The sequence below is a fragment of the Paenibacillus sp. 11B genome, from assembly GCF_030487755.1.
GTDB lineage: Bacteria > Bacillota > Bacilli > Paenibacillales > Paenibacillaceae > Paenibacillus > Paenibacillus vandeheii.
In genome coordinates, this window is the sequence record NZ_JAUKNS010000004.1 from 921,920 (window position 1) to 1,037,262 (window position 115,343).

Below are 115,343 nucleotides of genomic sequence, written 5' to 3' on the forward strand. Positions count from 1 at the left end.
TGCTGGAATTCAACGTTGCTGATTGAATCCAGACAGCGGGCAATCATGCCAATTTCACGCAGCACTTCTTTTTTTTCAGTCAATGTATCCACTCTCCATCTATAATTGTTGCATTCGCAACATAATTGATGATATAACTAAATTGAATCTGTTCAAATTTTAACCATGATAACACATGGGACAGGTACACGTTCATGCTATGTACCAGTTTACCATGTCAGGATAGGATTACTATTGACTAAAGGGGAAAATTTCATGAATACAACTATTGTTGAAGCTAATCGCCAAGATTTGCTCGACGCCTGCTTCGCCATACGTACCGCCATCTTTGTTGAAGAGCAAGGGGTGCCTGCGGAGGATGAATTCGACGCTTACGATGCACTGGATACAGAAGCTCGTCATATCCTTCTTTACGTGGACGGTGCGCCAGCTGCCTCTTCCAGACTGCGTGTAGTTGAAAATGTTGCTAAATTGGAACGGATCTGTGTCATGATCGATTATCGAAAACATGGGCTTGGTCGTGTACTAATCGATAAGCTGGAACAGATGGCCCTGGACCAAGGGCTGGAGAAAGCCAAGCTACACGCTCAGGTACAAGCCTCCGGGTTCTACGAACGTCTCGGATACACAGCTGCCTCGGACGTATTTATGGAAGATGGCATTCCTCATCTGCTGATGACCAAAAAGCTGAAATAACTACAAAAAGAACAAAGAGCATCCTCAAGGTCAAGAACAAGACTTTGGGATGCTCTTTTTGGGTTCTAAGGAACCCAGCAAGTGTTACTATAGGAGATTCAGCCACTTTGAGAATGTAATGAATCGTATACACCTTATTTACTGTTTTGCAGCCTACAATGCACCTTTTTCTGCGGTTTTTACCGTAATAAAGTGGCTGAGATGCGTTAGGATTTCTAATTCATGTAATTTGCCTCAATAAGGTGTGGTGTGTTCGTTAGGAGTGCTCCACTTAGGAGAGCGTTTAATTAGCATGATCATGACAAAGAAGTCAGGCGTTAACCTGACTTCTTCTCTCACCTCTTTATCCCAAAGCCAGACGACCTGGCTGCGATTCATCGGCATTATTTTTCATCTGTTTACTACGCAGTTGTCCGCAGGCGGCATCGATATCGGTACCATGCTCCATGCGTACAGTGGCGTTGATATTATTCTTTTTCAATGTATCATAGAAGCCCAGAATGGACTCTTCGGTACTCCGCTGATACTGGCTGTGCTCATCCACCGGATTGTACGGAATCAGATTGACGCTGACCATGCTTTTCCGGCTCGAAAGTAGTTCAGCCAGTTCGGCGGCATGCTCCCGCTGATCGTTGACGTCCCGAAGCAAAATATATTCAAACATAATGCGTTTGTTCGTTGTCGTCAGGTAATAATCCACCGCGTCCATCAATTGCTCAATCGGGAAGGCGCGGTTGATCTTCATAATGTGTGTACGCAGTTCATTATTCGGTGCATGCAGCGAAATCGCCAAATTGACTTGCAGATTACTGTCGGCGAATTCCTTAATTTTGTCAGGCAGTCCGCTCGTGGATACAGTGATCCGCTTGGCCGCAAGCGCCAATCCTTTACGATCCTTAATCACTTCGATGAAGTCCGTCATGTTCTTGAAATTGTCAAACGGCTCGCCAATTCCCATCACGACCACATTAGTTACCCGCTCGCCTTGGCCAGCTGAGTCAAGATAGTGTTGTACATGCATAATCTGTTCTACAATTTCGCCACCGGACAGATCACGGCTCTTCTTGATCAGCCCGCTCGCGCAGAAGCTGCAGCCAATGTTACATCCCACTTGAGTGGTTACACATACAGTGAGACCGTATTTTTGTCGCATTAAGACGGTTTCAATCAGATTGCCGTCCTGCATACGCAGCAGAAATTTCACCGTGCCGTCTGCCGATTCCTGCTTCACATGTTCACTCAGCGAGTTCATTGTAAAATGCTCGGAAATAACATCCAGACATTCCTGACGGACATCCGTCATCTCGGTAAAATCGTTCACACGCTCCTGATATAACCATTCCCAGATGCGGGAAGCACGGGATTTCTTCTGTCCATGCTCCGGCAGCCAGGCACGTAATTGCTCTAATGTTAATCCATATATGGATGATTTAATCATGTTATTGTCCTCTTTTCGCAAAAAAGCATATGGCTCATCGGTCCTACCCAAAAAACCTCTACTCTGTATTGTCCCAAAATTGACGAGGGAACACAAGGGCTTTTGCATTTCTTCCAAGAGGTTTTATCAATGGCAAATCTGCACAGTACCTTACTTCTTCATTTCCATTCCCAACCGTTTAGAAGTGAATAATACCGGAGGTGTGCAGCAGAACCAGAAGCACCAGGATAGGCGCTACGTAACGCAGCATGAACAGCCATACCCGGAACCATCCTGCACGCAGGCCGGATGCTTCGGCAGCCTTTTTCCAGAAGTATCCGGCAAAAATAGTAACCAGCAATCCACCAACTGGAAGCATGATGTTCGATGCCACAAAATCCATCCAGTCAAACACATTTTTGGAGCCAATTTTCAGATCAGGCATCAACCCCAAGGAAAGTGCCGAAGGAAGACCCACGAGGAAGACTGCAAGTGAAATGACCCATACCGCACGACTACGGCTCCAGGACAATCGCTCCATGAAATACTTCACCGGAACCTCCAGCAAGGATACAGCTGATGTTAATGCCGCTATCGCCAGAAGCACGAAGAACAATCCGCCGAACAGGAATCCGAGCGGCATGGCCGAGAACGCAGCAGGCAGTGCCACAAAGATCAACGACGGACCCTGATCCGGTGCAATCCCGAAGGAAAATGTCGTTGGGAATATGATCAGACCGGCAATGAACGCATATATCAGGTCACCCGCGCCGACAGCAACGGTTGCTGCACCGAGCGATTGATTTTTATCAACATATGAACCGTATGTCACGAGAATACCCATACCAAGCGACAGGGAGAAGAAGGCATGTCCAAGCGCAACCAGGGCAGATTCGGTCGTAAGCTGTGAGAAGTCGGGGTTCAGGAAAAAGGATACTCCCGCTCCAGCTCCCGGTAAAGTTACCGCACGTATCATCAGAATCACGAGCAGCACCAGCATCGCCGGTATAAGGATCTTGTTAAACCTCTCAATGCCGTTGGAGACTCCTTTGACTACGATCAGGCCTGTGATCAGGACTGCAACCACTTGCCACACCAAAGGCATATAACCGCCCACAAAATCACCGAATTGTCCGGCAAAGTCGGTATTGTTATACAATGTACCGCTGAAGGACGTCACTGCATATTGCAGCGTCCAGCCTGCAATGATGACATAAAAGGAAAGAATGATAAACGGCGTCAGTACTTGCAGCAAGCCAGCCGCAAGCCACCCCTTTTGTCCACCTGCTTTAATAAAAGCCGTTGCTGCGCTTCCTCTGCCGCTGCGGCCAATCGCAAGTTCGGCCAGCAATACGGGCAGACCAATCAACAGAAGACAAACGATAAAGAGCAGGAAAAAGGCAGCGCCCCCGTTCTCCCCCGTAATATAAGGAAACTTCCACATGTTGCCCAGACCGACCGAGCTGCCAATGGCAGCCATAATGAATCCGGCTTGTGAGAAGCGTTCACCTTTGTTTGGACCGTCTTGATTCAAGTTGGAATCATTGGACTTACTAAAATTCATTATATCTACTCCATCTGTTCTAAGATTTTCCGTTATTATATAACAGTCATCCACTCAGGTCATTCGAAAATCGAAATTAATCGAAATGTTATTTATTTACAGGAATGTCTACATTAAATATGCTGCCCTTGCCTTCTTCGCTTAACAAAGCAATCAGCATGCGATATGTAGTCCACTGAACCCCCTAATATGCAGTATGTGATAAAAAGGAGTACGCCAACCCTGCCCTGTATTTCGGTAATTCCTCAGAAGGCTGCAAACTCAACTTTCCAGGCGACCACCAAACCGTTAAGAAGGAGGAACCTCCTCAAAGGCTCCTGCTTCTCTGCTTTTAAATCCGTCGTGTTAGCACTGGCATTCAGCAAACTTTAAGCTTCGTACCACACACTTACGGTCGAAAATTAATCCCTCTCTCATCTTGGTCGCCTATACTTGCACCAATCTCAATCGCCCATGCTGAGGAGGAGAATCATGAACACACTGAGCTACACAGATCCAAAAACCCGATGGAACAGGTATTTCTGGCTGTATGCCGTTCTGATTTTCACCGGAGGTCTGCTGCTTCGGTTGTACCTTGGAACACAATTCAGGGGTTATGTCGGAGATCAGTCCCTGTTCGTTGATTGGATGAATGCTGTTCACCAGTACGGTATTCGCGAATCATACCTGTTTGGCAAAGATCAGAACTATCCCCCCTTGTTTATCGTCATTCTGGGGTTGTATCGCTGGATACTCGATGGCCTGGGCATAACCGCCTCAGCTGGCAATCTGTCCATGAAAATACTGCCTATCGCCTTCGACGTCCTGTCCATGGCAGTCTTAACCCTCACCTTCAAACGACTGGGCCCTGGCGCATGTTTATTGCTGCTTGCAGTCCTTTCCTTCAACCCCGGTCTGTTGGTCGACAGCGCCATGTGGGGTCAGATCGACATCCTGCACAGTACATTGATGGTATTATCTACCGTTCTCCTTCTAAGTAATCCTCTCTTGGCGGGTGTTATATTCTCCGTTGCCCTGCTGGCGAAGTTTCAGGCAATCGTCATTGCCCCGGTCATCGGTATTGTATTACTACGCCAGCTTTATCACAGGCAATTTCGCGGCATGCTTCTATTTGCAGCAGGATTAATGATTGCTACCCTGCCTGTGTTTCTCTATTTTGCAGCAAACGGAACCCTCAGTGCCATGCTGAACAATGCATACGGAAGCGCCGTTAATATGTACCCCCAGCTTTCCCTGAATGCCATGAATATTTGGTATCACCTGCTAGGTGATCCGGCAACAAACGATGCTACGGTGTTGTTTGGCATAGTGACGTACAAAATGTTGGGGCTGCTGCTGCTTGCTATTGCTGTGGTTGGCTTATCAGCCTATCTGTTGTTAATCAAGGAAATTCGTATCTCATCTCTGCTCATTGCAGGTGCAGCGGTGAATCTCGCCTTCTTTATGCTGCCAACGGAAATTCATGAGCGTTACAGCATACCTGCTTTGTTATTCTTTGTTCTGGTCCCGTTCTTTGAACGTAAATGGATGTACGCAGCAATCGCCTTCTCCCTGACTACCTACGTAAATATTGCCATGATCATGAGCACAGGCTCTGGCGGCGACGTTGGGGCAGAGGAAGGACCATTCCTTATGGGTAGCGGGCATGGGGGGGTTGGCGGAGGACATGGAGCAGGCTTTAACATGCTCGGATCAGGATTGACCAACGGCTGGATATACGGCATCGGCATCTCCATTGCGATGATCCATATCGTGATCCTGTTCTGGGTCGTGTATGTTATGACCTTTGAGGTTCTGAATGGACGGAAGAAACGCAGCTGAATATCAACCTATACGGACAAAAAAAGAGGTGCTGCAACAGCCATTCCCATGGTTGTCGAAACACCTCTATTCCGATTAAACTTTAATTTCAAGCAACTCATATTTGATAACGCCCATTGGCGCATTGACATGAATGACGCTGCCTACTTCTTTGCCCATCAGTTCCTTGCCAAGCGGGCTTTCGTAGGATATTTTGTTATCAGCAACATCTGCCTCGGCCGGACCAACCAGCATGTATTCAATTTTCTCGGCAAACTCAATATCATTAAGCAGAATGGTTGAGCCAATGCTTACTTTGTTCGAGTCGATATTGTCCGAAGTGATGACTCTTGCTTTGGTCAGCATTTTCTCCAGAATCAAAATGCGGGTTTCCATAAAAGCCTGATCATCTTTGGCTGAATGATACTCACTATTTTCCTTCAGGTCACCGTAACTGATCGCGAGTTTCAGACGCGCCGCCAATTCCTTACGCTTCACCGTCTTTAAATCCCTCAGTTCGTCCTCCAGCTTTTCCAAGCCTTCCTGTGTCAAAATCACTTCATCATTAGCCATTTTTCCATCTCTCCTAATCCTGCTTTCTATCTATATTCTAACCTATATCCACTCCAAACGGTTAACATACCAAGAAAAAGAAATAACGCTCCCAATCATGGAAAGATGTGTATGTGTCTCTCTTAATTGTACCGGTACAATTGAAGCAAACTTGTATATTCATTTCAGTCGATCACTTTTACAATGAAGTCAGGGCAGCAGCAGTATATCACACGCCCACTACATGACTCGAGGTGATCTGGATGAATGTTACATTGACTCAACCTGAAATACAGGCCTACCTGAAACGGATAGGCATTAACGATATCAAGGAACCCACACTGGAATTCCTGTCCGAAATCCAGCAGGCACACGTACAGCATCTATCCTGGCAGACGGTTGATATTTTTGCGGGTCGGCCTGCAGGCATCGATCTTCAAGAATCGATTCAGCTTATATTGCAAGGGCGCAGTGGTTACTGTTTTCATCTAAATGGCGCATTCAGCGTTCTGCTTCACTCTCTGGGATATACAGTGCATTGGCATCGTGCCGGAGTTCAGCCACATGGTGAACAGCCACGTGTGAACTCGTTCCATCTCGGTCTGTCGGTCTCTTTGCCAGATACAGACCCCAATGCGGAACGTTGGATTGTGGATGTCGGTCTGGGTGGCATGCCCTTCGAACCGCTTCCTCTTCGTTATGGAACCTATGGATCAGCACCGTTCACATATACATTAATGCCTTCATCCGTTGCTCCTGGCGGATGGAGACTTGAATATGAGCCCAACGGGCCAAGTGAAGGAGTCGACTATGCTCCCGAAGTGCTTACCAGTCTGGAAGAGTTCATTCCGAAGCATGAATTCTACAGCCAGTCAGCCGATTCACCTTGGCATAACGCGTTTTTGCTCCGTCAGAGGGATGCTCTCCATAGCACCGAGCTGCGTGGATGTATTCTCCGGACGCATGACCGCGATGGTATCCGCAAAACGGAGATACAAACCTACACCGATTGGAAAGACGTATTAGCCGAGCGGTTCCACGAACCGTTGTTGAATTATACGGAACTGGAACGCAAACAAATGTGGGATCGGGTACAGGCTGCACATGAGGAATGGAAAAGAGCACAGCAGGCATGAAGCGGTATGGGAAGACCCGAGAAACCGAAGAATATAAAGGAAAGTCTGCAATGGATGCCGAATACATCGTCAGGTGATAAATGATGATAACGATTCATGTTCTACAAGTTCCGACAGAATTGCCAGAGGCATACTGGAACCATTTTCTTTCGCACGTATCTGAGGAAAGACGAGCACAAGCTTCACGCTTTGTGCACCTGGCGGACGCATATCGCTCCGTTCTGGGTGAAGTGTTGACCCGTGTGACGCTGAGTAAGTTGACTGGCCTAAACCCGGGAGAGTTTTCGTTTACCCGTAACAAATACGGCAAACCTTCGCTCAGCAACGATGCTGATGTTCAATTTAATGTCTCGCACTCCGGCGATTGGATTGCTCTAATCTCTGGTGGTGATACTGATCTAGGTGTGGATGTGGAAAAAATATCGCCCATCGACATGAAGATTGCTGAGCGCTTCTTCTCTATGACGGAGAGCCAGTTTCTGGCTGCGGAGCCCGCTGAGATACAGCTGGAGACCTTCTACCGTCTATGGACGCTGAAGGAGAGCTATATCAAGGCCGTCGGCATGGGCCTGTCTATGCCACTTGATTCATTCTCCATGATCCGCAATGCTGATGGGCACTGGCACTCGCCGGAAGCAGCCTCTTATCCATTCCTCAGCATACGACTGGATCACGGGCATATGTTGGCAGCTTGTTCCGCAGGCGAAGGTTTGCCTGCCCAGCCGGATTTCATCACAATCGAAGAGCTGTATCAGGCTTTATTATGAAGGAGGGGTTACAAACCTCTCCCCCAATAAAAAATCATGCTTAAAAATCCCTGGTGAGCCCGAGCCCGCCAGGGATTTTTTTGGAAGTTCAAATTATTGTGATTCCTGCGTTAATGATGGAGATTTCTTTTGCCTCCGAAAGAGACCCTGACCACTGTTCTTTCGTATCGTTGCAGCCGCATCAGCATCGCTGATTTTCAGGGCAAAGCATAGACCAATCAACAAAAACGCAGCAGCTCCCAGTAAAGCCAGACGGTAAGCCAGCATATTCGGCTCCATCGTTCCAGCAGCAGATACTGTCGTTGTCCCCACGCCAGCCAGAATAGCAGACAATAACGCCATTCCTACCGCTGAACCTAACCTATTTTGCACCGTGAACCAGGTGGAGGCTCGTCCCATGGAAGGAGGTGGGATCTGGGCAAACGAAGCAATCTGCACCGCCCCTACCGTCTGTCCCAGAAAGATACCCACTCCGAACAATAAGGAACGGATGAACCACGGATTCGTATCTACTGTGATCTGACTAAGCGTAATGAAAATCACTGCCGTGCAGATCAGACCCAGGGATATCAGCTTTCGCGGACCCAGCCGTGGATACGTCCAGGGCACAAGCTGGGAAGCAATCATTAGCCCCAAGGCTTCCGGGAATGTAGTTAGCCCTGTCTCCAGCGCAGTGGCGTTTAGCACATTTTGATACATTAACGGAAACACATACAACATGCCCAGCAGACCTGCTGCTCCGCATACGGATACCAGTCCCGAATAGCGAAATAAGCGGTCTTTCAGCAAACGTAGGTCAAGCAAAGGCTGCTTCGTGCGCAATTCAGCCACTACGAGCAACACTAATAAGATAATTCCTGTAAAGCCGGCTCCAATAATAAGAGGTGAAGTCCACCCTCGCAGTGGACCCTGACTAAGCGCGTACATCGTCAGAGCGAGTCCTGGGGCAGATAATAACCAGCCCGGTACATCCAATCGACCGGCTCCCTGCTCTCTATGCTCTTTCAGATACAACATTCCGAAGATTACCGCTGGAATGCCGACGGGCAGATTCACATAGAAAATCCATCGCCAGGAGAGCTGGTCCACAATCAATCCGCTCACAATCGGCCCCAGGGCCGGGGCCAGAGCGATGGGCAGTATGAGCATTCGGGATACTTTAGCCCGTTCCTGAGGCGGAAAGGTTCGAAACAGCATCGCCATTGCTACAGGAGTAAGCAGACCACCCCCTGCTCCCTGCAAAATGCGGAAGAACGTCAGCGTACTTAATTGATCGGCCGTTGCACAGAGTGCAGAAGATACCGTAAACAGTGCAAGTGCGGACAGGAAAACCCGTTTCGTGCCCCATCGATCACCAAGCCACCCCGCTACAGGCAGGAATACGGCCAAACTCACCAGATACCCTACATTCAAAGTACTTGAAGCAGCCGGGGGAATCCCCAGCTCTTCACTGATGGTTCGTAGTGCTACATTCAGGACCGTTCCATCCATGGCCACCATAAACATCGCCAGAACGTAGACGATGCTGACAATTACCTTGGGATTCAGACCTATTTTCATCTGCTAGTCTCATGAATGGCTCCAGGCATGCCGGCTTCACCACAGAGGCTTAGTGGTTTCAGATCTGTCCATTGCTCGGCGATGTAATCAAGGCATACCCGACGCTTGGCTTTGCCCAGCATTAGGGTCCAACCCGAAGGTACCGTAAGGGAAGCAGGCCAGAGGGAGTACTGTCCCTCCTCATTGATTAACACCAGATAATTGCTGTCTTCATGTTCAAAAGGGTTGCTCATCGCCTTGTCCTCCTATTTATGTTGGATAATACGCTTGTTCAGCTCCTCCAGCTTGGCAGCTAGGGTTCGGCAGATTTCCTCCAGCGGCCCAGGCTGGCAAAGGTCCTTGTGACGGCAAGCGATATCATGACGCTCTAACTGGCCTCCGATGTACGCATTCCACATCTCCGGTTCAATCGGGTCGAACCAATCAGGAATAATGGTGGAACGGAAGAAGATCAGATCGCCCTCGAATCGGGATGGCGTGTAGGCCCCCAAGATCCGTACGGAATTTTCATAGGTCCTCCGCAGCTTCATGATCGTCTCTTCATCCAGACTCGCCAGCGCACTGCCCTCACTGCGCAGTATGCGCATAGCTGTTGCCATATCCAGCGGACCATCCCCAATACTGTCCGGATCATAACCACCCAGTGCAAGCAGTGCGGTTAATGCTTCTTCCTCATCCGGCTCTCCACGAATCGGCAGATAATGACTCGGATACGCATCCAGCATGGCGAGAAACTCTACTTCCTCGCCTTCGGATTGCAGCTGCACTGCCATAGCCTGTGCAACGTTGCCACCAAGAGACCAGCCCAGCAGACGGTAAGGTCCTTCAGGCTGTACCAAGCGGATATGACGGATGTAATCTGCCGTCATATCTTCCAGTGTGGCTGGAAGCTCCTCAACCTCGGCAATGCCTCTGGCCTGTAATCCATAGAGCGGATAATCCATGCCCAGATGTTTCATCAGACCGGCATAACACCAGCTAAGCCCTCCTGCTGGATGAACACAGAATATAGGCAGATGCTCCCCATGTGTTCTGAGCGGCAATAACACCTGAAGCGAGTTTTTCCCGGAATCCGAATCCATCTCCAATCGCTCCGCCAGTCCCGCTACAGTTGCTGTCTCGAACAAAATGCCAATGCCCGGCTCCCGGCCCATAGCCTCACGGATGCGACTCATCAGGCGCACAGCGAGCAGCGAATGCCCACCCAGTTCGAAGAAACTGTCGTCGATGTTCACACTCCGCATCCCCAATACTTCGGCAAACAAATCACAGAGGATCTCCTCCTGCGGGCTGCGAGGCGCTCGGCCACCTGTCGTTAATTGCATCTCCGGTGTAGGAAGTGCCTTGCGATCCAGCTTGCCATTAGGTGTTAGTGGCAGAATCTCCATCACCACAACCGCAGATGGAACCATATAATCCGGAAGGCTGGCCGACGCATGACGACGCAAAGCAGCTGATTCTGGTACCATTCCAGTATCCGAAGCCGGAACGATATATGCTACAAGGCGCTTATCCCCCGGCTGGTCCTCACGGACAATTACAGCAGCCTGAGCCACGCTTGAATGCCTTGCTAGCACTGCTTCAATCTCGCCAAGCTCAATACGGAATCCTCGTATTTTCACCTGCTGATCCGCCCGGCCTAAATAATCGAGCGAGCCATCATGCAGACGCTTCGCCAAATCTCCTGTCCGGTACATACGAGTGCCTGTCGGGCCATATGGATCAGCAACGAACCGCTCAGCTGTAAGATCAGGCCGATTCCAATAACCACGGGCCAACCCCGCTCCGGCTACATACATCTCTCCGGTTACTCCTGTCGGTACTGGCTTCAGGTGATCATCCAGAACGTATACCCGAAGATCCGGTATGGCGCACCCAATCCAACTGCTCGCTCCTTCCGTAGAACTGCCAGCATGCAGTTCCTGGTAGCTGACATGAACCGTCGTCTCGGTGATGCCATACATATTGATGAGTTTTGGCGCATCATCAGCATGGCGTTCATACCAGTCATCCAAACGGCCAAGCTCCAGAGCTTCTCCTCCAAAAATCACATAACGGAGTGCAAGCTGCTGCCCCCATGACGGATTTTCACGATCAGCCTGCATAAGTTGGTAGAACGCGGATGGCGTCTGGTTCAATACAGTTACCTTTTGCTCAGCGAGCAATTGCAGAAACGCTCCCGGTGAACGGCTGATCTCATGAGGAACAACAACCAGCCGTCCTCCATGCAGCAGTGGTCCCCAGATTTCCCAGACCGAGAAATCAAAAGCATAGGAATGGAACAAGGTCCACACATCACTCGCGTCAAAATGGAACCAGTGCTGCGTAGCATCCAACAAACGGATGACATTAGCATTCGGAATAACAACCCCTTTGGGCTTGCCTGTCGAACCCGAGGTATAGATCATGTAAGCCGGACTCAGAGCTGTTACACGTCCATTGCGTTCACTATCCGCAGGGTTTCGATCATCCATCATCCCCAATTGCTGCAGGGTATGCGGATCGTCCAAATTAACACACTGAATTTCCGCTACCTGCGGAAGCAAGGCGTATACCTCTGTACTCGTTACCATCACTTTCGGTGCTGCGTCTGTCAGCATATGTGTCAATCGGTCTGCCGGATAATTGGGGTCCAGCGGCAGATAGGCAGCTCCTGCTTTTAGCACAGCGAGAATACCTACAACCATCTCTACAGAGCGAGGCAAGGCTAGCGCTACCATTTGTTCCGGTCGCACACCTTGGGCAATCAGTAATCTGGCAAGCTGATTGGCTCTTGCATTCAGTTCCCTGTAATTCAAAGTGATATCCTCGTAGGTCAAGGCAGTCACTTCCGGATGAGCTGCCGCTTGTATTTCAAAGCGCTCCGCTATTGTTAAATGCGCATCTTCACTTAGCTTAAAGGACCATTCTTGTTCAAGCTGCGCCTGCTCTGTCGGAGTCACGACATGGAATCTGCTGATCGGTTCATCCATCTGCTGCACAGCATCCTCGAGCACCTGCATCAATCGGACCACGAGTTCGCCTGCAGTAGATTCACGGAAGAGGTCCGCACTATATTCCAGCACCCCTTCAATTCCGCCTGGAGATCCGTTATGCTCACGCTGCTCTGTCAGCTCAAGCGTCAGATCAAATTTGGATGAACCCACACCATGCATGCGGGGTTCCGCCGTAACACCCGGCAGATCAAGACGAATATCCGGTGTATTTTGCAGCACAAGCATCACTTGGAAGAGTGGATGTTTGGAACGGGATCGAGGCGGATTCAACACTTCAACCAATCGTTCAAAGGGCAGATCCTGATGTTCATATGCAGCCAGATCGACCTCCCGCACACGGGCCAGCAGTTCGCGGAATGTTGGATCACCTGAAGTGTCGGTACGCAGCACAAGGGTGTTAATGAACATGCCCACGACTTCATCTAACGCATCATCACTCCGTCCGGCAATCGGCGTTCCGATCGCGATATCCGTTCCTGCTCCCATTCGGGTAAGCAGCAAGGACAGTGCCGAGTGCAGCACCATGAACAGGCTGACTTTATTCTCACGTGCGGTTACCATCAATTGCTCATGCAGACGTTGACTGATCGTAAAAGGAACTGACCCGCCGCGGTAACTGGACACGACTGGACGGGCGTAGTCAGTAGGGAACGTAACCTGCTCCGGTAAATGGGTCAGCTGGTTAGTCCAGAATTCCATCTGTCTGGCAATCAGACTGTCCTGCTGCCTCTCATCCCCCAGCAATCTCTCCTGCCATACCGCATAGTCCGCATATTGAATCCGAAGCGGCTCCCAAGCAGGAGCAGAACCCTGTAGGCGTGCCGTATAAGCCTCCGACAGATCGCGGATGAGCGGCGACAATGACCATCCATCCCCGGCAATATGATGGAGCAGCAATAACAGCACATGCTCATCCATGCTGGTTCTGAACAACTCGGCACGGATGCCCGGTTCAGTGGAGAGCTGGAAGCTGTAGCGTGAAGCTTCTGTCAGAAGCTCGGGAAGCTCCTGCTCGGCAGCAGCGGTTACATTCAATTTCACTTTGATGTCAGCGGCATTCAGAATATGCTGGCTCGCAGAGCCCATTTCAGGCGGATACAGCGTTCGTAATGTTTCATGACGGTCTACAATATCCTGCAGGGCGTTCTCCAGTGCATCCGCATCCAGCTTCCCGGCCAACCGGGCAACCAGCGGAATATTATACGTCGGATTGGCGCCTTCCAGACAATACATGAACCACAATCTCCGCTGGGCAAAGGAAAGCGGAAGCTCATCCTGACGTGGAACAGGCTGAATAACAGGTCTCACCGATTTCGCCTGATCCAATCGTTTGGCCAGTCCTGCTGCCGTTGGAGCTTCAAATACACTGCCAATGGTCAGATCTGTACCAAACACATCACGGATACGTGCTGTAATTCGCCCGGCCAGCAGGGAGTGTCCACCCAGTTCAAAGAAATCATCGTCAATGCCCACGCGACCAACACCCAGAATCTCAGCGAACAGACTGCACAGAATTTCCTCCTGTGGTGTGCGCGCCTCCCGTCCATTGGCATTTGACATCAAAGTAGGCACCGGAAGCCGTTTGCGATCGATCTTTTTATTCGGTGTCAGCGGCATCTCGGGCAGCAGCATGAATGCAGAAGGCACCATGTAATCCGGCAATGCATCAGCCACGAATGCTCTTAGTTCTGCCAGATCCATACGATTCTCCTGTTCAGACTCAGCCACTACATACGCTGCCAGTCGCTGGTTTCCCGGTTGATCTTCTCGAGCCATGACCGTGACCTGAGCTACACCAGGATATCTGGAGATTACTGATTCAATTTCACCCAGTTCAATCCGGAAGCCTCTAATTTTGATCTGGTGATCTGCACGACCCAAATAATCGATGGAACCATCCGGCAGCCATTTCGCCAAATCCCCTGTACGGTACATCCGACTGCCTGGCTGACCGAAAGGATTGGCTACAAAGCGTTCTGCGGTCAGATCAGGTCTGCCCAGATACCCGCGCGCAAGCCCCTCGCCTGCGATGTACAATTCCCCTGCTACACCCGGAGGGACTGGCTTCAGGCCTTGATCCAGCACATATAGCTGCGTGTTGCGAACCGGCCCACCAATCGACGGTTTCCCCGTCGCCCCTGTCTCCAGTGATGCAGCCGTGGAATAGATGGTCGTCTCGGTCGGACCGTACTGGTTATTGACGTGACACCCCAGCTCCTGCAAAGAAAGCTTCAGTTCCTCCGTCAGTGCCTCTCCTCCAGTAATCACGGTTAGTCCATCGAATTGGCCCGGGCGGCTCGTCACCAAGGACTGCCATAACGTAGGCGTAGCCTGCATGATGGTTGTCCCCTGCTCCCTCATCTTCGCAGCCAGGGCTGCCGGATCAAGAATGGTCTCTTTACGTGCAATATCCAGCCTCGCACCCGTCGTGAGTGGCAGGAATACTTCCAGTACGGATATGTCAAAAGCAATCGTGGTCACCGACAGCCAGTGATCCTGTGGACCAACTTGTAATCTCGTCTTCATATCCTCAAGCAGATTTGCCAGCCCCAAATGGGTTACGGCTACACCTTTGGGTTTACCCGTGGAACCTGAGGTGTAGATAATATATGAAGGATTGAGCAGAGAAGCTTCACTTGTAAGGTCATCAGCTTCGGGATTACTTCCAGGCTGGCGGCTCACTGACATAGCCGTACTCGATTCATCCATTACCATAATCGGCACACTGTTCATGGTCGGCAGATTGGAAGCCTGGTTCATCACCGTCACTACACAAGCAGGCTTGGCATCCTCCAACATGTAAATCAGGCGCTCCTCGGGATAGTCAGGGTCAAGTGGCAGATAGGCGGCCCCCGTTTTGTGGATAGCCACAATCGCAATGATCACTTCCAGTGAACGTGGCAGAGCGATGGCTATCATCTGTTCCGGCCCTGCCTGATATCGTTGTATCAATTCATGAGCCAACTGATTCGCCCGTTCATTCAGCTCCGCATACGTCAGGGATTCCCCTTCGAATGTCAGTGCCGTTGCTGAAGGGGTGCGGCGGACCTGCTGTTCAAACAGTGCTGCCGAATTGCTGCCGCCCGTCACCTCTCCTTTTCCATTCCATGTAACCAACACTCGCTCACGTTCGGCAGGGAGCAGCACTTCAAGATTTCCAACCGTTTCCGTCTCCATCCCTTCCTGCATCACCTGGTTTAGAAGCTGCATATAACGCAACTGATGGTTCAGCAGTTCGGAATCACTGTAGATGGACGGATTAGCATCAAAATCAATACTCAACCCATGACCATGCCCCTGGTCCACGACATGAATGGACAGATCGTCCACCGGACCAGTGGACAGGTTGTGAATCATGCCGCTCTGCCCCGCAAAGTTCAATTCATGGTGGAATGGCATCACATTAATCATGGGTCCGAACAGTCGACGATTCTCTCCAAGCAGCTTGAGATCACGCCGCAGATCTTGATGCCGATAACGCTGATGCTTGCGTACCGCCCGAATCTCCTGCACAACCTGTTTCAGCAGCTCTGACACGTTCATAGCCGACTCCACGTGGAGACGCAGGGGAAGCACGTTCATGACCATACCCGGAACCCGCAGGGATGTTGATCCCAAACGGCACATCACGGGCAGAGCCAGCACAACATCGGTCGCTCCTGTCATCCGGTGTACGTAGATGGCAGTTGCCGCTATGAACAGATCCGGCCAGGTCACACCGAACCTTGCCGCTGCCGCCTGCATTTGCTCGCGCTGCGGCTGTGTAAGCAGACCGCTCTGTCTCAGGAAGTAGGTAGATGTTCGCGGCGCCCGTTCCCCCAGACTGACAACATCCGGTTCATCGGCATATCGATCCATCCAAAACTGGCGATCCTGCTCTTTGTCTACTGAGGGATGATAAGCCTCGTCTTCCTGAAGTACGGCCGTCAACGAGCCGAACGACGCTGCTTGCTGTGCTTGATCTGCTGCTTCTCCTCTTATACTTGCGGAGTATAGGCTGGCTACCCTGCGGGTAATCAGCGAAACGCCATATCCATCAATCGCAATATGATGAATACGCTGGTACCAGTAATAACACTCATGGCTCACCTGGAACAATGCCTCCGTGAAAAGTGGGCCTGTCGCCAGGTTGACGGGATGGGCCAGATCCCTTTTCATCCAAGCCAGTGCTGCTGCATGGGGCTCCGCTTCCTTGCTCACGTCGAGGACATGGAATGCCCAATGATCATTTTTGCTGTTCACAGACTGCCACGGACCTTGGTCATTTTCGCCATAAACCATATTCAGCGATTCTGCTTCCGAAACGGTCTGTCGCACACTCTCTTCGAATCGTCTGGCGTCTACGTTGCCCTGAATGACCACATACTCGGCGGTATTGTACATCGGATTGTCCGGATTCAACTGCTGAGCGAACCAGATACCGGACTGGGCAGAAGACAGGGGCCAAGCCGTGTTCCGACTATGCGACGTATGCACGACCCCGCTCAAAAGTAGTCTCCGTTCGGGAGCACTTTCGTATAGGCCTTATCCAGCAACGCTGCCCATGCAGCCAATGTAGGCAGCTCCGCCAGATCCACAAAAGTTACCCCCGCTCCTTCCACACGAAAGCGCTCAGCCAGACTCATAATACGAATGGAATCCATTCCCCAGTTCTGAATCAGGTCATCATGCTCCCCAATATTCGCAGGCAGCTCCTGCAGCATCTCTCCGACCTGATTTCTCAATGCTTCCAGCGTCACTTGGTTCACGCCATCACGACCATTCTGGGGCTTCTCGGTTGCGGATGCCTTTTGCTGCTCAGTCTCTGAAACAGCCACATGAGCGGGTGTAGCAGTGGATTGTTCACCTTGCTCACCTGCCTCGGACGTTACTGCTCCTCCAATTCCGCTTGTGGCAGAAGCATTTAGCGATTCAAGCAGACGCCCGGTTGTCAGTGTCACCGCGCACCGTTCTGATGCATACGTCAGAGCCATGCGATGTTTTTCCGCCGAAAAATCGGCCACTGCATCCGCAACCAGAAACGCCTGAATATCTCTCATAAAGGCTTCGCAAGAGGTCATCAGGCATCCGATATGAGCATAAATGCCGCAGACGATCAATTGATCGCGACCATGCTGCTGCATCAGTTCAAACAATTCTGTCTTTTGGAAGGCGCTGTATCGCCATTTGGTCATGAAGGTATCTTGCGGAGCGGGTGTGAGTGCTTCAATGATTTCTTTTTGCACAGGTCCTCCATCAATCCCCTCACCCCAAAAATCCAGCTGTAGTCCGCGCTGCTCCGGTGTCTGTCCACCCGGTTGTGCGGAGTAGACCACCGGAATGCCAAGCTCATGACACTTCGAACGAAGTTGTGAAATATGATCGATCAGCTCCACCACAGGGGAATGCCCTGCCGTAAAAGCGTTCATAAAATATTGCTGCATATCGTGAATCAGGAGTACCGAGCGCTTCGTATCCGGCGTCCACGTTACCTTGTTGACGGGAAGCTCCGACTCTACAGGCATTGCATAGGGTTGAATCTTTGGAAGTGCCATGAATATCCCTCTTTTCAGCTTTATTTATTACAATCATGTTCATCGTTGTGCTGCAATGTTATCTATAAGAAATCACGATCAGGATATGGGCTCTTTAGTTGTAATCATCTCGCGCAGCGCTTTTTTGCTGACCTTGCCAACTTGAGTTTTGGGAAAAGACTGTACAAACTCAATCCGATCCGGTATTTTATAGCTCGCCAGGCCCCGATTACGCAGAAAAGATTTGACTTCGGCAGCTGACGGAGCTTCACCGCTCGGCACGATAAATGCACAGGAACGCTCACCCAGATATTCATCCGGCATGGATACTAACGCGGCATCATGTACGGCAGGATGGGCCAGCAAATGATTTTCCACTTCCTCGGCAGCCACTTTGTCACCACCGCGGTTAATCTGATCCTTCGCCCGTCCTTCCACAACGAGGTATCCATCCGCCGTAAGACTCGCAATATCTCCGGTACGATAGAAACCGTCCGTGGTAAACGATCTGGCGTTATGCTCTTCGGCCTTGTAATAACCACGAATCGTGTAAGGACCTCGCGTCAGTAAATGTCCCGATTGCCCCTGTTCCACCTCAACATCCTCGTCATCCACGATTCGCACTTCGTCATACGGAGACATCGGCTTGCCCTGAGTGTTAACAATGACATCCAACGGATCATCCAGACGGGTGTAATTCACCAGACCCTCCGCCATGCCGAACACCTGCTGCAAGGTACAGCCCAGGACGGGTTGGACACGTGCAGCCACCTCGGCACTGAATTTGGCTCCGCCAACTTGAAGTACCTTAAGTGATGGAAGGTTAACACCCCGGGTAGCCGCCGCGTTCAACCAGATGAGCGCAAGCGGTGGTACAAGAGCCGTGATGGTCACCTGATGGCGCAGAATGAGCGGAAAGGCTTCATCCGGGCTTGATCCTCGTGACAGTACAATTGCTCCGCCCGCATACAACGTACCCAGAAAGCCTGGTGAGCTCATCGGATAGTTATGTGCTATAGGCAGTACCGCCAGATAGACACTCTCCGGGCTGAGCCCGCAGACCTCCACACTTCTCCGCAAACTGTAGATGTAGTCATCATGGGTGCGGGGAATCATTTTGGACAGCCCGGTACTTCCACCAGACAACTGTAGAAAAGCAACGTCGGAAGAAACCGGCTCATCCGGCAGTTTAATCGGGTCTGCATAGACATCTTCCAGAGCCGTGAACCGCCCCGCTTCTCCCGCCACGAATACTTGCTGAAGTCCGGGAACTTCTGCCTGGACCTCTTCTGCCAGCGTACGGTAATCAAATCCGCCATCCTGATCAGGTATTACATAAGCTACGGCCTCAGAGAACCGGGCAAAATACGTGATTTCGCTCTTCCGGTGCAAGGGTAATGCGTATACAGGCAGTGCACCGATGCGGAATAAAGCAAAACATACCTCGATAAACGCCGTGATATTGGGCAGCTGGATAATCACCCGATCATGCTGCCGTATTCCCTTGGCATATAAACCGGCGGCCAGACGATCCACCCGGTCGTTCAGCTCCGCATAGGTTAATTGCTGTTCTCCGCTGATAATGGCTACCCGATTGCCATATAGATCAGCACGCTGGCGGAGCATTTCTCCAAACGTAATTCCTTCCCAACAGCCCTCCTGACGATATCGGTCGGCAACTTCCTCAGGCCAGGCCTGAAATCCTGACAGCATCACTCATTCCTCCTTCATACTGGACACAGTTGAATCCAAACCCATGGCGAGCAGCATTGTTCTGAACTTCGCTGAGGTCTCTGCTAGCTCCGCTTCTGCTGTAGAACCTGCTACAATCCCCGCTCCAGCAAACAGTTTAAGTATTTTGCCCTCCACTTCCGCACATCGGATCGTTACAGCCCACTCGCCGTCACCGTCACTGTCACACCAGCCCACCATACCAGTGAATAATCCCCGTTCGAATGGCTCCTGTTCCCTAATGGCTCCCCGAGCCGCCTGTACAGGCGTTCCACATATTGCTGGTGTAGGATGAAGAGCAAACGCAACTTCCAGTGATGATGTGTTTACATCAGCAAGCTCCCCATGAATTTCCGTAGATAAGTGCCACATGGTCCGTGTCTGGATTAAGGAAGGTTCTACCGGGACTGATAGCTGCTTGCACAGCGGACGCAGTGCCTCTGCCACAGCCTCGATGACTACGGCATGTTCATGGCGATCTTTGGCTGAAGCCAGCAGCGCTTCTGCACGGCGGCGGTCCTCCGCAGGATCCTCACTCCGGGCAGCAGACCCGGCAAGTGGATTGGCTCTCACTTTGGATCCTTTTCGTGTAACCAGTAATTCGGGACTTGCTCCGATATATGTCCGATGGGTTTCTTTTCCGGCCTCAATACTAGTGCGTTTATCCGTTGTTATGTTAACTTTCGATTGAGAGAGCTTCGTCATCGGAACAGCAAATGTATATCCGTGTGTGTTATCCCTGAACAAATTACGGAGTAATTGATGTGTGTCTACAAAGCTCTGTGAAGTCACATGCAGTGTACGGGATAACACAACTTTGTGGAGAATGCCTTGATTCAGGTTAACCAAAACGTTGTTTACGCTTTGTTGATATACTGCTCCGGCAGGCACTTCACACACCTCACAACCCACTGCGGCCGGGTGCTTCTCCACCAATGCCCTCGAATCCGGAGATAAAGGTTCAGCCCATTGTACCGTTTCTGGTACGAATAGCTCCGCAGAAGAATGAATGGGATCAAATGGAATGGCGCCGACCACAATCGGTTTCGTTTGGCCCAAGGCTCTTGCCTTCTCCATCAGCTGTTCCATCCGTTTAATAAAAAGCTGCGTTTCTTCATTACGCTTTTGTTCGGTAACACTTACCGCGCCCGTGGAATCCCGTGTATTCGCCTCCGATACCTCCACGGCAGACCATCGAATCTGTTCCCCTTGAGCTAACAGGGTATGTTGCGGTGAAGACCAGAAAAAGGACGTCCCCTCCCGATATTGTTCCAGAAGGTGTAAGGCGGAAGTTGCAGCAACCGTACCCGCTTTTGACATGATTATCATCTCCTTATCTTGATTCAGGCACCTAACGTGGCGCCTCCGTCCACACACAAGTTATGCATCGTAATATGTCTGGCCTGATCCGATACCAAAAAAAGCACACTATCCGCGATATCCGACGGCAACGCCAGTCTGTTCAGAGGAATGCCCAAACGGTATGCCTGTGGGGAACCCGCGATAACTGCCTCTGCTCCCTGTTCATCCGCCCACAATGCACGCTGCATATCCGTATCCGTGGAACCTGGAGATACGATATTACAGCGGATATGGTCTGAGGCGTATTCAAGCGCCAGACATTTGGTGAACATGGTTGAAGCTGCTTTGGAGGCTACGTAGGCGGACATGTGCATCCGGGGCACACCTGAAGCGTTAGAACCTACAGTAACGATCGCTCCCGATTGACGTTCGGCCATGTTTCGTACCACAGCACGTGACATGTAAAATACACCATGCGTATTCACGTCAAAAGTCCTTGTCCATTCTTCATCACGGAGTTCACTCACTGCTCCCGTGTACAGTACACCCGCTGCATTCACCAGAATGCCAATGGGACCTAATGTCTCCTCAATACGCTGCACTGCATCTTCGACGGATTGATGATTGGATATATCAACAGGACAGGCTGCTGCCTGATGTCCCTGATTTCGCAGTTCCGTGACCAACTGGTCCAACTGATCTTCACGTATATCAACAGCAGCAACAATAGCCCCCTGCTGGGCAAGCAATCTCGTCACGGCTTCACCGATCCCTTGCGCAGCACCGGTGACCACGGCCACTTTTCCATGAATTCCTGTGTAACTCACTCCTGTTCCTCCCTTGCATTACTGCTCCCTCCCCTGTTGGAGAGATATGTTATCCTGCTGAACCCAATTGGATTATCCGTGAATTTGTAACATTTCTATCCATCTGTCTCTCGCCCAATCTCCCCAGACCCCTGATTGAAATTGCTGTCGGCTCTTTCCTCCTACGACTCCGGGCTGCAGGCAAACCGCATCGTCCGACTAATCAGAAACGGCAGTACCGATACATGGTTTTCTTCTTCGAACTCGGTATATTTAATATCAAGACCCGGCTTCTTCAGCGCGGATAACCGTTCTGTAAGACTCGAAGCCTTATCATTGTTGCGCGCAGGATGCGTCTTCTCCTGTTCACCCATACCAATCCACACCTTGACGTTCACGGGATGCTGCTCCAACTTTGCGACAAATTCCTGTTCCTCTGCCTGCATGACGGTCTGATTCCAGTGAAGTGACGGGCTGCCCGCAATGTAATAGCGGAAGGCTTCCGGTTTTTTGAAAAGCGTGTGCAGCACGAACAATCCACCAAGAGAATGTCCAAAAATGGCCTGTCTGTTCCGATCGATCCGGAACTGCTGTTCCATATCCGGCTTCAGTTCTTCTTCAATAAACTGCAAGAACTCATCCGCCCCACCCTGTTCCGGTAAAGGTGTTCCATCCGACTTCTGGGTATATTCCGTTGTGGCCTGCGGGGTAAAGTCATAATATCGGTGCGGTGAAAAAGGGCCCGACGTTGGATAGCCAATGCCAACAACAATGGCCGGAAGTGCTCCGGTCTTCTCCGGTCTGCGGCCCTGTACACGAACGGCTTCCACCATCGTTCCAAACACAGAGTTGGCATCCAGCAGATAGATCACCGGATATCCCGAAGGCGGTGGCGCTTCTGCCGGTTGGAACACCATAATCTGATAGGCATGATTGCCGTTGCGTGATTTCATGGTCCACTGTTCGGCACGTGGAATCTGTACGGTACTGCGTGCGATATGTTCAAGGGTACGAGATGCGGGTTGATTGGGCTGAAACGTCATTACGGATGGTTCCTCCTCGTTGTTCTGCGTATATAAGTTGAATACTGAACTACACATACACTCCGCCGTCAGAATAACCTTCCAATCGCTGTTATCTCCAGATTTCCTCTATCCCCTCTTATAAAGGGAGAAATCCAGAGATAAAGGCGAACGCTTCGCTTCTCCAGGTTTTTTCTGACTTCTCCGTTTCTGTGTAGTTCATAAACTCAACTTATACTGTTATGTTTAATAATATTATTGAAATGTTTGAGATTGATTCTCATTACCAATTATAGAAGAGTCGATCCGGCTGTCCCATGGACGATATCCAGAAATGTTTTTGATTATCTCCATATTTCCACATTTCTGTAACTGACTTGGTTACCCGTGAAATTAAAAATAAAAAAAACTCCCTCACGGAGCACCTGAAACGCTGGAATTTGTCCGGTTTCTGGTACTCCGCGGGGAGCTACAGTTCTCATATTACGATCAATACATATGGATGAATTTCCTCAATTATTGCGTTAACGCCTTCAGCGTATCGTCAATGACATGACCATAAGCAATCAATCCACCGCCCAGCCACGGAGCTGGCTCCACGGCGTACACATGTCCAGCTTTAACTGCAGGCATGCTATTCCATACTTTGGTATCCGTCATTTCCTTCATGCTCCCTGGACCCTGTTCCACGGTGAAAATAAAGTCGGCATCAATCTCAGGCAGTACCTCGGTAGATACCGTTGCGCTGTTCTCCGTTTGCACCAGTGCGGGCTTGCCAAGTCCCAATTGCTGATAAACCACATAACCGCTGAAATAGTTACCGCCCATCATGCTGATCCCCCGAGGAGCAAAACGAATAATGGCTGCTTTCTTGCCCTCGGTCACTTTTGCGAGCTTGGCTTTCGCGTCATCTACCTTTGCATGGTACGTCTCGATGGCTTTTTCAGCCTCAGCCGTTTTGCCCAGCAAATCGCCGATTACCTGCAAAGACTTCTCTACATCACCCGAAGCATTCGTAAATACGTAGGTTGGTGCAATTTTGGAATAACTCTCATATACACCGTTCTCGGCATATTGGGCCGTGTGTAAAATAATGAAATCCGGATTATACGCCATCAGCGCTTCTGGAGAAGGCAGCCCACTGGAGAAATCGAGGGTTGGTATGCCGCTCAGTTGATCCTGGAGATAAACATGCCCTTGCGTTCCGCTTGCCCATTGGGCTACCGGCTTGACACCCAGTGTCAACAGAGAGTCTTCCAGATACGGTGCAAAGACACGCTCTGCATGCTCAGGAACGATGACATCATGTCCCAGATCGTCTTTTACCGTTCGTTCACCTGTGGTTTCTACCTGTGCCTCTTCTGCCACAGACGTTCCAGATGATGCTGTGGTCGATGACTCCGTCGTTGCCTGCTCTTTCTGTGCTTCTCCCGCATTTTCTGATGCGGAGCCACAGGCAGACAGCAGACCCGTAATCAATATCAGTACGAGCATGGCCGAGATACCGGCGCTACGAAATGGACGAACGGAACAGAGTCCGTTATCTTTTTTCTGTTTAAACATGACATATCCCCCTTGATAAACATTCTCATTTAGATAGATGGATTATATGTCATGTAGCCCGGGAATCACCATGGACGTTATCCAGATATACATTTGGACAATATCCCGTGAAAATCAGCAAAGCTTCATCCAGCATGCGCATCACACCTACGGCAGAGTAATCAAACCAGGGATCACCTGTAATCAGATGGATCTGATATTGCCTTACTGCCTTAAGCTGACGCCATACGGGTGAATGCTGCAGACTGAGCCAGTATGCTCGCGAAGCGGCCTCAGGGCACACCATAACGAGAATTCGATCCGGATTTAGGGTAGCCAATTGTTCCAACGTTAACGGTGTATTGGTCTGAACATCGGGGTAGGTTTCCAGTTGTAAACCATTATTGTACAAGACCTCTTCAATGCCCGGATTCCGATACAGATAAAGGTGCTGACCATACACCCGGACAACGATGACCTTCTCCCTGCCCACCTTCTGCTGCACGGAATTCCGTGCCTTCTCAACTCGCTGATTGTATACACTAATCCACTGCTCTGCCTGTTCTTCCCGCTCCAAAAAAGCAGCGATCATACGTAACTGCGCACGCCAATCCAAGTGATACTTCGGTACAAAACAACAAGGTGCAATCTCGGCCAGCTTGGCCTGATCCTGATCACTGATCTGATCCGTACCCACAACAGCGTCCGGCCGGATATGAATCAGTCTTTCCACGTTGGCTTCAAATCTCAAACTGGTATACGGGTCTGTCAGTCTCAAGTGTGACTGAATCTCGGTACGGTGCGCGTTATAATAATAAGCGGTCCATTTGGGATCGATCGGCGCAGCGACAGGCATGACATTAAGCGCCAGTAGCTGTCCAATGATGCTGGAGGAGCAGGTGGCGATGCGTTTTCTTGCATTTTTGGCATAATCCGAAGGAGATACGCCCACTTCCTTTTTAAATTTGCGGCTAAAATAATACTCATCGCTATAGCCTACTCTCAGCGCGATTTCACGAAGTTTGTACCCTGTTTCTTTCAGATATCGTTTGGCACGATTGATGCGAAGATCAGTCAGATATTCCATTGCACTCTGTCCGTAGGTTTTCTTGAACAGATCCACGAAATATTTCGCACTGATATTGGCTTTGTGGGCGAGATCCGCAATAGACAATGGTTCATCATAGTGCTCGTCCATATATCCTTTTACCTTGGCAAGATCCGTCTTGGGACTGCGGCCGGTAACGGGCAAGTACGCAGAGGTCTGCGAATCATTTTCCAGTAACATAAGGCCACTCCTTTCGATCTGCTTGATCGGTTTGATATGAAATGTACAGTGCAATAAAGCTGGCACCATATTAACTTAACGAAAATGATAATCATTATCAATTAAAATATCACATTCTTTTCCTTTCAGTCAATCCATATATGGAAGAAAGTGCACAGTTCGGTGTTAAGACTTTCCCAATAAACGTCGAAAAAGCTAACTGCGTGTTTGAGCACGAGTTAGCTTTTGATGACGAATTGCATGATTAGATTTGAAAAGGTTTGAAAAGGTTTGAAGCGAATTAATCCCGGCTCCGCAGCTTGCTGAGCAGACGAATAATTTCAATATACAGCCATACCAGCGTAACCATTAATCCAAATGCACCGTACCACTCCATATATTTCGGAGCACCGTTGTCGGCACCAGTTTCAATAAAATCAAAATCAAGTACCAGATTCAGAGCCGCCACAATAACGATGACAACAGAAATACCGATGCCGATCAGACTGTTATCATGCAGATAGGGAACGGTTATTCCGAAGAAACCAAGCACGAAACTGAGGAGATACATGATCATGATGCCTCCGGTTGCGGCCACAACCCCCAGCTTGAAGTTCTCCGTAGCTTTGATCAGTCTTGTCTTGTATGCCATCAACAGAGCAATAAAGACCGCCATGGTCAGCAAAGCTGCCTGCAGCGTGATACCATTATACAAATACTCATACGAGGCCGAGAGTGCACCCAGGAACATCCCTTCTGCCACCGCATAGATTGGCACAAGGTAAGGCGCGGCCACAGGTTTAAATGAGATAATCAGAGCCAGAATGAATCCGGCAATGGCCCCTCCGATTGCAAGAGGAAGCACTTCCTGCCCATTGAAAAACATCATCCAGGATGCAAATGCACTGCCCAGCAGGATCACCAGCGTAATAAACGCCTTGTTTACCGTGCCGTTAATCGTCATGCTACTCTGATAGCGATCATCTCCATATCCTCTGGAGTCTTCAAACGTACTATCTTTGAGTGTGGGGTTACCGCTACGACCGATCACAACAATCACCTCTTCTATGTATTTGTTCATCCTGTAATACCATCTCTACGTTCTACATTGACAATTCTACGAATTACATCTCAGAAAAATTCTAAATCTTTCAAGCAGACCTGGGATGCAATCCGCAGATCACATCCTTGTCTGTTGACGCAAGGTATAGGCTATATGGCCCAAACTTTACGGAGTATGCTTCACATTTTATTTCGGCGAATTCCATCCATTGATTTCAAATCTTAACGCTCTTGGGGTGTATTCGAGATACTTATTTGTACAGTACTTTATCTACATTGTATTTCGCACGCATCGTGTTGATGATATAGGTCTCGTAAATTTCGCGATCCACCGGATCTTCAATAACGCATACTTCGATGGTGGTCACTTCCTCACGATGTGCCTTCATTGGTGATACGGTATCTTCAAAATGTTTTTTGATACGCGGTCTTAACTTTCGTGCTTTCCCGACAAATAACAACTCACCAGCGGCATTGTAAAACATGAAAATACCACCTTTTTCCCGCGTGATCAGGTGGAAATCGGTGAATCCATAAATGTGGCTAAGCTGTGGATCAGCCTGCTTCGTGATGGTGACATCTGGTGTTGGCACAGTAATATTAATCAATAGGCTCACTTCCTCATTATCTATAGGTTTACATCCTATCATATATTATAAAGGGAAACCATTTCATTAATAAGAAGCAAGATTCAAGCTTTTTTCAACTATTACGACAAATATTTCAAAAAAAAGGTTAACTTCCCTGATTCAAAGTGGTACTATAGGGGTATGAGGAAGAATTTGGGCACTAAGACATATGTCTTTATATCTACTTCAGTCTATTGTACCCTATGATTGATCATCTTTTTCATACTGAATTCTGTTACGCGCGCATGACAAGAGTACAGTTAGCAAGAACCTAGCCTTATAGAATTTTGATTCATCATCTATTCGACCCTTGCAGCAAGCAAACGTAGAAAGAGCCTAGTTTTACGAAGACAGTATAGAATTGGATTCACCTAGAAAGCATGCAATTATAGCCGTACGAGAGTAAATAGACACACGTAGAAGGACAGGTAGCTATCGATCCTAGAGAGACTAGTCAAGCAACGCCAACCTAGAAAGTTATTGCAGCAGCACTATACAAGATGGATCACGTTTCACCCCAGCCCGGCATGTTGCCAGGGCTTTTTTACATTTGCGCGCAAACAGTCAACCACACCCGCGGGGAAACAGAGGTATCGTGGTTCTTTCTGCTGGGGTTATAATATGGCAAGATAGCAAATAAGGGAGTGATGGGATGTATTCCGATCTGCAATTGACGGAGGACCGCCCTGTATATATACAAGTCAAAGATTATATGAAGCGATTGATGCTCAAAGGCGGCCTGCAAGCCAAACAAAAACTTCCTTCCACTCGCGAACTCAGTACACTCATGAAAGTAAGCCGAAGCACGATTCTGCTGGCCTATGCTGAACTTGAGGAGGAGGGCCTGATTTATGCGGTCAAAGGCAAAGGCAATTACGTTAGCTCCACCATTGGTGCACCTGAGTCTACATCCGGGTGGCATCTGGACTGGAATGAACGCGTCAGCGACTACGCAATCCAGGCTGAGCAGTATGATCTGATGAAGCATGGCTCCGGTTCGGAGCGCGGTGAGATTTCTTTTACCAGCATCGCGCCGGATGAGAAGCTGTTCGACATGCAAAACGTTAAAAGAGCCTTCCTCGACCGGATGTCGCTTGAAGGCGAAGTGCTGCTGAATTACGGATATGCGAAAGGCTATAGGCCTCTTATGAAGTATTTGTTGCGTTATATGGAAAATAAGGGTGTCGATCTGAGCGGCAAAGATATTCTGATTACCAATGGATTTACGGAAGGCTTCGATCTGGTATTGGGCGCATTGCGCAAAAAAAGCGGTAGAGCCTTATGTGAAAACCCGACACATCATACAGCCGTCAAAAATTTGAGGCTTCATCAATTCCACCTGACCGGTGTAGATATGGAGCCAGATGGTCTGGATCTGAAGCAGCTGGAACGGGAACTTGCAGTAACCCCATATGATCTGGCCTATCTCGTACCTTCTTATCATAATCCAACCGGGATCGTCACGTCCCCTGCCAAACGGACAGAGATCATTCGGTTGATGAACCAGTACCAGGTGCCGATTATTGAAGACGGTTTTAACGAGGAATTGCGGTATTCCGGTTCCCACGTCTCTCCACTGATTGCCAGTGTGGGCAAAGGGAACGGACTCGTGTATCTGGGTAGCTTCTCCAAGGTACTGTTTCCGGGACTGCGGGTAGGCTGGATCATTGCGGATGCGGCACTGATTGATTATCTGGAAAGCATGAAACGGGCGCGCAGCATTCATACCTCGACGCTGGATCAGTCCCTGCTCTATCAATATCTGAGCAACGGCAATTTCGAGAAATATTTGAAGCGGGCCCGTACGGAGTACAAGCGAAAATATGAGCTGGTCGTCCGCTCTTTGCGGCAGTATCTGCCGATGTGCCGGGTTTCCGGTGAAGGCGGACTTCACCTGTTCGTACAATTCCCACCGGAATACCATACGAGGGAGCTGCTGGCGGCTTGCAAGCTAAAAGGCGTTACCTTCATGCCCGGGGATACCTTTTATCTTGAACCGGGCCAGGGACATAACACGATGCGTTTGGGCTTCTCCCGGGTCAGCGATGAGAACATCCGCAAAGGCATTCGCATCATTGGCGAGACGGTTGCTCAAATGAAATGAGGAGGATTACACATGAAAGTTGGCGTGATTATGGGTGGCACATCTTCGGAGCGGGATGTTTCCCTGCTCACCGGACAGGAGATGATCAACCATCTGGATAGACAGAAGTATGAGGTTATTCCGGTGGAGATCAACAGTAAACGAGATCTCATCGAGAAAGCTGCAGGATTGGATGTGGCACTGCTCGCTCTGCACGGCAAATACGGCGAGGATGGCACGATTCAGGGTACGTTAGAGTCGCTTGGCGTCCCTTATACAGGCTGTGGTGTACTCGCGAGCAGTGTTTGCATGGACAAAGATATGTCCAAACGGCTCATCCAGCATGCGGGTGTACCTACCGGCGAGTGGCTTCAGGTAAGCAGTCTGGATGAATTGTCATCAACCGCTGTGCAGCAGTTAACGTATCCCGTTGTGGTAAAGCCCAATTCAGGCGGTTCCAGCATCGGTACACAAGTGGTGCAGGAGCCCTCGGCTCTTCAGGCGGCTGTAGAAGCGGCACTCGTCTGGGACGAAGTCGTCATGATCGAGCAATATATTGAGGGTGAGGAGATTACCTGCGCCGTCCTGGATGGTCAGATGCTTCCTGTTATTTCGATTCGTTCAAATGCCGATTTTTTTGATTACACCTCCAAATATAATGACGGCGGCGCTGAGGAGCAGGTCGTCCATTTGCCTGCCGATTTGCACAAACGTGTAGAAGCGGCGGCACTAACCTGTTACCGGGTGTTAAAATGCAGTGTCTATGCCCGTGTGGACATGATGATTCGGGATGGCATGCCCTATGTGCTTGAGGTGAACACGCTGCCGGGTCTTACCCGAAATAGCCTGCTGCCCAAAAGTGCAGCCGCTGCTGGTATCTCCTTTGCCGGTTTGCTGGATTCCATCATTGATCTCTCGTTAAAAGAACGCCAAAAGGAGGCCACACGCTCATGAACCTAAATGTAACGATTCGTAACAGTTCCCATGAAGATCTGCAGGATATGGTCATTCTTATGGATCAACTCGGTTACCCAACCACGTATGCCGAGATGAAGGAGCGCTATTCACACATCGCTGCGGATTCAAACTTTGCAACGTTGGTTGCCGAAGTCCGTGGCCGTGTCGTTGGATTAATAGGACTGCAAACATCTTACCTATATGAAAAAAACGGAAGACACTGCCGCATCATGGCCTTGATCGTACATGACCAGTTCAGAGGCTCCGGCATAGGCCGTCAGCTGATTGAAGCAGCGGAGCAGTGGGCTGCCACTCATGGTGTGGATTCCTTGTCCCTAAACAGCGGCAATCGACCAGATCGTGAAGCTGCACATGAATTCTACCAACAGATGGGCTTTACCGCGGGAAGTACCGGGTTTAGCAAAAAGCCTCAGGCTTTGCAGCACAACTGACTCTGATCGCATCATGACGGATTTCGGATGGAATTCGCCCTTCTTTATAAAGTAACAACAAAAAAGCCCATTTCCAGCACAAAGGCCGGAAACGGGCTTTTCATATTACTATGCGAGTAATTCAGCTTTTGGCTTTCATGGACTCATAAGCAGCAAGCAATTCTTCTACAGCCACTCCATTGATTCTCATCCCTGCTACCTCGCACTGTTCCAACTGTACGCCAGAAAGATCGCAGTTATTGAAACGACTACCTTTGAGGTCACATTGTTCCCAACGCATGGGTATTCTGTCTGGGCCGAGATGTGTATCCTCAAAATGAACGCCGTCCAAAGCACAGAACTCAATCTTGCTATCCGTCAAACGCAAGTCAGCCAATAATATGTGAGTCATATTCAGATTGGTTAATTTGCCTCCACTCAGGTTGCAATCAGTCATTCGGATATTCTGAAGATTGCTGGTGCTGAAGCGGACTGAATTCAGATTAGCTTGGTAAAATTCATTAACCGACTCACCCTTAACGGTGGATAACTCTTCGGATGGGAGCTGGACTTTAGACTCTGTTGTTATGATTTTCTCATATCCATATTCATCTTCAGACGCATAGAGACAGACATAACCCATTTTCTCATAAAAATGATGGTTATCCCGTTGTCTTCCCGAGGTCTCCAGCTTCCATATCCCAATCTCCGGGAATTCGGCCTCAACAAGCCGGATGACCTGTGATCCTATGCCCCGCCCCTGCCAGATGGGGTCAATAAAGATTTTATCCAGCCTCACATGCTTACTCCCCAACACATTTACACTGACTCCACCAATGGCGCAACCATCACATTCTATAACGTAATAATCCCATTCGCGGATCACGTAACTGTGCATGCGAACAGAAGAATAGCCGGGTGGACAAATATTGCTGTCCAGATCTTCCACTCCCTTAGCCCAGACTTGAATCGCATGATCGAAGGCTCGGGTGCATATCCCTGCCAGCATAACCGCATCTTCTTGTTGAGCACGCCGTAATTGGATGTTTAATTGAGTTTCCATATGTAACACCTCTGAGGATTTATTTGGGATGACACGACAAAAAGGAGCACCTCCAATTAGAGGCACTCCTCGATTCGTTTCATCATTTCAGAAACGCCGAAGCTCCTCGTAATGGGTCAAAAAGAACACACGTATCCCGTTAATGGTCTAACGGAATTTTTTCGGTGTTCTTTTATGAACATTACAAGAAATCTGGCATACTCTGAAATCCCCTCTCAACTTACGGTTTACATACAAATCTTACTTAAGGCCGGTCGATGAAAATCCAGCCTGTTTCTTTTTCCTTATCTACAGATGCCCCGAGAGACTCTGCCATAAAGCGCAGCGGTACATAAGTTTTACCGTTCTTACCCACATAAGCGGGTTCGACCATCGTTACTTCCTTGCCTGCAACGGTTGCCTTCTTGGAACCTATAGTCAGGACAATTTCATTGTCGGTGATATCGTCGATGACGACGATTTTCTCCGACCCTTTGGTCCATTTCACTTCGGCATCCAATTCCTCAGACAGATAGCGCAGAGGAACAAAGGTCGTATTTTTAACGGTGATTGCGCCATAGGATTCGTCGTCCGGATACAGCATGACATTTTTGCGCGTGATGCCTGCTTCATCTTTTAACAATTGATACACAAGTGAATTGGAATCGAAATTGCGCAGCATCTGACCTGGCGTGATATCTCCCTGCATCAGATCAATTGCACCACCCGTTTTGTCCACGGCATCCACAGTCACTGGTCCACCAATATTCCACAGTTCGCTGTCACCATATACGGAGACAGATTTGATCGGCAGATCTTCCGAGGCAGGTAACGCTACTTTGAAATCATAGTTCTGTTTGCGAATATTCAGTGCGCTGTCGAGATAAAAGTCCAATTGGAGCTTGGTTTCTGTTCCGAACACCGTCTTCAGTTCAGGCGTTTCGGTCAACAAACTATTGAGTTCCTTGTCATAATTGGCAAGAATCTCGTCAAGGCCACCTTTAATCATTTCATAAATTGAAGCAACCTCAGCATCCCGTGATTCGCTAATCGTAGAAGGCAGGGCACTGCCATCACCATTATCAACCGTGTTGATCGTAACCATGATAGGATAGAACACATCATACAGATCTCCAATCAGATCCTTGAGCCCTTGCTCATCCTGAGCAACACTGGTCAGAAACGGTTTAACCATGGCAAGAAGCTCTTCACCGCTGATCTCCACATGCAGCTTGGAGAGGCTGAGTGATTCACCGTTAACCGATTCCTGTACCGGGGTTACGGAAATATTTTTCGGGTTGGACAAATGCTTCAGCGCGAAGGTCAGCACTTTTGGGGAAAGCTCCTCGATCTGCTTCTCCAACGCCTTTGTATCTAGCATAGGAAGTGTGTCATCCTCCAAAGATATGTATAGAGGCTTCTGCGCTCCGTCCACATCAATAACCATTTCCGATTTATCCATCGACAGATGGAAAGGCAATTTCTTTCCTTGCATACTCAGTGTACCTTTGACAGACGCCGTGCTGGAGTCCTTCACTTTGGCATCTTCAATATTCAATGAAATGGAATTAATGAGTTCAATCATTTGAAGCGCATCCTCTTCGACGAGGTTTGCTGTAGGTTCGATTTTTATATGCATGGACTGTTTGGATTCACCGGACTTGACGGTTGTACTGTTGATAACGGCCTTGCCAATATCTACACCACCTACGGCCTGACATCCCGTAAGCGCAACCATCATCAAAACGAGTGGTACGGCAATCCACTTCAATAGCTTGTGATTTTTGATACGATCTCCTCCTTAGGAAAAATGTGGTTCACTCCTATTATGAGGGTTATAGGTAATTGTTGTAAACCGGATCGATAAATAAATACCAAAAAAAGGCCGAACAAATGTCCGACCTCGGATATGACGTATAATTTAGCATTAGTGTGGTTGGCTTCAATACGATAACACTATGCTTAGTCCAATCATAAACAGCTGTGGTTTATTCCCGTTCTTTGCCTTCTGCCTCGTTGTCACTATCCTCATCCGATTCTTTCCCATCGGTACGTGTAGGGGTTTCAAATTGATCCGGCTCGTCGTCTTGAATGGCTTTGTTCTCTTCATTCTGGTCCTGTGTCATATCGTATTCCCTCTCTTCTACCGGATTTTTAAGGCATATGCCTTGTTTCTATCAATAACCGGAATGATGACGAATTAAACAGACGAAGGTGGGAGCTTAGAAAATATAAAAGACCATCCCGTTCCCGCTTGCGGCAGCTGCCTGATATAAAGCCTGAATATCATCCAGTGTCTGCACGATTTCCTGGAAAGTCTCGTCTGCATCCGCATCCCAATCCTCCATGACCGGATACACGCCCTCAGCCACCATTTGCTCCAGGCTAAACCGTTCCTTCAATTCCTCGGGTGTCATCTGCTCTAAAGCCATGTACGCTTCAAGCACCTGCTCATTGGTCAACAGAAACAGATCCATATCAGAATAGTTCCCCCAATATTGTTCTCCTGCCATCTTCTTTCCCATTAACCGTGCTTGTTGTACAAGAATCGGGGTAAAGAGGTGGAAAGGAACAATAATCTTCAAGGAGGAACGGATTCCATGAAAAAGTTTGATTACAACCTCAATTACGATGAGCTTGATCTGCGCAAGCAGCCTGAACTGTATACCGTTGGCCGGGGAGAGCAAGGCGTATTAATGGTGGCGCCCTACAAAAGCGAAATTTTACCGCATTGGCGGTTCAAAACACCCGAGATTGCAACAGAATCCTCGCAGAAGATCTATGAATTATTTTTGGAATATAAGAAAAAGGATGACTTTGTCGGTATGGATATGGCGCGCAAGTTTCTGCAGATGGGTTACACGCGGGCAAGGCGTTATACGAATCATAAAGGTGGACGCAAATATTCGAAAGAGGACGGCACCATCCTGCCTTATCAGAATGATGAGGTAAAGGCTGAATCAGCAGCCATTTTCAAAGCCCAATGGGAGATCGCCAAAACGGACCCGGACTATGTGAAAATGAAGAAGGAGCATCGGGAGAAGTACGAGTCGGAGAACACGCAGTAACAGGTGTAAATCAAAATACTTGATTCATGCAGATGTTCATTTTGATATAATGCAATACATCAAGCTTCACTAACGATATTAACGATGTATGCCTATCTAAAGGAGTCCTCATGAACCCACCTAGCCACCAATTCGTCCTGACGCTTGTTTGCATCACTTTATGTCTGTTTATTCTGCTTCCTTTGCCTGCATCCGCAGCCAAGTCTGAACTTGCCAGACAACATGAAATGACGGCTTTTGGTCCGTTACAAAGCTATGTCGACGGGATGCAGCCAGGATGGAACCTCGGAAATTCCCTGGATACGGTCGGACCTGATGAAACCTACTGGGGCAACCCACGAGTAACCCGCGAACTGATACAGCAGATTGCTGCCCAGGGATTTCGGAGTATTCGCATTCCCGTCACATGGGATGGGCATATCGGGGAAGCACCCGACTACACTGTTGATCCGGCCTACATGGCACGTGTTCAGGAGATTGTCCGATGGGCGCTGGATGCCAATCTCTATGTTGTCGTGAACGTTCATCATGATTCCTATCTGTGGATCAGCCAACTGGACAATGACCACGATCAGGTGCTTTCCCGGTACAAAGCCGTATGGACTCAGATTGCCAAGCAGTTCAAAGATGAACCACGTAAGCTGATGTTTGAGAGTGTTAACGAACCGCGCTTTAGCCGCGGAGCAACAAATGCTGGCGACATGGGCTCAGGCAGCAATATTAATGAGGCGCGACAGCTGGAGCTTTTGCATGAATTGAACACCGCATTTGTGGAACTGGTGCGGCAAACAGGTAGAAATAACAGTGAGCGCCCTTTGGTCCTGCCCACGCTGGAAGGTTCGCCAACACAGGTGAGACTGGACAGTTTGCATCAGACGATCTCTGAGCTGAAGGATCACAACCTAATTGCTACGGTGCATTATTACGGATACTGGCCGTTTAGCGTCAATATTGCAGGGCATACCACCTTCGATACGGATACGAAAAATGATGCGGCCAGCACGTTTAATAATGTGTACAACACGCTGGTTGTTCAGGGTATTCCCGTTATTCTAGGCGAATATGGCCTGCTCGGTTTTGACAAACATATCGATGTTATCGAACAGGGAGAGAAGCTGAAATATTTTGAATTCATCGGCTATCTGGTAAAGGAAAAGAAAATCGCATCCATGTTGTGGGACAACGGTCAGCATCTGAACCGCGAGACCTTCCAGTGGACAGACCCGGATTTGTTGCGGATGATCCAAGCTAGTTGGACGGGTCGCTCTGCCTTAGGAGAAAGAGATCTGCTCTATTTCAGACAAGGTGCGCCTGTGGAAGACAAGCCATTGACGATCAAGTTAAACGGTAACAAGTTGGTTTCCCTGTATGCGGACGAGCAGATGCTGCGAACTGGAACAGACTATTCGTTCAGTGGCAGTACGTTAACTGTCAAAGCCGCTGCGTTATCCCGGCTAATTAGCTCAAGTGAGAAGCTTGGCAACAACGGGATACTCACGGCGAAGTTTAATCAGGGCGCAGAATGGAAATGGAATGTAATTGTGTCCACGGAGCCTGAGTTGGGCCGGGCAACAGGTACGATAGACACCTTCTCCATTCCCACCCAATTTCAAGGTGATCAGCTTGCCACGATGGAAGCTGTGTATTCATCCGGTGAGAACACAGCTCCACAGGACTGGACACCGTTCAAAGAGTTTTTGACCACATTTGCGCCCTCCTATGAGACCAATGAAATTAAGCTGCAACCAGATTGGCTCAAGGAATTGCATGATGGACAGATTAAGCTGACTTTTCACTTCTGGAGTGGTGAGGTCATTCGCTACACCCTGATGAAGAACGGAAATCAGGTGAGTGGAGAAGTACAGGATTAGATACTGATGGAGTGAGAGTTAGAATGGATTCTACGAGATGAATTGATCTAATAAGTAGGGCTAGGGTTGGGACTAAGATCACAGGTAATTGCTTTAGGGCTGCCGGATGCAGTAATGGCTTATGGAGTATTGAAGATTGTTCAGATATAGACGCTGCCAGTGAGGATTCTCGCTGGCAGCGTATTTCCGTTTGTTACGGTTAAGCCTGTGCTTTTTTCGGTTTACCACTCTTCGATCGGGGCTGAAGCATGCCACCTACGATCCGCAACATTTGTCTGCGCGGCATAAGGCGAGCGAACTGGGCCGTCCAGTAATTGGAGGCACCTGGTACAGCATACGGTTTACCTGACTCCAACGCCTTCATCGCTACTTCCACAACATGCTCGGGCGTATCCCGTTTGCCTACCGAAGCCTCTTCGGCTCCTACTACATCAAAGAATGAGGTGTCGGTTGAGCCAGGGCATAGAGCCAAAAACTGAACGCCTCGCTTCCGGTTCTCTTCATACAATGCCTCTGTAAAAGAAAGAACGAAAGATTTCGTGGCCCCATACACAGCCATGTATGGGTCAGGTTGAAAAGCAGCCGTTGAAGAAACGTTAATGATCGTACCGTTCCGTTTTTGCAGCATACCTGGCAGGAAAAGATGGGTCATGTTCATGACTGCGAGTACATTCAGCATAATCTCTTCCTGCTGCCGTGCACCATCCACCTGCTCAAACATTCCATGCGTGGCAAATCCCGCATTGTTGATTAATACATTGACCTGTATGCCCCGATTCATACATTCCTCATAAACGTGTTGTGGTGCATCCGCTTGGGATAGATCCGCTACAATCACTTCCGTCTTCACTTGATAGGTTCGCTCAATCCGTTCGGCCAGTTGACGCAATTTGGACTCCGATCGAGCCACCAAGACCACATGTTTTCCTTTTGAAGCCATCTCCAATGCAAAAGTCTGCCCAATTCCTGAAGAAGCCCCCGTAATGAGTACCCATTGATTTTGAACTTGTTTCATATCTCATCCACCCTTTTCTCGAACAGTTGTTTTTTATCAGAAACAATGTTTCCTATTGAAATCATCGTACTCTCTTGTCTTCTTACTGTCAACTTCTTTTGATCATTTGACGATTTCCAGCGTAAAACAGTAGAATGACGATAAGAAACACGGTTTCCGTTAAACAACAATATGGATGTATGAGGATGAGATAGATGAAAGATCACAATTCGGGTTCCAAACAATCCGCTCACACGGTCACTACCTTTCAGGAAGCCAGACTTCAGCACTCCGAAAACCTGCGCCAAAATATTGTGCATGCTGCCGCGTCTTTGCTGCAAGAGCACGGTCCCGAAGCCGTCACGGTTCGGCGTGTGGCTGAACGAATGGAGTGCTCCACCAAAATCATATATAACCTCTTCGGTAAAAAAGAAGGGTTAGCCAAATACCTATACATGGAGGGGTGCGCCCTCCTGTCCCAATCGTTCGAATCTGTGCCTCAGCAAGCATCATTCGAGACATATTTTCGTGACCTCGCTTATGCCTACTGGGATTTCGGGATCTCACAATCCAGCTTCTATCAGCTGATGTTTGGCGGTTCATTTGCAGAATTCAAACCAGATGCAGAGAGTCTGCAAGGAACAGCAACTGCTCTCAAACAAATTACTTCCCTAGTTGCGGCCGCAATGGAGCAGGGAATGCTTAAGGAGAACGATCTCCTGCTCGCAGTCCGCATGATCTGGGCCCCTCTGCATGGTGTCATCCATCTGTATTTGGGAGGCCATATTGAGAGTGAAGAAGCCGCCAAAAGGCTATATGATCATACGTTGTCCATGGTTGTTCTCTCCCTTGTTGGAGTATCTGGGAATTGATAAGCATTGAATCTAGTCTTATAAAACAAACGAAAAGGAGCATGCCTAGGCGTAATATACCTGGCATGCTCCTTTTCTTGCTTTAATCTATCTTCTGTATCGGATTTCAGCCGATTTAACATGTTTACTGATTCTCAGCTTCCCAACGCGAAATTTCGGCGCGCACTTTCGGCGCTACTTCTTTGCCGAGCAGCTCAATGGCTCTCATTACATCCTCATGCGGCATCGTGCCCAGGGGAGTGTGTAACATGAAGCGTGTGATACCGACTTCTTTGCGCAGGTAGATGATCTTCTGAGCAACGGTATCTACATCACCCACATACAGTGCACCTTCCAGACTGCGTGCCGCGTCAAAGGTTGCACGGCTATAGTGTCCCCAACCACGTTCACGGCCCAACATATTCATTGTAGCCTGAGCTGGCGGGAAGAATTTCTCTACCGCTTCATCGGTTGTATCCGCAATGAACCCATGAGAATGAGAAGCCACAGTCAGTTTGGATGCGTCGTGCCCTGCATGTGCCGCTGCTTTTTTGTATAGTTCCACCAATGGTGCGAATTGAACGGGGCGACCACCAATAATGGCGAGTACCAGCGGTAATCCAAGCAGACCCGCGCGGACAACCGATTCCTGGTTACCACCACTGCCGATCCATACGGGCAGCTTCTCCTGTACCGGACGTGGATAGATGCCCAGATTGTTAAAGGAAGGGCGGTGCTTGCCCTGCCAGGTTACTTTTTCCGAATCACGCAGCTTCAGGAGAAGCTCCAATTTCTCGTCGAATAGTTCATCGTAGTCGTTCAGATCGTAACCAAACAAAGGAAAGGATTCAATAAATGACCCCCGTCCTGCCATAATCTCCGCACGCCCATTCGAAATGCCGTCCAGTGTTGCAAAATCCTGAAATACCCGCACCGGATCAGCCGAAGATAGCAACGTTACAGCGCTGGTTAGGCGAATGCGTTTGGTCTGTGAAGCTGCGGCGGCCAGAATGACAGCTGGTGATGAAGCGGCATAGTCAGAACGGTGATGCTCACCCACGCCATATACATCCAGCCCCACCTGATCTGCCAAAACTATTTCCTCAACGACGTCGCGAATACGCTGCGCATGACTTATAAGTTCTCCTGTATTTACATCCGGGTTTGTCTCTACAAATGTACTAATTCCGATTTCCATTGTCTGTTCCTCCCTGTTATGAAGCGATCCGCCGTTCATCTAACCTATTGTAAGTAGATCACCTTTTGTTATTTATCTTAATATTGAACTATTTCGCTGAAAAATACAAGTGCCCCCTGTTTTCCAGAGGGCACTTTCTTGACATATTCTTCTCCAAATCCAATGTTTTCATAATTATTTTCTTCTCCCGATGTACATCAGATGCGACGAGATTCCCAATATCGACGGGTCTTTGGCCGCCTCAATCATGTACTGGATCAGCTCATCGTATTCCCCGCGTTCTTTCCAATATTGTTGCTGCTCTTCCGTGAGCATAGCTCTCAGACTGGACGATCCAATCAGGTCTACCGTCTCAAATCCGTTCTGCTCCATAAATGGGTTAATATCCTGAATGTTAAAATAGTACGCCCCCGTAAACCGTCCCTGATCCGGATGATCGAACGTCCCCTTTTCTACAAAAGACCGGATGGCTTCCATGTGGTCATGCGGTTTCCATTGCTGCGGGAATTGCAAAGAAGTAATGCCCATTCGCGTTCGGCTCTGCATCGCTACAAAGACGATTCCTCCACGCTTGGTAACCCGATGCAGCTCCCGTACCGCAGCCACTCGTTCTTCTTCCACCTGCAAATGATATAACGGTCCCAGCATCAAAGAGGCATCATATGTCTCATCTGCAATACCGTTCAGATGGGTTGCATCCAATACGTGAAATCCGTCAAACTGCTGTGTCAGATCCAATTCCTTTGCCTTCTGCTGAGCTATATCAACAGATCCAGGGGTCAGGTCTGACAGTGTGACACGGTATCCGAGTTTGGCAAGCTCCATCGCATATTTTCCGGGCCCTGCACCATTATCCAGCACAAGTCCGGTTGCCGGGAGTGACTCTCGGATATAATGCATGTTAATGATGAACTCCAGCGGTTCCCGGTCCAACCTTCCCCACTCGTCAAATCTGGAATAATAGTCAATCACACGCGATCTTTCCATGATTCTGCACCTGCCTTTTCTCAACATTAAAGGCCATATAAAAAAACAAAAAACCTGCCACCTCAACTAAGAGGCGACAGGTCTGACCTTCGCGGTACCACTCTTCTTGATCCATGAACAGGATTGGAAACAACATTCTCTAACCTATCCTGCCATAGCATCTCAGGACCTGATGACGGAGGTTAACCGTCAGAATCTACACGAAGTCAGAGATATAGCATCATTTTCAACATCCAGCCCTTCGTGCGCTGAACAATGATGATACTTACGTAACTACGATTCGACCCTGCTGCTCACAGGTGAGTTGGGGAAGGTTGGACTGCCTTGCACCATAGCGACAGTTCTCTGGACCAAACCTTGAGCCTTATTACTCCTGATCATTGCGTTTGACTGTTAAATTTTAACTAGTATAGTGCTTCTAAATATTTCCTGTCAATTCATTTCAAATAAATCCCGGAGGTAATCTCTCCGCCCATGCAAGATGCGATAAATGATAATATCCTCTCCAACAATGCGGTAGAAAACCAGATAGGGAGAAACGACGATAAAACGGTATCCTCTCTGGATCAGGTGATAATCGTCCTCTGACAAAACAGAGCCTATATTAGGAAAATCGGCAATGTTTCTTATTTTTCCATCCAGTTTATTAAGCATTTTCTCTGCCTGTTCCACGTTATCCTTAGATATATAAGAGAAAATTTCGTCCAGATCATCAACAGCAGCAGGAGTATATCGGATACTACTCTGTTTTGGAAGCATCCAATTTTCTCCGTAATCGTGTCATCACTTGCTCGTGACTGGGCAACTCTTCACCTTCAGCCACCTGTTTCTCTGCAACGAGTAATTTGGATTGCAACGCGTTTCTGGCTTCCATTCTCCGGAACGCTTCATGGCTCATCACGACTAAATCAGCTTCTCCATTGCGGGTAAGTATCACGGGCTCATCCAGCTCATGACAATATTTAGAGAACCCGTTATAGTCCTTGCGTATTGTAGTTGATGGTTTGATCTGCATAACTTCCCTCCAATATCATTATAATCACTTAATTATAACATTATAATACTACTTTATTCATCTTGCTTCTTTCTCCACACAACAAAAAAGAACCTTCACTTCCACAGCATTGCAGAAATGAACGTTCCTTATGGCTTAAAAACGAGACCAGTAATATGGCAATCCAGCGTACCTAAAGAGTTTTGCTAGATTTTTTTCACAAACTCGGACTTCAGCTTCATCGCGCCCAGGCTGTCGATTTTGCAGTCGATGTCGTGGTCACCGTCAATCAGACGAATGTTTTTGACTTTGGTGCCCTGCTTAACCACCAGCGAGCTGCCTTTCACCTTCAGATCCTTAATGACCGTAACAGTATCGCCATCATTCAGGACATTACCGTTCGAATCGCGTACTACTTTCGTTTCTTCCGCATTCTCTTGTTCAGACACTGGCGCCCATTCGTGCGCACACTCTGGACACACCAACAAATTACCGTCCTCGTAAGTATATTCGGAATTACATTTGGGGCAGTTAGGCAAATTAGACATATGTATTAAACTCTCCATTCATTTTGTGGCTTTCTCGCAAGTATACGGGAATACAGTCCATTCTTCCACATAAGAAGAGGTTAATGAATTTAAACTAAATTTAAGATTACGACGCCCCCTGATTTAAGGAAGGCTCCTTATACTGAAGTTCAAGAAGAAACATTCTGGAGTATCACCACGAAAATAATACGATTCAAAGTCATATCTCACACGAATTGTACACATACACATATACATTTCCGATAAAAGGAGTTTCTGCTATGTCACCCTATGTTTTTCCTGTCCAAACGGCATTCCTGATTTTTGTCATTATCGCCATGTTTCTGCTGGTGCCCTGGTTAATCTACGGATATCGGAAAGATGGATTTTTTAGCTGGTCGCGATTTGCCGTCAGCTTTTCATTTATTTTTTACCTGCTGGCTGCATACTGTCTGGTTATTCTTCCTTTCCCGACCACTCGTAATACATGTGCGCAGCAGGCAGCGGATACCGTATATTACAACCTTGTTCCATTCACCTTTGTGAAAGATATTATGAAAGAAACACCGATCGTGTGGTCTCAGCCTGCCAGCTATATTGGAATGATTCAGGGCAGAGCTTTTCTGCAGGTTCTGTTCAACGTCATGCTTCTCATGCCACTTGGCGTGTACATCCGGTATTTTTGGCAAAAAAGATCCTACTGGAAACAGGCTTTGTTAAGCGGATTTGGCTTGTCCCTGTTCTTTGAGATTACCCAAATCACCGGCTTCTACGGTTATTACGATTGCCCTTATCGGCTGTTTGATGTGGATGACCTGCTATTGAATACTTCAGGAACGGTACTTGGATTTTTCGCGGCACCCATCATACTTGCCTTATTCCCATCTCGTGCGAGCATTCAGGCGAAGAGCGAGCAGATCCTGGAACAAAACAAGGTCTATCCCGTACCTCAATTGATTGCGCTTATCATTGACGGTGTAGTTGTCGTGTTCTTGTCCAATCTGATGTCCATTTTTAACTGGAGTAATACGAATGCCATCATCAGCGCGCTAAATACGATGATTGCCATGCTGTTTGTATTTTTCTTTATTCCATCATTGCGAAATGGCAAAACTCCGGGGTCAGCCCTGATGCGATTCAGATATGTTAACCGGAAGACCGGCGAACCTTCCAGCACATCCCTTTTCAAAAGGTTACTTGCACTTTACGTTCCTTGGCTTTTTGTAACCTTTGCTCAACTCATAACGGATTATGCCTTTCTGAACGAAAACGCGATGCTTGAACCTTATAAGGTATGGATCTCTGTCGGAATCTTTGGTCTGCATGGACTTATTCTCTTGGTATTGTTCGTTCATGTCATGCTGGTGCTGTTCTCTCGCGGAAAGCGAGCCTTCTATTGTGATGATGTATCCAATACAAGAGCATCTCGAAAATAGATTCTGGACTCACACAACTTACAACACAGCAGATAAAGGCGAAAAATAGTACCATAGCAGATCGCCGTTATAGTCGACAGGTTCGATCCATTATAAAAAAAGGTGTAGCTTCGTCATCCAATGACGAGCCACACCTTTTAATTGTTGAATAATGAAGTTCCGATGGGATTAAACTATAGCCCTAGCAGCTCACGTTTGGAAGCTTCCGGGTCGTGGACCAACTGCACTTCATGATTGAAAATCAGCGTAGCACGACCGTCTTCGTAGGCAGGCCAATTCACTCCCGCCGTCTCGGGCTTGCCCTGCTTGGCAAATGAAATCCAGGCATCCTGCACCTTACCCGCAAGTTTTGCTGCGGCAGCATCCGGTTCTGCATTCATAAATTTCAGCACAGGCAATGTATTAAAAGCAAAGAAAATATCGATGCTATGAATCGATTTTTGCAGCAGTGGATGCTCCGGCATGACCCAATCGAACCGATACATCCATACAGGTGCATGCTTCTGCTGAGCAGCCGCATATTGCACTGCCGAGCGCCAGAAGAACAGATCGGTCATCACTTGGGCTTGACCATCTGCAGTCTTGGGATAACTGTCCGCAATCGCAGCACGGTTCTCCAGATCAGGTGTCATAAAATCAACAGCCTTCACCATGTTGATCTCTTCAGAGTAAGGCACATGAGGCTGAATGAACAACGATCCTTCATGTAAAGTGGTTCCGATAAGTACAGGGATGTCCTGTGCTGCACCCTCTTCTACCGCCTGAAGTGGTGCCTTCGGAAGTGTAACTCCATCCAGTACCGGCTGGAACAAGAGGGCCATGCCAGCACCGCTTTGTTGTTTCACCGCCTCGCCAGCAGCAATGATTTGCTCCACGGGAATGGTTTTGAGTTTTTGCAGCTCGTCTGCCGATACACCCAGAACCTTCAACATGCCATCACGAATGGCCGAAGCCTGCTCTGCTAGCACAACTTGTGAAGCTCCACTTTGCATAATGGCGCGATGGAACAATCCCTTGGCAGCCGGCATCGCCATCAAAGCCGCAATACTCATACTGCCCGCAGATTCTCCGAAAACAGTGATATTACGCAAGTCACCGCCAAAAGCCTCTATGTTGTCCTGCACCCATTGCAGTGCAGCAATCTGATCCAGTAAACCTACATTGGATGCAAAACCCTCTCCAAGGGGAGCCATATGCAAGAAACCAAGTGGCCCCAGGCGGTAATTGATCGTTACGACGATAACGTCTCCCCGGAGGACGAGTTGAGTTCCATCGTACATCGGCTGGCTGCCAGCACCTGATACGAATGATCCACCATGAATCCATACCATCGCAGGAAGTGGGTCCTTGCTTTCTTGTTCAGGTGCCCAGATATTCAGGTAAAGGCTATCTTCCGATTCCACCGGAGGCTGTCCCGATATGCCCTCCGTTTGAGGATTTCTTGGCTGTATATTTTCAGGACCGAATTGCTTCGCCTCTCTGACTCCATCCCAAGTCTCAGGTGGAACGGGAGCCTGGAAGCGCAATTCACCCACAGGGGGCTTGGCATAAGGGATACCTTTCCATACGCTCGCTCCATGCAGAAGCTCTCCTTGAACCGTACCGTATCGGGTGTTCACTTGAAGTTCTCTCATGCGTTCTATACATCCTCTCTACTGATCGATAGTTCCAGCTTACGACTGGTGTTGCTCAGATCCGAATGTAACTTTCACGAAAAACAACTTGTACTGCTTCAACGACTTTTGTTACGTAATGGTAGGCGCGTTTCCACTTATTTGAGTATAAATCCCAGCAAGACCCATTTACAAGTTTGTCCAAATTCACCCGCTACAGCTACGTTTCACGTGGAACTTTTACAGCCATAATAAAGACTCCGCTTCAATTAACGAGCGAAGTCTACTATTCTGCCGTGCATAAAATATCCTACGATGAAAAGAAAAGATGACATTGCACTTTGCTCCCTGTATCCTATCAATACTTTTCCCGATGTAAGGATCAATTAGCGCCGTTTACTTTTACCGGATAAGAGACCGTATATTCTGCCCCTTCAATCCAGCTGCCCGTCACATGATTACGTCCCTTAACGACAACGCGGTCACGGTACACATCTACATGTAAACTTTCACTTCCCTCCAGATGCTCATCCTCATCTGTCCAGAGATAAGCCACGGAGGAGGCGTTAAACATCGTTGGCATCTGCCCACCACCTTCGTATATGGTGCGCTGAGCCTGCAATTGCCAATGGGTGTGCCCGGAGAAGAGAATTGCCTGCGGATAACGACTCAGAACAGCCTTTAATGCTGTGTCCTGATTCACGCCATACCAGCCCTGTTCCTTCATGGAACCCGCCACTGTATCCATCAGTGGTTGATGGAGAAAGACGAAAATGGGCTGCTCAGAAGCAGCTTGTTCCGACAGTTTCGTTTCCAACCAATCCAGTTGTTCGGCAGACATATCACAATCTTTCGGATGAGGCTGCTCCGTACCCAGGAAGATATAATGATAACCGTTGATCCAGTGATCGTGGTACGATCCGCTCATACCTGTGATTGCTGTAAAATCGTTCAACCGCTTCTGCCATAACTCCTCAATTGAAACTGATTCCTGTTTCTCGATATCTTGAGCTTCTCTTTGGCCTACTTCATCTGAATACCCTAGCACCTCACCCACCTCATGCTGGGTCATTGTGGTCAAGTTCAACGGCGGGTCTCCCCATAGAATCGCTCCAATATCATGATTGCCTACGGTGTAACGTATTTGAGGCAGTGAATTGCCTTGAGCCTTCAATATACGCTGTAACTCCTGGTATTCTTGCGGAAGCCCACGATCGGTAACATCGCCCACATGCATGATTCCGCTACTGCCATGGCTATATGTTGCCATGTCTTCCAGCGCTTTCTCCAGATGACGGTTATGGATATGGTCCGCCTGATCCCGTACATGGGTGTCTGTAATCACCTGGAAGCTGACTATCGGCTGTTCAAATTTATTTTCATTTTGCATCAGGAATCACTCCATTTCAGTCCAATAATGCCAATCAGAATAAAGCCCATCCAGACGATCGACATCGCCTTCAGACGTTCTCCCAAAAAGTAATGTCCCACGATACCAATCAATGTAATGCCTACGCCCGACCAGATGGCATAAGCAACACCCAGTGGCATATACTTCACAGCAAAATTCAACAGGGTAAAGCTCGCTCCATAACAAAGAAACATAAAAAGGGAAGGCCACAATCGGGTAAAACCATCCGACACCCTCATCAGAATCGTACCGCTCAGCTCTAATCCAATCGCTAGGGCAAGCAATATCCATCCGGTATACGAATGATTCGTCATCGGGTTACCTCGACTTCCAGCAATTCATGAAACGAACGAACCGTTAGATCCGCAAGCTTGATATGAGCAGGTTCGCCGACAGCAATCTTCCAGGCAGCCCCCGCAGCGCGAGCCATCTCCATATCACCATCTGTATCGCCGATTACGACAACTCTTGCAGCAGGTACACCCAGACGCTCACACGCCAGCAGCAACATGTCAGGAAACGGCTTTCCCCTTCCAACCTGATCTGTTCCTACAACTACGGAGAAAAGGGATTCAATACCCATCCACTTTAGATGGCTTAGAGCATTTTCCGTCTCATCCGCTGTGACGACACCCATTTTCAGCCCCTTGTTGCGACACTGCTCAAGAAAGGCAAGGACGCCGGGGAGTGGCTGAGCAGGACGTTCCTTATTCATCGCGTATTCTGCCTGAAGCAAACATTCCCTCACGATAATTTTCGCTTCCGCCCAGCTTAATCCTGCACGATATCCATGCCAAGTTAATACGGCGTAGACTTCTTCCATCGTCCCCATGGCGAGGGGTCCCCGCACATCATAGCCGTTCATTCGCCCCTGCTCATCATGGAATGTTCCCCAGATATGAGGGATGTCTGCAGCATTGAACTGAAGGCCACGGGCAGCAAGCTCCTCCCGAAAATTATCCATCACACAATGAGTCCAGAAACCCCACATGGCCGTAAAATCAAGCAAAGTTCCATCCTTATCGAACAAAATAGCCTCTATCGGGGTAGATAGGCTCCCCAGGTTCAATTCAGGCATCGGTTACGCTCCTTGTCTGCTGAATTACTATGTCAGAAAAGCGGTACATGACTGCACCGCTCCTCCAAGTTCAGCTTGTTTCCTTGTTATTTCACGCGATCCAATTCTTTTTGGGCCTTTTCTTTAGCTTCTTTCAGCGCTTGTGCCGCTGGAATGTTATTAATCTGTACCTGATCTGCTGCATCCTTCAGCGCATCATTGATTTTGCCTCCAGTCGGGTCCTGGAACGGAGCCGACGCATGGGAAGCCTGCTGCAGTGGAACCGTGATCTGAGGGTTCTTTTCACTGAACGTTTTGAATGCAGGATCTTCCTGAGCAGATTGACGTACCGCAATGTAACCTGTGTTCATGGACCAAGCAGCCGTGTTCGCAGTTTCTGAGAAATACGTCAGCCACTTATAGGCTGCTTGCTGCTGTTCCGGGCTCGCTTCAGCAGGGATACCTGCCATAATTGCGCTCGCTACAGGTTTGCCTTCACCGACGCCTTCCCAACCAGGCTGCTGCATCGCTGCGACAATACTAAAGTCCAGATCGCCCTGGTCACCGCTCGAACCGGTGTATCCAGCTGCTTTATTTTTCATGACATCATCAATTGTTTTATACCAGTACTCCCAACCTTGGCCACCAAAATGAATACCCATGGTCTTGTCCTCATTAATCCACTTGCGGAACAATTCCCATGTCTCTACCCATTCCGGTGAATCAATCGTTACGGTCTTACCATCATCGCTCAGGATCTTCCCGCCTTTACCAAGCACGGCGTCGATCATGTTATCGCTACCCCACATCGGCTCCCAACCATAGAAGGTTGTTTTGCCGTTTTCCTGCTTGCTCATCTTCGCTGCCGCTTCAGCAAGTGCCTCCCATGTCGTCAGAGTGGCAGGATCGATATTATTCTCTTTCAGGGCATCCATACGGTAATACATGATCTGAGTTGTTCCGTACATTGGCAAGAAATACTGCTTGCCGTCTACTTTTCCCTGCTCCAGGAAGGTCTGAACGTAATCTGCCTGATTAAAGTCCTGATCCGCAGCGATCAGCTCATCGAGCGGTGCATAATACCCTTTGCGCGCCCAGTCGATATTGGAGCTTAGTACAGCGGCTGGTACTTTTTTCGAGGCAATGGCTGCCTGCAGTTTCTGTTCGGTTTCCGTGTAATCTGCCTGTACAATGCCTTTCACAACGACTTCGCTCTGGGATGCATTGAAGGCATCAATCGTTTTCTTCATGTTATCTCCCAGATTCCCACCCAGGCCATACCAGAATTCAATCTCCACTGGACTACTTGGCGCAGAACCAGATCCATTGGCTGCAGCTGCGTCTGAACCTGTGCCTGAGCCGCTATCTGCTGAGGAACCACACGCTGTGATCAGGGCAAAACTTGCGGCCAGTACTAGTGACATGCCGCCTCTCCACCTGAGCTTTAATTTGTTCCGCCATTTCATACTCGCTTGACTCAATTTCATTTTGATTCCTCCTATATAAAGTGTGTTGTAAAAATTAGTTTTTGTTTACGCCTGCAGTAATGTTTACACTCTGCATAATTGTCTTCTGCGTAAACAGGAATAGAATGAGCAGCGGTGCGATGGTAAATGCACTGGCCGCCATAATCTGCGGCCATGCCAGACCGTAGGCCCCACCTTCCACGAAAAAGCTGCGCAGACCTGCCGATACCAATTGCAGATTCGGGTCTTTGGTAATGAGCATCGGCCAGAAATAGTTGTTGTACTGGTCGATGAATGTAATCAACACCATCACGGCAAAAGATGAGCGAACCAACGGCGTCATAATAGTCCACAGAATGCGGAAATGTGATGCCCCATCCAACTGCCCAGCCTCCACCAGCTCGTGAGACACCTGCATGAATGCCTGACGGATCAGGAAGATGGAGAACACACTGACACAGTTGGACACGATTAGTCCGGTATAGGAATCCAGTAATTTAAGCTCGCTGAGCACCAAATAACTGGGCAGATAAACGGCGGTACTCGGAATCATGTAGCCTACCAGGATCAATCCGGTGAGCACCCCTTTCATACGAAAACGCATATGGGTAAGTGCATAAGCCATCATGCTTGAGTTAATGACCTGGATTAGACAAATTGCTGCCGCTACCCCTGTACTGTTCAAAATGTAGCGGAAAAATGGTGCAGACTGCCACGCATCCACATAGTTGCTCCAGCGGAACGTTTCGGGCCAGAAGGTTGGCGGAAATTGCCAAATTTCGTCATTGGTCTTGAAACCGCTGATAACCATCCAGTAGAAGGGAAATGCCATTGTCAGACTGATCAGGGCAAGCAGCAGATATCGGAGCGCGGTACCAAATCCTTTTCCTCCACCAGGGAACTTCCGTTTTTGTGCTTGCTCACGACTATTATCTTTTCTTGTTTGTTTACTTAGAGCGGTCATGTTCATCAGTAGTGCACCAGGCGTCGGCCGAGCAGGAAGGATACCCCTGACAGCAGAACGCAGATCAGAATAATAACAACGGCGATGGAAGAAGCCTCGCCCACATTGAAGGATTCAAATGCAGACTGATAATACATATAGAGCAGCGTCCTTGTTGATCCAGCCGGTCCCCCCTGGGTCATCACGTTGATCTGGTCATAGGCCTGAAGCGACTGAATCGTCAGGATAATGGACAGGAAGAACGTGGTTGGTGAGATCAACGGCAGCGTAATACTCCGGAACTTGTCCCAACTGCCTGCACCATCAATGGATGCTGCTTCAAGCAGGTCGGATGGCAGGTTGCGCAAGGCAACCAGGTAGAATACCATGGACCAGCCAATCGATTTCCACAGCGTAACGATGAGAACAGCCACAAGTGCCCAGTTTGCATCTCTCAGCCAGCCAATCGGGGATATCCCAGCCCAGCCAAGCAACAGATTGGCAAGCCCTACTTCCGGCTCGAAAATCCAGGACCATGCAATGGAGACAGCAACCGTCGGTGTGACCCATGGTGAGAACAGCAATGTCCGAAACAAACCAGATGATTTAATCTTGCTGTTCATGAGCAGCGCCAGCGCCAATCCACCAACAATCGTGGGCACGACACTTCCAAGACCGAACAGTAGTGTAACTTTCAATGAACGGTAAAATTCCGAGTTAGTTAGCAGATAGCTGTAGTTGTCCAAACCAACAAACAATTTGTCAGGACTCATGAAGTCCCAATCCGTAAAACTCAGATATACAATGTATCCCAAGGGCCCCAACCAGAAAATGAGTAATGGGATAAGGGCAGGTAGGGTGAACAGAACTGCTTCTGTCTCCCTCCATAGTTTCACACGCAATTCGCACACTCCTCATTGTTCAATTTTTTTTTAACGATAGTGCATAATCCCCTTAAATCTATTTGTTTTTCGCTTCCGTACAAAAATGATTGTATAATACATTTGAAAAAACTAATTCCGGGTTATGTTAAAATAACGGGATGTCATGTAAAATATGAAACAGGGAGTCCCATCCATATACTAGAGGTGAGATTGTGGGAAAAGAAGCTGCCGAGGACCAAAATCGTTCTTCGTTGTCCTATCGGCCTGAGCTGAGGGAAAAAGTAATTGACGCGATTGCCAATACAATGGACTTATACGGGGTCAATCATTCATTTGGCCAACTGTATGGCATTATGTATTTCGAGGATCAACCCATGACGCTGGAAGAGATGAAAACGTCCATGAACATGAGCAAAAGTAATATGAGTTACGCCGTACGTTCTCTTACCGAATCTCAGATGATTTATAAATTGGAGGAAAAGCGGGAACGCCAGGATCTGTATTTGGCAGAAACCAACTTTTTCACTACGTTTCAGAACTTCTTCGGGGCTAAGCTCCAACGGGAGATTGATGTGATGCAAGAAAGCCTTCGCGAGGTCATTCCGGAGTTATCGGAGATCATTCTTGCCAAAACAACTCCGCCGGAAGAGAGGGAGGAAGCTTTGCGTGATCTGCATAAGCTTCAGCATGCCGACCAGTATTATGAGTGGCTGCAGGGATTTGTAGACCAACTGCGGGATGGTGTATTTTACAAAGACGCCCCACATGAGAGTGATTAACGCATCGCACGTTTGCGGGGCTGTAGAGGGATTTTCACTTTAACACTTAATATTCTTATGTTCAGCTCGTTAAGAAATCATATACGTCTTATTATGAATAGTATTCACTACGTTCGTTAAACTAAAAAAGCCAGCTCAGCGAGCGACGATGGTTGCAGGACTTGTGCTGGTTTTAGAGATCAAAAAGGGGAAACCCACCATGTTTTCATGGTTGGGGCTCCCCTTTGTTGTTATAGATACTGTTATCTTATTTCTGTGCCGCAGCTTCAATGTCTGCATAAGCCCAGTGTGTTGAAGGTACGTCTGTAAAAGATGGCGTGGATACGCCTGTTAATGGAGTCCGTTTGAATAGTACATTTAATACTTTCACGGCCTCAGCACGAGTCAGTTTGCTGTCCGGTTTGAACGTTCCGTCGTTGTATCCGGTCATCAGACCAGCGGATTGCATGTAGGAAATGGCATCGGAAGCCCATTGGTCAGAAGATACATCAGTAAATACAGCACCATCCGTTGCTTGGGATGTGTTGCTTGTCACGTCTGCACTTTGCTGCTGCATCCAGCGGTACGCAATGGTTGCCATTTGTGCACGAGTGATCGGACCCTCAGGTGCAAATTGAGTGGCGCTCATGCCATTCATGATGCCTGCGGATTGCGCTTTTTGAATATCGCTTGCTGCCCAATGGGTTGCAGATACGTCGGCGTAGCTGACGCCATTCGCGGAGTCGGTTCCCGCTTCATCAGTCAGATTACGAGCCAGCATCGCTGCCATTTGCGCACGGGTTACAAATGCATCCGGGCGGAAATCAGCACCGAAGCCGTTGATATACGGGTTGTGTGAGCCTTGGGAAGTTTTCAGTCCATCCACCACAACAAGCGTGAACGTGCTGAATTTGTTGACTGTAAACTCAATTCCTTCTTTGCCATCGCTAAGCTTCACGAGTTTACCTTGGATCAATTCTTTCGTGCCGTCACTGTGTTCAATGTACACAGCCAGGTTATCCAATGCTTGCTGGCGGGCAGCAGGATCGGTTGGAAGGCTGTCACGCAGCGGCAATGTCAGTGTGACTTCATGGCTTTGCATATTTGTTTCGATTTCAACTGGACGAGCCAGTACTTTTACGTTGGTATTTGGAGCAATTTGTTGGATAAGCTGCTCCTTCTTCGCACGTTCTTCCACTTCCTTGCGCTCCGACTCCTGCTTCATTGGTACGATGCGGAAGTACAAGTCTTGATCGAATCCGGCAATCGATTTCGTTGGAACCGAGATGACGGCGTTCTCTGTAGAAATTTCAAGATTAAGCTCACCATCATTCAGTTGTTTCACCGCTGCTTTTGGCAATTCAATGCGTGTCTCTGACACGGCATCTTTAGCATCCGGGATGATAATACGTGCTGTATTCAGACCCAGTTGTTTTGCTTTTTCCACCGATTCCTTGGCTATTGCCTCAGACATCTTCACCAGATCTTTAATCGTACCATTCGCCTCGGTTGTACGTGTAATTGGCGTTTTGGTCAGATTAGTTCCATTAACCCCGTTCACATCCACGACGATTTGCTCCTGCTTGGTTGTTGGTGTAGTCGTAACAGGTGTAGTCACTGACGATCCACCCCCTGTGCTTCCACCCGGGTTAGGAGTTGAACCATTGCCGTTGTTGCTATCGCCATTTGCTGTAAAAACAATCTTCACGGCGCGTCCTGGCAATTCATCACTAATCGCTTTATAACGAACCCATACGGTTTTGTCACCGCTAAAATCAAGACGCTGAATGGAGGCAACATCAAGCCAGTTCAGTTTACCATCAAAGGAGATCTCCATCGTATCATCCAAGCCGGTTATAGTGTTGTTGATATCATCCCCTGTCACATTCGGGGCCGTGAAGAATTGGTTGATTACATATTGTAGATTTCCAACATCTTCGTATCTATCTTGTTCATTAAGCACCCATTCAGCCAGTTCCTTGCGGCCTTCCGGGCTGAGTTCTGCTCTTTTGGACAAATCAAGGGCACCTGAAAGATTGAATTTGTATTGGTCAAAGAAATTGTGTCCGTTAAACTGTTCATTCATAGTTGTCTCAAGCCACTGATCCATTTGATCTATAGTGGTGGCTTCCTCAAGAGGCTGGAAAGGCATTGATAGCAGTCCCAGAAGAAAGCGCGGATCGGCAATCTCTACTTGAGCCTGTTTTGCAATTCGTTCCACTCCCAATAAATGCAGGTACTTAAAAGCGAAAATTGGTTTATTTACCTCGCTTAATTGTAGATGATGATCTCCAACTTGACGAAGCATATCTGTCTCAGGGTCTTTAAAATGATCGGGTCCTTCAGACAGTTTCTGAGCAAATAGGTCCAGCTTGTCCTGAAGTACTCGCAACCCTCTCTGCTCCCAGATCAACTGAGCTTGTACAGCAAGCTCAATCATATATTGAACTTGTTTCTTATTTTCATAGTTCCTTTTAATATTATCAATCAGGAACTCAGCCACGTATTCTTTGACCTGCTTAGATACAGAACCATATTCATTTGGTAAAGTAATACCCAAATCAGGGTTCTCCATAGCCAGACGCATAGCGTCTATATCTTTGTTAATTCTTGCAGCATTTACGGCAGCCAACGCATCAGTTTCATTACCAGGAAAAAATTGATTGAATACAGTCTGGATGGCTTCAAAACTTGTATATCCATTAGCCGGTCTTTGAGTGAGCATATGATCAGCCAAATGCTCCTGCTCTTCAGTTGTAAGGTTATCCCATTTGCTGATATCTAGAGACAAGCTCTCCATTGGGTTTTCCGAGTTAGCCGTATTGTATGACTCGATATCCCCCTGAAGCTTAAGCAGATTCTCCAACGATGACAACATTTCTTCTGTCGTCTCCGCCTTTTTATTAATTAAAGGTGTGTCCATTACTGCTGTATCCATATAAGACAGAACACGTGAAATAGAAGGGCTTCTTTTGAGTCTAAACTCATATAAATAAGCTGTCATACGTTTTTCAATTGCGGATGATTCAAGATACAAATCAACCAATTGATAGAATTGGCTTCCAGCGGCAGGATACTCAAAAAACTGCACTCGTTCTGCTTGCTTAGCATATAGGTCATCAAGCGCAGCTAATGCATTTTGTCCTCCGATTTGGCGAGTCACTTCAAGGGCTTTGAGAGCTAATTGCACCAGAAATTGAATTTGTTTCTTGTCCTCATATCCATCGGTTGTCGGTGGATCTATACGCAGCAAATATGCTGCGATGTCCGACTGATCTTCTTCAGACAACGATTTGAAATTAGGCTCAGCTATGAATTGTTCATTACTAAGCAACTCAATCACTGCCGGTATGAAATTGGTGTTCTCGCCCTGCTCATTTCTTTTTTTAATATCGTTGAACTGATCCAGCTCACTCAGCTGCACAGTAAATTCAATAGATTGCATTTGATACGCAGTTTCCAAGTATTTATCTTTAACTACTACATTGAAATAGTACGTATCACCTTCGATTAGATCTGTAATTATTTTCGAAAATGTACCATTTGAAGCTTCTAAACCATTAATCGGATCACCGTAGGGATGACCTGATGTTCCGCTGATTTGTTGCATGTCTTCAATATCAGGAGCATTGGATATGTAAATTTGGTAATTTACATCAGGTGGGGTAGAGGACTCGGATTGTGCGTACACCCATTGTAATTCAATTGATTTCTCGTCCACATACTTTATTGTTAATAGACCATTATTTCCTGGTACTGGATACGATGCCCCTGCATTTACCTTTCCTGCTGGTGCTGCCAACCAAGGACCTACCAACACCAAAATGAGCAACACGCTAATTATTTTCCTGTATTGCATTAATCTTTCCTCCCTCATCTCGCTTCTCGAAATATAGGCCTAGTGTATTACGCAACTCTGAACGGATTCTGAACAATCGCTCTATAAAATGGAAAAAGACCCGTCCTGTAGGTGAAAAACAGGCCGGATCTCAAATATTTTTCGTCATAATTCATCATTTTACATGTACGAGTAATTATAGAGACCTACATTTTACAAAATTCAAGATAGATACCTATATCTTCGCTTCACTCTTTAACCGTTCTCCTTGGATGGCATCTGTTGCTGGGGCAAGGCGCATCTGGAATACTTGAACATGAACCAAGCAGATGAATAATGTGAATAAGTTAATAGAGGAATTCCCATAGCTAAGCGAAAGCAAAATACAACAATACGGCAACCCCTTCACCCTTTAGTTAACAAACTTGTTTAAGACAGGCGCGTCAGCTATAATTTCGTTCAGATGCACAATGGATAGACAAGACTGAACAGACCTATTAGACAAAAATACTTGCACCTTTTGGAACAGCCGAAGAAGGAGGACGTCTAATGCTGCAGCTTTCGGAAAAACAGGCACAGGATATTGTCGATAAAATGATGCAGGACATTCCCTACAACATCAACATCATGAACGAGCAGGGCGTTATCATTGGAAGTGGACAGAAGAAACGCGTAGGTACGGTACATCAGGGAGCAGTCCGTGCCCTAACCACCGGGGACCGCGTCGAAGTCTGGCAGGATGGCAGACTGGAGAAGATGGGCACCAACGAGCCGATCAGGATCAATCATCAGCATGTCGGAGTCATCGGTATATCCGGGCATCCGGATGAGGTCCGTCCGTTCTGCAACATTGTACGCACAACCGTATCTCTTCTGATCGAACAACGCAATCAATTGGAAAATCTGGCTCATGAGGCATCTCGAAAAAAATCCTTTTTGGAACGGCTGCTTGCCCACTCCGGTTCCTATTCACAGAAGATCAGGAAGGAAGCGGCGCAATACCATATCGATCTGCAGCTGCCGACGGTTCTTCTATACATCCGCTTTCCCCATGAATCCCCTGAATTTAGCCCGGAGATCAGCCGGATATTACTACAGCTGCCTTCTTTCTCTGTAGAGGAGGATGGTCTTGCGCAGATCATTCTGATTCAGAGCGAATCGGACGTTGATTCAATAGCTCAGCTTGTACATCAGGAGCAGCCTCAAGCTTCCATCTCTGTTAGCTAACGTGAAGCCAGCATTGCCGTCTGTTATGAACAGGCGAGATCTGCGATGAACATCTTGCTCGCGCTCCGCCCTGCTGCACCACTGATCCATTATGATGATGTCCAGTTTCTGGTGCGCTTCAGCACTACCAACCTGACCCGTCATAACAACATCGTCAGTAAGTTGGAGGACACAGCGGATCTGCTGGACACCCTTCGCAGCTTCATTCAACACAATGGCAGCATGTCAACGACTGCTGAAGAGCTCAACATCCATCGCAATACACTGCAATATCGGCTCAAACGGATCCAAGCCCTTACAAGCAAGGACCCACGCAATTGGCTGGAGCTCATTGAACTTACCCACGGACTACTCGCATCATATCAGTAGACCCCCATACAAAAAGAGACTGCACAGGAATGCCCCTATCCATGCGGACGGCGTCCCATTCAGTCTCTTTATGCTGCGGATTCTTCCCTCATCATCCCATCAACAGAATTTTAAGAAATCAGACCCAGTTTCAGCACTCTTGCAATATTCTCGGTTGTACGTTCCACATTCTGTGGACCTTCGTCCAGAAGTCGTTCCAGTTCAGCCGCACCCGGTACAATCCCGAACACCGCATCAATGCCTTCCGTGTACAACGTATCTATTCCTTCACCAACGCACCCCGCGATGGCGATAACCGGTTTACCTGCTTCCTTGGCTGCCCGCGCCACTCCGTATGGCGTCTTGCCAAATTTCGTTTGAAAATCAATGCCGCCTTCGCCTGTAAACACCACATCCGCATGTTCGAGCTTGTCACGCAGACCTGTATATTCAATGACAATTTCAATGCCTTTGCGCAACACAGCCTGTGTAAAAATCAAAAGCCCTGCGCCCAGACCGCCTGCTGCACCTGCCCCCGGCACATCACGTATATCCTTGTGCAGCTGCTGCTTCACCACATCCGCATAATGGAATAGATTCGTATCCAGTAGCTGCACCGTCTCCGGTGTTGCCCCCTTCTGAGTACCAAACACCCGTGAGGCGCCATGCTCTCCGCATAATGGATTCGTTACATCACAGGCCACAATGAGCTCTACGTCCTGCAATCGTTCATCCAGGCCGGAGACATCGATACGAGCCAACTGATTAAGCGCTCCGCCTCCACGTGCAAGTGGTTGGCCGTCTGCATCCAGAAACTTTGCACCAAGGGCCTCGGCCATGCCTGCACCCCCATCATTGGTCGCACTGCCGCCGATTCCGATAATGATTTTGCGAATGCCCTGATCCAGACACGCCCGAATCAGCTCTCCCGTACCATAGGTTGTCGTACGAAGCGGATCTCTGGTTTCCTTCGTCACCAAATGAATGCCGCTCGCCGACGCCATCTCAATCGCCGCCGTTACCCCATCGCCCAGAATTCCATACTGAGCAATTACGGGCTGCCCCAGCGGCCCGCTCACTTCTCTCTGGTGAATCACACCGCCAGAAGCATCCACCAGCGATTGCACAGTACCTTCGCCTCCGTCAGCCATCGGTACATGAATATAGCTCGCAGTAGGGTAGATTTTGCGTAATCCTTTTTCCATAGCCACACATACTTCTTTCGCTGTCATGCTCTCTTTAAATGAATCCGGTGCCAGTACAAATGTCGTCTCTCTCATCTTCTCCCACCCCATCCGTGTTATTAAAGGATAAATCCGTAGATTAACGTTGCTACAATCGCCATCGTTCCACCCACAATCGCTTCATAAGGAATAACGCTCATCCGCTGCTTGATCGTCATCTTCATGCTATCGGCTGAAACGTGGAAGTAATTGCCTTGTGGCAAGGAATCGATAACTGTCGCACCCGTGTGCACCATGACCGCCGCTGCGAGTGGCGCAGTCCCCATGTTCAGAATTGCATCGCCAAATGAACCAGTAGCAAGGATAACCCCTGTCGAGGTGGAAGCCGTCGCTGCTGCCATCAGAATCCCGGCAATAGGTGCCAAGAAGGTGCCGGATATCCCGGACGCTTCAATAAGTCCAACAACCTGACCAGACAGATCGGATGCAGAGATCAGTCCTGCAACGCCTCCGGCACCGATCAGAATAAGCACGGTGGCAGTCATTTTATTTAATCCGGAAGTCGTGTATTTCACAATGTTTTTGCCCTGGCCCATTGCCAACATGCCGATAATACCTGCAATCGGGAGAATGTACATCGCATCCACTTTGAATGTGGACAATGCTTCAACACCTGTAATGGAGCCGATCGGATTAACCATCAGCAGGATGATCGCAACCAACGGTGCCACAACCGCCTTCTTCAGTGGCGGGTACTGTGACGTGTCCACCTCACCCTGCTCTGCTTCCTGATCGGTTACCATTACACCCTTGTTTTTGAGCATTGAAGCTACGATAACGGTTACAATTAATCCGCAGATGGCTGGAATCACACCAGCCAGCATGACATTGCTGAGATCCAGCTCGAACCCCCGCGCCGCAGCAATCGTATTCGGATTCGGGGAAATAATATTGCCCGCCTTGCCTCCACCTGATAAAGCTAATAAAAGAGCCAGCTTGGATATGCCCATTTTGTTACCGACAGAAAGCGCAATTGGCGCTACAATCAGGACGGCCACGGGAATAAATACCCCAACGGCTGTAATTATCATCGTTGCCAGCGCCAAAGCCAGAATGGCCTTGCTGCCGCCAAATTTTCGCACGATGGCCTGGGCTATCGTCTCTGCCGCCCACGACTCCATCATGACACCGGCCAGTACCCCGGCAGCCAATACGCGGAGCACGGTACCCATGACACTTTGCGTGCCGTTCACCAGTATATTTACGGTCTCTTCCAGATTAGCTCCGCCAATTAAAGCGCCTACAATTGCGCCCAGAAATAAAGAGTAGACCGGATTCAGCTTCTTCAGAATCAGTATAATCGCAATTGCGAGTCCTGCCAGTGCGCCGATCCAGCTAATTGTTAAAGGTTCCATTGTCCATTGCCCCCCATGCACTTGTTGAACACGCTTTCATTATAGTTGCTGGCGAGCTAAATAAATATTGATGAACAGACGAAATTCATTGTTCATATGCACAATGAAGCAATAGAATTGTATCGAAATGGCTTATCCTTTCAGATTCAGCAGGCATGGCCGCACAGTTGGTCAGCGTGATGCGCCAAACTTGCAAGGTGCTAACGAACCTAGCGCATCTTAAACGGTCGCTTTTCAAGGATGGGCAATTCTAACGAACTTCAGTGACGTTATTTCGGCGTAGAGACCATGTTAGAGCCTAAAAATCAACCCCATCGATGGATTAACGTCTCTGTGATTCGTTACATTTCAGAATGGTACAAATGGCGGCGAATAACGTGTTTCAGATTCATTAGACCACAATAACCGGAACAAGGGGCATGCATGCTGATCTCACCGGATCAGCGAACCTGCACTGAACTATTTGCCCCGGAGCCGTAAACGCCGAGGCGAACGGGCGGACTCTCCCGAAGAGGCGAAGTATGGCGCTTTGCAGCAGTTTGCCTTCTACGTGAACAATGTGGATGAGACATACGAGCGAGCGCTTGCTCACAGTGCCAAGCCTTATGTTCAACCCGATTGGATCTCGCTTGGTGAGCCTCTGCTGCAGGTTCGAAATGCCGTTATGCATAGTCCGAATGGTGAAGTAATCGAATTTCTTGAAGAGGTTAATTTTGACCGTTCATCCACACCATCGATCTAACAATACACAAAAAGAACAGCCTCTAACCCGGAATCCGTGGCAGCAGGCTGCTTTATAGTTTTATTTCTTGAAACCCAAACTAGGGTCAAGAGAGGTCTCAGGCACCTCTCCCTTTTACTCTTCTTTCTGCCCTTCAATTCCTGGCTTATACGCACTTAACTTCCCTTCATACACCAGCTGTAGCTGTTCACTTTGACGAAAATCATCCGGGGTCACCAGCGCAGGCAGCTTGTTCCACAGCTTAATACCTGAGCGTTGCAGAATCTCGGCAACAAATTGTGAGCAAAAGTAGGAGTTGCTGAACTCCACCGGCTCCTTCAATGTAATGCCAATCACACCAAGCAGATTGTACATATATTTCTGGCGGCTGCGGATGAAGATATGCAGCACCCGCTTCATTTTTTCCACTTCACGCTCCGTCACCTGAAGCTCATAAATGACACATGTGGTATTTGGATATTTACTGTATGTACCTGTCTGAATATCTTCCTTCACGAACCCACCGTTCAGCGGATTACTCGGATGCTTGCGACCGAAGCTGTACAGCTCGGATAGTTCCCGGTCAAATGAGATGGAGGCATGATTGTATGGCGCTCTGGTGTAACTCTGAATAACCTTAGTAAACAATGTTCCTGTGTTCGTAAGCAGGATGTAGATCGAGCGTTCAGCTGTCATAACGAAATTTCCCCTTATCAAGTTCGCACTATTCCTTCATAATAACATAGGTACCCTATATTGGAATCTCACTTCTAGATAAGCAGGTGGTCTGTACATGAGCAGTTCGCTCTTTACTTTAACACTGATTTTCATCGCCTTACTGGTCATACATATCGTATATAAAATCATTACGAAGCTTCAGCCGGACAAGGATTATTCGGGCATTGGCAACAAAATCAAAACCTGGTGGGGCATGCTTGTCATCTTCTGTCTCGCCACTCTCTTCAATCCGGTTGTCTCCCTGATTTCCCTCATGGTACTTACCTTTTTCGCGCTTAAGGAATACTTCTCCATGATCCGCAGCACCCGCAAAGCAGACCGCAGGCTGTTTCTATGGGCGTATCTGGCGATTCCGGTGCAGTTTTACTGGATTTATATCGGCTGGTATGGGATGTTTATCGTGTTTATACCACTGTATGTCTTTCTGGTGCTACCCCTGCCACGTCTGATAAATAAAGGCACGGTCGGTTTCCTGCGCAGTGTCAGCTCGACGCAGTGGGGCTTAATGCTGATGGTATTTGGACTTAGTCATCTGGCCTACTTTCCATTTGCAACACCGGAATATGGTGCCAAGCTGGTCCTGTTCCTGGTCGTATTAACCCAGTTGAATGATGTCGTGCATTATCTGGCCTCGCTCTATCTGGGCAAACGCAAAGTCGTGCCGACCGCCAATCCTTTTTTGACATGGGAAGGGTTCGCCTGTGCATTCGTTGTCACCACCGCTGCCTCTTATTACATTCATCCCTACCTGACCCCGTTTGATGCACGTTTCGCGCTGTTCATCGGTGTGTTAATCGCTCTGGCCGGGTTCTTCGGGAGTCTGACGGTTTCTGTTCTGAAACGGGATCTGTTAATTGGGGATGACAACAAGTTCGATGCGCTGAAAAAAAGCTACCTGAGCCGAGTCGACAGCCTGACGTACACCTCTCCGGTTATGTTCCATGTGGTACGTTATTTCTTCGACTTTATGTAGGAGGAGTACCCGCTAAGACACAAAGTTGAACGCCGCACGATCGACCAGTATGTGGTATGACATTACGGAATCACTAAAAAGCAGCCATGAAGGCTGCTTTTTATCTTCAGGGCTGAATTGAAGACGCACGCACGATGCGCCTGTTCCATTCTCCATTTGATCAACAGAAGAAGAAGAAGAAGTGGCACACAGCAATAATCCGTCTGAATTATTTTAATTTAATTTCCTTCTCCGAGGTGACTTCCTTCCCCTCATCATTGGTAAAGACAAACGTCGCTTTGCCGCGTTCACCCTTCATCTCATCCGAATAAATAAATCCGGAGAATTGCCCGTCACCACTGATGTAAAATCCTTCTTTCCCGTTCGCGCCATGTTCGATTGCTTCCTTATAAGAATTCACAATCGTTACCGTGTTGGACGTCCAACGCATCTCGGTTAAAGCGTAACCCTCAGGAATTTGTTTGATCGCAAAATCAAAGCTGTTGCCTTCGGACGGCTTGTCCGTCTGGTCAATCACGATCATGATCTGTCCTTCCGCATCAGCAGAGGATTCCGATTGGGCCGTAGGTTTGCCCTCATTCCCACTTTCGTTCGCTTGACCGTTGTTATTCTTCGCCTCCATATTAGGAACGGAACTCTTTCCCGCATCTTCTATGGGCTGCTTCGATTGCGGATAGGCGTGTTCCTGTACGGATTCATTGTTATTTTTGGCCCCACATGCGCTGGTCAGCAGCAGAATACACAGAGCAGACACCCAGAGTATAGATTTATTTTTATTGATATTCATCATTGGAACTCCCTCCATTTATCTAAAGTAACAAGCACGATGCATTCATCCCAAGAGAACTTTCCAATCAGCACCTTCTATAGTAATTACTACACCATATCGTCTCACATTAAGCTCCATATTATGTAAATGAGTTATAAATCCTATTCGTTATTACACTTCGATGAACCCTGAAACGTTGGCGTGATACCCTGAAAGGGTCAAAAAATACGCTATATTCGGGGAGGAAAAAAAGTTGAATCGTTTTGCTTTTATGATGCTCGTTATACTCGCCACCTCGCTTATGGGTTCATCCTTTGCTGTGGGCAAAATTGGGCTAGCTTATCTTTCTCCCATTCTGCTGGTCGGCATTCGATTTACTCTGGCTGGAGGACTAATGGCGCTATGGGTGCGAAATAAAAATCTTCCGACCACTGTGCCTGACTGGCTCCGGTTATTCGTCATCGGTCTGTTCCAGACGACTGGCGTGATGGCCTGTATTTTCCTGAGCATGCGCACCATCCCTTCGGGGCAGACATCCATTCTCACGTTTACGAATCCGCTATTGGTAGTTCTTCTCGGAAGTGTCTTTGTGGGTCTACGATATCGGGCATATCAGTGGCTTGGGGTACTAATCGGAATAACGGGGGTCTTCATCACGCTAGGATTCCATCTTCAATTCTCGGAAGGAACGCTGCTGGGTATAGGCTCCGCCTTGTCCTGGGCCATCGCTACCCTCTTGGTCAAACAATGGGGATCACGCTTCAGCACCTGGGTGTTAACGGCATATCAGATGTTATTCGGCGGGGTGACGCTGTTATTGCTCAGTTTCACCATGGAATCAACAACACTCATCCTGAATGCCACGTCCATAGGGGTGATTCTGTATCTGGCAATCCTCGGTTCCATGGTGCAGTTCGCTACGTGGTATTACCTGTTAAGCAAGGGCGATCCGGGCAAGACAAGTGCATTTCTTTTTCTCGCGCCATTCTTCGGTGTCTTATCCGGCTGGCTGCTTCTGGGCGAAGTCATTCAGAAGTACGTATATATCGGTGGATTATGCATATTCCTGGGGATCTTTTTGGTAAACTGGAGTGGACGGACAAATCAAAAGAAAACATCATTCAAATGAGCATGCTGCATACTGAAATAAAAATATTCATGCCTGATTTTCGGCGATGCCCTGTGCATCGTTTTTTTATAATATCCGTAAGGTTAACTCTACTGAAGTAAGGACGTGCGCCCAATGATTTCTGCTGAACTGAAAGAACTATACTATCAGGCTCTGGTTGCCAAGGATTCGGAATACGAAGGATTATTCTATGTCGGGGTCAAGACCACGGGTGTATTCTGTCGCCCTACGTGTCCTGCACGAAAGCCGAAGTTCGAAAACTGTGAATTCTATGAGACGGCGCAGCAGGCATTGCTTGCTTCATATCGCCCTTGCCAGCGCTGCCGCCCGTTATCCCACCCCAATCAGGTGTCGGATGTGGTACGCATATTGGTGGAAGCCGTAGAGAACCATCCGGAGAAACGCTGGAAAGGTCAGGACTTCAAGGCATTATCCATCGACGAATCCACGGCCAGACGTCAGTTCAAGAAGCGATTTGGCATGACCTTTGTCGAGTATGCCCGCGCCCGTCGCATGGGGCTGGCCCTGAAAAATATTCGCTCCGGTCGTACGGTCATTGATGCCCAGCTGTCCACCGGTTACGAATCCGGCAGCGGGTTCCGGGATGCCTTCTCGCGAATCATGGGTGCAGCGCCTACACAAGTGGATGAAGAGCATGTATTGAAGGCGTCCTGGATCGACACACGTCTAGGACCCATGATGGCTGTAGCCGATGAGAACGCATTATATCTGCTTGAATTTGTAGACCGCAGAGGTCTGGAGCGTGAAGTAGAACGATTGCGCAAACGCACCAAGTCAGCCATTGTACCCGGAATAACAGAGCCGATTCGTTCCATTGAACGGGAACTTGCGCAGTATTTTGAAGGCACATTAAATGTATTCCTCACCCCGTTGTTCTGGTTAGGAACACCATTCCAAAAGAGTGTATGGGAGCAATTGATTGCAATTCCGGCGGGAGAGACGAGGTCATATCAGGATATCGCGAATGCACTGGGTAAACCTACAGCATGTCGAGCGGTAGCACAGGCTAACGGAGCCAATCAGCTGGCTATCGTTATTCCATGTCACCGTGTAATTAATGCCAGTGGTGAACTCGGCGGATACGGCGGTGGGCTGACGCGCAAAAACTGGCTTTTAACTCATGAGAAGCAAGAGATTTGAGCACCCAGTGCCCAAGATGCAAGAAAGAACGGACGCAAGTATTATGAAGCGGCTTACAGCAATATAACGAGGAGCGAAACCATATGAATACCCTACAAGAAAAAGCAGCGATATTCCACCAAGCCCATGTGAAAGGCAATCCCTTGGTGCTGGTCAATGCGTGGGATGCCGGAAGCGCACAAGCCATCCAGTCCACCGGCGCCACAGCAATTGCTACCGGAAGCTGGTCTGTAGCTGCCGCGCATGGTGAACCAGATGGAGAATCAATGCCCTTCCAACTGGTACTCGCCAATCTGGCGCGGATCACCAAGAGCGTCGAACTGCCTGTAACGCTCGATATTGAGGGAGGGTATGGCAGGTATGCGTCAGCAGTGAAGGAAAATGTGAGCCACGTGATCCATCACGGTGCGATAGGAATCAATATCGAAGATCAACTTCCGGATGGCTCAGGACTTTACGATGTGGAGGAGCAATGTCTAAGACTATCTGCCGCCCGGGAGGCAGCGGAGCAGGCGGGCATTCCACTGTTCATTAACGCCCGCACAGATATCTTTTTGCAAAATGCACCTGAACGACACAATCATGCTCTCCTTGAAGAAGCGCTTATTCGTTCCAAGGCTTATGCAGAAGCAGGGGCCAGTGGCCTGTTCGTTCCGGGCTTACAGAATCAACAACTGATTCAGGAATTATGTGAGCGTTCGTCGCTTCCGGTCAACGTGATGGTTATATCACATGAGCCTTCCCCAAAACAACTTGGCGTGCTGGGTGTGGCACGCGTAAGCTATGGTCCTTATCCTTATCTGCAAGCGATGGAACACCTGAAAGAACTGGGGCAAAGTATTCTATCAGGAACTATGTTATAATCACCACTACCCAACACTAACAGGAGGAAAATATGCTTAACGTTGAACAAAAGCTTGAAGTGCTACAATCGTATCCCCAACTGCAACGCAAAGATGTTTCTCTCGGTCGTGTTAATTTTCACTACGAAGATAGCGCGTATGATAAAAAGATTGTCGCTTTCCATATTCATCCTAACGGTAACGGTTATATCTATGCAGGGCTACTGCCCAACTATGAGACCGATGATAAAGGATTCGTCAATATTCGGGATTACTCCGAAGCAGATCTACGCACATTGTTAGATGAAACGATCAAAGCGATGTCTTACAATCCCAACGCAGCAGAATCCAAAGAACCAGAACAAGTAAAAGCTGCTCCTACATTGGCTACAACCTCTGTTGGTGGCGGAACATGGGTCGATGAAGATGGACATACACTTACCTTAAAATATGAAGATGACATGTGGTATGTGTATTCCGGTCTTAATCTGGATATGGCTTTTGAATCTCGTAGCGAGGCTGGCGAGTATCTCAAAGACGAAGGATTTAAACCACAAGCTCAAGCTTAACTTATACAAAAAAACACGAGGCGTGTTTACTCACTCGTGTTTCTTTGATTTCAATGGATAGTTAGCCTGGATATCTCCTTCATCAAAAGCGTCTCTTATCCATCTTTTCTGCCTTTCATTGTAAGCGGCGCATTCTTCATCATGGGGTATGTGCTCAGAAGCAAAGCACCTCCAATGACCCCCAGAGCAGTGAACAATGCGATGAGATTGACATTCGTAAACCACTGGAACCAGACGCTCAGATCTGATAGAACAATTACCAGCGTGACGATTAAGCTAACCCCAAAGAACAGGACGAAAAAATTACGCATCCCCAATCGAATCCAACAGACAGTTGAAAAGATGGATAATCCCAACACCAGGAAACCAATCATCAGATCAAGCCATAGATAGGAAAAAAAATGATACTCACTTGAATACAGCATGCCTGGTTGATAAAAGGTTACGCCAAGCGTTCCATATTCATGGAGAAGATGCATGATGAAATAGATGACATTCAGTATCGTAATTGTTCCTACGACCATCCATACCGAAATGTTATAGAAGGATTTCATGAACTGAATTCGTGTACTGCCCATACCTATCGCAACCGGAAACAAAGTAAGGATTCCCGCAATCGCAAAAGTACAGATCCCTCCATACATTGGACCAAATAATTGCGTCGTATACGACACATCAAATATGAATCCAATAGCTAAATAGACGACTGTAAGCATGAGTGTAATTGAAGAGAAAATCATTAAATACCAGCGCATATCATCCAGAATCAGCCGATTCGTACCTTTCGCTGCGTTCATCGCTTAACCCCCTCTTGATTACGGGTCCTGTTAATCAAATAATCTTGTAGTGTCGCCTTCTCAATGGAAAGCCCTTGTTCATGAGCAATGTCCTTCCACACTTTGGAGTACGGCTCATCAATCATCACTCTCATGGTCGATCCCATCTGGGAAGATTCTATAACCTCCACGTCAGCTGTGACATGTTTAATATCATCCATTCCCCCTGTTAGAAGAACTCCTTTTTCACGCATCTCTTCCATGGGCTGATTAAGCAACACTTTTCCCGCTTGTAGAACGATGAGGGACTCACATAAAGGCTGAATCTCCTCAATATGATGGCTTGATATTAGAATTAGACGCGGGTTATCTTCATAAGTCTCCAGTAAAGCATTGTAGAAGTATTTACGTTTCTCAGCATCAAGTCCATTGGTGGGCTCATCAAGAATCGTTACCCTTGCATTACTGGCAAGACCCAATATCATCTGGGCAGCGGTCTTCATGCCTTTTGAGAATTTGGTGATCTTCTTCTTCACGGGTAATTCGAACATATCAATTAATCGCTCTGCAAAGGTCTGATCCCACTGAGGATGGAAGTATTGACCGAATCGAACCATGTCGTTGATCGTCCAATTTCTACCCAAGGGATGATTCTCCTGGATATAACACAGGTTCTCCTGCGCAGCCAAGTTGTTGTATGGGTCTTGGCCCATCACTTGGATGGTCCCAGCATCAGGTCGGTTATGGCCTGCGAGCAGACTCATCAGGGTTGTTTTGCCGGCACCATTTCTTCCCCACATTGCACTAATGGTCGGCTCAGTCTCATGTAAAGTCACATTGTTAAGCACGGGCGTCTCTTGATAGCTGTAGGTTACCTGCTCGATCTGAATCATAACTCACTCTCCTTATCCTTCTTACCTCGGATCAAATCAATAATCATGTCCTCATTCATGTGAATCCGTCTGGCCTCTTCAAGTAAAGGCTTGATATATTCTTCGTAGAAATGCTGTTTTCGCTCAACAAGCAGCGCTTCCCGGGCTCCCTTCGCAACAAACATGCCAACACCCCGCTGTTTATAAATGATACCTTTGTCCACGAGCGTTTGAAGCCCTTTGCGTGCCGTGGCTGGATTAATATTGTAAAAGCGAGAGAGCTCATTGGTTGAAGGGACCTGTTCCTCCACCCTCAATCTGCCGTCTACAATGTCATCCATAATCATCATGGATATCTGATGAAAAATGGGCTGAGATTCATCCAAATTCGATTTCATGCGATTCCAACTTTCATCTATCGTTAATTAGTTAGTCGGTTAGTTACTCATGTGACTAACTATAGTGCACGGAAACCAATATGTAAATAGGCGAACCCCTAATTGATCAACTTTTTCATTTTGGCTCGATTGTATTGATTAATAAGACCGTCCAAAACTACAGATTGCTGGATGACTTCAGGATGAAGCAGACTGCCGTATTCCGACTGCAAGCGGTGAAGCTGTTGTCTGGCTTCTTCGATCTGTGACATTAACTCCAGGCAATCCATAGTACCCCTCCTTTTTGTCATATTTTAGTTTATTATGCCAATCGATAGGCCGCAAGGGGTACGACATACTTATTCTTCCACCAGACGCAAAAAAAGACGCCTCTGAATGAATATTCAGAAGCGTCCCTTGGCTTAGGCTTATGTCCCTAAACCGTGGTCATTAGTTCGGTAAATTGAAGGGTTCGGAACTTCCTCAGTGGGGACAGGTCCAATAACAGGAGCAACAATGTTCACCACTATACTACATGTAACTATCAGCAAAGCCAGCTTTCTCTTCATTGAGTTTCTGCACCTCACTAATCAAGATTTTGTACTGCTGTATGGCTGTGTCAGACGCATAATCCCTATATTGCTCGAATAGCCCGACACCTCTAAGCATACCGCGTCCATCACTAATTTCAAGAGAAAACCTTAAACTATCAAGAACAAAATCTAACCCCTTGGCAAATTCATCTTTTTTAAGGTAATAGGTCCCTAATCCTGCCAACAGACGAACATATCGATCATCCGTAACCTGCTTGCTGACTTTCCCTATTCGGTTGCTTTGTTCTTGGTAGGTGAAGTAGGTTTCGTATTGCTTCAGTACATAATCAATATTCATATCATAGCGATTTGCAGCAGTCACAATATCACAAAGTGCCGGGAAAATCTCATTTTCTTTTGTTGAGATATAATCGAGATAGTCAGGCAATACCTCAAACTGACCAGCCATTAATTGATATATATAGCGGTTTCCCTCAGCCCATTCCTGAAATTGATTAATTACAACCATTTCATCCGAATCAGGCTCTCTCACCCAACTATAGTCCGTATATAAAGAAACGTATTTCAGTGCAATTTCATAGTTGTTTAGATGGAAGTTAGCACTTCCAGATGCCAAATAGGCATACATAATATAAAAGATAATCGGTCGTTTCGTCTCTTCCTGTTTCCTTCTTCCATTCAACTCATAATGAATGGTTGCTTTTACTTTTAGCTTTTCAGAAAGCTCTTGCACTTTGCTCCACCTGTGAAGAGATGCAAAGGCATTAATCAATTCGTTGAGCGCATCCAGCTGATAACGTTCATCAAGCCGGTCAACATAGTATTCGAATTGAGCCGCGATGATCAGATTTCGTTGCTGATCATTGGTCAGTCCCAGCCTGAAGAGTCGATACTGACATAGTGCAAGCCGTTCGGAGTGTTGCATTTTCTCACTTTCGGCTATCGTTTCATATAGTAGAACGGCCGGTTCGAAATTACCGGCATGGTAGAATTCTTCAGCCAGATCAAATAGCAAAGGAATATAAGATAGATTATCCATCATCAAGCGGATAACCTCTTCAATACAGTTCAATTTATTCAACTCAGCACATCGATGAAGGAATGGTCCCAGTCTTCGCCAGTCAGGGGCAGCATGGACAAAACACTCATCTATGTACAATTCATAGAAGTAACCTTCTTCAAGTCTCATAGCTGAAGTGATTCGATCCAGCTGCTGCATCGCAATCGGACGATTCTTGTTCAAAATATTGCTCAGCGTACCGGAGTTAATTCCTGACGTTTCCGAAAAAAGACTAATGGACATCTGCTCACGCTTCAGATAACTTTCTAAGTGATCGCGTATCGTGGTTGTCGGCTCCAAACTAACACCACCCTCCAAAATAAAAAACCATAAACAGGATTAACGGTATGCAAAAGTAATTATATGTAATAATTAAGCAAGGGTCAATAAGATAAATTCAACTAATTTGTATTAATTACAAAAAAATCCTTTTGTTAAAATAAAGGCCCTATCCTTATTTTATACCGGGAACGGACAAGCATCAAATAAAGGATAAAATAAAAACACGAGCAGCATATGCGCTCGTGTTTTACATGCATTATAGCAGAACGATCTGCTATATATTACTCTTGGTTTAAGGCAGCACATTGCCAGCTGCACGATAGATTTCATACCACTCCTGGCGCGTAAGGTGAACATCGCTAGCTTTGATACAATCTTGCAAACGCTGGATGTTCGTTGTGCCTGTCACTGGTTGCATATGAGCAGGGTGACGCAGCAACCAGGCAATCGCCATGGTCGTGTTGCTCACTTCATATTTTGCAGCAATCTCGTCGATCTTCGCATTCAGTTCCGGGAACTTGTCGCTTCCCAGGAATACGCCTTCGAAGAATCCGTATTGGAACGGGGACCATGGTTGAATTGTAATATCGTGCAGGCGGCAATAATCAAGAATACCGCCATCACGGTTAACCGCGGCATCATTCTCCATATTCACGTTGATTCCACTGTCAATCATCGTGGTGTTGGTAATACTCAACTGCAACTGGTTCGCTACCAGTGGCTGTTTAACGTATTTTTTCAACAGTTCGATCTGGTTCGGATTCTGGTTGGATACCCCGAAGTGACGCACTTTGCCTTCGCGCTCCAACTGGTCAAAGGCTTCAGCCACTTCTTCCGGTTCAACCAATGTATCCGGGCGATGCAGCAACAGAACATCCAGATACTCGGTTTTCAAGCGTTGCAGAATGCCATCCACCGAATTCAAGATATGCTCTTTTGAGAAATCAAACATGCCTTTGCGGATACCGCATTTGGACTGAAGAATCATATTTTCACGAACCTGGGGATTCATCTGCACAGCCTCTGCAAAGATCTCCTCGCATGCTCCGTTTCCATAAATATCAGCATGATCGAAGAAGTTCCCGCCTGCTTCCATGGCGGAATGAACAAACTGTTCTGCTTCTTTGCTGCTTAATGAATTAATTCGCATGCAGCCAACGGCTACAACCGGTACTTCAAGTGCGCTGCTGCCAAGTTTAATTGTTCTCAAGATGATTTCCCTCCATATTCGAATAGTATCGTACTCTAATGCCCATAATCATTGCCAACTGGTATATACTTGTCTTCCGTCTATGATTGTGACACAGAACTGCAATCGGTTTCAATGGAATATTAGAATTCTTATATGGAATAATGGAGGTTTTTTTCTGCATCATTCATCCGCTTACACTTCTTCCGGGACGATCACTTCAATATGCTGAGGCAATACACGGATTCGAATGGGCAGGGAAGGCCCTTCCTCTCCATCTACATTCGTGCGGATGGCATCCGTGGAACGGACATGAACTTCTTTTGCCGTAAAATAGTCAACATCCTTATGGTTCTTCAGATTGCCAAACAGCAGGGACGTTCCGAGTGTAACTGTATTGAAGACGTTCATGCTACGGATCACAAAACAATGAATTAACCCATCATCTACCGCTGCATCAGGGGACAATTTCTCAAAACCTCCAACCGAATTCGTCAGCGCCGCGAGAAAAAGAGGAGATTCCCCCTCCCAAAACTGCCCGTCATACTCAATGGTTAGCTGCTTGGCGGGTGTGTTCATCAGGTCTTTCAACCCTTCTTTCAAATAAGCGAATGAACCCAGCTTCGACTTTTCTTCCGACGATACCGAGAACAGCGCTTCTGCCAATGAACCGGCTGCCACCACGTTGGCAAACAGACGATCATTAATTTTACCGAGGTCTACCCTATGAACCTGCTCCGATCGTAACTGCCGAATGGCTTCTTCCGGGTCAAGGGAGATATTCAGCGCACGCGCAAAATCATTCACCGTACCCAGCGGCACCACACCCAGTCTGGGACGATGTTCCTGCTCCATCATGCCGTTAATCGTCTCATGCAGCGTCCCATCTCCTCCGATGGAAATGACGAGATCACTGCCGTCTTGGCAGGCACTCAGGCAGTAGTTGGTCGCATCGCCCTCCCCGGCCGTTTCATTAATCACCACTTCATACTGCTGTGATTCAAGAATTTCTTTGACTTGGGACACATACTGCTTAGCTTCTTCTTTACCGGACGATGGATTGCTAATGATCATGGCTTGGCGCATACCTGCATCTTCTCCTCCAAATGGCATTCTTTACTTCATCTATACCCTATCTGCCATGGAGTTGAATACGATCTGGGGGAGTTGTACAATTTTTTTTGAAAAAGATGACCGGAAGAGTACAGTATGGGGCTGGTATCATATAGAATAGAAGTAGATGTGCTGCCTGTCATGAATTTCATGTTCCTTTTGCCTAATGACTGGTTAATAACATAGATGTGTATATCTATTCTATCTGTCCATATCGTAACTATAATAGTTCATCGACATAAATGAGTACTCAAAGTACATAAGAACAATACACTTACCTATCCTTTAAATCGGAATCGGAGGGAATTCATGCAATGAGAAGAATGACTCTACTATTTCTAGTATTCATCCTTAGTCTCGGGGCGGCTGGGCAGGCGATGGCCTATACTACTGCAGACTTGGGCGAAGGAATCATCGAAGACCCTGCACTCGAGAACGGACTGAAGCTGATCTTGAACAAACCGGTAGATTCCCCTCTAACCTCATCCGATCTGGAGCAGCTGAACGTTGTGGATCTGAGCAATGCAGGCATTCAAAGCCTGGCCGGTCTGCAATACGCCACGAATCTGACTCACCTCCGGTTATATGGCAATGAGATTGACGATTTAACACCGCTGGAGCATCTGACTCAGCTTCGCGAGGTTGACGTTCGCAACAATTACATTACATCCATTGATGCACTGGCTGATCTGAAAGACCTGGGACGGCTGTATATCAGCAACAATTCCATTTCTTCTATAGAGGTTGTACGTGGATTCAATCGACTACATACGTTTCACGCCAGCGGTAACCAGATTACCAGTCTCTCCGCACTGGCTGATGCAGATGATCTTCAATGGCTCGAAATCTCGAACAATGCGATCACGGACCTGACACCACTGGCTGATAAAAGAAAGCTTAAACAGCTCAATGTGGCCAATAACCATATTCAGACACTGGATGTACTGGCTGATCTGCCGAATACACTTCAGAAGCTGAATGTGGCAGGCAACGAGATTTCCGATCTGATGCCACTGGAGCATATGACACGTCTGCGGACACTGGACTTCTCCGGGAATCAGGTTCAGCATCTGGCGCCCCTGGAGAGCCTGACAGGGCTCAAAGAACTGAATGCGGAGTCCAATCAGATCTATGACCTGGAGCCGTTACGGCAGCTGTCCAAGCTGGAAGTGCTGAAGCTGTCCAACAACCGGGTGTGGGATCTGACACCCATTGCCGGATTTACTTTTACAAGAAACAGCTCTGCTAATACCATAACGGATATCTCGACCTCCACCTCCTTGTCCTCGGGTACTCAGACTTCGGTCTCGGAGCCGGAACCTGCCGGACTAACGGTGCAAAACAACTACCTGGACGTCGCAAGCGGCAGCAACACGATGCGCCTTCTAAATCAAATGAACGTACGGGAGCAGAAGCGCACCCCGCAAGGCAGATTCCAGCGACTGGTTGAAGGGTCTACAACCGCCTATGTGGGTGATCAGGCTTACGCGCTGGAGGCTGCGCCTTTTATCGAGGATGGACGGACCTATGTGCCGCTTCGCTTTGTCTCGGAGCAATTGAATGCCAGCGTGAACTGGAATCCGGATACACAGGAGGTTCAGATTGCGCAAAATGACACGGTGCTGAAGTGGACGGTGGGCAACAAACAGGTGAGTATAGATGATACTCTTGCGGTAAACGACGCGCCTCTGTTGATGAGAGATGGCAAGGCGTTTGTCCCGGTACGATTTATTTCGGAGCAATTCCATACGACGGTTGGGTATATCGGAAGCAGCAAAACGATCCTGATCTTTGAAAACAAAGCACAGGATGAGAGTGTACAACAACCTTAATTAACAAAAGTATAATCAAGCACCACGCACTTATCTCTACTTATCTCAATGCACAATCCATTCATATGACATCCATGCAGCTTCTTGCATGCACAACGAAGTCCCCGTCTGAATCGTCAGCGGGGATTTTTGGTGCGCATTAAATTGGATGTGGGCACGCGGGAATTCGGTTTATTCAAAAAAAAACGGATGCTGCCCATCGTCTGTCTGTATTCACTGGGACTCATGCCAGTCCATCTTCTGAATTGCCGGCTAAAGTGCGCAAGACTGGAATATCCGAGCATGGCGGCAACCCGGGTAAGGTTCAAATCAGGTTGATGGATCAGCTGCTTGGCCTCGTGGAGCTTCAGCTCGGACAAATATTTGCGCGGGGAGATGCCATATACTTTCTGAAATGTCTCCAGTGCATATCCAGGGCTGATTTGCAGTGAAGCAGCGATCTCTTCAATACGAATCTCCTTATCCCCCAGCCCTTCCCGCTGAATGTTACCGGCATTGAAGCGGCTTTTGATTGCCTCGGCAATCAGGGTTGCATAGTGCGCCACAGTAGGCGATACGGATTCTTGAGAACGGGAGGAGCTTTGCTCTGCCAAGATCGCCAGAATCTCCAGCAAACCAGCCTGCATGCGGAACAGATCTGCCGTTGTATAGTCTTCTTTTTGCTGAAGAAGGTTCACCCATTTCATCATCACTTCCGTCATTCGCTGATTATCCTCGCTGCCATTCGGGAACAACAGCTGAACTTGTCGACTCATCCCTTGCCGAAACAAAGCCTCGTCCACATTGAAATGGGCAATAAAGTAGGTGAGACCCTTCTCCTGATTGCATTCATTGGTATGCTTGCATCCGGGTGGGATAAGTAATATATCTCCTTGATGAAGGTCATAACGGATATTCTCCAGTATTGTCGTTTGTGCGCCTTCCAGAATCAGAATTAATTCAAAGGCCAAATGGGATTCCTGCGGCACATGCCAGCCTTGGTTCACCTTCTGCATGTGAGCACCAAACAGCTTGACATTCCAATCCGTCGCAGGCAACCACCGGCTCTCGGGAGACAGATAGGAACGGTATGGTTCAGGGATGATCATGAATTACACCACCTTGGATTAGGGCAAATTTTACACGGTTCAGCGTATCTGCTTTTGGGGAGGGACTTGATATACTGACTGTACTGTACAACATACCTGAGGTTCAAGCGAGGAGGAAATTCCAATGTCTCTGACGTTACATGGCTATTCCACTACACCCAATCTTTCGTGGAAAGAGATTTCTTATACAATCACAAATGAAAGCGCTAATCTAAAGCTCACAGGTGAACAGCATCAGCTTGTAGAAGGATTTGGCGGCTGCTTCAATGAGCTTGGTTATATGGCCCTGTCCCACTTGAATGAGGAGCAGCGACATGAAGTCTTTCATTCCCTCTTTCACCCGGAAGGCGAACATAAATTCAACATCTGCCGCCTGCCAATCGGCGCGAGTGATTATGCAGAACAATGGTACAGCCACAATGAGGTGGACGGCGACGTGGCCATGGAACATTTTTCGATTGAACGTGACTTCAAATACCTAATTCCATACATCAAAGAGGCCCTGACCTATAATCCAAATCTGCAATTCTTCGCCTCTCCTTGGAGTCCGCCAACCTGGATGAAATCGCCGAAAGCCTATAACTACGGTACGCTGCGCTGGGAGAAGGAGATATTGGAGGCGTATGCACTGTATTTCGTCAAATTCGTACAGGCTTACCGTGAGGCAGGCATCACCATCCATCAGGTTCATGTGCAGAACGAAGTCATCGCGGATCAGAAATTTCCTTCCTGCATGTGGACTGGCGAGCAGCTGCGTGAGTTTATCGCCGATTATCTGGGCCCTGCTTTTGACCGGCATGGTCTGGACACGGAAATCTGGCTGGGGACGATCAACGCGCCTGACCCATGGGAGGAATTGATCAAGAAAAAAACAAATGATTTTGACGAATACGCCGGACTGGTGCTTAGTGATCCCAAAGCGTACGCCTATATCAAGGGAGTAGGTTATCAGTGGGCAGGCAAAAATGCCATTCAACGCACAGCGGCAAGCTATCCGGAGCTTCGATACATGCAGACCGAGAATGAATGCGGCGATGGCAACAACTCGTGGAACTACGCCAAGTATGTATTCAACCTGTACCAGCACTATTTCATCAATGGAGTGAATGCATATATCTACTGGAACATGGTTTTGGAGCCAAAAGGCCGAAGCACGTGGGGTTGGGAGCAAAACTCGATGATTACAGTAGACCCGGATACGAGTGAGGCCATTCGAAATCCCGAGTATTATGTGATGAAGCATTTTGCCCATCATATTGTTCCTGGTGCACGAAGAGTGGGTCTGTCTGGAGCCTGGAGTGGCAAATCGGTGGCATTCCGCAATCCTGACAACAGTCTCGTGATCGTCATTAACAATCCGTTCAAGGATCCTCGTGGCCTGTATTTGTCATACGAGGGGCAGACACTTAAGTTTGAGTTGGAGGCTGACTCCTTCAATAGTATTGTTATCTCGGAAGGCTAGAAAGAAGATATGAACAGAAATAGCGCCTTGCTCTGCGGTTTGACTGCGGAACAGGCGCTATTCATGGATGCAGCTGATAACGTCAGAGCATGATTATGAGAACTTAAGGATTATTGGCAAGATAATTTCTTAGCCATTGCATTGCTGGACGCTCTGTACCATTGTTATTCACCAGATGGGAACCGTTAACCCAGGTTTGACCCTGATTGTAACCCCACAGTGTCACACCTTTGACCGCAGAATGCTGCCACAGCACAGGGAACTTCTGCTGATAGCGTTGTAACTGCGTGTTATCGTCTCCCGTTATGTCCAGTTCGGATACATAGATCGGCAGACCTGTTGCAGCCAGCTTGTTCAGCACGGTGTTCATCGTGCTTACGGAGACGTTATCCATATTAAAGTGATGGGCCTGAATACCGATGCCGTCAATCAGCCCTCTGCTCTTCAAAATATTAACAATCTGTACATATTGATCCGCCGCGTTCGGGTCACCGATAATACCATATTCGTTCAGCAGTAGCTTGGAATTCGGAAAAGCTTGTCTCGCTTGTTGGAAAGACCAAATCACCCAATCCCAGCCTGTTGCTCCATCCCCTCCGATGGCATTGCGATAGGAAGGCTTGGCATGCAGCGGTTCATTAACCACATCGACAAAAGCCGCTTTGGAATAACGCTGGCCAGCCGCCTGAATCCACTGTGTTACTTCAGCTTTCTGATCGGCGGCGGAGAGGCTGTTAATCCACGATGGCTGCTGACTTCCCCATACAAGGGTATGAAATTTGAATGGAAATCCATTGTTAACCGCATAGTTATACGCCATGTCGGCCTGAGACCAGTTCATGTTATTGCGCGTGCCTTCCACTGCATCCCATTTGGTTGAATTCTCCGGCGTCACCTGATTCCAATATGGACTAAAATTCGAGGGAACACTGCTTGCAATAATATTCCCCAGAAACTTGCTACCTTTCGCCAAACCTGCACTTACACTTCCGACGGCTACTGATGTGGCAAGCACACCCACTAACGCTAACGCACCCACGGTCTTAAACCATTTGGACTTGAACATGATCTTCCTCCTTTAGTTTTTAATAGTTGACAATCTAGTAAGCGTTTACATTCATCATTTTACTGGATATATTTGTAATTATCCATGTAGAAAGTATAGCTTGTCCCTAAGAAAGTATAGATATTGGGTACTAGCATAATAACCTAAACAAAGACGTTACACTTTATTATATTTACAAATCTATAAATATAGATATAATGTAATTCTGAGAACTTATTATATCGGCCAAAATTTTATAAGAGGCAAGGAGGTATTTTTTTAGTTCAATATATCTATTTATCTATATATATAAATGAATTTGGAGGTATACACTTTAACATGAAATCACAACAGGTTAATCCGCTGCTCATCCTCATTCTCGCATTGGGTGTATTCGCCATCATCACTACAGAAGTAGGCATTATTGGAGTGCTGCCCTTGATCACTCAGAAATTCAATATCACCGCTGCACAAGCTGGATGGCTGGTAAGTATTTTCGCGCTAGTCGTTGCCGTGTCTGGCCCTTTTCTGACTTTACTCGTATCTGGTATCAATCGTAAAACCATTTTGTTAATTGCTGTGCTGTTGTTCGCCATTTCGAATGTAGTATATGCCTACACAACCCGCTTCGACATGATGTTAATCTTTCGGATTATCCCGGCCATTTTTCATCCGGTCTTCTTCTCCGTCGCTCTGGTCACGGGTGCCAAGCTGGTACCACCGGAAAAAAGCAGTCAGGCGGTTGCCAAAGTGTTTACCGGAATCACTGCCGGCTTTGCGTTTGGCGTGCCCCTAACTTCCTATCTTGCCGATCGATTCTCGCTAGAAGCTGCGTTTTGGTTCGGAGCGGTTGTCAGTATCATTGCTTTCATCGGTATATGGATTTGGCTTCCATCCATGCCTGTGCAGGAGAAGATGTCTTATGGCAAACAGATCGGCATTTTGCGTAAACCTGCGCTGTGGCTAAATATTGCCGCTGTCATTTTTATTTTTGCAGCGATGTTCTCCGTATACAGTTATTTCGCCGAATACCTTGGGCAAGTCACCCGTATGGGCGGTTCATGGATTAGTGCGATGCTCTTGGCTTTTGGTGTTATTATGATCGCCGGAAATTTGGTATTCGGACAGCTCCTGCATCGAAATATTCCGAGAACCGTTCTCCTCTTCCCGGTATTATACATGGCCGCCTATTTACTCGTTTACTATGCAGGCTCCTATTTCATTCCTATGATTATCATGGTGTTCGTCTGGGGTGCGATTCACTCCGGTGGTCTGATTGTCAGCCAAACCTGGCTTACGACGGAATCTCAGGAAGCACCGGAATTCGGAAATAGCCTCTTTGTCTCTTTCTCTAATCTGGGAATTACCCTTGGTACCTCCATTGGCGGCTGGTTCATTGCCCAACTCGGAATCCATCAGGTCATCTGGAGTGGAATCATCTTTGGTTTGCTTGCTTTGGTATCCATCGTTGTCAAAATAAAATTTTTCACCTCCCGTAGTCGTAGTTCAATTGAGACGGTATAAAAGTTAAGGGCACTGTTGGTCTGGAGCAGAGCGCTATCTCTCCTCCATAACGAGAAAACCCTTCTTCATCAGTAACATTTTCATACTGAAGTGCCAAGCTTCATATACAAATAAATATGATTTGGGTGCTGCTGAGGAAGAAGTTTAAACATATAGAGAAACGTGTAGGGACTGCTCCGATCGTTCCTTGTGGTGTTTCCATGGAATGATTAAGAGCAGTCTCTTATATTTGTCATTTTGTGGTTTACATTTACCAAATGTTTATCTAGTATTAAATTCAATGACACATATCTTTACATAACACTAGATAACAAGGGAGATTACAACATGCGCAAATTTTCACCGAAACGTTATGCCGGGTGGCCCTTATCGTTCCTTTTATGTGCCTCCATCCTCTTTGCACCCTTCGCTGCCACTCCGGTTCAAGCTGCCGAAGCAGCCAAGGAAACCAAGATTACGTTGCTCGGCACATCGGACATTCATGGCCGATTTATGCCATGGGACTACGCTCTGGACGGGCCGAATCCGACGGGCAGCATGACGCAGTTGTATACGATCGTGAAAAAAGTACGTGCTGAGAATCCGAATACAATCCTGCTGGATGCAGGCGACATGATTCAGGACAACTCGGCTGAACTGTTTAACGATCAACCGCAATCTCCCATGATGGTCGCAATGAACGAGATGAAATATGATGCATGGGTCATGGGAAATCATGAATTTAACTTTGGACTGGACGTATTAGAGAAGATTTCCTCACAGTTCAAGGGACAACCCTTGGTAGGTAACATTTTCAAAGAAAACGGCGACCGCTACATGCCAGCCTATACGATTATTGAGAAAGACGGTATCAAAGTTGGTGTCATCGGAATGAACACACCTATGATTACCGAGTTCGAGAAAGGTACGGATCACCTGGACGGTATCATAGTCAAAGATCCGGTGGAAGAGACCAAGAAGGCCATCGCCGAGCTGAAAGGCAAAGTGGATGTCATGGTTGGACTCATGCATATGGGACTGGACAACGAGAACGGAAACCCGGGCACCGGGGTGACCGATATCGCCAACGCCAACCCCGAGCTGGCTGCCATTTTTGCCGGACATATGCATACGCTGATTGAATCACAAACGGTTAACGGCGTACTGATCTCCGAGCCGAACAAATACGGTTCACACATTTCGCGAATCGATCTGACGTTTGCCAAAGAAGGCGATAAAGTTGTACTGAAAAGCAAGGAAGCTCAAGCACTCGCTGTAAAAGCAGCCGACGGCTCCTATGAAGTGTCCGATCCCGGACTGGAAGATACACTGCATCCGTTCCACGAGTTCGCTCGTGCCGATGCCAACATTGAAGTGGCTGAACTGAGAGGAACCAACCTGGTGCCAGCGGATGAGATCAAAGGCATTCCTGCGGTGCAGATCCAGGAGACACCTCTCTCCGACTTCTTCACCGAAGTTATGCTGCATTATAGCGATGCTGACGTTGTTGCTCACCAGATCGATAACGATAAAGCCAAGCTGGATGTCGGACCGATCAAAAAGAAGGACATTGCATTCAACTATCAATATGCCTTTGGAGAAGTAACGGTATATGAAGTGACCGGACATGATTTGAAGGACTACATGGAATGGTCTGCGGGTTATTTTAACTCCACACGCCCTGGCGATGTGACGATCAGCTTTGATCCGAAACGGCGCGCTTCCAAATACAGTACCGACGACTTCTTCGGTGGAGTGACGTATGAGATCGACCTGACCAAGCCTTACGGCAGTCGGATTACGAACCTCAAATACAGCAATGGCACAGTGGTCAAAGAAGACGATACGCTCAAGCTCGGTATGAATGCCTACCGGATGGAAGCACTGATTGCCAAGGGTGGCGCATTGGAAGGCCGTAAGTTCAAGCAGTTGTGGTCCTCCAAGGATGCTTCCGCATTTGGCGAGATTCAAGGTACGATCCGTAATCTGTCCATTGCTTACTTGAAAGATGTTATGAAAGGCGTCTACGAGCCGAAAATCCAGCACAACTGGAAAATCACTGGCGTAGACCTGACTGCACCTGCTCGTGCAGATATTGTAGAGTTGATTAATGATGGCATCATGTCTGTTCCGACAACGGAAGATGGCAAGTATACCAACATTGCGTCCATTAACATTTTGGATGCGGTGACTGAAGAAGAAATGACTGCTCTTGCCGCCAAAGCGAACGTAAGTATCGCGAAATTCTCTGGCGTGAAAACAAAGGGTGAGTTCTATCAAGAGCTGAATAAGGCTCGCAAAGCGGTCGCTGGCAGCGGTGAGGAAGAGACTACACCTGAGAAACCAACGACACCAACGGTACCAAAACCGACACCAGACACATCGAAACCCGGCAAACCATCGACATCACCAAGCAAAAGTAAACCGGGTGCAGTCGCAAAAGGCAAACAAGCCAAGGTTACTGCTGCCTACCTGAACGTACGCTCCAGCGCTTCATCCAAAGCCAAAGTGGTTACTGCCGTACCAAAAGGCACTGTCCTTGAGGTGATCAGTACAGACAAGTATGGTTGGGTAAAAGTGAAACTGGATGGCCGCGCAGCTTATGTCTACGGTAAATATGTAAGTATGCTGCCTTAACTTTAACAGCTCTATATATTGAGGAAATGGCGTGCATCGCTAGAAATCGAAAAAACCAACTCAGCCTGTTAGCTGGGTTGGTTTTTTGATTGTAATGAACATCTAAGAATAAGCTCAGGTTTCAGACAATTCTGGCTAAAAAGCCGTCAATCCCTGCAGTTACATTTCCCCAAGTCCCAAAGTATAGTTGCCGCTGTAGATCTCCCGATACAAATATACATTAAGCTGGGCCGTTTCAAGCGTATTATAATCATAAAATTCGATGCCCGTACCTGGACCATTGCCAAAAATGCCAACCAGCATGTAATTCGACGGATACAATACCCATGAGTTACCCGGTCCCTGGCTCTCCTGGTGTTCCTTCAGCCAATAATTGAGTTGTTCACCCGCTCCGGCACTGCGTAACATGCCAACAATATCAGGCGTGGGAGACATGCCGCTGTCAATGCCAAAAGAACTGATAATCAGGATATTGCCGGCCGTATCCAGCTTGCCCTGAATGTCCCGCTTCATCTGATCAAACAACACATGGTAGGTCCTGTTCCACCCTTGCTCTTTGGGAACCGTATAATAGCGGTCGAGCAGTACATGGCTCAGATTGCTACTGTCCAAAATAACGACTTGATATCCGGCTGGACCGTCCGGTTGCCCGGAGGAGGGCTCGTAGGGAACAGATCCGATGTAGATATTGGGTACGATGGCCTTATCTTCAATCGGCCAAGTGATTCCACGGCTGCGCGTCCCAATAGCTAGGTGCGGGTGCATACTTCTTGCGTACTTTTCCCATGCGGCCTGCACAGCTTGCCGCTTCTTCCCGCAAATCTGCCAGATCCCTTCAAGCGTAAAATCAATAATAGCGGGCTCGGATGAGACGCTGTCCACCCACTTACGGAATAGATTTACTGTGTTCTCCCCGGGTTCCAACGGATTGATCAGTGTCAAATCGGACACCTCCGAGGGATTGCCTCCATGGGCACGAACCGTTGTGCTGCTGTGTGACGCGTACTGCTTCCACGCACTGCTGTTCTTGACTCCGGCATCCAGACTGCCACTGCTGAACAGTGCCTCGTACTGTGCCTTCATCATGGCGGAGATTTCCTGCACATTGGATAGGCCTTCCACACTTACAGCGGTGTAAAATTGCAGTGAACCGCCAAGTACGATTTTATTGGTAAAATACATGCCAAAGTCATTGAAGAAGCTGCTGAAGACGTCCAAATTTTCATCCGACAGCTCATACGGCAATTCGTTCAGTCGTTCGTTAAATTCATCGGATAAAAAACGGGCGTCATACTGGAATTGCAGCGTAGCCGCTTCAGCGTAAAAATTTCGGTAAGCGTAGGCATACTGGCTGTTCTTGTTGAATTCACCCGAGTAATCAAGAGCCATTTCCCCGCTGAACGCACCATAACTTCCCTGTATGCCTACATGAGCAGCCAGACTGTTCTGTACTTCTTCACGTGTTCGGAACGCTCCGCCTTCATCATAGGTTTCCGTATCCTGAATCAGGTTCACATATTCGGGAACCTCATAGTCTTTTCCCAGAAAGGTAACCGTCTTGACCGCGGCCTTGGCCGGAGAAACCAGCAATTTGATAAACGAGGATACGTCACGTGTACCGTAAATATTCATTCCCTGGGCAAGTGCGTTAGCTTGTGACATTATCGGAGTCTGTTCTGTGTTTTCAATTTTCCCCATGTGGATAATCCTCCTCTGTATTCAAATGATTCGTTCACGCTCTTATTTCAGCGTAACTTCAAAATATTGAACATAGTGATCCGATACAAAATTGTCGGCTTTGCCGGGAATTTCTCTGATCCAGCGAATTCCGTTACCTGGAATGGAGGACAGCATATTTCGGCTGACTACATAATCCAGCTTGCCACCGCTGATCTGGGTTTGCTCCGAACCCGCCGTAACGATCCAGTCTTGCTGCCAGTCCCCTTTTCCCTGATCCAGCTCGGAAGGCTCGCAGTTGAAATCTCCGGCATAGATCCATTGTGACTTTCTAATTTTGGGCAGCATAAGTCGGGTATACCTCGAAGCAAACTTGGGATTTGAGGATGGAGCATGCTGGGAGTAGATATACAACCCTCCAGAATGGGCTATCTCCATACCAACAACAGAACGAAGTCCAGTTTGACGCGGTGGTGGGAGGATGGATTCCACATTCCCGGTTGCCAGATCCGCTCGGGTCACAATGGCCAGATTGGTCCGATTGTTATCGACCTCCGCCTCGTAGTAGACCACAAACATTACCTGCCTTGAACTAAAACGGATATCTCCGGCGGATACGGAGGATTTGGGACTAATGGGTCTCAATTGTTTGAACTCATCAAGCTTGCCGCACTCCTGGAGACAAATGACCGGATTTTCGACAGCTCCGGAAAATAACCAATTCTTCAGCGCGCTCATTTTATTGCCCATTTTATCCGGGTCCTTGGAGTCCTTTCCTTGCATATTCCATGTCAAAAGGGATAGCTTCAATGCGTTTTTTCCTCCAATCTCTGCAATTCTTGGTGAAACAGTTCTTTCCAGCGCTTTGCGATTTCCTGCCACCTCCATTCCAGAGAAGTTGCGTATTGATAGGCCTGCCAGGAGCGGTCTTCCAGATAAACAGGGGAGGTATACAATTCCTCCAGAACTTGGGCAGTTGTCTTGGCAGACACCACGGGCATGTTTCCTGTCTCTGGCTTGGAAGGAATACAGATTCCTTCCGCTCGCCACAATTCTCCGCAGGCACTGTGATCCGGCACCACCTGGGCTGCCCCGGTGGCCGCATGTTCAAAAGCCACGAGTCCCCATCCTTCGCCACTGCTGGTGTTTAGCCCCACATCAGCTGAGTTGTATATAAGGTTCAGATCGATTTCGTTCGTACGCGGCCTTTGCCTGTCACGGGTTGTTGTCAATAGTCGGTCCATAATGCCGTACTCGCTCGCCAGTTTGAGCACGTCAACACCGCAATCGCGCATCCCCATGTGCAAATAGAGATAGACATCCGGCTTGCCATGAGCAAACTCGGCAAAAGCCTCAAGGGTAATATCCACCCTTTTTCGCTGTCCGTTACGATTGGCATTCAGTACAATGAATGCGTCCTGCAGCTCCGGTCGATCTGGAAACATGAACATCCGTGCATGACGTCTTTCTCTTGTCAGTCCTTGCTTCTGAAGCGGCTGGGACGTCAAAGGGTAGAACTGCGATGTCTCCACCCCATGAGGAAGAATGTACATCCGCGGGCTTCCGACATGTACGCCCCGACTCCTCTCTTGTTCAAAGGCCTGAGATACCATATTGAATCCAAAATGTGTGTAAGTGACTACTACATCGGCATAACTCAATGCCCTCAATCGGGACGAATCCACCGGGGTATCGATCGGACAGTATACAACCGTGATTCCCTCATAATGCCGAAGTGCTTCTTCATGCAGTTCATAAAAACCAAGATCATCGCACATCAGCACCAGATCAGGCCGATATTTACGTAATAGCCCCGGCAATTGCAAGCAACCGTATTTGTCACCCAGCATCTGATTGATTTCCAGCTTCCATGTGGTGTCACGTGACACATCACCATAGTCACTGATGGCAAAGTAGACCAGATCAAAATCATCCTTCAGGTAACCAGCCAGGCTCTCCAGAACCCGGGCGTAACCGGTAGCGTTCCCGCCTTGTCCAACGACGAGCACCCGTGGCTTAGCCAATCCTGCATCTCTTAAAAGATAACCAAATGTCATGGACACCCCCCTTTCCGTATCACCTTCTGTATCACTTGAAAAGAAGCACACCAATCATCCAGAAAGAGAATAACATAGGCGTCCATTCACCGCGTCTACCTCCAGTTAGATACCAAAAGAGCCCATTCTATAACCGCTGTTATAGCGTAAGATTTATACTCCGCTCAAGGCTTTTGCTGCCAGGTCGTACATAACAAACCCTGAATCAAGAACAAACCAAAAAGCGATCCCCCACAACAATGGAGGGATCACTTTTTCAGTTTCTAACTTTGGCTTAGAATTCTAGCCCTGCTTCACATCCCAGCTCACAAGCATGCCTCTCGCCATTTCCATATTAGACTCTTCTCCGGTGATTAACGCAAACCGCGCAACGATCGCCGGGTATGCCGCCCACTGCTCCCGAATATGCTCCAGCATCCGGGGCCATGTCCTTCCCCCTGCTTTCTCATAGCGGTTGAGCAAATCCTGCAACCCTTCCTCTTCGAAGAGCGCATAATAGACAACAAAATCCTTACCCGGGTCGGCGATCTCCGCCTCAGTCCAATCAATAAGGCCGGTAACCCGCTGGGCATCGTCGACGATAATATGGGGTGGATGCAAATCACCGTGATTGAACGTTGAGTGCTCAGGCCAATAGCTGTCCGTTGTCAGCCACGTTTCCCACCGCTTAGCCAATTGATCTGGCACCTCAAAGCTTTGTTTAATCTCCTCGATATTGGCTTCAAATTCTTGGCGAGCTTCCATAGGCGTGTTGCTGCGCACTCCGCTCTTTACCGCTTCATCAGGATCTATGTTATGCAATGCGACTAGTGAAGCAGCGAGCGAATCGAAAAAGTCATCCGATAAGCTTTCCTGTGGAAATCGCCATGCGTACCCTCCCCCTGCCGGATCAACGACCGCAATCGGTTCTCCATCAAGTAAAGGATAAGCGATCAGTTCCGGCGTAAAGATCCGCCATTCTGGTACCTCTACTGGCAAATACCCTTTTACAACCTCCAGCACCTTGCGCTCATTTTCAGCCCGTTCCCATACATCCTCGCGCCGCGGCTGGCGCAGTATCCACTGTTGTCCCTGTTCATCGGTGACAAACGCTACTCGAAAGTCCATACCTGACTCATTGATTTTCATGGATTTCTCAGCAATCCGAAGCCCGTTCTGTTCGGCTAAAGATATCAGTTTCTTTTGAAATTCCAACTGCTCATTCACGTTCGATTTTGTCATATCGGGTAATCCCCTTTTCCTCCATAAAATAAAAAACACAGACATTCATTCATGCCTGTGCAGTCCATTTCGAAAATTGGGTATACCTGAATGCTCGCAAAAAAATAGTAGTACATAAAAGAACCACTTTAGAAGAGCGATTCTTTCACGACTAGCGGCATACGTGTAAATAGGCAAACCGATCCCGATGAGCTGCACACAGGCAGATACACAGCAAGCGCAAACAAACGTTTCGCCATACTATCTCACTCGGATAAAATTTGCCACACGTATCCCTCCGTTCTGTAAGTTACCCATATGTTAACATATTCCATTTTCTAGTTCCAGATCAAATCGAGGAATTTCCGTTCTTTTTTTTCAGCGATGTGCAGGAACTTTGTGGCTCAGAAACCGTCATATGTTTAGATACATTACGAACGATTGAGAGGTGATCAGCTATGTCTATTGTACGAAAATTATTCCCTTTTTCGCTGATTTTGCTTTTGCTAACGATAGGGTGTTCAGAAGAAGTCGCGGAAAAGCAGGAGGGGAAAGCTCCGGTTAGCGGGGTGATTACGAATTTTAATGAAGAAAAGGGGCAGGTCCTCATCGATAATGAAGAAGATCGCGGTGATAAATTAGGCCCCATCTGGATTTCACTTCATCCAAATGCCGAACTTATTATCAATGGTGAGACTGTCACTGTCCCTTTGGATGAAACATTGGTTGGACGTAGAGCTGAAGTGTGGACAGGTGGGTTTATCGCTAAATCCTCTCCTCCGCAGACCAAAGCCTTGAAGATGGTTATTCAATAATAGAAAGCATAATAAGCGATACATTTCGTTTCACGTGGAACGCTTTGATACACCTTTCCCCTTCTGAAATTATGGTATTCTCATACGACAGCCACTCACTTATGCTCGGAAAAAGGAAGTTTGACAGCATTAATCTAAATGCTCACAGCAATTACTCCGTTAACCCACCTGTATATAGAGTATAATAAAGAGGTATACGATAAATGTACGGTGCAATGCTTGTATGTAAGCATATTGCATAATTCGATTACAAACGCTCCCGTGTACAACTCGCTTTAAGGAATTATACAATATGCTCCTGTATTCAAAACTAACGTAAAAGAGGTTAACGATGAGTAAGCAACAATTTAAAGATTATGGACTTGGCGAAGAAATCGTAAAAGCGCTGGATAGCCTGGGCTATGAAACCCCAACGGAGGTTCAAACCAAAGTGATTCCAGTAGCCCTTGATAATAAAGATCTTGTGGTCAAATCCCAAACAGGCAGCGGAAAAACAGCCGCCTACGGCATTCCGCTCTGTGAGCTGGTGGATTGGAATGAAAATAAGCCTCAGGCTTTAATTCTCACACCAACCCGCGAGTTGGCTTTGCAAGTTAACGAAGATATTACCAATATCGGTCGTTTTAAACGTATTAAAGCAACCGCATTATACGGTCAGTCCCCTTTTCATGTTCAAAAAGCCGAGTTAAAACAAAGAACGCATGTCGCTGTAGGCACACCTGGACGGGTACTGGACCATATCGAACGCGGCACCCTGCCACTGGATCGCATCTCCTACCTTGTCATTGACGAAGCCGATGAGATGCTAAATATGGGCTTCATTGAGACAGTTCAATCTATCATTCAAGCACTGCCTAGCGAGCGAGTGACGATGTTATTTTCCGCTACGTTCCCAGAAGATGTAGCCAAGCTGTCACGCAAATACATGAACAATCCGGTTGAGATCGAGATCAAGGCAAGTGGTCTTACCACAGCCACGATTGAACATGCCGTAATTCACGTCCCAGAGGTGAACAAAACGGCGCTGCTTCAGGACTTGTTTATTGTGGAGAATCCGGATAGCTGTATCGTGTTCTGTCGTACGCAGGAGAACGTGGATAAACTGTTCCGTGTTATGGCTGACCTCGATTACCCAGCGGATCGTATCCATGGAGGTATGGAACAAGATGAGCGCATCGAAGTGATGAATGCATTCAGAAGAGGACAATTCCGTTATCTGATTGCGACTGATGTAGCCGCACGGGGTATTGATATCACGAATATTACCCACGTCATCAACTACGATATCCCTTTGGAAAAAGAAGGATATGTGCACCGTACAGGCCGTACGGGTCGCGCAGGGAAAACAGGTAAAGCCTTTACTTTGGTTACCCCTAAGGATGGTAGACGTCTGGCCGAGATCGAATCGTATATCGGGTTTGCAATTCCTGTCGTGAAAGCACCTTCCGAGGAAGCTGTTGACCGTCGTCGAGAAGAGTTCGAGAAGCGATTGAAGATCGTGCCTGAACGCAAAAAGGACAAGCGTGAACAGCTGAACCAGCAGATCATGAAGCTGAACTTTAACGGTGGCAAGAAGAAGAAGCTCCGTGCAGTAGACTTCGTGGGCACCATCGCCAAGATTGAAGGCGTTACTGCAGACGACATCGGGATTATTACCATTCTGGATAATGTAACCGATGTGGAGATTCTGAACGGCAAAGGCCCTCTCGTGCTTGAGGTTATGCAAACGACAACGATAAAACGCATGCAGCTCAAGGTTCGCAAAGGTCATAAATAATTCCTGTCACCTAAGATGATTCCATCTTATTGGAAGTATAACTGAAGTTTTTCTATGAAGGCTTCCTTGGTAAAACCATATATGAAATAGACTGGCGAGTCTTGGGACTCCCGGTCTTTTTGTCTTTACAGCCTGAACGTTGGACGGATACAGTACAAGGCCATCATTCCCGATAGACACACTTCTCGGTGGATAAATGACTCGCTATTGCCGCTCTACACTGGTAAAAGCCCCATTTGTTCATTGGAGTATACATTGTTCACTTGTACTAGAATTGATTTTTATTACAATCAAATTGTAAGCGCTCTATATTAGTTCGAACATAGGAGGTATATCCAATGGGTAACAGGAAAGCAGTCTGGTTTCTAGTCTTCGCGCTCACACTAACCATGTTTGGCCTTCACCCCGAACGAACTAGCGCCGCAAGCGTGACCATCACCAATGGTTCCGATTGGCTGGATACCGCTGGCAACCCGATTCAGGCCAATAGCGGAAACATTCTTAAAGTGGGCAGCACGTATTATTGGTACGGCGAGCATGCGGTCAGCGGCAAGTTTGACAGCGTTAACGTCTATACTTCAACCGATCTGAAGCACTGGACGTTCAGTAATGCCATCCTGACCAAGGATTCGGCAACTGAGCTGGCCTCCAGCAAAATCGAACGTCCCAAGGTCATCTACAATGCCTCCACGAAGCAATATGTGTTATGGGCACATTACGAGAACGGCACGGACTACAATCTAGGTCGGGTCGCGGTGGCGACCAGCAGCACACCCAACGGTAAATTCACGTATGAGGGCAGCTTCCGACCATTGGATTATGAGTCACGTGACATGACTGTTTTCGTAGATACGGATGGTACAGGCTATTTGATTGCAGCCTCCCGCAAGAATGGCGGGGCCAATGATACGATGGCTATTTTCAAAATGAACGCCAGCTATACCGGTGTGGAATCCTTTGTGGGCTGGCAATTTGAGAATGCCTATCGTGAAGCTCCTGCCGTTGTGAAAAAAGGCAATCGCTACTACCTCTTCACCTCCCAAGCTGCTGGCTGGTATCCGAATCAGGGCGCGTATGCAACCGCATCGTCCATGACAGGCACGTGGTCCGCTCTTACACCTTATGGCAATCCATCAGCCTTCGGCTCACAAATCCATGATATTGCCACCATTACAGGCAGCAACACCACATCCTATATTTATATGGGCGACCGCTGGAATCCACTCAATCTTGGTGAGCACAAGCACATCTGGCTGCCACTGACCCTGAATGATTCAAACGGCAGTGCCTCACTAGAGTGGTACAAAGAGTGGAATATCGATGCTGTCACAGGCACGGTAACGCCACCCTCTCTTGTGAATCACGCCCAAGGCAAAACGGCTACCGCCATCTCCACAGCCTCCAGCTCATCTGCATCCAATGTCAATGACGGCAACTATCAGACTTCTTGGGCAGCATCGTCCAATACTTGGCCCGCCTGGTGGCAGGTCGATTTTGGCGCACCGAAGACCATCACGGAGATCGATATCTCTTGGTTTATGTATAAAGGTTCAGAAGGCTATTATAAATACAAAATTGAAATCAGCAACGACGGCGTCAACTACTCCACGCTGGATCGAACCAGCAACACTACCTATGGGTTTACAACCGACGCTGTTCATTTTACCGCCCGTTATGTACGCATTAATATGGTCAACGCTGTCCTGTGGAACAACCCGGGCAACTGGTACACCCCAACCCTGCATGAGGTCAAAATGTTAGGGCCAGCAGCACCTGATGCGACAAATTACAGCCGTTTCAGTTCCTTCAATTATCCGGATCGGTACATCCGTCATTCCAATTTCACTGCACGGATCGACGCTAACGTCTCCCCTGTGCTGGACTCCCAGTTCCGCGTTGTACCAGGGCTCGCAAATTCGACCGGGATATCACTGGAGTCTATCAACTTCCCGGGCTACTTCCTAAAGCGCAACGCCAGCAACAAAATCGTACTTGAGGCTTACGCGGATTCAACCGCCTATAAAGGAGATGCCACGTTTCTGAACAGTCCAGGCTGGACAGATAGCGCCAAAGTCTCGCTTCAGTCGTACAGCCAGCCTGGATTTTACATCAGGCATTACGACTATGTATTGCAGCTGGACGCCATCAATGCCTCCAGCAGTGCAACGGTGAAGGGCGATGCTACATTTGGGCGAACCGATTTTTAGTTTAACCATTGGGGATGCGCACCGAGCGTTCTGCATTTCAGGAAAGGGGTCCATTCTTCAGTTTCATAACTGGAGACATGGCCCCTTTTATCTGTCCAAAATTTCTAGTAGCGGCTGGATGGGGTTACACGGTACGGAGAACTCAAGCGGCGTGTCCCTGGAATTACGTACAAGGTGTTAACCTCCCAACTGAATGATCTGGAACGCGATGATGTTGTGAAGAGAGTGGAATATGACCAGACACCACCGAAGGTCGAGTATTCCTTAACACTAAGAGGCAAGAGTCTGATGCCGATTCTTGAGGAAATATGCAAATGGGGAGTACACAACGTACCGGACACACAGAGCCTTGATGAATTATCATAGCTTGTTGACGATATCCAATAGTTCTTTCATATTGTATGTGTCGTCCTGAATGCGCCATTCCCCTTGTTCCTGTAAAAAGGTAATCTCCCCTTCTAACGGAATGGTCTTCGTTTCTTCTCCATCATGATTCGTAAACACCAAATTTAGCGTGTACTCCACGAGCATCCAATCATTTTTACTTTCTTTCATCTTCGCTTTTATATCTTCAGCATGCAGTGACGCATCTTCTTTGTCTGCCACCTGAAGTGGCAACCCCACACTATATCTTTCAAGATTCCGTTCAGTCAGGAAAGGCTTCAAGATCTCTTTTTTGGCTAGCACCTTTTCTACGGTTAATAATTCTTCACCCTCCGGGTTATCGACTACAAACTCAGCCTTTTTATAATCCAAGATCATTTCAAGAGCCTGCTGCTCTTCCTGGGCAGATGCCTTTTGGTTCGTCAATATACTCAACTGACTAGGTGAAGATGGAGCTGGCTCTTGAATACTTTCGGTTTTTTTGGACTCGTTACACCCCATCATTATGATAGACATCAGAGTAACTGTTCCGATGATATAATTTAATTTACGCAAAATCATCCTCCATCCTGTGCGTTCTTGTTACCGACTACAGCTGAATACATAAGCGGGCGGCAGGTTACGGTACACCCTTGTCATGCTTACGTTTTCGAAAAATTGCTTGAGCAGTCCCCGTTTGAGCAACGTGTACTGAAAAGTAATGAACTTGCCATCTTGTTTCAAATATTGCCTTGATTTAGCTAAAATGTCCAGTGATACCTCCGCAGGCAGACTCGCAAAAGGCAATCCAGATACAATGTAATCAACCTTGTCCAATCCATATTGTTGTATGTGCTGATCGACATGCACGGCAGAATCATGAATGATGTGTACATTCGGAAGATGACCGTACTTTTTGCGAAGCAACTGGCAAAAGCGGGCGTTGTTTTCAATCAGGATCAGGACCGTCCCTGACTGTATGCTCGCAAGTAGCATTTCGGTAAACACCCCCGTGCCCGGTCCATACTCCACAAAGCATGATGCACGGTCAAATGCGATGTCCTCTACCATTTTCGTTGCCAAATATCTCGAACTGGGAGCAATAGCTCCAATCCATCTGGGGCCCTGGATGTACTGCTTCAAAAAGGATAACCACTCCATCTCGCTTGCCCCCTAAGTTCAATTTTTGAGAGCATGCTACAACATATTCCGAGTGGATAAAGCTTGCGGATATAACGGGGTAAACGCATAGAACATGGAACAGAAGAGCACAAAAAGAGCCTACCGGATTACTCCTTAGGCCCTTAAATATAATCAAACTAAAATATCATAACGATTACTGATTTGAAAATCTAAAGATTAATTTTTCGCCATCATAGGTTTGATCCTGCAGTTCCGTATAGTTTCCTTGCGTATAGTTCGATACGGTCTTGCGCCAAAAATGTTGACCTGCTTTATTGTTCTCTGAAGGATTCGTGAACAACTCCCATCGTCCCCGATATCTCTGGAACACCTCTTTTGCAGCATACTCTGCAATCCCCACACCTCTGAATGGTTGCATCAGAAAGAATTCGTTTATAAAGAAATCCGTATCTGCCGAACAATGAGGCGCGGTAGCTACAAATACAAAACCTGCTGGTACACCATCTACTCTAATTAAAAATGCATAGAGAACGTTCGGTTTTTCCCACCATATGTTCTGGACATCATATTGATCTTGCAACGTTTGGTAATCATTACTCTCCTCGAAAATCCCATGTTGATTTGGAGTGTGCTCTGCATTCAAACCATAATGTCCGGATAAATCATGAAGGTATAGAGGGTACATGTTTTTGATGATATATGCCTCATTGTTACACGTTAATTGTACGTCAATTTTCAATTTGGCTCCCCCCACGGCTGACGTAATGTGTTGTTAGTAACAGTCCTATAATCTCATTGTATTGCTCTTCTTCTGCACAATATAGGCAACAAATCATTTAAACTAATCCCTACACAAAAAGCCACATTCAATTTCTCGAATGCGGCTCTAACTGTTTAATCACTTTTTGGAATAGACAATTTTCTTGATACTGTCGATCGATAAACAGAATCGTTCTATAAGCTGGTCAATGGACATCCCCGCAGCGAATAGCTGGCGGATCTCATCGTTCCTTTGCTTCAAAAGCATCCTGCTTCCAGAACCCTCGCCCCACTTTTGATGGGCTTCTTTCGGTTTGGGGATATACACCAATCCACCAGGGATATGGCGCTGGATTTCCTTCAACAACTCTTCCGGAAAGATGTTGTCTGCGTTAATATATTTCATATGCTCCGCTCCTTAAAAGTTAGGATCTTTAAGGCAGCAGAGTCAACCGATGAACAATTCTTAAACCCACTATACTGGTGTGGCGGAAAAGGATTTCAAGCTCTATGCAAACAACCGCCGTTGTTCATCGCATGGACTCTGCATAGAGCGGATCGCGAAACTTCTTATGAATTGAATCATGGTAGCCCCCCATTCGGTGAATCCTATAATAAGGTACTTTCATGGTACTCTTATATGTTCCATATGAGAACGCGATATCCTTTTACAACGTATTGTACTGCTTCAAGCTCCGTTCCAGCATCTCTCTCACTTGTTGTTGCAGCTCCAGCGGCTCAATCACCTTCACATCAGGCCCATAGGAGAGCAGCTTCCGCGCTGTAAAAGGAAATTCCTCAGGCGGAACCAGTCCTCGCCATTCATTACCTTCAACCGACTTGAACAGTACATCTGATCCTGCCAGTCTCGCGCCAAAATCCGTGAATTGCAGCACAACTTCCACGCTTTCTCTGTTTTCCTTGAAATTCAACCACTCTTGCAGGCTTGGAACCGACTCGTCGATCGAATCCAGCATAACCAGTTCCTGCATGCGATCCACCCGATACAACAGTACCCGATCCTTCTTCTGGGCCGGCATATACCAATACCCGTGATCATAATAGATGCCGATGGGAACAACCTGTACTTTTTTATGTCCCTGCCGGGAATGATATATAAATTCGATCTCTTTTTTATCGACTGCCGCGCCTAATATCTCTGTTGTTAACGCCTCGGCCTGCACAGCATGATGTTGAAGAAACGTAATGTGCTGTCTCATACGTGTAATCAGATCCTGTACATCCTGAGGTAAAGTTGAATAATATTCCTCGGCCAGATGCTCACGAATCGATCCATACGGAAAATCCGGGACATTCTCCAAATATTCAATCATCATAAAAAGACCCAACGCCTCATGCTGTGTAAGTTGAAGGGGTGGTAATATCCGATTAGGAAGTACTCGGTAACCCCCGTTCACCCCAACCTCTGTATACAAAGGAAATCCCAGCTCCTGCAGATCATTCAAATCTCGCTGGATCGTACGGATGGACACCTGAAATCGCTCCGCCAATTCACGAGCCGTAAATTTCTTTCTCGAATCCATAAGTCGCATCAATGCGAGTTTTCGATTATTCATATTCACCTCACCTAACTACGTCAACTTTTGTCATAGTTAGAGTGTATCATATAATTCAGAAGGGAGCGATGGATATGTCTAATCATAAAGTCGTGTTATACATTGCGATGAGCTTGGATGGGTATATTGCAAGGCCGGATGGTTCAGTGGATTGGCTGTTCGATGTGGAAGGCGATGGTGGCGATAACGGGTATGGCAAGTTTTATTCAACGATTGGATCGGTAGTGATGGGACGACTTACGTATGAAGAGGTGCTCAAGCTGTCGGATGAATTCCCCTATGCGGACCGCCCGACGTATGTACTTTCCCGTTCCAAACAACCCCCTGCGCCACATGTACAATTTACGGACGAGGCAGTGGAGAACCTGATTCCCCGATTGAAACAAGAATCCAACGGTGATATCTGGATTGTAGGTGGTGGCCAGCTGGTCCAAGCCGTTCTGGAACATCACCTGCTTGAAGAGGTTGAGATTGCCATTATTCCGAAAATCCTTGGCGAAGGCATTCCCCTATTTCCAACAGGAACGGTACCCACCCATTTCAGAATGATTCATACGCAGACGCTGGGGCAGATCGTATCGATCCGCTATCAGGTACAAGGAAAATAACAGTAGTTAAGTTTAATCATCTCCTCAGATTACAAGTGGCAAAAAAAAGAGCCAGTCCTTTCTTGTTCAAGAGAGGTCTGGCTCTGCTTATTTAAAATATAATTAAAATTTCAGAATTTCCTTCAGATATGCCGCTAACACATCAGCAGTTCTTCGATGAGATAACTCACCCGGATGACTTCTGGCGCCTACCGTCTCCTCGGTCGTATTGGGAAGCTGTATCACCGAGACTTTCGTATCTCCAGACTGCTTCGTATACGCATCAACAGCACGATAGATCGCTGGCATCATCGGGAATCCAAGCATGCCGTATGCCCATACGAGCTTCGCCTTTGGATTGTTTTTTCGAAGTAGGGTCAGGAATCGGTTCACGGCATTCTCGAAGGCAGCAAGATCCTCTTCATGATAAGTGCCATCTTCATTCAAGCGTTGCTTGAATACCTTTCCGGTAACGGGATCTTTCCATTCAGGTGTCTGAAAGGCTCCTCCATCATTGCTTCCCAGGTTAACCACCACTACATCCGGCTGCCAGGAATTAAAATCATGCTTGTCCCCTGCGCCGAGTGCTTTGTTTTGATCTCCAGTCACCAATCCACAGACTTGCTCGTAATAATCAGGGATGTTCGCATTCGGATTGTTATCCCAACTCGTTAGCACACCCCAGCCGCTCTGCGAAATCACACGATATTCTGCATTCAACGCGTCTGCCGTCATGGCCGTATAATTATGTATGGCACTGAACCACATTGGAATCCAATCCTCTTCCGTTTTGGCTCCAATCGCGCCTTCTCCTGAGGTAATACTGTCTCCAATGAACTCGATCTTATAAGGCTTTTCCTCCACAGGCATGAACACTCCGTCCGATCTCAACGCATGAATCCGCAAGGAACAACCCGGATCTCCATTCATGGCCTGTACATCTTTGACGATACGTACATTTTTCACCACATTTTCGTTCATGCCACGGAATACGCAGACCCAGTACCTTCCCGCCGTTAACATCTGTCTGCTCACCGGAACACCGTTGATCAGGATGCTGATCCATGGTTCGTACATGTCGTAATTGGATTCGAACTCTACCCAAAGCTCTGCACCCTGTACATTAAGCTCAACTGCACTTCCTGTCCAAAACAACGTTAAAGGTGCCCGGTTTCCGGTTGTTCTTCCGTGTACTTTGAGATTCTCCACATTAGATAGCGCATAAGTTCGTAACTTGGCATTCGGCTTCACGAATCATTCCTCCCTCATGATCATTCCCCACAGAGGGGCAGTATCCTGTGACTACATTGACTGGAACTCTTCGACATGCTTCTGGTATTTATCGAACCAGGCTTTCCATTCAACTTCACGCGACTCCAGTGTGCGGTCATCCAACAGCGCTTCAATTACGTCCAGGCACACATGCCATCCGGCAAGATCTTTGGGAGTGTGGCTTGTGATCTTAGTTATCTTCTCGATCAGCAGCAACCGACACCCATCCGATTCCGGTTGTACTTCAAATCGAACCTGATCCTCTGCCCATGTAAATTCGAGAATAGAATGCGGTACAAAGTCCAGAATTTGAAGAGTCAGGAACGTACCATCCGGCATATTAAACCTAATCACTCCGCCTTCCCGTAGTTCTTCCACCTGCAATTCGGTGAACCATTTTGCCAGCTTGTCGTTATCCGTTAAATAAGACCATACCTCTTCTACAGAATGTTTCCAATGACGCTCGAAACGGGCAATGGTTCCAGTTGGGGTTTGTTTCAGATCAGCAATCATATCATGTACCTCCTCCAATTATGGTAGATGGACTACAGAATTTGAATATGGGGTTAACCGATGTTATGCAAGGCCTGAAGCGCTTCCTCTTTGTTGTTCAAAAAGAAAACATGCTTGCCATGGTTGCACTCATAGATGAAGTCTCTGAGACTTTTGCTATTGTATCCATCAAACTCTCCGACTATAGCAAGTTTCACCTGGTAATTCACATATTTCTGCAAAATATCACCTGCAAGTTTGGTCTTCAGTTCGAAAAAATCTTCGTTGAGGTTGGATTTATTAATCAGAATTTTATGAGCATCATCCGTGTATTTCACAGAAGCCATCAAATCCAGTGCATCTTGAACATCGTTAATGATGATATCGCTGCTTTCGATGATGGCAACCTTGGAGCTGCCCTGTTGATCAATGGTTATATTCATTTTATTTCACCTTTCCCCTCGATAATCCCAATTAATGCACCAAAATAAGCAGAATGATCAGTATATATTTATAACGAATGATATGTTCTGTTCGATATGGGTTCCTAGGCTACTACTTTCCAATGATATGGGCACCGGATTTCCAGCTTTGATACCATTCGTTGATATGTTCACTGACTGGCATATCCAAATCCTGTTGCATTCTGGTAGTTAGAAGACGATACTGTTCTTCCACACCGAGAACCTCATTCATCGAATCATAAAGTTTCATGAGTGTGAAGTAGCTCTCCTCTTCGTTAGGAAGCATGTCCTGAATGCATTCAGTAATCTCGATCGCTTTTCTCTGCATCCCCTGCTGCTCGTAGAATTCAGATAGCTGTCTCATATGATACAACCATAAATAGCGAAGTCTTTCCCGTTCATGTTCGGCCCAGATATATTCATAATTCCCGAGATATGTGCCTTTGTACAGACTCAGCACATGTTCATAAGCGTCAGCCGTATTAGCGTCCACGACCTTCCATTGTCGCATCTCGCTTTCCCATAGCTCGGTATCCACTTGCGCATCCCCGATTTCAAGCTTGTATCCCGCTTCCAGGTGTCCGCTCTGAATCGTGATCATATCCATATGAAAGGCTTTTAGCGTTTGGCGTACATGATAGATTGCCGTGTACAGCTGATGTAACGTCTTGGACTCTTCAAGTTCCGGCCAGAGAAGTTCAAGTAACGTGCTGCGATAAACGATCTGATTGCGATGATGCAGTAAATAGGCGAACAATTCCTGTGCTTTGCTGGTACGCCATTTGACAGTCTGTGTGCCCATACCCGGCAGCTTAAATTGCAGCTGATTAAAACAGCAAATTAACGGCAACTTGGAATCCCGCGTTATATTCGCACGCTTTAATTTCAATTTTTCTTTTACCCGTAATAAGGTTTGATGCAGACGCCCTTGTTGGATCGGCTTCATGATATAGTCCAACGCATACAACTCAAAAGCACGTACAGCATATTGATCATAACTGGTCACAAAAGTAATTTCGACTCCCGGTGCGGCTGCCTGAATCTGCCGACCCAGATCCAACCCATCGATTTCCGGCATATGAATATCCAGAAATACAACATCAGGCCGATGAATAAGTACACCTGTCATCACCTCTGTTGGGTCCGAATATGTAGCAACAACTTCAATTTCGTTTACTTCACGCTCTAACGATTTTCTAAGCCCAATCAGTGCCAATCGTTCATCGTCAACCAATATGACTTTCACAGGAGCTTCCTCCTCGACCCAGCTGTCATCAAATTTAATCATCATTATAGCACAGCAGTATACTTAAAAACCCATGGCCTACATGTGAGTTTGACCATGGGCATCCTTAATTAAATTCGCTTTGGGAATGGATACGACAAATACGGAGCCCTTATCGCCATGCGGAGCCGAACCCACACTGATTCGTCCTTCCAGGGACTGAACGATATCACGTACATGGGACAGGCCGATTCCGGTCGCTGCAATGCCCACTTCATTGAATTTGGTCGTATACCCTGGCTCGAAGATCACGTCTCGCTTCGCCTCTGGTACACCTTTTCCAGAATCGATGACTTCAAAATGCACATTTCCATCCTGCTGCAAAACCCGAATCCGGATCGTTCCTTCATTCTCAATGGCTTCCACGGCATTAGCAATCAGATTATTCATCACCGTCAAGAGAGGAATGTAGTAAGGGGAGTCGCAATCATATTGCTGCTCCATGTGGAACTCAATCTTTTTGCTCAGCATTTCACTATATTTCCGGTTTCCTTTGGTCGCAAAATTCAGTACCTCGGAAAGACTCATATTCACTGATTTTTCACTATCATACAATTTCAACAGACCTGCCAGAATACGTTGGGAATCCTTTTTGACCTCATGAATCTGTTGAGCAATGCCGAGCGTCCGCTGGCTATATTGGTTCAAGTCCTGCTCTCTGAGATCCTGATAAAGGTCGTAGCTGTCTACGGCAATGCCTTCAATCGTATTCATGGCTTTCTTCAGATAAAAGACTTCACCGTACAGACCTGAGTTAACGCTCAGCATCTGCTCCATCCGCTTCTCCTGCTCAGCATGCAGCAATCGCATCTGCCTCACCGCAAAACTGTTATACAGCCCGATGATAAAGTAGCTTCGCAAACCACCGACCACCAGCAGATAAAGCCATTCTTTCATATAAAAGATATTTGTCCCACTCAACACACCGCGAATGAACAACTCCACAAGATTAGATGAAAAATCAATGCACGTAATTAATCCACCCAGCAGAAGAGGTGGTATCTCATGGAATCTGTTCTTGAACTTGCTGAGGCCATAGGTGAACACGACATAATACATTCCCGCGCCCAGATTATCCTGCATGCTTTCGATGATTGAGATCGAATGGACATGATTCAGTAAATCAGCCGATTGAAAGATGAAGTTCGCAATCCCCGCCAAAATCCCCGTCTTCACATAAGACAGATGTGGCATAATCATCAGCAAAAATAAAAGGATACTTACACCCAGACCAATCCGGAAGTAATCCTCCCGAAAAGGATTTATTTTAAAAAGCGCTCCTACAGCTGTAGCAAGAGCAACAGCAAACATTTGCACATTTTCGTTTCGAACCCAATTGCGCATGCTCATAATCCACCTACCATCGGAATATCAAACGAAACTATCGTCCCTTCACCCAGCTTGCTCACAATCACTAATCCCTTGCCGCCGTACAATTGGGTTAACCTGCGATGGGTATTGGCAATACCGATTCCGCCAGTTCCATTCAGCCTGGCATCTTGCAGCCGGGCAACCTTATCCGGCGCCATACCTATGCCATTATCCCTTACTTCAATACGGGTATACCCTTCTTGTTGAGCAATAGTCAGATACACCGTACCACCTTTTTTCTTATTTAACAGTCCGTGTCTAACGGCATTCTCGATCAATGGCTGAATAGACAGCGGAGGTAGAGTCAATTGCAGATTCGGCTCCACATTCCATTCAATCGTCAACCGATCTTCAAAGCGTGTCTGTTCAATAAACAGATACGCTTGTACCAGTTCCAACTCGTGGGACAACTTCACCAATTCACCGGTATTCAGATAATTGAAGCTAATTCGCAGATAGGATGAGAAGGCTTCGCCCAACTTCCTCATATGCTCGGTATCGATATCACTTAATACCATTAGGGAGTTGAGTGTATTGAACAGGAAATGCGGCTGGATTTGAGCTTGTAAATACGCAGCTTCCATGCGTAATCGTTCCTTAATGGAATGATTTAATGTGATCAGTGCCCGGATTCGATATTTTAATTCAAGTGCATCTACAGGCTTCGTTACATAATCATTGGCCCCGGAGGCAAAGCCCGTATAAATATCGGGCTGCTGGCTTCGTGCGGTCAACAGTAACACAGGTAATTCTGACATCGAAAATAGTTCCCTGACCTTCTGTGTTAACTCATATCCTGACATTTGTGGCATCATCACATCCGCGATTAGCAGATCCCATTGTCGTGTTCCAAGCAGCTCCATGGCCTCCTGTCCCGAGTGGGCAGTTACAATGGTATAGGCTTCGGTGGATAGCATACTTGCGAGGACATCCAAATTAACCGGATCATCATCAACCACAAGAATGGAAGCTGTAGTCTCATGTGAAGGCGGCAGATGCTCCAACCCGGTGGCCACTTCCATCTGTTCATCGGAAGCACGAATGCCCCATTGATCCATGGTACCGTGATTCGTATTCGCTGCTTCTTCCTCTGTCCGAACAATCTGTGGATGTGAGACACTAACCCCCTGTGCTATCGGCATATCAAAGCTGAACTCGGAGCCCTTCCCGGGCTGAGACTGAACTGTCAGTACTCCACCATGTAGTTCCACAAGCTGCTTGCAGATGCTCAATCCAAGACCAATTCCCTGTCCATCATTGATTCCATAAGCCCCTTGCTCGTAAGGAAGGAATATCCGTAGACAGGTGGACTCATCCATGCCAACCCCTGTATCTGCAATGTGTATAAACGCACGTCCCTCATGGATTTCTGCACGTACTGAGACGGTTCCTGCCTCTGTATACTTCATCGCATTATGCAGCAGATTATATAAAATTTGAACAAGTCTCTTCTCATCTGCCCAAATGAAAGGAAAGGACTCCGGCACCTCCATCCTGAGGCTGACGGGTTTTCGATCCACCATGAATTGCAGCATTGAAATAACTCCAGGTACAACAGACTGAATGGACAGTGGCTCCTGCTTGAGCACAATGTGCTGTTCCTTCAAACGGACCACATCAAGCAGGTCTCCCAGCAGATTAGACATCCGCCGGCTGATGGTAATCAATAATTCCATATCCTTCAGACTGCGCTGATCGAGTCGATCCTTCTGTTGGGTAACCAGATTTTGCGCAATACTCATAATGCCATGCAGTGGCGTTTGAAGCTCATGTGAAGTATTGGCAAGAAACTGGTCTTTAATTTTGTCTGCCTTCTTCAACTCTGTGTACAAATCAATTATTTCCCTGGCATTCCGGAAATACTTCTTGAACCAGTAAGAAGAGAAACCAATAATCGCCAGAACAAGATCAATCGGATAATATACAGTACTGCGGCTTTGATTGCTCTCTAGAGCACTCCATAAAACGTTGGACAGAATGCCTGCAGCAGTAAGCAGCAGAAATATAAGGTCATGGTCCTTCTGACTTCGGATCATCATCTGAATCACGAGATACCCAAACCACACAATGGATGCCAGCATAAGTGCATTAATCAGATTGTAGTGAATGAGGGTATAGACTGTCCTGACAGGCAACACGGCCAAGGTAACACTATAGATGATCGTTACAATCAAATAAAAGCGGAGCCATGTTTTATGCAGGTTGACCGCAGATAACCTTTGGAATAATAAGAGAATGCACACATTTTGCCACAATACAGAAATCACTCTTATTTTAAGACTCCAAGTAAAATTAATGGGAAGCCATTGCAGCAGTATATTATCATGACCAACTATAATCGTGATGGCTACTGTCAGGGTTAGCATCGCAGCAACAAAAAGAGCCTTTTCCTGGGGATGTAATGCATACAGAATAGCAGCGTAAACAGTATGAAAAATGAGAATAATAAAAATAGCCAGCTGGAAGGCGACAGAATGTCCATGTACGAATTCCACTGCGGCCTGAGAACCAAAACGCACAGGTTTAACGACTCCACCTTTGTAGGGCTGATCATAGTTGGCGACACGAATGACCAAATCCATTGACGTAGCTCCAGCCTGCTCATAGATGGAAATGTATGAGGTTCTATCTGGCGTGTAGTCTTCCTCATTCGTCGCCATCCGTCCTGCCCCACCAATCGTTTCTCCGTTAAGTTCAATCTCGGATGAACTCTGAATATCCTTAAACCAGAATTCGAGCGGTGTCTGCAGCGGCTCAGTCAAAATACGAAGTCGATACGTCCCATATCCGAATGAACTTCCTTCCTCTTGATGGAGGGAATCCCGCCATGAACCAGGAACAACGATAGTACTCGCTGTGTCCTCTCTTTCCTTAATGTCCCTGAGTGTCAACAGCTCTCCGGGATAGAAATCCCATTCTCCATTGGCGAACATCGCGGGAGAGTTATCCAGGTCCACTCCACGCAGGTCGAGAACGCCTTGTACAGCCATATGGTCATTGGAAACGTAAAAAATAACAGACCATGCCCATCGCATTGTCAATAAGACACCAAAAAAAATAATAAGGATGGCCATGTGTTTGTAACGTGAGCTTGGTTTATGTTGTAAAGAGTTATGTAAAGATTGCATATGTGTTTTTTCTGACTCTCCGCTTACTTGAGTCTCTCTCCATTCTGGCAGACAAATACTGCCTATACTGCTTCTACACGCCGAAGATCATAATCCATCTCTATATATAACAGCATTATAACATAGGGATTCTTATGGTTCTGAAGTCATTTTACAGTCATCGACTGCTTTTAACAGGTATCGATTTCTCCTTTTATTTTAATTTTATAAAATTTAATTGTATACTATTAATTATATATTCATTAGCTCAATCAGGTGAACAAAGAGAGGATGATTCCGCATGTCGGAGGCCAACCAACTATTCGGACAAGCCCTGGTCAAATCACTAGTCGGAGAACGCGGACATATTCGTATCAAACGCGCTCTACCGGACATTAGCGTAGAACTAGCTAATCGCAAACATGAACATATGCCCTACAGTATCTATCAACTGGTGAAACATATGCATTACTGGCAGCAATTCATGCTAGAGCACTTGGAAGGAAGAAAGCCACAGCTTCCGGCTAATGTGATGGAGAGCTGGCCTGAAGAGACAGGCCCTCAGGATGAAGCCGCGTGGGAGAAGGATATTCAGGCATTCCTGAATGGGGTGGATCGAGCGGTAACGATTGCTGAAACGGTTCAGTTGGATGACCCCCTGCCGTATTTCCCAGGCGAAACCAAAGCCGGACTTCTGCGCAACATCGCATCTCATAACTCGTACCATCTGGGCGAGATTGTGCTGCTGCGTCGCTTCTACGGTGCATGGCCGCCACCAGGAGGCGGATTCCCTGCCTAATGAACGGAATTTTTTCTGAATAGTTTATGTTATCACACAAAAATAGCCTGGTTCCTTTATGTCAAAGGCTCAGGCTATTATTCAATCTTCCCGATTCATCTTCTCAAAAATATTTACTAATTGTGCCCGATCCTCTTTGGTCAATTTCTCGAATAACTCCTTGCGCAGCTTCTGTCCCTCCAGAATGGCTCTTTCAAGGACTTCGGTCCCTTTGTCGGTAATGTTCAAATAGATAATACGGCGGTCCGCTTCATCTACGATCCTGACGGCTAAATTCTTGGCTACCAGCTTATCGGCTAAATAGCTGAGCGTAGGCGGGGTCAGGCCCAACAGTTTTGCAATATCCGAAGGTCGGCTTTTTCCATTTTGATTGAGATGACTGAGTACAAGCACATGAGAGACGCCGAGGTCCTCATTGAACGATTTGTTCCACTGTATAATCAATTTATTGGTGAAATTATCCATATTGTGTATGAGTTCAAAAATATTTTTTTCTTCCATGCGATCCTCCTCGTAAAAATAAACAACAGCCCTCATTCAACTTAAGGGCTGTCATCATTCTACACGCTATTGGGCTGAGTATCCACCATCGATAACCAGCTCAGATCCTGTAATGTACGAGGAATCATCCGAAGCCAGGAACAATGCGGCGTTGGCAATATCGACAGCCTGACCCAGACGTTGTAAAGGTGTTGCCTGAATTAGTCGTTCAAGCAGTTCCTTCGAAGTGTTCAAAGATTGAGTCATTGGTGTTTCGATGATCCCAGGGAACAAAGCATTCACCCGAACACCTTGACGACCAAAGGTTGTCGCTGCCGCTTTGGATAATGCGCGTACCGCGCCTTTGGATGCCGAGTAGTGATTAAAGCCTTGTCCAATCAAAGCAGTGTATGAAGAAATATTAACGATGGAACCTTTCTTCTGCGCTGCCATATAAGGCGCGACATGTTTCATGCCAGCAAATGGACCAAAACCATTGATGGAGAGCATTTTTTGCCAATCCTGTGCATCGATTTCCTCAAACGGCTTCTCTGAAGAAATGCCCGCATTGTTGACCAGAATGTCGATTTTGCCAAAACGATCGTTGACTTCTTTCGCCAATGCCTGCCAATCTTCATCTGATGAGACGTTCAACTTCATTCCGTACACATTTGCTTTTTGGCCTGCTTTCTCCAGTGCTTCCTCATTAATGTCTGCGGCAATAACGATAGCGCCTTCCTTGGCAAAAAGATCAACCATGCCCTCTCCGATGCCCGATGCCCCGCCAGTGATGATGGCTACTTTGTTATCTAATCTTCCCATATAAAACACTCCTAACTATATTTTATTTGGACGAATTCACGTTAGCTGTTCAGCGTATTGTGCATGTTCATAAACTGTTCAAAATCCGGAACGGTTGGATTGGCAATATAATGGCCGCCTTCAACCTGAATGGTCTGTCCGGTAATGAATTTGGACTCATCCGAAGCGAGGAACATGACGGTGTATCCAATATCATCGGGCTCCCCGTGATAGGGCAGCGCGTTATATTTTGCGAACATATCCAATACCTCTGGAGGCATATTATTCTGGGCTGCCGGGGTCAAGATCAAGCCAGGTGCGACAGCATTGCAACGAATGTTATGTTTGCCATATTGAGTGGCAATATACCTTGTCAGATTCACAACGCCTGCTTTTGAAGCACCATAGGCAACCCGAACTGCATCTCCCGTAAAACCAGCCATCGAAGCTGTATTAATGATGGAACCTTCACCCGCTTGAATCATATGAGGGATAGCGAATCTGCAACCGAGTAACACACTTTTTAAATTGACGTTCATCAGACGATCCCACTCATCCAGATCTACGTTGACCACGTCCAAATCCTTCTTCAGATTGGTCAGGCCAACGTTGTTGAACAGGCACGTGAGTTTACCATATTGTTGCACTGCAAATTCCACAGCTTCCTTAATCGAAGCTTCATCTCCGGCATCAAGAAAAACGGCCACTGCCTCTCCACCTTGAGCCTGAATATTCGCTGCTGCTTCCTTTGCCCCATCAACATTGAAATCAGCAATAACGACTTTTGCTCCTTCTTTCGCCATCAATTGGGCTGCGGACAATCCTATTCCAGAAGCGCCTCCAGTAACGAGGGCTACTTTGTCTTTCATTCTCAACATAATCTCAAGCTCCTTTCGTAAAGAAACCGAAAATATATAACTTGTCTAATATTTAGATGACTAAATATTAGATGTCTAAATAATAACAGAGGAATGGACTTTCTGCAACGCATCCGGCCTTATATCCTTATTTTGGATGTCTATGGCGAAGTAAACGAAGTGTTTAAAAAAATACAGCCCTCATGGATCTGAGGACTGTATAGAATCCATTCTCTTAATCAGTAGAGTATCACGACATCATTCATCGCGAAATCTATCAGCAGATTCCGCCCAAAGTCGAGTACTCCATCACGGAATATGGTCAACGAATGACGCCTTTATTACAGGCCATGAATGATTGGGGCGTGGGTCACATCGCTCATTTGAACGAGCTATATGGGGAAGAATCAACGCGGGAGCTGCCTGAACGCAGCTAAACAGAACATACGATGATCTCACCATCAACATTACGTGCTTCATTTACCACATGACATGGGAAGTACTCAACTAAAAAAGCTGCACCCTTTGTTACGGGATGCAGCTTCTTCAATATTGTATATAACAGGAAGCTACAACCCTCTTTACAGTGAACCCTCAAGGTTTGCAGGTTGCTTTTCCTCATTCACCAGACCACGAATAAAGGTTTCAACATTTGGCGCGAGCCAAGTGATCTTGTAGCCTTCCGCTTTATTTACATGGACAACCTCAGGTTCGCCAGCATTACCGGATTCACGATAATCCAGCATCACCACCTCAGACTCAGACGGGCACTCACTCAAGACGACACCGATTTCCGGGTAACCACCCTGCTCGATCATCACCCGGCTGCCCGCTTCTCCACCCAATGAATGTGCCTTCTCACGTCCAATACCCAGGATATTTGAAATTTCAATGTAGATCTTCCCATCATTCCCGGCCTGGCTAACCGGAAAATAACGATAGTAGGGAACACCACCATTATGTAGTTTCATCATGTTTATATAGAATGTCGGCAGCTTGAATACCAGCTGCTCCTCCACGGCTTCAATCTGCTCATCGGTAGGCGGGGACAACACATATTGATCGACGTTTGCGTGACTGTCATTCCAAAAGCTGGTCGAATCGGGATGGATACTAGGTGCAGCTTCGATGTTGATTTCAGTCACAGAGTGGAGTGTTTCCACAGACTCCTCTTCCAATTCCTTTGCTGGCTCCTCAGTTGTTTTATTCCGAATCCATTCCAAGAACTCTTGTGTATCCTCATCTCCCGGCTCCAATCGGTCCGCTGCTTCGAAAGCTTCACGCGCATTCTCATATTGCTCCAAATAATAATACGCCAGACCAATACGGTAATGCCAAAGCGGGTCATTTTGCCCCTCTTCTTCAACCGACAGGAATTGCTCCACTGCTTCCTGGTAACGCTCCATATTATTCAGCGCTCTGCCCAGATGGTTGACCAGAATATAGTCCCGCTCCTCCTCCGGAACTTGTGTAATCGCATCCACAATCTCTTCGTATTCATCCTGTTCATGCCAGGCCTCTAGCCGTTCCAAGAGTTCATCGTTCATTGATCTTGCCTCCCTCTCTTATTCGTTGTAGAAATTATAGCATTTTGCTTGCCTTGATTTAAATCAATGCCGATCATGCAACTCCTGATTAAAATAAACATCAACCATATTACACAGGAGGCTATCTTACTATGTCTACATCCATACAAGAACATTCTTACGAACGGAAAGCTGCTGTAACTGTAGGAATAACGCTGATCATCATGGCCCTGGCTGCATTTTTTTCCTATAGTTATATCCATGGCAAACTTGTCGTACCCGGCGATGCCAGCACTACATTCAACTATATCACAGCATCATATGGCTTGTTTAAGGCCGAGATTTTGGGATGGATCATCATTCTTATTAGCGACGTTGTTGTCTCGTGTGCGCTGTATATTTTCCTGAAGCCTGTTCATAAAAACCTCTCACTGCTTGGCGCTTGCCTGCGTCTTACCTACTCATCGCTGCTGGGCATCGCCATCCTGAACTTACTCATGGTAATGCTGCTCTCGGGACATTCAAAACCCTCACTTCCAATGGAACAGACGCAAGCGCTAATGATGCTCTGTCTGGAAGCATTCGAACGAATCTGGTCGGTGGGTCTGGTCGTATTTGGTGCACATCTACTGATTGTGGGCTATGTGGCTTTAAAAGCATACTGCATCCCCAAAACGATCAGCATCTTGGTACTACTCGCTGGTATAGGCTATATTATCATTCACCTAAGCAAAACGTTTCTTTCTCAATATGATGCGCTGGTTACAGTGCTTCAAGTGGTATTTGCTATACCCATGGTCGCAGGCGAACTGGGCTTAGGCATTTGGATGCTCATTAAAGGAGGAAAGCCATCCCACAGAGCATGATGCCCTTGTTTATTGATGAAACACTTCTTTACCCATCATCACGGCTATGAACACGCTTCTTGATTCTGCTTAATGACTCTGGGGTGATTCCCAGATAACTGGCTAATTGATGTTGGGGTACACGATCGACGAGATGGGGTCGTTTTCGCAATAACGATTGATACCGCTCTTCCGGTGAAGACCCGATAAATGATGTCCATTCATCCTGAACCTGACCCAGGTTCTCCTCTACCATCTTGCGTATCATCGTTTCCAGTGGGGGATATTGGAGAATCATGTCGTCCTCCGCTTGAAAGTCACCAACCACCAATACACAGTCCTCCAGGCAGGTTAAGGTATAAGCCGATGGCTTATTGTGCTGATGACGATTGAAAATAGAGACCGCTTGTTCCTCGGTATAGAAATTGGAGGTGACTTCTTTTCCCGTTTCATCTATCGCGTATTGGCGTACACATCCCTTTAGCACAAAGTAACATTTAGCGGGAACCTCCCCTTGTCTTAGGAGTACGGTTCCTTTTTTATAATTCTTTACGAGGATATCTTCAACAATAGCCCGCTGTTCCTGCTCGTTAAGAGATGTGAATTGACTCATGTATTTGAACAGTATGTTTTTCATTTTTACCCCTTTCATCAGGCACGGTTCAACGGTTTAATCCAGTCTCTTTTATCAAGGCTAACCTTACAACGATTAACTTCATTTACTCTCAAAATAGCTCTTTTTGCACACCTTGGCAAGATTGGTCCACACAGCTGAAAAAGAAATAAGAGCGCCACCCGAAAGGTAAGCGCCCCAATATCATCCAACAACGTTCATCTTGCCTAAGCTCATTCAAGCTCATTTAAGAAGGCTTATCCGCCATGCGGTTATAGATGCGATCCGCCGCTTGCATCAAGCAACTGTCCCGTTACCCAACGGCTATTCGGTGAAGCCAGAAATGCAGCAATATCTGCAATATCCTCCGGCTCACCCCATCGGCCAAAGGCGGAAAGGCCAGCCGCATATTTTTGCCCCTCCGTATCCTGCAACGTCCCAGCATTCATCTCGGTATTAATAATTCCCGGCTGGATGGCGTTGACCGTAATATTACGGCTCCCTAGCTGCTTCGCGAGAAGCAGCGTAAACGTATCAATCGCTCCTTTGGACATGCTGTACGTAAATACTCCTGGAGAAGCTACCCTGGTTACAAAGGACGAAATATTAATAATTCGCCCCCCATCATTCATTCGCGGCAGAGCCTGCTGTGTCACGAAAAGTGGTGCTTTTACATTAAGATTCATGACCTCTTCGTAGGACGCTTCTGTCGTCTCTTCAATCCCAACAATCTGCCCGATCCCCGCATTATTCACCAGAATATCGAATCCACTGGCCTCCGTCTGATTCTGAACAGCCTCATCCAGCCCAGCAAATAAGTGATGAACGCCGTCCATCGTTCTCAGGTCAGCACCCACAGCGCAGGCATTGCCTCCATGTTGCTCAATATGGCGAACGACTGCTTCCGCCTCATCCTGTCTGTTTCCATAGTGAACCACAACATATGCGCCCTCCTGAGCCAACCGCAGCGCGATACTCCTGCCGATTCCCCGGCTTGCCCCCGTGACTAAAGCGATTTTACCTTTTAATACGCCCATGTGCTCATCTCCTCTATTCTAATGACAAGAATAGTTATATCACGGTGCCTTTTTTGAGATGTTGCTCTTTAATTCTTCGTCTGGCCCTGAGAAGATCGATATAAAAACGATATCTGATCTGATCATTCATCCTTTACCGTTTTAAGTCAATCCAAAATCTATTGGACATAAAATTATATATTATATATAATTTATTATATAAACGAATACTACTACACATATTTGGAGGCGTTATCATGGGTAGATTATCAGGTAAAGTGGCAGTTATCACAGGTGCAGGCAGTGGTATGGGCGCTGAACAGGCTCGTTTATTTGCCAAAGAAGGTGCAAAAGTGGTTGGTGCTGATATGAATATGGAAGGTCTTCAGAACATAATTGACGAGATCAAAGCCAGTGGTGGAGATGCCATTGCGGTCAAATTGAATATATCCTCACCTGAGGAATGGGAAAGCACAATTAAAGCGGCTGTAGATACGTATGGTAAAGTCAATGTTCTGGTCAATACGGCAGGGGTGGCAGGTCCATTTGTAGCCAAGGCCGCTGAACATGACGTGAATGAATGGGACAAACTGATTGGTATTAACCTGAAGGGGGCTTTCCTGGGCAGCAAATATGCCATTCCCGAAATGATTAAGGACGGCGGCGGTTCAATCGTTACGATCTCTTCCATCGGTGGTCTAATTGGTGGACAAGGAGGGACAGGCTACGGGGCTGCCAAAGCCGGTCTCATCGGGATGACCCGAAACATCGCAGTCGATTATGGTAAAGACAATGTGCGTGCAAACGTAATCTGCCCGGGCCAGATCAGAACACCGATGTCTGCTGTTCTTGAAACGGACGAGGCCAAAGAAGCCAAGCAATATTACCTGAACAAAACGCCTCTGGGACACTTTGGCGATCCGATTGATGTCGCCTATGCAGCACTGTTCCTCGCATCCGAAGAATCCAAATTCATAACCGGTACAGAGATCATTGTGGATGGCGGCGTTATGGCTAACTAAGCTCTTGAAACCAATAAGAGACAGCTACGATTACTGTAGACTGTCTCTTTCTTGTGTTTCATTTTGGATAGTCAAGGATTGTCTGGTCAATATCTCGAATGATTTTTTTGCTTTTTCAAATTCGTCCTGGACGAGGGCATTCACAAGCTCCTCCAGGTACAGGCTGCGAATTTTCGTTCGCTCCACATCGCCCCAGTTCATCTGGGAGTAGACATTCGTGATAAACGTGATATCCGAGTAAAATTTGATAAATGCTTTGTTTCCAGCGACCTGAAAGACATAACCGCATAATTGATGCACCTTCACAACGTATTCCAAAATGTTCTTTTGGCTTAGCTGTTCCTTGGCTTCTCTTAAATACTGCTGAAGTTGATCCTTATTATCTCCATCCCACTTCGATCTGGAATAATCAATTCCAATTCGGAACAGTTCAATTAAGGCAGTTGTGTAGTCCGCCATCTCTTCTTCGGAAATCGCCTTTACACGCACGCCCCTTCTTGGCAGCCGCTCGATCACACCTCTGCTTTCCAGGATGTAGAATGCTTCTCTAACTGGAATATTACTTACATTTAACTCTTTGGCTATGTTGGATTCAATTAATCGAGTATCTTGAACCAGCTCGCCTATAAATATTTTTTTTAATATATAATTCGCAATTTGATCTGGCAATTGGCTTCTCTCATTATTCAATAATGAAGAGAAATGATAGCTTTGCATATCTCTTATCCCTTCTACACTGATTCATATTCCATGATACATGTGGACAGGCCGTTTTCATTATGGATTATTATATCGCAATATGGAGTGTTAACCAAAACAATATCAAAAGAGCGAGCTGGTCCGTATTACTGGAACCAGCTCGCCCTTTGATGTTATATGGATGCGCTACTCATTTGGGCTGAGCTTTCGGCTCCAGCGAATAGCATATATATGCTTTTACAAGCCTTCGATCAGCTCTTTGATTGAGCTGTCGCTCTCCAGTGCGCGAATGATCAACGTCACGGCTTCAGCTCTTGTCGCTTTGCCGTTCGGCGAGAACACGGAGGATGATAATCCTTGAACAAGGTTGGCAGATGAAGCTTGCGCAATCACATCTGCAGCCCAATTGCTGCTATCCACATCGTTGAAGCTGGCTGGTGTGCTGGTCGCCAGTGCATTCAGATTGAGCATGCGAGCAATGATTGCCACCATCTCGGCGCGGGAAATTGTTGCATTTGGCTTGAAGCTGCCGTCCGGATACCCACCGATTACTCCCTTATCAGCCAGAGCATCGATGTAACCCGCAGCCCAGTTCGAGCTGGTATCCTTGAAGCTTGCCGAAGCCGCGCTTTCGCCGAGACCGAATGCCCGAGCGATCATAGCGGTAAATTCCGCTCTGGTAACGGATGCATTAGGCTGGAACTTGCCATTGGCATAACCGTTAATCATGCGCAGCTTCATGGCAGCACTGATGTTTCTGTCGGCCCAGTGACCCGTGATATCACTGAAGGTTTTAGTTTCATTTTTCGTTGCAGCAATAGCTTCGTTAAGTGTCTTCAGAACTGTTTCCTGGTTAACTACGCCGGATTTGAACGGATTGACTTCTGTTGCAGGAGGTACCGTTGGTTCCGTTGTAGGAGGCGTTGTAACCGTTCCTGAATCTGTATCAGAATCCGTTGTTGGGTTAGTTGGTGTTGTAGTTGAACCACCACCTGTGCTTGGTGTCGTAGTTGAATCGCCACCTGTACCAGGTGTCGTTGTACCTGGATTTGTTGTATCGGTAATAGACAATGCAATCTGGTTGCTTAGATACACAACTTGAGTGCTATATTTGCTTGGCAGACCCTCTACCTGAACGGAGGCAAATTTTCCACTTTGCTGATTAGCGCCATAGTTTACAAGCGTCACAACACCTGGACCCGGCACATAGCTGTTGGCAAAGTTCACGTGCAGCGTTCCGGAGGTGTTTACCGTACCTTTAACATCGAGTACGTCATTTGCGGAAGCTACGTTCAGCTCTAGCATACCGTCAGCGGCCTGCGTGAAGTTGCCTTCGATGTTCCATTTTCCAGTTACGCTCTCCGTAACCGTACCACCGCTGTTGACCACATCGCCACTCCCGAATGCAGTAGCGGTATCACCTTCCAATGTACCTGCATTAACCTGGGTACCGCCGGAGTAAGTGTTCGCTCCCCGCAGCTTCAAGGTACCGCTGCCTTCTTTCGTCAGCTTCCCCGTACCGGAGATGTTGTTCCGCCAAACGTCCATGGCGTTGAAACCACCCTTGCTGGCATCCATCGTTACCGTTACATCGCTATTGAATGCACCGTATCCGTCTGCTGCCGCAAACAGATTAAGACGTCCCCAGCCTTCCGGATCATCAAGCAAAGGGTAGCCCGATTCTATTGCCGTTGTTGCCAACACAGCACGACGCTGTTGATCTGTCAGATAAGGCTGTCTGGTCTCAGTCAGCACTTCTGCTCCCTTAGGTACCGCTACCGGTTCCGTTGTGGAACTGATCTGCTCAAACCCGTAGGTCAGACGCTGGGTATAATCAGCCTTGTTTTTCTCATAGTCGGTAAAACGATCTTCTGCTGAACCAGTCTCCTTCAACA

General features: G+C 47.4%; 103 protein-coding genes (2 of these 103 running past the window's edge). 33 read left to right on the top strand and 70 right to left on the bottom strand.

The genetic code is table 11. The features are described 5' to 3' along the window. Positions 1–47: the start of a MarR family winged helix-turn-helix transcriptional regulator gene (locus tag Q0V21_RS21055; RefSeq protein WP_079348493.1), read on the bottom strand. Its footprint begins 394 nt before the window's first position; the window shows 47 of its 441 coding nt (coding positions 1–47); the start codon lies at positions 45–47; its stop codon lies beyond the left edge, outside the window. A 208-nt stretch (positions 48–255) separates the two neighbouring features. Between Q0V21_RS21055 and Q0V21_RS21060 the strand changes: the two genes are divergently transcribed. Continuing rightward, entirely contained in the window at positions 256–696 is a 441-nt protein-coding gene (locus Q0V21_RS21060) for a GNAT family N-acetyltransferase (protein ID WP_079348119.1), read from the top strand. 343 nt (positions 697–1,039) lie between these two features. Here Q0V21_RS21060 and rlmN read toward each other — a convergent pair whose 3' ends face one another. Both rlmN and Q0V21_RS21070 read right to left on the bottom strand, forming a co-directional pair. Further along, positions 1,040–2,134 (bottom strand): dual-specificity RNA methyltransferase RlmN, encoded by a 1,095-nt coding sequence (gene rlmN, locus Q0V21_RS21065; RefSeq protein WP_301880484.1) that lies wholly within the window; start codon positions 2,132–2,134, stop codon positions 1,040–1,042. A 178-nt stretch (positions 2,135–2,312) separates the two neighbouring features. Then, positions 2,313–3,677: a sodium-dependent transporter gene (locus Q0V21_RS21070; protein ID WP_079348123.1), complete on the bottom strand. Its 1,365-nt coding sequence runs from the start codon at positions 3,675–3,677 to the stop codon at positions 2,313–2,315. A 471-nt stretch (positions 3,678–4,148) separates the two neighbouring features. Here Q0V21_RS21070 and Q0V21_RS21075 point away from each other — a divergent pair, with 471 nt between their 5' ends. Next, positions 4,149–5,498, top strand: coding sequence for a hypothetical protein (locus tag Q0V21_RS21075; protein ID WP_301880492.1), 1,350 nt, complete (start codon positions 4,149–4,151; stop codon positions 5,496–5,498). A 75-nt stretch (positions 5,499–5,573) separates the two neighbouring features. Here Q0V21_RS21075 and greA read toward each other — a convergent pair whose 3' ends face one another. Beyond that, complete coding sequence (gene greA / locus Q0V21_RS21080; RefSeq protein WP_024629715.1) at positions 5,574–6,050, bottom strand: transcription elongation factor GreA; 477 nt, start codon at positions 6,048–6,050, stop codon at positions 5,574–5,576. Between the two features lie 242 nt (positions 6,051–6,292). On the opposite strand from greA, the gene Q0V21_RS21085 reads away from it, so the two are divergent. After that, complete coding sequence (locus Q0V21_RS21085; protein WP_301880495.1) at positions 6,293–7,165, top strand: arylamine N-acetyltransferase family protein; 873 nt, start codon at positions 6,293–6,295, stop codon at positions 7,163–7,165. A gap of 80 nt (positions 7,166–7,245) precedes the next feature. Continuing rightward, entirely contained in the window at positions 7,246–7,932 is a 687-nt protein-coding gene (locus Q0V21_RS21090; protein ID WP_301880497.1) for a 4'-phosphopantetheinyl transferase family protein, read from the top strand. Between the two features lie 93 nt (positions 7,933–8,025). On the opposite strand, the gene Q0V21_RS21095 is transcribed toward Q0V21_RS21090, so the two are convergent. From Q0V21_RS21095 to Q0V21_RS21150, 12 genes are all read right to left on the bottom strand, one after another. Continuing rightward, entirely contained in the window at positions 8,026–9,492 is a 1,467-nt protein-coding gene (locus Q0V21_RS21095) for an MDR family MFS transporter (protein ID WP_301880500.1), read from the bottom strand. Further along, positions 9,489–9,725, bottom strand: coding sequence for an MbtH family protein (locus Q0V21_RS21100; protein WP_301880502.1), 237 nt, complete (start codon positions 9,723–9,725; stop codon positions 9,489–9,491). Before Q0V21_RS21100 ends, Q0V21_RS21095 begins: the two co-directional genes overlap by 4 nt. A gap of 12 nt (positions 9,726–9,737) precedes the next feature. Further along, on the bottom strand, positions 9,738–16,976 hold the full coding sequence (locus Q0V21_RS21105; protein ID WP_301880504.1) for an amino acid adenylation domain-containing protein: 7,239 nt from the start codon (positions 16,974–16,976) through the stop codon (positions 9,738–9,740). Continuing rightward, positions 16,973–18,022 carry an isochorismatase family protein gene (locus Q0V21_RS21110; RefSeq protein WP_301880505.1) on the bottom strand — a complete coding sequence of 350 codons (1,050 nt, stop codon included), beginning with the start codon at positions 18,020–18,022 and terminating at the stop codon, positions 16,973–16,975. The genes Q0V21_RS21105 and Q0V21_RS21110 overlap by 4 nt, the downstream gene beginning before the upstream one ends. A gap of 78 nt (positions 18,023–18,100) precedes the next feature. Beyond that, entirely contained in the window at positions 18,101–19,714 is a 1,614-nt protein-coding gene (locus Q0V21_RS21115; protein ID WP_301880506.1) for a (2,3-dihydroxybenzoyl)adenylate synthase, read from the bottom strand. A gap of 3 nt (positions 19,715–19,717) precedes the next feature. Continuing rightward, positions 19,718–21,052 carry an isochorismate synthase DhbC gene (dhbC, locus tag Q0V21_RS21120; protein ID WP_301880507.1) on the bottom strand — a complete coding sequence of 445 codons (1,335 nt, stop codon included), beginning with the start codon at positions 21,050–21,052 and terminating at the stop codon, positions 19,718–19,720. Positions 21,053–21,075: 23 nt separating this feature from the next. Next, positions 21,076–21,861, bottom strand: coding sequence for a 2,3-dihydro-2,3-dihydroxybenzoate dehydrogenase (locus Q0V21_RS21125; protein ID WP_024629705.1), 786 nt, complete (start codon positions 21,859–21,861; stop codon positions 21,076–21,078). A 161-nt stretch (positions 21,862–22,022) separates the two neighbouring features. Continuing rightward, positions 22,023–22,883, bottom strand: coding sequence for an alpha/beta hydrolase (locus Q0V21_RS21130; protein ID WP_301880509.1), 861 nt, complete (start codon positions 22,881–22,883; stop codon positions 22,023–22,025). Positions 22,884–23,378: 495 nt separating this feature from the next. Then, positions 23,379–24,425, bottom strand: a complete 1,047-nt coding sequence (locus tag Q0V21_RS21135; protein ID WP_301880512.1) for an ABC transporter substrate-binding protein — start codon at positions 24,423–24,425, stop codon at positions 23,379–23,381. 49 nt (positions 24,426–24,474) lie between these two features. Beyond that, the gene (locus tag Q0V21_RS21140; protein WP_301880513.1) at positions 24,475–25,692 is read right to left on the bottom strand and encodes an ABC transporter substrate-binding protein; all 1,218 of its coding nucleotides are present in this window, start codon (positions 25,690–25,692) and stop codon (positions 24,475–24,477) included. Between the two features lie 280 nt (positions 25,693–25,972). Then, positions 25,973–26,722 (bottom strand): Bax inhibitor-1/YccA family protein, encoded by a 750-nt coding sequence (locus Q0V21_RS21145; RefSeq protein WP_079348495.1) that lies wholly within the window; start codon positions 26,720–26,722, stop codon positions 25,973–25,975. Between the two features lie 262 nt (positions 26,723–26,984). Further along, positions 26,985–27,341, bottom strand: a complete 357-nt coding sequence (locus Q0V21_RS21150) for a nucleotide excision repair endonuclease (protein ID WP_024629700.1) — start codon at positions 27,339–27,341, stop codon at positions 26,985–26,987. A 673-nt stretch (positions 27,342–28,014) separates the two neighbouring features. On the opposite strand from Q0V21_RS21150, the gene pdxR reads away from it, so the two are divergent. The 3 genes from pdxR to Q0V21_RS21165 are packed head-to-tail and all read left to right on the top strand — an operon-like array spanning position 28,015 to position 30,854. Beyond that, positions 28,015–29,466 (top strand): MocR-like pyridoxine biosynthesis transcription factor PdxR, encoded by a 1,452-nt coding sequence (gene pdxR, locus Q0V21_RS21155; protein ID WP_301880515.1) that lies wholly within the window; start codon positions 28,015–28,017, stop codon positions 29,464–29,466. Positions 29,467–29,478: 12 nt separating this feature from the next. Further along, positions 29,479–30,399, top strand: a complete 921-nt coding sequence (locus tag Q0V21_RS21160; RefSeq protein ID WP_301880516.1) for a D-alanine--D-alanine ligase — start codon at positions 29,479–29,481, stop codon at positions 30,397–30,399. Further along, positions 30,396–30,854, top strand: coding sequence for a GNAT family N-acetyltransferase (locus tag Q0V21_RS21165; RefSeq protein ID WP_301880517.1), 459 nt, complete (start codon positions 30,396–30,398; stop codon positions 30,852–30,854). Before Q0V21_RS21160 ends, Q0V21_RS21165 begins: the two co-directional genes overlap by 4 nt. Before the next feature lie 121 nt (positions 30,855–30,975). On the opposite strand, the gene Q0V21_RS21170 is transcribed toward Q0V21_RS21165, so the two are convergent. From Q0V21_RS21170 to Q0V21_RS21185, 4 genes are all read right to left on the bottom strand, one after another. Further along, positions 30,976–31,896 carry a GNAT family N-acetyltransferase gene (locus Q0V21_RS21170; protein ID WP_301880520.1) on the bottom strand — a complete coding sequence of 307 codons (921 nt, stop codon included), beginning with the start codon at positions 31,894–31,896 and terminating at the stop codon, positions 30,976–30,978. Between the two features lie 244 nt (positions 31,897–32,140). Then, positions 32,141–33,646 (bottom strand): copper amine oxidase N-terminal domain-containing protein, encoded by a 1,506-nt coding sequence (locus tag Q0V21_RS21175; RefSeq protein WP_301880521.1) that lies wholly within the window; start codon positions 33,644–33,646, stop codon positions 32,141–32,143. 217 nt (positions 33,647–33,863) lie between these two features. Beyond that, entirely contained in the window at positions 33,864–34,001 is a 138-nt protein-coding gene (locus Q0V21_RS21180) for a hypothetical protein (protein WP_179132740.1), read from the bottom strand. A gap of 96 nt (positions 34,002–34,097) precedes the next feature. Beyond that, positions 34,098–34,388, bottom strand: a complete 291-nt coding sequence (locus tag Q0V21_RS21185) for a DUF1877 family protein (protein WP_301880522.1) — start codon at positions 34,386–34,388, stop codon at positions 34,098–34,100. 87 nt (positions 34,389–34,475) lie between these two features. On the opposite strand from Q0V21_RS21185, the gene Q0V21_RS21190 reads away from it, so the two are divergent. Both Q0V21_RS21190 and Q0V21_RS21195 read left to right on the top strand, forming a co-directional pair. Further along, positions 34,476–34,943, top strand: a complete 468-nt coding sequence (locus Q0V21_RS21190; protein ID WP_301880523.1) for a DUF4385 domain-containing protein — start codon at positions 34,476–34,478, stop codon at positions 34,941–34,943. Positions 34,944–35,053: 110 nt separating this feature from the next. After that, on the top strand, positions 35,054–36,814 hold the full coding sequence (locus Q0V21_RS21195) for a cellulase family glycosylhydrolase (protein ID WP_301880524.1): 1,761 nt from the start codon (positions 35,054–35,056) through the stop codon (positions 36,812–36,814). Positions 36,815–37,013: 199 nt separating this feature from the next. Here the strand turns inward: Q0V21_RS21195 and Q0V21_RS21200 are convergent, their stop codons facing one another. Further along, a complete protein-coding gene (locus tag Q0V21_RS21200) occupies positions 37,014–37,829 on the bottom strand; it encodes an SDR family NAD(P)-dependent oxidoreductase (RefSeq protein WP_301880525.1) in 816 nt (271 codons plus the stop codon). Between the two features lie 194 nt (positions 37,830–38,023). On the opposite strand from Q0V21_RS21200, the gene Q0V21_RS21205 reads away from it, so the two are divergent. Then, complete coding sequence (locus tag Q0V21_RS21205) at positions 38,024–38,680, top strand: TetR/AcrR family transcriptional regulator (protein ID WP_301880527.1); 657 nt, start codon at positions 38,024–38,026, stop codon at positions 38,678–38,680. A gap of 124 nt (positions 38,681–38,804) precedes the next feature. On the opposite strand, the gene Q0V21_RS21210 is transcribed toward Q0V21_RS21205, so the two are convergent. The 5 genes from Q0V21_RS21210 to Q0V21_RS21230 form a co-directional block, all read right to left on the bottom strand. Continuing rightward, a complete protein-coding gene (locus Q0V21_RS21210; RefSeq protein ID WP_301880528.1) occupies positions 38,805–39,857 on the bottom strand; it encodes an LLM class flavin-dependent oxidoreductase in 1,053 nt (350 codons plus the stop codon). 174 nt (positions 39,858–40,031) lie between these two features. Next, positions 40,032–40,844, bottom strand: coding sequence for a class I SAM-dependent methyltransferase (locus tag Q0V21_RS21215; RefSeq protein ID WP_301880529.1), 813 nt, complete (start codon positions 40,842–40,844; stop codon positions 40,032–40,034). Between the two features lie 432 nt (positions 40,845–41,276). Next, entirely contained in the window at positions 41,277–41,603 is a 327-nt protein-coding gene (locus Q0V21_RS21220; RefSeq protein ID WP_301880530.1) for a type II toxin-antitoxin system RelE/ParE family toxin, read from the bottom strand. Then, entirely contained in the window at positions 41,584–41,859 is a 276-nt protein-coding gene (locus Q0V21_RS21225; RefSeq protein WP_301880531.1) for a type II toxin-antitoxin system Phd/YefM family antitoxin, read from the bottom strand. Before Q0V21_RS21225 ends, Q0V21_RS21220 begins: the two co-directional genes overlap by 20 nt. A gap of 185 nt (positions 41,860–42,044) precedes the next feature. Continuing rightward, positions 42,045–42,386: a zinc ribbon domain-containing protein YjdM gene (locus tag Q0V21_RS21230; protein WP_094937374.1), complete on the bottom strand. Its 342-nt coding sequence runs from the start codon at positions 42,384–42,386 to the stop codon at positions 42,045–42,047. A 260-nt stretch (positions 42,387–42,646) separates the two neighbouring features. Between Q0V21_RS21230 and Q0V21_RS21235 the strand changes: the two genes are divergently transcribed. Further along, positions 42,647–43,801: a VanZ family protein gene (locus Q0V21_RS21235; protein WP_301880532.1), complete on the top strand. Its 1,155-nt coding sequence runs from the start codon at positions 42,647–42,649 to the stop codon at positions 43,799–43,801. A 173-nt stretch (positions 43,802–43,974) separates the two neighbouring features. Here the strand turns inward: Q0V21_RS21235 and Q0V21_RS21240 are convergent, their stop codons facing one another. The 7 genes from Q0V21_RS21240 to Q0V21_RS21270 form a co-directional block, all read right to left on the bottom strand. After that, positions 43,975–45,435 carry a carboxylesterase/lipase family protein gene (locus tag Q0V21_RS21240; protein WP_301880533.1) on the bottom strand — a complete coding sequence of 487 codons (1,461 nt, stop codon included), beginning with the start codon at positions 45,433–45,435 and terminating at the stop codon, positions 43,975–43,977. A 361-nt stretch (positions 45,436–45,796) separates the two neighbouring features. After that, the gene (locus Q0V21_RS21245) at positions 45,797–46,804 is read right to left on the bottom strand and encodes a metallophosphoesterase family protein (protein WP_301880534.1); all 1,008 of its coding nucleotides are present in this window, start codon (positions 46,802–46,804) and stop codon (positions 45,797–45,799) included. After that, positions 46,804–47,139: a DMT family transporter gene (locus Q0V21_RS21250; RefSeq protein ID WP_053782535.1), complete on the bottom strand. Its 336-nt coding sequence runs from the start codon at positions 47,137–47,139 to the stop codon at positions 46,804–46,806. The genes Q0V21_RS21245 and Q0V21_RS21250 overlap by 1 nt, the downstream gene beginning before the upstream one ends. After that, entirely contained in the window at positions 47,136–47,903 is a 768-nt protein-coding gene (locus Q0V21_RS21255; RefSeq protein ID WP_301880535.1) for an HAD family hydrolase, read from the bottom strand. The genes Q0V21_RS21250 and Q0V21_RS21255 overlap by 4 nt, the downstream gene beginning before the upstream one ends. Before the next feature lie 86 nt (positions 47,904–47,989). After that, positions 47,990–49,369 carry an ABC transporter substrate-binding protein gene (locus Q0V21_RS21260; protein ID WP_079348194.1) on the bottom strand — a complete coding sequence of 460 codons (1,380 nt, stop codon included), beginning with the start codon at positions 49,367–49,369 and terminating at the stop codon, positions 47,990–47,992. Positions 49,370–49,403: 34 nt separating this feature from the next. Beyond that, positions 49,404–50,318, bottom strand: a complete 915-nt coding sequence (locus Q0V21_RS21265; RefSeq protein WP_301880536.1) for a carbohydrate ABC transporter permease — start codon at positions 50,316–50,318, stop codon at positions 49,404–49,406. Next, the gene (locus Q0V21_RS21270) at positions 50,318–51,193 is read right to left on the bottom strand and encodes a carbohydrate ABC transporter permease (protein ID WP_094937380.1); all 876 of its coding nucleotides are present in this window, start codon (positions 51,191–51,193) and stop codon (positions 50,318–50,320) included. Before Q0V21_RS21270 ends, Q0V21_RS21265 begins: the two co-directional genes overlap by 1 nt. A gap of 194 nt (positions 51,194–51,387) precedes the next feature. On the opposite strand from Q0V21_RS21270, the gene Q0V21_RS21275 reads away from it, so the two are divergent. Further along, positions 51,388–51,954: a GbsR/MarR family transcriptional regulator gene (locus Q0V21_RS21275; RefSeq protein WP_079348198.1), complete on the top strand. Its 567-nt coding sequence runs from the start codon at positions 51,388–51,390 to the stop codon at positions 51,952–51,954. A gap of 247 nt (positions 51,955–52,201) precedes the next feature. Here Q0V21_RS21275 and Q0V21_RS21280 read toward each other — a convergent pair whose 3' ends face one another. After that, positions 52,202–55,792, bottom strand: a complete 3,591-nt coding sequence (locus Q0V21_RS21280) for an S-layer homology domain-containing protein (RefSeq protein ID WP_301880537.1) — start codon at positions 55,790–55,792, stop codon at positions 52,202–52,204. Positions 55,793–56,320: 528 nt separating this feature from the next. Here Q0V21_RS21280 and Q0V21_RS32920 point away from each other — a divergent pair. Continuing rightward, positions 56,321–56,998, top strand: coding sequence for a CdaR family transcriptional regulator (locus tag Q0V21_RS32920; protein WP_367620542.1), 678 nt, complete (start codon positions 56,321–56,323; stop codon positions 56,996–56,998). Positions 56,999–57,043: 45 nt separating this feature from the next. Next, complete coding sequence (locus Q0V21_RS32925) at positions 57,044–57,367, top strand: PucR family transcriptional regulator (protein ID WP_367620543.1); 324 nt, start codon at positions 57,044–57,046, stop codon at positions 57,365–57,367. A 110-nt stretch (positions 57,368–57,477) separates the two neighbouring features. On the opposite strand, the gene Q0V21_RS21290 is transcribed toward Q0V21_RS32925, so the two are convergent. Both Q0V21_RS21290 and Q0V21_RS21295 read right to left on the bottom strand, forming a co-directional pair. Next, positions 57,478–58,626 (bottom strand): glycerate kinase family protein, encoded by a 1,149-nt coding sequence (locus Q0V21_RS21290; RefSeq protein ID WP_301880538.1) that lies wholly within the window; start codon positions 58,624–58,626, stop codon positions 57,478–57,480. 23 nt (positions 58,627–58,649) lie between these two features. Further along, entirely contained in the window at positions 58,650–59,945 is a 1,296-nt protein-coding gene (locus Q0V21_RS21295) for a GntP family permease (protein WP_079348206.1), read from the bottom strand. 463 nt (positions 59,946–60,408) lie between these two features. Between Q0V21_RS21295 and Q0V21_RS21300 the strand changes: the two genes are divergently transcribed. Next, complete coding sequence (locus Q0V21_RS21300; protein ID WP_179132742.1) at positions 60,409–60,687, top strand: VOC family protein; 279 nt, start codon at positions 60,409–60,411, stop codon at positions 60,685–60,687. A 114-nt stretch (positions 60,688–60,801) separates the two neighbouring features. Here Q0V21_RS21300 and Q0V21_RS21305 read toward each other — a convergent pair whose 3' ends face one another. After that, positions 60,802–61,362 (bottom strand): hypothetical protein, encoded by a 561-nt coding sequence (locus Q0V21_RS21305; protein WP_079348208.1) that lies wholly within the window; start codon positions 61,360–61,362, stop codon positions 60,802–60,804. A gap of 97 nt (positions 61,363–61,459) precedes the next feature. On the opposite strand from Q0V21_RS21305, the gene Q0V21_RS21310 reads away from it, so the two are divergent. Continuing rightward, the gene (locus Q0V21_RS21310) at positions 61,460–62,377 is read left to right on the top strand and encodes a phosphatidate cytidylyltransferase (RefSeq protein ID WP_079348210.1); all 918 of its coding nucleotides are present in this window, start codon (positions 61,460–61,462) and stop codon (positions 62,375–62,377) included. A gap of 208 nt (positions 62,378–62,585) precedes the next feature. Here Q0V21_RS21310 and Q0V21_RS21315 read toward each other — a convergent pair whose 3' ends face one another. Next, positions 62,586–63,167, bottom strand: coding sequence for a hypothetical protein (locus Q0V21_RS21315; protein WP_079348212.1), 582 nt, complete (start codon positions 63,165–63,167; stop codon positions 62,586–62,588). A gap of 232 nt (positions 63,168–63,399) precedes the next feature. Between Q0V21_RS21315 and Q0V21_RS21320 the strand changes: the two genes are divergently transcribed. The 4 genes from Q0V21_RS21320 to Q0V21_RS21335 all read left to right on the top strand — a co-directional run bounded on the left by Q0V21_RS21320 (position 63,400) and on the right by Q0V21_RS21335 (position 66,847). After that, positions 63,400–64,275, top strand: coding sequence for a DMT family transporter (locus tag Q0V21_RS21320; RefSeq protein WP_079348214.1), 876 nt, complete (start codon positions 63,400–63,402; stop codon positions 64,273–64,275). Between the two features lie 114 nt (positions 64,276–64,389). Then, complete coding sequence (locus Q0V21_RS21325) at positions 64,390–65,436, top strand: bifunctional transcriptional activator/DNA repair enzyme AdaA (protein WP_301880539.1); 1,047 nt, start codon at positions 64,390–64,392, stop codon at positions 65,434–65,436. Positions 65,437–65,519: 83 nt separating this feature from the next. Continuing rightward, positions 65,520–66,299 (top strand): isocitrate lyase/PEP mutase family protein, encoded by a 780-nt coding sequence (locus Q0V21_RS21330; RefSeq protein ID WP_301880540.1) that lies wholly within the window; start codon positions 65,520–65,522, stop codon positions 66,297–66,299. A gap of 32 nt (positions 66,300–66,331) precedes the next feature. After that, entirely contained in the window at positions 66,332–66,847 is a 516-nt protein-coding gene (locus Q0V21_RS21335) for a hypothetical protein (protein WP_285076210.1), read from the top strand. 95 nt (positions 66,848–66,942) lie between these two features. Here the strand turns inward: Q0V21_RS21335 and Q0V21_RS21340 are convergent, their stop codons facing one another. The 7 genes from Q0V21_RS21340 to Q0V21_RS21370 all read right to left on the bottom strand — a co-directional run bounded on the left by Q0V21_RS21340 (position 66,943) and on the right by Q0V21_RS21370 (position 73,043). After that, positions 66,943–67,644 carry a hypothetical protein gene (locus tag Q0V21_RS21340; protein WP_301880541.1) on the bottom strand — a complete coding sequence of 234 codons (702 nt, stop codon included), beginning with the start codon at positions 67,642–67,644 and terminating at the stop codon, positions 66,943–66,945. After that, positions 67,641–68,516 carry an ATP-binding cassette domain-containing protein gene (locus Q0V21_RS21345; protein ID WP_301880542.1) on the bottom strand — a complete coding sequence of 292 codons (876 nt, stop codon included), beginning with the start codon at positions 68,514–68,516 and terminating at the stop codon, positions 67,641–67,643. Before Q0V21_RS21345 ends, Q0V21_RS21340 begins: the two co-directional genes overlap by 4 nt. Continuing rightward, on the bottom strand, positions 68,513–68,893 hold the full coding sequence (locus Q0V21_RS21350) for a GntR family transcriptional regulator (RefSeq protein ID WP_079348227.1): 381 nt from the start codon (positions 68,891–68,893) through the stop codon (positions 68,513–68,515). Before Q0V21_RS21350 ends, Q0V21_RS21345 begins: the two co-directional genes overlap by 4 nt. Positions 68,894–68,991: 98 nt before the next feature. Next, positions 68,992–69,162, bottom strand: coding sequence for an aspartyl-phosphate phosphatase Spo0E family protein (locus tag Q0V21_RS21355; RefSeq protein ID WP_076287270.1), 171 nt, complete (start codon positions 69,160–69,162; stop codon positions 68,992–68,994). A 241-nt stretch (positions 69,163–69,403) separates the two neighbouring features. After that, positions 69,404–70,786: a transcriptional regulator gene (locus tag Q0V21_RS21360; protein ID WP_079348229.1), complete on the bottom strand. Its 1,383-nt coding sequence runs from the start codon at positions 70,784–70,786 to the stop codon at positions 69,404–69,406. 274 nt (positions 70,787–71,060) lie between these two features. Next, positions 71,061–71,978: an aldo/keto reductase gene (locus Q0V21_RS21365; RefSeq protein ID WP_079348232.1), complete on the bottom strand. Its 918-nt coding sequence runs from the start codon at positions 71,976–71,978 to the stop codon at positions 71,061–71,063. Positions 71,979–72,152: 174 nt separating this feature from the next. Beyond that, complete coding sequence (locus tag Q0V21_RS21370) at positions 72,153–73,043, bottom strand: diacylglycerol/lipid kinase family protein (RefSeq protein ID WP_301880543.1); 891 nt, start codon at positions 73,041–73,043, stop codon at positions 72,153–72,155. Positions 73,044–73,384: 341 nt separating this feature from the next. On the opposite strand from Q0V21_RS21370, the gene Q0V21_RS21375 reads away from it, so the two are divergent. After that, a complete protein-coding gene (locus Q0V21_RS21375; protein WP_301880544.1) occupies positions 73,385–74,902 on the top strand; it encodes a leucine-rich repeat domain-containing protein in 1,518 nt (505 codons plus the stop codon). Positions 74,903–75,018: 116 nt separating this feature from the next. Here Q0V21_RS21375 and Q0V21_RS21380 read toward each other — a convergent pair whose 3' ends face one another. After that, entirely contained in the window at positions 75,019–75,990 is a 972-nt protein-coding gene (locus Q0V21_RS21380; protein WP_301880545.1) for an AraC family transcriptional regulator, read from the bottom strand. Positions 75,991–76,114: 124 nt separating this feature from the next. On the opposite strand from Q0V21_RS21380, the gene Q0V21_RS21385 reads away from it, so the two are divergent. Next, on the top strand, positions 76,115–77,452 hold the full coding sequence (locus Q0V21_RS21385) for a glycoside hydrolase family 30 protein (protein WP_301880546.1): 1,338 nt from the start codon (positions 76,115–76,117) through the stop codon (positions 77,450–77,452). Between the two features lie 103 nt (positions 77,453–77,555). Here Q0V21_RS21385 and Q0V21_RS21390 read toward each other — a convergent pair whose 3' ends face one another. Then, complete coding sequence (locus Q0V21_RS21390) at positions 77,556–78,518, bottom strand: endo-1,4-beta-xylanase (RefSeq protein ID WP_301880547.1); 963 nt, start codon at positions 78,516–78,518, stop codon at positions 77,556–77,558. A 318-nt stretch (positions 78,519–78,836) separates the two neighbouring features. On the opposite strand from Q0V21_RS21390, the gene Q0V21_RS21395 reads away from it, so the two are divergent. Continuing rightward, a complete protein-coding gene (locus Q0V21_RS21395) occupies positions 78,837–80,021 on the top strand; it encodes an MFS transporter (protein WP_301880548.1) in 1,185 nt (394 codons plus the stop codon). Between the two features lie 327 nt (positions 80,022–80,348). Then, positions 80,349–82,637 carry a 5'-nucleotidase C-terminal domain-containing protein gene (locus tag Q0V21_RS21400; RefSeq protein WP_301880549.1) on the top strand — a complete coding sequence of 763 codons (2,289 nt, stop codon included), beginning with the start codon at positions 80,349–80,351 and terminating at the stop codon, positions 82,635–82,637. 159 nt (positions 82,638–82,796) lie between these two features. On the opposite strand, the gene Q0V21_RS21405 is transcribed toward Q0V21_RS21400, so the two are convergent. The 4 genes from Q0V21_RS21405 to Q0V21_RS21420 form a co-directional block, all read right to left on the bottom strand. Next, entirely contained in the window at positions 82,797–84,335 is a 1,539-nt protein-coding gene (locus tag Q0V21_RS21405) for an MAC/perforin domain-containing protein (protein ID WP_301880550.1), read from the bottom strand. Between the two features lie 42 nt (positions 84,336–84,377). Further along, positions 84,378–85,124, bottom strand: a complete 747-nt coding sequence (locus tag Q0V21_RS21410) for an endonuclease/exonuclease/phosphatase family protein (RefSeq protein WP_301880551.1) — start codon at positions 85,122–85,124, stop codon at positions 84,378–84,380. Further along, entirely contained in the window at positions 85,121–86,371 is a 1,251-nt protein-coding gene (locus Q0V21_RS21415) for a glycosyltransferase family protein (RefSeq protein WP_301246226.1), read from the bottom strand. The genes Q0V21_RS21410 and Q0V21_RS21415 overlap by 4 nt, the downstream gene beginning before the upstream one ends. A 282-nt stretch (positions 86,372–86,653) precedes the next feature. After that, the gene (locus Q0V21_RS21420) at positions 86,654–87,592 is read right to left on the bottom strand and encodes a macrolide 2'-phosphotransferase (RefSeq protein ID WP_301880552.1); all 939 of its coding nucleotides are present in this window, start codon (positions 87,590–87,592) and stop codon (positions 86,654–86,656) included. Between the two features lie 437 nt (positions 87,593–88,029). On the opposite strand from Q0V21_RS21420, the gene Q0V21_RS21425 reads away from it, so the two are divergent. From Q0V21_RS21425 to Q0V21_RS21440, 4 genes are all read left to right on the top strand, one after another. After that, positions 88,030–88,386, top strand: a complete 357-nt coding sequence (locus Q0V21_RS21425; protein ID WP_079348269.1) for a hypothetical protein — start codon at positions 88,030–88,032, stop codon at positions 88,384–88,386. Between the two features lie 331 nt (positions 88,387–88,717). After that, positions 88,718–90,163 (top strand): DEAD/DEAH box helicase, encoded by a 1,446-nt coding sequence (locus Q0V21_RS21430; RefSeq protein ID WP_079348271.1) that lies wholly within the window; start codon positions 88,718–88,720, stop codon positions 90,161–90,163. 389 nt (positions 90,164–90,552) lie between these two features. After that, a complete protein-coding gene (locus Q0V21_RS21435) occupies positions 90,553–92,370 on the top strand; it encodes an AbfB domain-containing protein (RefSeq protein ID WP_301880644.1) in 1,818 nt (605 codons plus the stop codon). A gap of 114 nt (positions 92,371–92,484) precedes the next feature. Next, complete coding sequence (locus Q0V21_RS21440) at positions 92,485–92,736, top strand: winged helix-turn-helix transcriptional regulator (RefSeq protein WP_301880645.1); 252 nt, start codon at positions 92,485–92,487, stop codon at positions 92,734–92,736. Here Q0V21_RS21440 and Q0V21_RS21445 read toward each other — a convergent pair. From Q0V21_RS21445 to Q0V21_RS21465, 5 genes are all read right to left on the bottom strand, one after another. Continuing rightward, positions 92,731–93,309, bottom strand: a complete 579-nt coding sequence (locus Q0V21_RS21445) for a hypothetical protein (protein WP_301880553.1) — start codon at positions 93,307–93,309, stop codon at positions 92,731–92,733. The two genes, Q0V21_RS21440 and Q0V21_RS21445, sit on opposite strands and share 6 nt — an antisense overlap. A gap of 27 nt (positions 93,310–93,336) precedes the next feature. After that, positions 93,337–93,894, bottom strand: a complete 558-nt coding sequence (locus Q0V21_RS21450) for a class I SAM-dependent methyltransferase (protein WP_301880554.1) — start codon at positions 93,892–93,894, stop codon at positions 93,337–93,339. Positions 93,895–94,069: 175 nt separating this feature from the next. Then, positions 94,070–94,615: a GNAT family N-acetyltransferase gene (locus Q0V21_RS21455; RefSeq protein ID WP_301880555.1), complete on the bottom strand. Its 546-nt coding sequence runs from the start codon at positions 94,613–94,615 to the stop codon at positions 94,070–94,072. Positions 94,616–94,774: 159 nt separating this feature from the next. Continuing rightward, positions 94,775–95,041 (bottom strand): CD3324 family protein, encoded by a 267-nt coding sequence (locus Q0V21_RS21460; RefSeq protein WP_301880556.1) that lies wholly within the window; start codon positions 95,039–95,041, stop codon positions 94,775–94,777. A 262-nt stretch (positions 95,042–95,303) separates the two neighbouring features. Next, entirely contained in the window at positions 95,304–96,212 is a 909-nt protein-coding gene (locus Q0V21_RS21465) for a helix-turn-helix transcriptional regulator (protein WP_301880557.1), read from the bottom strand. A gap of 68 nt (positions 96,213–96,280) precedes the next feature. Between Q0V21_RS21465 and Q0V21_RS21470 the strand changes: the two genes are divergently transcribed. Further along, positions 96,281–96,820, top strand: coding sequence for a dihydrofolate reductase family protein (locus Q0V21_RS21470; RefSeq protein WP_301880558.1), 540 nt, complete (start codon positions 96,281–96,283; stop codon positions 96,818–96,820). A gap of 102 nt (positions 96,821–96,922) precedes the next feature. Here the strand turns inward: Q0V21_RS21470 and Q0V21_RS21475 are convergent, their stop codons facing one another. The 6 genes from Q0V21_RS21475 to Q0V21_RS21500 form a co-directional block, all read right to left on the bottom strand. Continuing rightward, positions 96,923–98,050 carry an SGNH/GDSL hydrolase family protein gene (locus Q0V21_RS21475; protein ID WP_301880559.1) on the bottom strand — a complete coding sequence of 376 codons (1,128 nt, stop codon included), beginning with the start codon at positions 98,048–98,050 and terminating at the stop codon, positions 96,923–96,925. 51 nt (positions 98,051–98,101) lie between these two features. Then, complete coding sequence (locus Q0V21_RS21480; RefSeq protein WP_079348289.1) at positions 98,102–98,584, bottom strand: SRPBCC family protein; 483 nt, start codon at positions 98,582–98,584, stop codon at positions 98,102–98,104. A gap of 53 nt (positions 98,585–98,637) precedes the next feature. Further along, positions 98,638–99,006: a DUF4180 domain-containing protein gene (locus tag Q0V21_RS21485; protein WP_079348291.1), complete on the bottom strand. Its 369-nt coding sequence runs from the start codon at positions 99,004–99,006 to the stop codon at positions 98,638–98,640. 112 nt (positions 99,007–99,118) lie between these two features. Then, positions 99,119–100,273, bottom strand: coding sequence for a response regulator (locus tag Q0V21_RS21490; protein ID WP_301880560.1), 1,155 nt, complete (start codon positions 100,271–100,273; stop codon positions 99,119–99,121). Positions 100,274–100,351: 78 nt separating this feature from the next. Next, entirely contained in the window at positions 100,352–101,656 is a 1,305-nt protein-coding gene (locus Q0V21_RS21495) for an ATP-binding protein (protein ID WP_079348295.1), read from the bottom strand. A 2-nt stretch (positions 101,657–101,658) separates the two neighbouring features. Then, positions 101,659–104,718, bottom strand: coding sequence for an ATP-binding response regulator (locus Q0V21_RS21500; RefSeq protein ID WP_301880561.1), 3,060 nt, complete (start codon positions 104,716–104,718; stop codon positions 101,659–101,661). 373 nt (positions 104,719–105,091) lie between these two features. On the opposite strand from Q0V21_RS21500, the gene Q0V21_RS21505 reads away from it, so the two are divergent. After that, positions 105,092–105,589: a DinB family protein gene (locus Q0V21_RS21505; protein ID WP_024629626.1), complete on the top strand. Its 498-nt coding sequence runs from the start codon at positions 105,092–105,094 to the stop codon at positions 105,587–105,589. Positions 105,590–105,670: 81 nt separating this feature from the next. Here Q0V21_RS21505 and Q0V21_RS21510 read toward each other — a convergent pair whose 3' ends face one another. From Q0V21_RS21510 to Q0V21_RS21520, 3 genes are all read right to left on the bottom strand, one after another. Further along, a complete protein-coding gene (locus Q0V21_RS21510; protein WP_079348301.1) occupies positions 105,671–106,090 on the bottom strand; it encodes a MarR family winged helix-turn-helix transcriptional regulator in 420 nt (139 codons plus the stop codon). A gap of 66 nt (positions 106,091–106,156) precedes the next feature. Beyond that, entirely contained in the window at positions 106,157–106,891 is a 735-nt protein-coding gene (locus Q0V21_RS21515; protein ID WP_079348303.1) for an SDR family NAD(P)-dependent oxidoreductase, read from the bottom strand. Between the two features lie 41 nt (positions 106,892–106,932). Next, positions 106,933–107,748, bottom strand: coding sequence for an SDR family NAD(P)-dependent oxidoreductase (locus Q0V21_RS21520; RefSeq protein WP_079348305.1), 816 nt, complete (start codon positions 107,746–107,748; stop codon positions 106,933–106,935). Positions 107,749–107,984: 236 nt separating this feature from the next. Here Q0V21_RS21520 and Q0V21_RS21525 point away from each other — a divergent pair, with 236 nt between their 5' ends. Next, the gene (locus tag Q0V21_RS21525; protein WP_301880646.1) at positions 107,985–108,164 is read left to right on the top strand and encodes a winged helix-turn-helix transcriptional regulator; all 180 of its coding nucleotides are present in this window, start codon (positions 107,985–107,987) and stop codon (positions 108,162–108,164) included. A gap of 144 nt (positions 108,165–108,308) precedes the next feature. Here Q0V21_RS21525 and Q0V21_RS21530 read toward each other — a convergent pair whose 3' ends face one another. Continuing rightward, the gene (locus Q0V21_RS21530; RefSeq protein WP_301880562.1) at positions 108,309–109,274 is read right to left on the bottom strand and encodes an SMI1/KNR4 family protein; all 966 of its coding nucleotides are present in this window, start codon (positions 109,272–109,274) and stop codon (positions 108,309–108,311) included. A 131-nt stretch (positions 109,275–109,405) separates the two neighbouring features. Here Q0V21_RS21530 and Q0V21_RS21535 point away from each other — a divergent pair, with 131 nt between their 5' ends. Further along, positions 109,406–110,119, top strand: a complete 714-nt coding sequence (locus tag Q0V21_RS21535) for a DUF4386 domain-containing protein (protein ID WP_301880563.1) — start codon at positions 109,406–109,408, stop codon at positions 110,117–110,119. A gap of 28 nt (positions 110,120–110,147) precedes the next feature. Here Q0V21_RS21535 and Q0V21_RS21540 read toward each other — a convergent pair whose 3' ends face one another. Together Q0V21_RS21540 and Q0V21_RS21545 are read right to left on the bottom strand one after the other, a co-directional pair. Next, on the bottom strand, positions 110,148–110,735 hold the full coding sequence (locus tag Q0V21_RS21540) for a Crp/Fnr family transcriptional regulator (RefSeq protein WP_301880564.1): 588 nt from the start codon (positions 110,733–110,735) through the stop codon (positions 110,148–110,150). Between the two features lie 248 nt (positions 110,736–110,983). After that, entirely contained in the window at positions 110,984–111,748 is a 765-nt protein-coding gene (locus tag Q0V21_RS21545; protein WP_301880565.1) for an SDR family oxidoreductase, read from the bottom strand. 236 nt (positions 111,749–111,984) lie between these two features. Here Q0V21_RS21545 and Q0V21_RS21550 point away from each other — a divergent pair, with 236 nt between their 5' ends. After that, positions 111,985–112,749: an SDR family NAD(P)-dependent oxidoreductase gene (locus tag Q0V21_RS21550; protein ID WP_079348315.1), complete on the top strand. Its 765-nt coding sequence runs from the start codon at positions 111,985–111,987 to the stop codon at positions 112,747–112,749. A gap of 30 nt (positions 112,750–112,779) precedes the next feature. Here Q0V21_RS21550 and Q0V21_RS21555 read toward each other — a convergent pair whose 3' ends face one another. Beyond that, positions 112,780–113,466 (bottom strand): GntR family transcriptional regulator, encoded by a 687-nt coding sequence (locus Q0V21_RS21555; RefSeq protein ID WP_079348317.1) that lies wholly within the window; start codon positions 113,464–113,466, stop codon positions 112,780–112,782. A 219-nt stretch (positions 113,467–113,685) separates the two neighbouring features. Continuing rightward, positions 113,686–115,343, bottom strand: partial view of an S-layer homology domain-containing protein gene (locus tag Q0V21_RS21560; protein WP_301880647.1) — the 3' portion only. 934 nt of this gene lie beyond the right edge of the window; 1,658 of the gene's 2,592 nt are visible here — the last part of the coding sequence; its start codon lies beyond the right edge, outside the window — the gene reads right to left on this strand; it ends in the stop codon at positions 113,686–113,688.

Excerpts from the sequence above, each read along its gene's own strand:
- Q0V21_RS21070 (WP_079348123.1), bottom strand. The coding sequence starts at position 3,677 with ATGAATTTTAGTAAGTCCAATGATTCCAACTTGAATCAAGACGGTCCA.
- Q0V21_RS21240 (WP_301880533.1), bottom strand. The coding sequence starts at position 45,435 with ATGAGAGAACTTCAAGTGAACACCCGATACGGTACGGTTCAAGGAGAG.
- Q0V21_RS32925 (WP_367620543.1), top strand. The coding sequence starts at position 57,044 with ATGAACATCTTGCTCGCGCTCCGCCCTGCTGCACCACTGATCCATTAT.
- Q0V21_RS21345 (WP_301880542.1), bottom strand. The coding sequence starts at position 68,516 with ATGATTCAGATCGAGCAGGTAACCTACAGCTATCAAGAGACGCCCGTG.
- Q0V21_RS21405 (WP_301880550.1), bottom strand. The coding sequence starts at position 84,335 with ATGGGGAAAATTGAAAACACAGAACAGACTCCGATAATGTCACAAGCT.
- Q0V21_RS21480 (WP_079348289.1), bottom strand. The coding sequence starts at position 98,584 with ATGATTGCTGATCTGAAACAAACCCCAACTGGAACCATTGCCCGTTTC.
- Q0V21_RS21555 (WP_079348317.1), bottom strand. The coding sequence starts at position 113,466 with ATGCAAAGCTATCATTTCTCTTCATTATTGAATAATGAGAGAAGCCAA.
- Q0V21_RS21510 (WP_079348301.1), bottom strand. The coding sequence starts at position 106,090 with ATGGAAGAAAAAAATATTTTTGAACTCATACACAATATGGATAATTTC.
- Q0V21_RS21280 (WP_301880537.1), bottom strand. The coding sequence starts at position 55,792 with ATGCAATACAGGAAAATAATTAGCGTGTTGCTCATTTTGGTGTTGGTA.
- Q0V21_RS21200 (WP_301880525.1), bottom strand. The coding sequence starts at position 37,829 with ATGAAACAAGTTCAAAATCAATGGGTACTCATTACGGGGGCTTCTTCA.
- Q0V21_RS21230 (WP_094937374.1), bottom strand. The coding sequence starts at position 42,386 with ATGTCTAATTTGCCTAACTGCCCCAAATGTAATTCCGAATATACTTAC.
- Q0V21_RS21075 (WP_301880492.1), top strand. The coding sequence starts at position 4,149 with ATGAACACACTGAGCTACACAGATCCAAAAACCCGATGGAACAGGTAT.
- Q0V21_RS32920 (WP_367620542.1), top strand. The coding sequence starts at position 56,321 with ATGCTGCAGCTTTCGGAAAAACAGGCACAGGATATTGTCGATAAAATG.
- Q0V21_RS21385 (WP_301880546.1), top strand. The coding sequence starts at position 76,115 with ATGTCTCTGACGTTACATGGCTATTCCACTACACCCAATCTTTCGTGG.
- Q0V21_RS21315 (WP_079348212.1), bottom strand. The coding sequence starts at position 63,167 with ATGATGAATATCAATAAAAATAAATCTATACTCTGGGTGTCTGCTCTG.
- Q0V21_RS21215 (WP_301880529.1), bottom strand. The coding sequence starts at position 40,844 with ATGGAAAGATCGCGTGTGATTGACTATTATTCCAGATTTGACGAGTGG.
- Q0V21_RS21380 (WP_301880545.1), bottom strand. The coding sequence starts at position 75,990 with ATGATCATCCCTGAACCATACCGTTCCTATCTGTCTCCCGAGAGCCGG.
- Q0V21_RS21210 (WP_301880528.1), bottom strand. The coding sequence starts at position 39,857 with ATGGAAATCGGAATTAGTACATTTGTAGAGACAAACCCGGATGTAAAT.
- Q0V21_RS21290 (WP_301880538.1), bottom strand. The coding sequence starts at position 58,626 with ATGAGAGAGACGACATTTGTACTGGCACCGGATTCATTTAAAGAGAGC.
- Q0V21_RS21250 (WP_053782535.1), bottom strand. The coding sequence starts at position 47,139 with ATGACGAATCATTCGTATACCGGATGGATATTGCTTGCCCTAGCGATT.
- Q0V21_RS21060 (WP_079348119.1), top strand. The coding sequence starts at position 256 with ATGAATACAACTATTGTTGAAGCTAATCGCCAAGATTTGCTCGACGCC.
- Q0V21_RS21435 (WP_301880644.1), top strand. The coding sequence starts at position 90,553 with ATGTTTGGCCTTCACCCCGAACGAACTAGCGCCGCAAGCGTGACCATC.
- Q0V21_RS21265 (WP_301880536.1), bottom strand. The coding sequence starts at position 50,318 with ATGAACATGACCGCTCTAAGTAAACAAACAAGAAAAGATAATAGTCGT.
- Q0V21_RS21400 (WP_301880549.1), top strand. The coding sequence starts at position 80,349 with ATGCGCAAATTTTCACCGAAACGTTATGCCGGGTGGCCCTTATCGTTC.
- Q0V21_RS21450 (WP_301880554.1), bottom strand. The coding sequence starts at position 93,894 with ATGGAGTGGTTATCCTTTTTGAAGCAGTACATCCAGGGCCCCAGATGG.
- Q0V21_RS21430 (WP_079348271.1), top strand. The coding sequence starts at position 88,718 with ATGAGTAAGCAACAATTTAAAGATTATGGACTTGGCGAAGAAATCGTA.
- Q0V21_RS21325 (WP_301880539.1), top strand. The coding sequence starts at position 64,390 with ATGATTTCTGCTGAACTGAAAGAACTATACTATCAGGCTCTGGTTGCC.
- Q0V21_RS21335 (WP_285076210.1), top strand. The coding sequence starts at position 66,332 with ATGCTTAACGTTGAACAAAAGCTTGAAGTGCTACAATCGTATCCCCAA.
- Q0V21_RS21140 (WP_301880513.1), bottom strand. The coding sequence starts at position 25,692 with ATGTTACTGGAAAATGATTCGCAGACCTCTGCGTACTTGCCCGTTACC.
- Q0V21_RS21295 (WP_079348206.1), bottom strand. The coding sequence starts at position 59,945 with ATGGAACCTTTAACAATTAGCTGGATCGGCGCACTGGCAGGACTCGCA.
- Q0V21_RS21470 (WP_301880558.1), top strand. The coding sequence starts at position 96,281 with ATGGATATGTCTAATCATAAAGTCGTGTTATACATTGCGATGAGCTTG.
- Q0V21_RS21235 (WP_301880532.1), top strand. The coding sequence starts at position 42,647 with ATGTCACCCTATGTTTTTCCTGTCCAAACGGCATTCCTGATTTTTGTC.
- Q0V21_RS21135 (WP_301880512.1), bottom strand. The coding sequence starts at position 24,425 with ATGTTTAAACAGAAAAAAGATAACGGACTCTGTTCCGTTCGTCCATTT.
- rlmN (WP_301880484.1), bottom strand. The coding sequence starts at position 2,134 with ATGATTAAATCATCCATATATGGATTAACATTAGAGCAATTACGTGCC.
- Q0V21_RS21165 (WP_301880517.1), top strand. The coding sequence starts at position 30,396 with ATGAACCTAAATGTAACGATTCGTAACAGTTCCCATGAAGATCTGCAG.
- Q0V21_RS21170 (WP_301880520.1), bottom strand. The coding sequence starts at position 31,896 with ATGGAAACTCAATTAAACATCCAATTACGGCGTGCTCAACAAGAAGAT.
- Q0V21_RS21540 (WP_301880564.1), bottom strand. The coding sequence starts at position 110,735 with ATGAAAAACATACTGTTCAAATACATGAGTCAATTCACATCTCTTAAC.
- Q0V21_RS21395 (WP_301880548.1), top strand. The coding sequence starts at position 78,837 with ATGAAATCACAACAGGTTAATCCGCTGCTCATCCTCATTCTCGCATTG.
- Q0V21_RS21425 (WP_079348269.1), top strand. The coding sequence starts at position 88,030 with ATGTCTATTGTACGAAAATTATTCCCTTTTTCGCTGATTTTGCTTTTG.
- Q0V21_RS21205 (WP_301880527.1), top strand. The coding sequence starts at position 38,024 with ATGAAAGATCACAATTCGGGTTCCAAACAATCCGCTCACACGGTCACT.
- Q0V21_RS21185 (WP_301880522.1), bottom strand. The coding sequence starts at position 34,388 with ATGGCAGGAGAACAATATTGGGGGAACTATTCTGATATGGATCTGTTT.
- Q0V21_RS21415 (WP_301246226.1), bottom strand. The coding sequence starts at position 86,371 with ATGACATTTGGTTATCTTTTAAGAGATGCAGGATTGGCTAAGCCACGG.
- Q0V21_RS21545 (WP_301880565.1), bottom strand. The coding sequence starts at position 111,748 with ATGGGCGTATTAAAAGGTAAAATCGCTTTAGTCACGGGGGCAAGCCGG.
- Q0V21_RS21110 (WP_301880505.1), bottom strand. The coding sequence starts at position 18,022 with ATGGCACTTCCAAAGATTCAACCCTATGCAATGCCTGTAGAGTCGGAG.
- Q0V21_RS21340 (WP_301880541.1), bottom strand. The coding sequence starts at position 67,644 with ATGAACGCAGCGAAAGGTACGAATCGGCTGATTCTGGATGATATGCGC.
- Q0V21_RS21180 (WP_179132740.1), bottom strand. The coding sequence starts at position 34,001 with ATGACACAGGACCAGAATGAAGAGAACAAAGCCATTCAAGACGACGAG.
- Q0V21_RS21220 (WP_301880530.1), bottom strand. The coding sequence starts at position 41,603 with ATGCTTCCAAAACAGAGTAGTATCCGATATACTCCTGCTGCTGTTGAT.
- Q0V21_RS21520 (WP_079348305.1), bottom strand. The coding sequence starts at position 107,748 with ATGTTGAGAATGAAAGACAAAGTAGCCCTCGTTACTGGAGGCGCTTCT.
- Q0V21_RS21330 (WP_301880540.1), top strand. The coding sequence starts at position 65,520 with ATGAATACCCTACAAGAAAAAGCAGCGATATTCCACCAAGCCCATGTG.
- Q0V21_RS21390 (WP_301880547.1), bottom strand. The coding sequence starts at position 78,518 with ATGTTCAAGTCCAAATGGTTTAAGACCGTGGGTGCGTTAGCGTTAGTG.
- Q0V21_RS21160 (WP_301880516.1), top strand. The coding sequence starts at position 29,479 with ATGAAAGTTGGCGTGATTATGGGTGGCACATCTTCGGAGCGGGATGTT.
- Q0V21_RS21505 (WP_024629626.1), top strand. The coding sequence starts at position 105,092 with ATGTCGGAGGCCAACCAACTATTCGGACAAGCCCTGGTCAAATCACTA.
- Q0V21_RS21460 (WP_301880556.1), bottom strand. The coding sequence starts at position 95,041 with ATGAAATATATTAACGCAGACAACATCTTTCCGGAAGAGTTGTTGAAG.
- Q0V21_RS21225 (WP_301880531.1), bottom strand. The coding sequence starts at position 41,859 with ATGCAGATCAAACCATCAACTACAATACGCAAGGACTATAACGGGTTC.
- Q0V21_RS21485 (WP_079348291.1), bottom strand. The coding sequence starts at position 99,006 with ATGAATATAACCATTGATCAACAGGGCAGCTCCAAGGTTGCCATCATC.
- Q0V21_RS21130 (WP_301880509.1), bottom strand. The coding sequence starts at position 22,883 with ATGACGTTTCAGCCCAATCAACCCGCATCTCGTACCCTTGAACATATC.
- Q0V21_RS21095 (WP_301880500.1), bottom strand. The coding sequence starts at position 9,492 with ATGAAAATAGGTCTGAATCCCAAGGTAATTGTCAGCATCGTCTACGTT.
- Q0V21_RS21355 (WP_076287270.1), bottom strand. The coding sequence starts at position 69,162 with ATGGATTGCCTGGAGTTAATGTCACAGATCGAAGAAGCCAGACAACAG.
- Q0V21_RS21550 (WP_079348315.1), top strand. The coding sequence starts at position 111,985 with ATGGGTAGATTATCAGGTAAAGTGGCAGTTATCACAGGTGCAGGCAGT.
- Q0V21_RS21100 (WP_301880502.1), bottom strand. The coding sequence starts at position 9,725 with ATGAGCAACCCTTTTGAACATGAAGACAGCAATTATCTGGTGTTAATC.
- pdxR (WP_301880515.1), top strand. The coding sequence starts at position 28,015 with ATGTATTCCGATCTGCAATTGACGGAGGACCGCCCTGTATATATACAA.
- Q0V21_RS21260 (WP_079348194.1), bottom strand. The coding sequence starts at position 49,369 with ATGAAATTGAGTCAAGCGAGTATGAAATGGCGGAACAAATTAAAGCTC.
- Q0V21_RS21515 (WP_079348303.1), bottom strand. The coding sequence starts at position 106,891 with ATGGGAAGATTAGATAACAAAGTAGCCATCATCACTGGCGGGGCATCG.
- greA (WP_024629715.1), bottom strand. The coding sequence starts at position 6,050 with ATGGCTAATGATGAAGTGATTTTGACACAGGAAGGCTTGGAAAAGCTG.
- Q0V21_RS21305 (WP_079348208.1), bottom strand. The coding sequence starts at position 61,362 with ATGACAGCTGAACGCTCGATCTACATCCTGCTTACGAACACAGGAACA.
- Q0V21_RS21500 (WP_301880561.1), bottom strand. The coding sequence starts at position 104,718 with ATGCGATGGGCATGGTCTGTTATTTTTTACGTTTCCAATGACCATATG.
- dhbC (WP_301880507.1), bottom strand. The coding sequence starts at position 21,052 with ATGTCAAAAGCGGGTACGGTTGCTGCAACTTCCGCCTTACACCTTCTG.
- Q0V21_RS21090 (WP_301880497.1), top strand. The coding sequence starts at position 7,246 with ATGATGATAACGATTCATGTTCTACAAGTTCCGACAGAATTGCCAGAG.
- Q0V21_RS21375 (WP_301880544.1), top strand. The coding sequence starts at position 73,385 with ATGAGAAGAATGACTCTACTATTTCTAGTATTCATCCTTAGTCTCGGG.
- Q0V21_RS21465 (WP_301880557.1), bottom strand. The coding sequence starts at position 96,212 with ATGAATAATCGAAAACTCGCATTGATGCGACTTATGGATTCGAGAAAG.
- Q0V21_RS21350 (WP_079348227.1), bottom strand. The coding sequence starts at position 68,893 with ATGAAATCGAATTTGGATGAATCTCAGCCCATTTTTCATCAGATATCC.
- Q0V21_RS21495 (WP_079348295.1), bottom strand. The coding sequence starts at position 101,656 with ATGCGCAATTGGGTTCGAAACGAAAATGTGCAAATGTTTGCTGTTGCT.
- Q0V21_RS21195 (WP_301880524.1), top strand. The coding sequence starts at position 35,054 with ATGAACCCACCTAGCCACCAATTCGTCCTGACGCTTGTTTGCATCACT.
- Q0V21_RS21530 (WP_301880562.1), bottom strand. The coding sequence starts at position 109,274 with ATGAACGATGAACTCTTGGAACGGCTAGAGGCCTGGCATGAACAGGAT.
- Q0V21_RS21085 (WP_301880495.1), top strand. The coding sequence starts at position 6,293 with ATGAATGTTACATTGACTCAACCTGAAATACAGGCCTACCTGAAACGG.
- Q0V21_RS21255 (WP_301880535.1), bottom strand. The coding sequence starts at position 47,903 with ATGCCTGAATTGAACCTGGGGAGCCTATCTACCCCGATAGAGGCTATT.
- Q0V21_RS21420 (WP_301880552.1), bottom strand. The coding sequence starts at position 87,592 with ATGACAAAATCGAACGTGAATGAGCAGTTGGAATTTCAAAAGAAACTG.
- Q0V21_RS21310 (WP_079348210.1), top strand. The coding sequence starts at position 61,460 with ATGAGCAGTTCGCTCTTTACTTTAACACTGATTTTCATCGCCTTACTG.
- Q0V21_RS21370 (WP_301880543.1), bottom strand. The coding sequence starts at position 73,043 with ATGCGCCAAGCCATGATCATTAGCAATCCATCGTCCGGTAAAGAAGAA.
- Q0V21_RS21245 (WP_301880534.1), bottom strand. The coding sequence starts at position 46,804 with ATGCAAAATGAAAATAAATTTGAACAGCCGATAGTCAGCTTCCAGGTG.
- Q0V21_RS21115 (WP_301880506.1), bottom strand. The coding sequence starts at position 19,714 with ATGCTGTCAGGATTTCAGGCCTGGCCTGAGGAAGTTGCCGACCGATAT.
- Q0V21_RS21190 (WP_301880523.1), top strand. The coding sequence starts at position 34,476 with ATGAAAAAGTTTGATTACAACCTCAATTACGATGAGCTTGATCTGCGC.
- Q0V21_RS21535 (WP_301880563.1), top strand. The coding sequence starts at position 109,406 with ATGTCTACATCCATACAAGAACATTCTTACGAACGGAAAGCTGCTGTA.